The organism is Proteus sp. CD3, assembly GCF_008808075.1.
GTDB lineage: Bacteria > Pseudomonadota > Gammaproteobacteria > Enterobacterales > Enterobacteriaceae > Proteus > Proteus appendicitidis.
On record NZ_CP019686.1, the window covers coordinates 692057 to 807399 of the forward strand.

At 38.1% G+C, this 115343-nt stretch carries 95 protein-coding genes, 8 tRNA genes, 3 rRNA genes and 1 other annotated feature; of the genes, 63 read left to right on the forward strand and 43 right to left on the reverse strand.

Features of this window, described 5'->3' with window-relative positions; translation table 11 throughout:
- Nucleotides 1-521 precede the first annotated feature (521 nt).
- Nucleotides 522-2096, forward strand: a complete 1575-nt coding sequence (locus BTA34_RS03040) for an AbgT family transporter (protein ID WP_151434450.1) — start codon at nucleotides 522-524, stop codon at nucleotides 2094-2096.
- A gap of 65 nt (nucleotides 2097-2161) precedes the next feature.
- Here BTA34_RS03040 and BTA34_RS03045 read toward each other — a convergent pair whose 3' ends face one another.
- On the reverse strand, nucleotides 2162-2551 hold the full coding sequence (locus BTA34_RS03045; protein ID WP_151434451.1) for a DUF1992 domain-containing protein: 390 nt from the start codon (nucleotides 2549-2551) through the stop codon (nucleotides 2162-2164).
- A gap of 130 nt (nucleotides 2552-2681) precedes the next feature.
- Here BTA34_RS03045 and BTA34_RS03050 point away from each other — a divergent pair, with 130 nt between their 5' ends.
- A complete protein-coding gene (locus tag BTA34_RS03050; RefSeq protein ID WP_023581047.1) occupies nucleotides 2682-3020 on the forward strand; it encodes a carboxymuconolactone decarboxylase family protein in 339 nt (112 codons plus the stop codon).
- A 406-nt stretch (nucleotides 3021-3426) separates the two neighbouring features.
- Nucleotides 3427-5073, forward strand: coding sequence for a lipid IV(A) 4-amino-4-deoxy-L-arabinosyltransferase (gene arnT / locus BTA34_RS03055; protein ID WP_151434452.1), 1647 nt, complete (start codon nucleotides 3427-3429; stop codon nucleotides 5071-5073).
- Between the two features lie 510 nt (nucleotides 5074-5583).
- On the opposite strand, the gene BTA34_RS03060 is transcribed toward arnT, so the two are convergent.
- The 7 genes from BTA34_RS03060 to BTA34_RS03090 form a co-directional block, all read right to left on the reverse strand.
- Nucleotides 5584-6936: a TolC family outer membrane protein gene (locus tag BTA34_RS03060; protein WP_151434453.1), complete on the reverse strand. Its 1353-nt coding sequence runs from the start codon at nucleotides 6934-6936 to the stop codon at nucleotides 5584-5586.
- A complete protein-coding gene (locus tag BTA34_RS03065) occupies nucleotides 6936-8261 on the reverse strand; it encodes an HlyD family type I secretion periplasmic adaptor subunit (protein ID WP_151434454.1) in 1326 nt (441 codons plus the stop codon). Before BTA34_RS03065 ends, BTA34_RS03060 begins: the two co-directional genes overlap by 1 nt.
- A gap of 16 nt (nucleotides 8262-8277) precedes the next feature.
- On the reverse strand, nucleotides 8278-10017 hold the full coding sequence (locus BTA34_RS03070) for a type I secretion system permease/ATPase (RefSeq protein ID WP_151434455.1): 1740 nt from the start codon (nucleotides 10015-10017) through the stop codon (nucleotides 8278-8280).
- A 167-nt stretch (nucleotides 10018-10184) separates the two neighbouring features.
- On the reverse strand, nucleotides 10185-11609 hold the full coding sequence (locus BTA34_RS03075; protein WP_151434456.1) for a serralysin family metalloprotease: 1425 nt from the start codon (nucleotides 11607-11609) through the stop codon (nucleotides 10185-10187).
- Between the two features lie 344 nt (nucleotides 11610-11953).
- Nucleotides 11954-13570: a M10 family metallopeptidase C-terminal domain-containing protein gene (locus BTA34_RS03080; RefSeq protein WP_265576167.1), complete on the reverse strand. Its 1617-nt coding sequence runs from the start codon at nucleotides 13568-13570 to the stop codon at nucleotides 11954-11956.
- A gap of 186 nt (nucleotides 13571-13756) precedes the next feature.
- Complete coding sequence (locus tag BTA34_RS03085; RefSeq protein WP_151434458.1) at nucleotides 13757-14989, reverse strand: nucleoside permease; 1233 nt, start codon at nucleotides 14987-14989, stop codon at nucleotides 13757-13759.
- 84 nt (nucleotides 14990-15073) lie between these two features.
- The gene (locus BTA34_RS03090) at nucleotides 15074-15892 is read right to left on the reverse strand and encodes a purine-nucleoside phosphorylase (RefSeq protein ID WP_151434459.1); all 819 of its coding nucleotides are present in this window, start codon (nucleotides 15890-15892) and stop codon (nucleotides 15074-15076) included.
- Nucleotides 15893-16096: 204 nt separating this feature from the next.
- Here BTA34_RS03090 and BTA34_RS03095 point away from each other — a divergent pair, with 204 nt between their 5' ends.
- Together BTA34_RS03095 and BTA34_RS03100 are read left to right on the forward strand one after the other, a co-directional pair.
- Complete coding sequence (locus BTA34_RS03095) at nucleotides 16097-17293, forward strand: ROK family protein (RefSeq protein ID WP_151434460.1); 1197 nt, start codon at nucleotides 16097-16099, stop codon at nucleotides 17291-17293.
- Nucleotides 17294-17562: 269 nt separating this feature from the next.
- A complete protein-coding gene (locus tag BTA34_RS03100; protein WP_151434461.1) occupies nucleotides 17563-18447 on the forward strand; it encodes a helix-turn-helix domain-containing protein in 885 nt (294 codons plus the stop codon).
- On the opposite strand, the gene BTA34_RS03105 is transcribed toward BTA34_RS03100, so the two are convergent.
- Entirely contained in the window at nucleotides 18441-19697 is a 1257-nt protein-coding gene (locus BTA34_RS03105; RefSeq protein ID WP_151434462.1) for a Zn-dependent hydrolase, read from the reverse strand. The two genes, BTA34_RS03100 and BTA34_RS03105, sit on opposite strands and share 7 nt — an antisense overlap.
- A gap of 754 nt (nucleotides 19698-20451) precedes the next feature.
- Here BTA34_RS03105 and BTA34_RS03110 point away from each other — a divergent pair.
- Complete coding sequence (locus tag BTA34_RS03110; RefSeq protein WP_151434463.1) at nucleotides 20452-21255, forward strand: DUF4225 domain-containing protein; 804 nt, start codon at nucleotides 20452-20454, stop codon at nucleotides 21253-21255.
- Nucleotides 21256-21653: 398 nt separating this feature from the next.
- Here the strand turns inward: BTA34_RS03110 and BTA34_RS03115 are convergent, their stop codons facing one another.
- The 5 genes from BTA34_RS03115 to mutY form a co-directional block, all read right to left on the reverse strand.
- The gene (locus tag BTA34_RS03115) at nucleotides 21654-22127 is read right to left on the reverse strand and encodes an Hcp family type VI secretion system effector (protein WP_151434464.1); all 474 of its coding nucleotides are present in this window, start codon (nucleotides 22125-22127) and stop codon (nucleotides 21654-21656) included.
- A gap of 438 nt (nucleotides 22128-22565) precedes the next feature.
- Nucleotides 22566-22641, reverse strand: a tRNA-Phe gene (locus tag BTA34_RS03120).
- Between the two features lie 251 nt (nucleotides 22642-22892).
- A complete protein-coding gene (mltC, locus tag BTA34_RS03125; protein ID WP_151434465.1) occupies nucleotides 22893-23963 on the reverse strand; it encodes a membrane-bound lytic murein transglycosylase MltC in 1071 nt (356 codons plus the stop codon).
- A 63-nt stretch (nucleotides 23964-24026) separates the two neighbouring features.
- The gene (locus BTA34_RS03130) at nucleotides 24027-24299 is read right to left on the reverse strand and encodes an oxidative damage protection protein (RefSeq protein ID WP_098943971.1); all 273 of its coding nucleotides are present in this window, start codon (nucleotides 24297-24299) and stop codon (nucleotides 24027-24029) included.
- A gap of 29 nt (nucleotides 24300-24328) precedes the next feature.
- Nucleotides 24329-25369 carry an A/G-specific adenine glycosylase gene (gene mutY, locus BTA34_RS03135; protein ID WP_151434466.1) on the reverse strand — a complete coding sequence of 347 codons (1041 nt, stop codon included), beginning with the start codon at nucleotides 25367-25369 and terminating at the stop codon, nucleotides 24329-24331.
- 216 nt (nucleotides 25370-25585) lie between these two features.
- Here mutY and trmB point away from each other — a divergent pair, with 216 nt between their 5' ends.
- From trmB to BTA34_RS03160, 5 genes are all read left to right on the forward strand, one after another.
- Nucleotides 25586-26305: a tRNA (guanosine(46)-N7)-methyltransferase TrmB gene (gene trmB / locus BTA34_RS03140; protein ID WP_109373894.1), complete on the forward strand. Its 720-nt coding sequence runs from the start codon at nucleotides 25586-25588 to the stop codon at nucleotides 26303-26305.
- Nucleotides 26305-26631 (forward strand): YggL family protein, encoded by a 327-nt coding sequence (locus tag BTA34_RS03145; RefSeq protein WP_023581025.1) that lies wholly within the window; start codon nucleotides 26305-26307, stop codon nucleotides 26629-26631. Before trmB ends, BTA34_RS03145 begins: the two co-directional genes overlap by 1 nt.
- 74 nt (nucleotides 26632-26705) lie before the next feature.
- On the forward strand, nucleotides 26706-27632 hold the full coding sequence (gene glsB, locus BTA34_RS03150; protein ID WP_151434467.1) for a glutaminase B: 927 nt from the start codon (nucleotides 26706-26708) through the stop codon (nucleotides 27630-27632).
- Nucleotides 27633-27654: 22 nt separating this feature from the next.
- Complete coding sequence (locus BTA34_RS03155) at nucleotides 27655-28392, forward strand: DUF2884 family protein (protein WP_151434468.1); 738 nt, start codon at nucleotides 27655-27657, stop codon at nucleotides 28390-28392.
- A 173-nt stretch (nucleotides 28393-28565) separates the two neighbouring features.
- Nucleotides 28566-29516 (forward strand): siderophore ABC transporter substrate-binding protein, encoded by a 951-nt coding sequence (locus BTA34_RS03160; protein WP_151434469.1) that lies wholly within the window; start codon nucleotides 28566-28568, stop codon nucleotides 29514-29516.
- A gap of 122 nt (nucleotides 29517-29638) precedes the next feature.
- Here the strand turns inward: BTA34_RS03160 and hemW are convergent, their stop codons facing one another.
- Genes hemW through BTA34_RS03185 form a run of 5 tightly spaced genes read right to left on the reverse strand, consistent with a single transcriptional unit; the run spans nucleotide 29639 to nucleotide 33476 of the window.
- On the reverse strand, nucleotides 29639-30769 hold the full coding sequence (gene hemW, locus BTA34_RS03165) for a radical SAM family heme chaperone HemW (RefSeq protein ID WP_151434470.1): 1131 nt from the start codon (nucleotides 30767-30769) through the stop codon (nucleotides 29639-29641).
- Nucleotides 30762-31355 carry an XTP/dITP diphosphatase gene (locus BTA34_RS03170; RefSeq protein WP_151434471.1) on the reverse strand — a complete coding sequence of 198 codons (594 nt, stop codon included), beginning with the start codon at nucleotides 31353-31355 and terminating at the stop codon, nucleotides 30762-30764. The genes hemW and BTA34_RS03170 overlap by 8 nt, the downstream gene beginning before the upstream one ends.
- Before the next feature lie 13 nt (nucleotides 31356-31368).
- Nucleotides 31369-31926, reverse strand: coding sequence for a YggT family protein (locus BTA34_RS03175; RefSeq protein ID WP_151434472.1), 558 nt, complete (start codon nucleotides 31924-31926; stop codon nucleotides 31369-31371).
- An 18-nt stretch (nucleotides 31927-31944) separates the two neighbouring features.
- Complete coding sequence (proC, locus tag BTA34_RS03180) at nucleotides 31945-32763, reverse strand: pyrroline-5-carboxylate reductase (protein WP_151434473.1); 819 nt, start codon at nucleotides 32761-32763, stop codon at nucleotides 31945-31947.
- Nucleotides 32764-32777: 14 nt separating this feature from the next.
- Nucleotides 32778-33476 carry a YggS family pyridoxal phosphate-dependent enzyme gene (locus BTA34_RS03185; RefSeq protein WP_151434474.1) on the reverse strand — a complete coding sequence of 233 codons (699 nt, stop codon included), beginning with the start codon at nucleotides 33474-33476 and terminating at the stop codon, nucleotides 32778-32780.
- Between the two features lie 21 nt (nucleotides 33477-33497).
- On the opposite strand from BTA34_RS03185, the gene BTA34_RS03190 reads away from it, so the two are divergent.
- Nucleotides 33498-34502, forward strand: a complete 1005-nt coding sequence (locus tag BTA34_RS03190; RefSeq protein ID WP_151434475.1) for a type IV pilus twitching motility protein PilT — start codon at nucleotides 33498-33500, stop codon at nucleotides 34500-34502.
- Between the two features lie 47 nt (nucleotides 34503-34549).
- Here BTA34_RS03190 and ruvX read toward each other — a convergent pair whose 3' ends face one another.
- From ruvX to rsmE, 4 genes are all read right to left on the reverse strand, one after another.
- Nucleotides 34550-34969, reverse strand: a complete 420-nt coding sequence (gene ruvX / locus BTA34_RS03195) for a Holliday junction resolvase RuvX (RefSeq protein ID WP_151434476.1) — start codon at nucleotides 34967-34969, stop codon at nucleotides 34550-34552.
- Nucleotides 34969-35532, reverse strand: coding sequence for a YqgE/AlgH family protein (locus tag BTA34_RS03200; RefSeq protein ID WP_023581015.1), 564 nt, complete (start codon nucleotides 35530-35532; stop codon nucleotides 34969-34971). The genes ruvX and BTA34_RS03200 overlap by 1 nt, the downstream gene beginning before the upstream one ends.
- A 141-nt stretch (nucleotides 35533-35673) precedes the next feature.
- Nucleotides 35674-36630, reverse strand: coding sequence for a glutathione synthase (gene gshB / locus BTA34_RS03205; RefSeq protein WP_023581014.1), 957 nt, complete (start codon nucleotides 36628-36630; stop codon nucleotides 35674-35676).
- A 10-nt stretch (nucleotides 36631-36640) separates the two neighbouring features.
- Entirely contained in the window at nucleotides 36641-37372 is a 732-nt protein-coding gene (rsmE, locus tag BTA34_RS03210; RefSeq protein WP_151434477.1) for a 16S rRNA (uracil(1498)-N(3))-methyltransferase, read from the reverse strand.
- Between the two features lie 251 nt (nucleotides 37373-37623).
- Between rsmE and BTA34_RS03215 the strand changes: the two genes are divergently transcribed.
- Complete coding sequence (locus BTA34_RS03215) at nucleotides 37624-38277, forward strand: A24 family peptidase (protein ID WP_151434478.1); 654 nt, start codon at nucleotides 37624-37626, stop codon at nucleotides 38275-38277.
- A 113-nt stretch (nucleotides 38278-38390) separates the two neighbouring features.
- Here BTA34_RS03215 and BTA34_RS03220 read toward each other — a convergent pair whose 3' ends face one another.
- Both BTA34_RS03220 and BTA34_RS03225 read right to left on the reverse strand, forming a co-directional pair.
- Complete coding sequence (locus BTA34_RS03220; protein ID WP_151434479.1) at nucleotides 38391-39059, reverse strand: DsbA family protein; 669 nt, start codon at nucleotides 39057-39059, stop codon at nucleotides 38391-38393.
- Complete coding sequence (locus tag BTA34_RS03225; protein ID WP_151434480.1) at nucleotides 39047-39919, reverse strand: MBL fold metallo-hydrolase; 873 nt, start codon at nucleotides 39917-39919, stop codon at nucleotides 39047-39049. The genes BTA34_RS03220 and BTA34_RS03225 overlap by 13 nt, the downstream gene beginning before the upstream one ends.
- Before the next feature lie 105 nt (nucleotides 39920-40024).
- On the opposite strand from BTA34_RS03225, the gene BTA34_RS03230 reads away from it, so the two are divergent.
- Complete coding sequence (locus tag BTA34_RS03230) at nucleotides 40025-40945, forward strand: LysR family transcriptional regulator (RefSeq protein ID WP_151434481.1); 921 nt, start codon at nucleotides 40025-40027, stop codon at nucleotides 40943-40945.
- Here the strand turns inward: BTA34_RS03230 and BTA34_RS03235 are convergent.
- Entirely contained in the window at nucleotides 40922-41848 is a 927-nt protein-coding gene (locus BTA34_RS03235) for a LysR family transcriptional regulator (RefSeq protein WP_151434482.1), read from the reverse strand. The two genes, BTA34_RS03230 and BTA34_RS03235, sit on opposite strands and share 24 nt — an antisense overlap.
- A 112-nt stretch (nucleotides 41849-41960) precedes the next feature.
- On the opposite strand from BTA34_RS03235, the gene lysA reads away from it, so the two are divergent.
- Nucleotides 41961-43202, forward strand: coding sequence for a diaminopimelate decarboxylase (gene lysA / locus BTA34_RS03240; protein ID WP_151434483.1), 1242 nt, complete (start codon nucleotides 41961-41963; stop codon nucleotides 43200-43202).
- 112 nt (nucleotides 43203-43314) lie between these two features.
- Here lysA and fadE read toward each other — a convergent pair whose 3' ends face one another.
- On the reverse strand, nucleotides 43315-45762 hold the full coding sequence (gene fadE, locus BTA34_RS03245; protein WP_151434484.1) for an acyl-CoA dehydrogenase FadE: 2448 nt from the start codon (nucleotides 45760-45762) through the stop codon (nucleotides 43315-43317).
- Nucleotides 45763-46000: 238 nt separating this feature from the next.
- Between fadE and lpcA the strand changes: the two genes are divergently transcribed.
- On the forward strand, nucleotides 46001-46579 hold the full coding sequence (lpcA, locus tag BTA34_RS03250) for a D-sedoheptulose 7-phosphate isomerase (RefSeq protein WP_006534804.1): 579 nt from the start codon (nucleotides 46001-46003) through the stop codon (nucleotides 46577-46579).
- A gap of 53 nt (nucleotides 46580-46632) precedes the next feature.
- Entirely contained in the window at nucleotides 46633-47400 is a 768-nt protein-coding gene (locus BTA34_RS03255) for a class II glutamine amidotransferase (protein WP_109373915.1), read from the forward strand.
- On the opposite strand, the gene BTA34_RS03260 is transcribed toward BTA34_RS03255, so the two are convergent.
- Complete coding sequence (locus BTA34_RS03260; protein ID WP_151434485.1) at nucleotides 47371-48138, reverse strand: L,D-transpeptidase family protein; 768 nt, start codon at nucleotides 48136-48138, stop codon at nucleotides 47371-47373. The two genes, BTA34_RS03255 and BTA34_RS03260, sit on opposite strands and share 30 nt — an antisense overlap.
- A gap of 415 nt (nucleotides 48139-48553) precedes the next feature.
- On the opposite strand from BTA34_RS03260, the gene BTA34_RS03265 reads away from it, so the two are divergent.
- The 8 genes from BTA34_RS03265 (at nucleotide 48554) to nqrM (ending at nucleotide 55741) form a co-directional block, all read left to right on the forward strand.
- Nucleotides 48554-49894 (forward strand): Na(+)-translocating NADH-quinone reductase subunit A, encoded by a 1341-nt coding sequence (locus BTA34_RS03265; RefSeq protein WP_151434486.1) that lies wholly within the window; start codon nucleotides 48554-48556, stop codon nucleotides 49892-49894.
- A gap of 3 nt (nucleotides 49895-49897) precedes the next feature.
- Complete coding sequence (locus BTA34_RS03270) at nucleotides 49898-51136, forward strand: NADH:ubiquinone reductase (Na(+)-transporting) subunit B (RefSeq protein WP_151434487.1); 1239 nt, start codon at nucleotides 49898-49900, stop codon at nucleotides 51134-51136.
- A complete protein-coding gene (locus tag BTA34_RS03275; protein WP_151434488.1) occupies nucleotides 51129-51917 on the forward strand; it encodes a Na(+)-translocating NADH-quinone reductase subunit C in 789 nt (262 codons plus the stop codon). The genes BTA34_RS03270 and BTA34_RS03275 overlap by 8 nt, the downstream gene beginning before the upstream one ends.
- A complete protein-coding gene (locus tag BTA34_RS03280; protein WP_151434489.1) occupies nucleotides 51910-52539 on the forward strand; it encodes an NADH:ubiquinone reductase (Na(+)-transporting) subunit D in 630 nt (209 codons plus the stop codon). Before BTA34_RS03275 ends, BTA34_RS03280 begins: the two co-directional genes overlap by 8 nt.
- A 5-nt stretch (nucleotides 52540-52544) precedes the next feature.
- On the forward strand, nucleotides 52545-53141 hold the full coding sequence (gene nqrE, locus BTA34_RS03285) for an NADH:ubiquinone reductase (Na(+)-transporting) subunit E (RefSeq protein WP_151434490.1): 597 nt from the start codon (nucleotides 52545-52547) through the stop codon (nucleotides 53139-53141).
- Nucleotides 53142-53157: 16 nt separating this feature from the next.
- Nucleotides 53158-54384 (forward strand): NADH:ubiquinone reductase (Na(+)-transporting) subunit F, encoded by a 1227-nt coding sequence (gene nqrF / locus BTA34_RS03290; RefSeq protein ID WP_151434491.1) that lies wholly within the window; start codon nucleotides 53158-53160, stop codon nucleotides 54382-54384.
- 87 nt (nucleotides 54385-54471) lie between these two features.
- On the forward strand, nucleotides 54472-55494 hold the full coding sequence (locus BTA34_RS03295; protein ID WP_151434492.1) for an FAD:protein FMN transferase: 1023 nt from the start codon (nucleotides 54472-54474) through the stop codon (nucleotides 55492-55494).
- Nucleotides 55495-55513: 19 nt separating this feature from the next.
- Nucleotides 55514-55741 carry a (Na+)-NQR maturation NqrM gene (nqrM, locus tag BTA34_RS03300; protein WP_151434493.1) on the forward strand — a complete coding sequence of 76 codons (228 nt, stop codon included), beginning with the start codon at nucleotides 55514-55516 and terminating at the stop codon, nucleotides 55739-55741.
- 92 nt (nucleotides 55742-55833) lie between these two features.
- Here nqrM and BTA34_RS03305 read toward each other — a convergent pair whose 3' ends face one another.
- Entirely contained in the window at nucleotides 55834-56706 is an 873-nt protein-coding gene (locus BTA34_RS03305) for a glycerophosphodiester phosphodiesterase family protein (RefSeq protein ID WP_151434494.1), read from the reverse strand.
- Nucleotides 56707-56938: 232 nt separating this feature from the next.
- On the opposite strand from BTA34_RS03305, the gene dinB reads away from it, so the two are divergent.
- A complete protein-coding gene (gene dinB / locus BTA34_RS03310) occupies nucleotides 56939-57994 on the forward strand; it encodes a DNA polymerase IV (protein WP_151434495.1) in 1056 nt (351 codons plus the stop codon).
- 89 nt (nucleotides 57995-58083) lie between these two features.
- Here the strand turns inward: dinB and BTA34_RS03315 are convergent, their stop codons facing one another.
- Both BTA34_RS03315 and pepD read right to left on the reverse strand, forming a co-directional pair.
- The gene (locus BTA34_RS03315) at nucleotides 58084-60246 is read right to left on the reverse strand and encodes a TonB-dependent siderophore receptor (RefSeq protein ID WP_151434496.1); all 2163 of its coding nucleotides are present in this window, start codon (nucleotides 60244-60246) and stop codon (nucleotides 58084-58086) included.
- Between the two features lie 295 nt (nucleotides 60247-60541).
- Nucleotides 60542-61999, reverse strand: a complete 1458-nt coding sequence (gene pepD / locus BTA34_RS03320; protein ID WP_151434497.1) for a beta-Ala-His dipeptidase — start codon at nucleotides 61997-61999, stop codon at nucleotides 60542-60544.
- 353 nt (nucleotides 62000-62352) lie between these two features.
- Here pepD and gpt point away from each other — a divergent pair, with 353 nt between their 5' ends.
- The 20 genes from gpt to BTA34_RS03420 all read left to right on the forward strand — a co-directional run bounded on the left by gpt (nucleotide 62353) and on the right by BTA34_RS03420 (nucleotide 81480).
- Nucleotides 62353-62814, forward strand: a complete 462-nt coding sequence (gene gpt / locus BTA34_RS03325; RefSeq protein WP_006534780.1) for a xanthine phosphoribosyltransferase — start codon at nucleotides 62353-62355, stop codon at nucleotides 62812-62814.
- 201 nt (nucleotides 62815-63015) lie between these two features.
- Nucleotides 63016-64266: an esterase FrsA gene (gene frsA, locus BTA34_RS03330; protein WP_151434498.1), complete on the forward strand. Its 1251-nt coding sequence runs from the start codon at nucleotides 63016-63018 to the stop codon at nucleotides 64264-64266.
- A 71-nt stretch (nucleotides 64267-64337) separates the two neighbouring features.
- Nucleotides 64338-64739, forward strand: a complete 402-nt coding sequence (crl, locus tag BTA34_RS03335) for a sigma factor-binding protein Crl (RefSeq protein ID WP_151434499.1) — start codon at nucleotides 64338-64340, stop codon at nucleotides 64737-64739.
- Between the two features lie 115 nt (nucleotides 64740-64854).
- On the forward strand, nucleotides 64855-65958 hold the full coding sequence (gene proB, locus BTA34_RS03340; protein WP_109373927.1) for a glutamate 5-kinase: 1104 nt from the start codon (nucleotides 64855-64857) through the stop codon (nucleotides 65956-65958).
- A gap of 11 nt (nucleotides 65959-65969) precedes the next feature.
- Entirely contained in the window at nucleotides 65970-67223 is a 1254-nt protein-coding gene (locus tag BTA34_RS03345; RefSeq protein WP_151434500.1) for a glutamate-5-semialdehyde dehydrogenase, read from the forward strand.
- 145 nt (nucleotides 67224-67368) lie between these two features.
- Nucleotides 67369-67881 (forward strand): shikimate kinase AroL, encoded by a 513-nt coding sequence (aroL, locus tag BTA34_RS03350; protein WP_151434501.1) that lies wholly within the window; start codon nucleotides 67369-67371, stop codon nucleotides 67879-67881.
- A gap of 103 nt (nucleotides 67882-67984) precedes the next feature.
- Nucleotides 67985-70144, forward strand: coding sequence for a bifunctional acyl-ACP--phospholipid O-acyltransferase/long-chain-fatty-acid--ACP ligase (gene aas / locus BTA34_RS03355; RefSeq protein WP_151434502.1), 2160 nt, complete (start codon nucleotides 67985-67987; stop codon nucleotides 70142-70144).
- Nucleotides 70144-71343 carry a lysophospholipid transporter LplT gene (lplT, locus tag BTA34_RS03360; RefSeq protein WP_151434503.1) on the forward strand — a complete coding sequence of 400 codons (1200 nt, stop codon included), beginning with the start codon at nucleotides 70144-70146 and terminating at the stop codon, nucleotides 71341-71343. The genes aas and lplT overlap by 1 nt, the downstream gene beginning before the upstream one ends.
- A gap of 36 nt (nucleotides 71344-71379) precedes the next feature.
- A complete protein-coding gene (pncC, locus tag BTA34_RS03365) occupies nucleotides 71380-71886 on the forward strand; it encodes a nicotinamide-nucleotide amidase (protein WP_151434504.1) in 507 nt (168 codons plus the stop codon).
- Between the two features lie 107 nt (nucleotides 71887-71993).
- Nucleotides 71994-73064, forward strand: coding sequence for a recombinase RecA (gene recA, locus BTA34_RS03370; RefSeq protein ID WP_099075159.1), 1071 nt, complete (start codon nucleotides 71994-71996; stop codon nucleotides 73062-73064).
- A gap of 904 nt (nucleotides 73065-73968) precedes the next feature.
- Nucleotides 73969-76596, forward strand: coding sequence for an alanine--tRNA ligase (alaS, locus tag BTA34_RS03375; protein ID WP_151434505.1), 2628 nt, complete (start codon nucleotides 73969-73971; stop codon nucleotides 76594-76596).
- 220 nt (nucleotides 76597-76816) lie between these two features.
- Entirely contained in the window at nucleotides 76817-77005 is a 189-nt protein-coding gene (gene csrA, locus BTA34_RS03380) for a carbon storage regulator CsrA (protein ID WP_004244778.1), read from the forward strand.
- 466 nt (nucleotides 77006-77471) lie between these two features.
- Nucleotides 77472-77564, forward strand: a tRNA-Ser gene (locus BTA34_RS03385).
- A 9-nt stretch (nucleotides 77565-77573) separates the two neighbouring features.
- Nucleotides 77574-77650 (forward strand) — tRNA-Arg (locus BTA34_RS03390).
- A gap of 89 nt (nucleotides 77651-77739) precedes the next feature.
- Nucleotides 77740-77816: transfer RNA gene (locus BTA34_RS03395), tRNA-Arg, on the forward strand.
- Between the two features lie 56 nt (nucleotides 77817-77872).
- Nucleotides 77873-77949 (forward strand) — tRNA-Arg (locus BTA34_RS03400).
- 56 nt (nucleotides 77950-78005) lie between these two features.
- A tRNA-Arg gene (locus BTA34_RS03405) sits at nucleotides 78006-78082 on the forward strand.
- Between the two features lie 185 nt (nucleotides 78083-78267).
- Nucleotides 78268-79848: a glutamate--cysteine ligase gene (gshA, locus tag BTA34_RS03410; protein ID WP_151434506.1), complete on the forward strand. Its 1581-nt coding sequence runs from the start codon at nucleotides 78268-78270 to the stop codon at nucleotides 79846-79848.
- Nucleotides 79849-80010: 162 nt separating this feature from the next.
- Entirely contained in the window at nucleotides 80011-80526 is a 516-nt protein-coding gene (gene luxS / locus BTA34_RS03415) for an S-ribosylhomocysteine lyase (protein WP_151434507.1), read from the forward strand.
- A gap of 204 nt (nucleotides 80527-80730) precedes the next feature.
- Nucleotides 80731-81480 carry a hypothetical protein gene (locus BTA34_RS03420; RefSeq protein WP_151434508.1) on the forward strand — a complete coding sequence of 250 codons (750 nt, stop codon included), beginning with the start codon at nucleotides 80731-80733 and terminating at the stop codon, nucleotides 81478-81480.
- A 44-nt stretch (nucleotides 81481-81524) separates the two neighbouring features.
- On the opposite strand, the gene BTA34_RS03425 is transcribed toward BTA34_RS03420, so the two are convergent.
- Both BTA34_RS03425 and BTA34_RS03430 read right to left on the reverse strand, forming a co-directional pair.
- Nucleotides 81525-82799, reverse strand: a complete 1275-nt coding sequence (locus tag BTA34_RS03425; protein ID WP_151434509.1) for a CNNM domain-containing protein — start codon at nucleotides 82797-82799, stop codon at nucleotides 81525-81527.
- A 34-nt stretch (nucleotides 82800-82833) separates the two neighbouring features.
- Nucleotides 82834-83634 carry a cytochrome C assembly family protein gene (locus BTA34_RS03430; protein ID WP_151434510.1) on the reverse strand — a complete coding sequence of 267 codons (801 nt, stop codon included), beginning with the start codon at nucleotides 83632-83634 and terminating at the stop codon, nucleotides 82834-82836.
- 173 nt (nucleotides 83635-83807) lie between these two features.
- Between BTA34_RS03430 and ffh the strand changes: the two genes are divergently transcribed.
- From ffh to tyrA, 7 genes are all read left to right on the forward strand, one after another.
- The gene (gene ffh / locus BTA34_RS03435) at nucleotides 83808-85169 is read left to right on the forward strand and encodes a signal recognition particle protein (RefSeq protein WP_151434511.1); all 1362 of its coding nucleotides are present in this window, start codon (nucleotides 83808-83810) and stop codon (nucleotides 85167-85169) included.
- Nucleotides 85170-85306: 137 nt separating this feature from the next.
- Entirely contained in the window at nucleotides 85307-85555 is a 249-nt protein-coding gene (rpsP, locus tag BTA34_RS03440; RefSeq protein ID WP_004244772.1) for a 30S ribosomal protein S16, read from the forward strand.
- Between the two features lie 18 nt (nucleotides 85556-85573).
- Nucleotides 85574-86119 (forward strand): ribosome maturation factor RimM, encoded by a 546-nt coding sequence (gene rimM, locus BTA34_RS03445; protein WP_006534751.1) that lies wholly within the window; start codon nucleotides 85574-85576, stop codon nucleotides 86117-86119.
- A 38-nt stretch (nucleotides 86120-86157) separates the two neighbouring features.
- Entirely contained in the window at nucleotides 86158-86910 is a 753-nt protein-coding gene (gene trmD, locus BTA34_RS03450; RefSeq protein WP_006534750.1) for a tRNA (guanosine(37)-N1)-methyltransferase TrmD, read from the forward strand.
- Between the two features lie 52 nt (nucleotides 86911-86962).
- Nucleotides 86963-87316, forward strand: a complete 354-nt coding sequence (gene rplS / locus BTA34_RS03455) for a 50S ribosomal protein L19 (RefSeq protein ID WP_023580978.1) — start codon at nucleotides 86963-86965, stop codon at nucleotides 87314-87316.
- 406 nt (nucleotides 87317-87722) lie between these two features.
- The gene (locus BTA34_RS03460; RefSeq protein ID WP_151434512.1) at nucleotides 87723-88817 is read left to right on the forward strand and encodes a 3-deoxy-7-phosphoheptulonate synthase; all 1095 of its coding nucleotides are present in this window, start codon (nucleotides 87723-87725) and stop codon (nucleotides 88815-88817) included.
- Nucleotides 88818-88844: 27 nt separating this feature from the next.
- Nucleotides 88845-89969, forward strand: coding sequence for a bifunctional chorismate mutase/prephenate dehydrogenase (gene tyrA / locus BTA34_RS03465; RefSeq protein ID WP_151434513.1), 1125 nt, complete (start codon nucleotides 88845-88847; stop codon nucleotides 89967-89969).
- A gap of 85 nt (nucleotides 89970-90054) precedes the next feature.
- Here the strand turns inward: tyrA and BTA34_RS18260 are convergent, their stop codons facing one another.
- Entirely contained in the window at nucleotides 90055-90228 is a 174-nt protein-coding gene (locus BTA34_RS18260) for a hypothetical protein (RefSeq protein WP_265576168.1), read from the reverse strand.
- 592 nt (nucleotides 90229-90820) lie between these two features.
- On the opposite strand from BTA34_RS18260, the gene BTA34_RS03470 reads away from it, so the two are divergent.
- Nucleotides 90821-92161, forward strand: coding sequence for an anaerobic C4-dicarboxylate transporter (locus tag BTA34_RS03470; protein ID WP_151434514.1), 1341 nt, complete (start codon nucleotides 90821-90823; stop codon nucleotides 92159-92161).
- A 71-nt stretch (nucleotides 92162-92232) separates the two neighbouring features.
- Here the strand turns inward: BTA34_RS03470 and pheA are convergent, their stop codons facing one another.
- From pheA to bamD, 3 genes are all read right to left on the reverse strand, one after another.
- Complete coding sequence (gene pheA / locus BTA34_RS03475) at nucleotides 92233-93390, reverse strand: bifunctional chorismate mutase/prephenate dehydratase (RefSeq protein WP_151434515.1); 1158 nt, start codon at nucleotides 93388-93390, stop codon at nucleotides 92233-92235.
- Between the two features lie 35 nt (nucleotides 93391-93425).
- Nucleotides 93426-93542, reverse strand: a sequence feature (Phe leader region).
- Between the two features lie 155 nt (nucleotides 93543-93697).
- On the reverse strand, nucleotides 93698-94033 hold the full coding sequence (raiA, locus tag BTA34_RS03480) for a ribosome-associated translation inhibitor RaiA (protein ID WP_151434516.1): 336 nt from the start codon (nucleotides 94031-94033) through the stop codon (nucleotides 93698-93700).
- 271 nt (nucleotides 94034-94304) lie between these two features.
- A complete protein-coding gene (bamD, locus tag BTA34_RS03485; protein ID WP_075672429.1) occupies nucleotides 94305-95039 on the reverse strand; it encodes an outer membrane protein assembly factor BamD in 735 nt (244 codons plus the stop codon).
- A 135-nt stretch (nucleotides 95040-95174) separates the two neighbouring features.
- Between bamD and rluD the strand changes: the two genes are divergently transcribed.
- From rluD to rrf, 8 genes are all read left to right on the forward strand, one after another.
- A complete protein-coding gene (gene rluD, locus BTA34_RS03490) occupies nucleotides 95175-96152 on the forward strand; it encodes a 23S rRNA pseudouridine(1911/1915/1917) synthase RluD (protein ID WP_109396304.1) in 978 nt (325 codons plus the stop codon).
- Nucleotides 96153-96884 carry a purine nucleoside phosphorylase YfiH gene (yfiH, locus tag BTA34_RS03495; RefSeq protein ID WP_151434517.1) on the forward strand — a complete coding sequence of 244 codons (732 nt, stop codon included), beginning with the start codon at nucleotides 96153-96155 and terminating at the stop codon, nucleotides 96882-96884.
- 146 nt (nucleotides 96885-97030) lie between these two features.
- The gene (gene clpB / locus BTA34_RS03500) at nucleotides 97031-99604 is read left to right on the forward strand and encodes an ATP-dependent chaperone ClpB (RefSeq protein ID WP_151434518.1); all 2574 of its coding nucleotides are present in this window, start codon (nucleotides 97031-97033) and stop codon (nucleotides 99602-99604) included.
- A 578-nt stretch (nucleotides 99605-100182) separates the two neighbouring features.
- Nucleotides 100183-101725 (forward strand): 16S ribosomal RNA (locus BTA34_RS03505).
- Nucleotides 101726-101796: 71 nt separating this feature from the next.
- Nucleotides 101797-101873 (forward strand) — tRNA-Ile (locus BTA34_RS03510).
- A gap of 160 nt (nucleotides 101874-102033) precedes the next feature.
- Nucleotides 102034-102109: transfer RNA gene (locus BTA34_RS03515), tRNA-Ala, on the forward strand.
- A 316-nt stretch (nucleotides 102110-102425) separates the two neighbouring features.
- Nucleotides 102426-105328, forward strand: a 23S ribosomal RNA gene (locus BTA34_RS03520).
- A gap of 114 nt (nucleotides 105329-105442) precedes the next feature.
- A 5S ribosomal RNA gene (gene rrf / locus BTA34_RS03525) occupies nucleotides 105443-105558 on the forward strand.
- The 16S, 23S and 5S rRNA genes sit together here with 2 tRNA genes alongside, the layout of an rRNA operon.
- Nucleotides 105559-105647: 89 nt before the next feature.
- Here rrf and BTA34_RS03530 read toward each other — a convergent pair.
- From BTA34_RS03530 to BTA34_RS03545, 4 genes are all read right to left on the reverse strand, one after another.
- A complete protein-coding gene (locus BTA34_RS03530) occupies nucleotides 105648-105995 on the reverse strand; it encodes a YfiM family lipoprotein (RefSeq protein ID WP_151434519.1) in 348 nt (115 codons plus the stop codon).
- Between the two features lie 128 nt (nucleotides 105996-106123).
- Nucleotides 106124-107482: a CDP-diacylglycerol--serine O-phosphatidyltransferase gene (gene pssA, locus BTA34_RS03535; RefSeq protein WP_151436723.1), complete on the reverse strand. Its 1359-nt coding sequence runs from the start codon at nucleotides 107480-107482 to the stop codon at nucleotides 106124-106126.
- A gap of 178 nt (nucleotides 107483-107660) precedes the next feature.
- Nucleotides 107661-110330, reverse strand: a complete 2670-nt coding sequence (locus BTA34_RS03540; RefSeq protein ID WP_151434520.1) for a bifunctional acetate--CoA ligase family protein/GNAT family N-acetyltransferase — start codon at nucleotides 110328-110330, stop codon at nucleotides 107661-107663.
- A 28-nt stretch (nucleotides 110331-110358) separates the two neighbouring features.
- Nucleotides 110359-111060 (reverse strand): tRNA-uridine aminocarboxypropyltransferase, encoded by a 702-nt coding sequence (locus BTA34_RS03545; protein ID WP_151434521.1) that lies wholly within the window; start codon nucleotides 111058-111060, stop codon nucleotides 110359-110361.
- 231 nt (nucleotides 111061-111291) lie between these two features.
- Here BTA34_RS03545 and BTA34_RS03550 point away from each other — a divergent pair, with 231 nt between their 5' ends.
- The gene (locus tag BTA34_RS03550) at nucleotides 111292-112455 is read left to right on the forward strand and encodes a tRNA/rRNA methyltransferase (protein ID WP_151434522.1); all 1164 of its coding nucleotides are present in this window, start codon (nucleotides 111292-111294) and stop codon (nucleotides 112453-112455) included.
- 88 nt (nucleotides 112456-112543) lie between these two features.
- Here BTA34_RS03550 and emrB read toward each other — a convergent pair whose 3' ends face one another.
- Both emrB and emrA read right to left on the reverse strand, forming a co-directional pair.
- The gene (gene emrB, locus BTA34_RS03555) at nucleotides 112544-114061 is read right to left on the reverse strand and encodes a multidrug efflux MFS transporter permease subunit EmrB (protein WP_151434523.1); all 1518 of its coding nucleotides are present in this window, start codon (nucleotides 114059-114061) and stop codon (nucleotides 112544-112546) included.
- Between the two features lie 15 nt (nucleotides 114062-114076).
- Nucleotides 114077-115255 carry a multidrug efflux MFS transporter periplasmic adaptor subunit EmrA gene (gene emrA / locus BTA34_RS03560; RefSeq protein ID WP_151434524.1) on the reverse strand — a complete coding sequence of 393 codons (1179 nt, stop codon included), beginning with the start codon at nucleotides 115253-115255 and terminating at the stop codon, nucleotides 114077-114079.
- Nucleotides 115256-115343: the final 88 nt, after the last annotated feature.

Here is a 115343-nt window from a genome sequence, read left to right on the forward strand (position 1 = left end):
ATTGAGTGGTAGAGGTAGATAAAGAGGGTAAATTATTTTTACCCTCTTTTTTTATTCTATGTATAGCAATACGTTTAAAATCTACTGCAAAACTACCTGTTCATGTTACAAATAATCTAAACTTTTAACCTATTCTGATTGTTTATTCGTCATTATTTTCCCTTTTATAGTAATTACAACCGTTACTATCAGGTTTATCTGAGTGTTTAATCGTTTCTGACTATCAATCAAAGGTGTTTTTAGGTGGAAAAGGTTAATAAATAATCACGATAATGTTAAAAAATGTTACCTTATGCACATTTTTTAATTTTAGATATTATACATTAATTTTAATGTAAGTGATTTGTAATTATATAATTTGTTTTTATTTTATTGTTTATTAAGATAAAAAATATTTTATTCGATAATTTTATCCTGATGTTTATCTTAAATAAAGCATCTATAAATAGGATTAACAGATAGTCATAGTAAAAAGGGTTGTGTACTGTGCATTTTCTGTTTTTTTATAAAAAGGATAAATGATGCAAACAAAAAAACAGGGAGGCAGTCGCTTTCTACGCACAGTGGAATGGCTAGGAAATGCGCTACCCCATCCCGTTATTTTATTTATTATTTTAATTGCTATTTTACTTGTCTCTTCGGCAGTTGGTGAATACTTCGGTGTTACGGTACAAGATCCCCGACCAGAAGGCGCCAAAGGGCGCGCAGAAGATGGCTATATCCACATTATTAGTTTGTTAGATGCAGAGGGTATTCGTCGTATCTTGGCAAATATCGTCACAAACTTTACTGGGTTTGCGCCTTTAGGTACGGTGCTGGTGGCGTTATTAGGTGTCGGTATTGCTGAACGTGCAGGTTTATTGTCTGCGGTTATGCGTTTAGTGGTAATGAAAGCACCTCGCAAAATGACCACATTGGCGATTGTTTTCGCTGGTATTATGTCAAATACTGCTGCTGAACTGGGTTATGTGGTGTTGATACCGTTATCAGCGATTATCTTTCATTCGTTAGGACGGCATCCTCTTGCGGGTTTAGCCGCTGCATTTGCAGGGGTTTCCGGCGGTTATTCTGCTAACTTACTCTTAGGGACGATAGATCCGTTACTATCGGGTATTACACAGCAAGCCGCGCGCATTATAGATCCAACTTATATCGTCGGTGCTGAAGCAAACTGGTACTTTATGTTTGTCAGTACATTTCTTATTACTTTCTTAGGTTACTTCATTACAGAAAAAATCGTGGAGCCTCAACTAGGACCTTATAACGGTAACGAACTTGATGATGAAGAAAATGATTTAAAGAATGCGGCTGAAGTTACACCGCTAGAGAAGAAAGCATTATGGGCTGCAACAGGAACCTTTATTGTTATGGGCGTGATTTTGGCGCTAACGGTTATTCCTGAAAATGGCATATTGAGAAACCAAGAAACAGGGCTAATTGGTAATTCTCCTTTCTTAAAATCTATCGTTGTCTTTATTTTCTTATTCTTTGCAATTCCGGGGATTGTTTACGGATGGATTGCTAAGACAATGCGTACAGATAAAGACATCGTCGATGCCATGGCAAATTCGATGAGTACGCTAGGGCTTTATTTAGTGATTATTTTCTTTGCGGCTCAGTTTGTTGCGTTTTTTGGTTGGACAAACATCGGTCAGGTTATTGCCGTCAAGGGTGCCGCACTGCTTAATAGCATTGATATGCCAAGTGGATTACTGTTCTTAGGCTTTATTTTAATCTGTGCTTTTATTAACTTAATGATTGGTTCCGCATCAGCACAATGGGCGGTTACAGCACCTATCTTTGTCCCCATGTTAATGCTTGCAGGTTATGCGCCAGAGACAATCCAAGCAGCCTATCGAATAGGAGATTCTGTGACTAATATCATTACACCAATGATGAGTTATTTTGGTTTGATATTAGCAGTCGCAACAAAATATAAGAAAGACACTGGTATTGGTACTATGATTTCTATGATGTTGCCATATTCCGTTATTTTCTTAATTGGTTGGTCATTATTATTCTATTTGTGGGTATTTGTATTTAACTTACCAGTAGGACCAGGCTCACCAACGTATTATTCTCCAACAGCAGGTTAATTCTCTGCAATGAATGAAAGAAGCTTATACAGGGATGTATGGGCTTTTTCTATTTTGATATTTCATTATTTTTGATTCATTTCTTTTTTATTATTTGCCAATTTTTCTGTCAGTTGTGTGGCATAGTCTGCATGTAAAAATTGAGTATCTAAACCAGCCTGCTGCAATTTCAACTCAAGTAATGCTAAACGCTTTTGCAGTGACTCATTCTCTACACTGGTTTCATTTAATGTGCTTAAGATTTCAGCTAGAGATAAGGCTTCTTTTCTATCTTGCATTTCAGGTGGTAAAAAACCTGCATTCTTTAATAAGTGATAGCTTGCTCTAAGTGATTCTGGAACATGGCTATTATCATCAAGGATCAGTGGTTTTCCTTCACCTTTAAGTGATGAAAGTTCCCCTTTTTGTAATGCTTTTTCGATATGGCGTTCAGCCCACTCATCTAAAATAGACATTTTAAACCTCTTTTTCGGTAACTATCATAATAGAAAAGATCACCTCAAATTAAATTTGCTTGCTTATATTATATGATTTGATAATATATTTTTATATTATATAAATAAATATATTGTAAGGGGATCAAAAATGAGCAAGTACAAAGAAATAGTAACAGACATTGCAGGTAACATGGGGGCATTGTCTCAAAATATTCCAGAAGTCATGAAAGCTTTTATGAGTACAACAAAAGCGGGTGGTAAAGAAGGTGCTTTAGATGCAAAAACAAAAGAACTGATCGCCATTGCAATTGCTGTCGCAAATCGTTGTGATGGTTGTATTGGATTTCATACAAAAACACTTGTAGAGCTTGGCACAACAGAACAAGAACTCGCTGAGGCATTAGGCGTTGCTATTTATATGGGGGGAGGTCCTTCTGTTATGTATGCATCCAACACCATGGGCGCTTTTAAAGAGTTTAGTAAATAAGATTTTTATCATCATATAATTAAACAAAGTAATCAAAAACCAGAATAAATTCCTTCTGGTTTTTTTATTTATATCCTTTGTTTATTTTTTGTTTATGCTTAATTTTTTACCTTCCATTTTCTGCTTTGATACTATTTAGATAAATTTTTGATAAAAACTCGCTGCTATTAAAAAAAGATTAATAAAATATTAATGTATCATTATTTTAATCGCTAACTAAAAGTTATTATATCTTATTGATTATTCTTGATAATGACGTTTTTTGGTGTCTTTGTTATTGGTTAAAAATAAAGCAACTTACTAATTAATTATAAATTAATAAATAATAATTGAATCTTTTATAGGATAGCTATTCTAAGTGGGTAGTTGGTGTAAAGTCATATTTTTTTATTTTAATGAGGAATATATGCGTGTTGATTTTGTAGAAAAATATAAATGGTTTCTACTATTGATTTTTATATTTTTAACTTATTTAATTCCTCTCGAAACGCGGCTACTCTGGCAACCAGATGAGATCCGTTATGCTGAAATTAGTCGAGAAATGCTCGTATCAGGTAATTGGTCTGTACCTTACATGCTGGATATTCGTTATTTTGAAAAGCCAGTATTAGGGTATTGGTTAAACAGTATTGCACAATGGCTATTTGGTGGCGGTAATTTTTCTGTTCGTGTTGTCGTTGTAACTTCGACCTTATTAACCGGCTTATTTGTTTATCGTGCTGCTATGTTAGTTTGGCATAACCGTACTTTGGCGTTTAATGCACTGGTGGTTTTTTTATCCTCGTTTCTTGTGTTAGCTATTGGTACCTACAATATTCTTGATCCAATCGTGACAATGTTTGTCACGGCAGCCATGTATTATTTTTTATCTGGATTACATGCAACTAATAGAAAGGCGAAAGTTAAAGCTTATATTCTCGTTGGTATTTTTTGTGGGTTAGGTTTTCTAACCAAAGGTTTTATTGCTGTCGTATTACCCGCATTAGTTTTTTTTGTAACCGCAATTAGCTTATCTCGTTTTAAAGAAGTCCTTTGTTATACACCAATAGCACTTATCGCTATGCTTATTATTGCTGGTCCCTGGGTGATTTCAGTTGCACTTCAGGCACCCGATTATTGGCATTACTTCTTTTGGATTGAGCATGTTCAACGTTTTGTTGAGAAGGGATCAGCAAGATCACAACCTATGTGGTTTTATTTACCCATTGTGATTTTGGGTATTTTACCTTGGTTAGGGTTCTTATTTGGGGCTATTAAATCAGCTATTTTCTTGAAGAAGGGAACTCTTTATTTTTCGTTTTGGTTATTTCTATTTTTTGTTTTCTTTTCTGCTTCCAGCGGTAAGTTATTAACCTATATGCTACCTTGTTTTGCGCCACTTTCTATCTTGATTGCACATTATATGGAAGAGCTAAAAAATAAACAAAATGAAAAAATCCATAACATTAATGCGAGCATAAATATTGTTTTGGGGCTTGTAGGCGTCTCTATTATTGCTTATTCGCTTTTCTCTACACGATTTACGTTATATGAAACAAATGAGCAATATAAAGCGTTGCTCGGTATTGGAGGCTTTTTATTTTGGAGTGTGATGGGAATGGCTTCGCTCTTTAAACCCACACGCTTACTAACTTTATTTTGCTCGATAGGATTAAGTCTAGCAATTGGGTATGCTATTCCTCATAAAGTAGAAAGCAAAAGCACCCCTGAAAAGGCAATTAATCATTATTATAGTGAGCTAGCAGATAAGCCCTATATTTTAACAGATGAAGTTGGGATCGGAACGTCTTTAGCATGGGGTTTAAAACGCACTGATATTCGTTTAACAGAGACGAAAGGGGAGCTTGCTTATGGTCTGGCATATCCTGATGTGCAAAATAAATATTATGATCTTAAGCAGTTAGTTAACTTAATTGAAGAGAATAACTATCAAGGGCTTGCGATTGTTTTAGTCCGACCAGAGCGAAAAGAAATATTATCTGTGATAAGTCAGTTAAAGGTAAAACCTATTGTAGAAAAACAGGGTGATTTAACATTTGTTTTCTTTAATTGATTGATAATTGATTGATTTTAAGCTCTATTTCTATTTTTAAAAAGACATTTATAAAAGAGCAAATAAATTTAACGTCGGTTTTTAACATGACATGGATTTGATTTTTTGTGTTATTTTTATGTGATCAATGCCCAAAAATGGATTTTGTTGATAAATATATTTTGCTCTTTTTAGTTTTAATGGTAGGTTTAAAATGTGTCCATTAAATCGGAGTTAGCTAAGCACTATATGACAAGTCACTTTACTTTATCAGAACCCCCGCCCAAACAAAATGTACTTATGAATGGGGGTAATTTATGCTGATTTTCCTAGCTGAATGTTTTATCGGTCTAGCATCAATTGCTCTTACTCACCGTGTATTAACGTTGTACGGTAATAAAAAGAAGTGATGATACCCGCTAGCTAAAATAAGTGATTAATTATTACTTATAACTAAAAGTCCTATATCTATTTCATGATTTAGGACTTTTATAATTATGTGTATATCTCTTATTAAAAAATGTAGTAATTCTATTGAAAATAACCTTCAATTAATTTTATTTTTTCAATATCTAATGTATTAGTATATTGATGTAATAATGTCCAAGCTTGAATATAATCATATTTAGCTTTAATTAAATCTTGTTGAGCGCGATATAATAATTCTTCAGAATTAAGAACATCGACCATTGTTCTCTGCCCACCAATGTAACTTTTTTGAGTCGCATCTAATTGCAATTTAGCAGAGGAAACGGATTGCTCATAGGCATTCAATTTAATATCACTCGTTGTACATATTTGATATTGATGACGTAGTTCTTGCGTGATTTGCTGGATAATTGCATCTCTTTCAAAAGCACTCATTTGATACAATGCAGTAGATTGACGCATTGAAGCTGTTGTTTTTCCACCATTAAATAAAGGCAGGCTGACATAAAAGCCAACATTCGCGGATTGATATTTTTGATTTACGGTATTATTGCTATCGGAATCACTATTAGAATAAGACGCATAGAGCTGCACTGTTGGGAAAAATTCACCTCTATTTTTTTCTACTTCTTGTTTTGCTATTGCCATTTCATAACGAGCGGTTTGAATATTAAGGTTGTTTTGCATAGCCTCATTTTCCCATGACTCGTAATTATTGGGAGTGATAGGTTGTAATATAAAGCTATTATTGCTTAATTTTGCTATATGTTCTGCATAAGGTAGTGGTGTACCAATCATTGAACTTAGTTTATTTTTAGCATTATCTAACTCAAGCTGAATATCCGTATATTGAGATTGAGTTAAATATAATCGTGTTTGGATCTCTGAAATATCTGTTTTTGTTCCTTCCCCTAATTCGAATAAACGTTGACTTGATATTAGCTGTTGTTTATAAATCTTTTGCTGTGAAAGATTTAATAATAATTTATCCTGCGCATAAGCCAATTCTATGTAATTATCCACTAATCTGATCACTAGCTCGGAAAATTTCACTTGATAGCGGCTGTCTGATAATAATGTTTTGATTACTGATGATTTGTAATCACTAAATGCCGTGTAATCAAAAAGTGGTTGGCTAATAATGGCACTGACAGAATGGCTTTGGTAATTTTGATATTCTGTTTTTTCTATTTCTCCTCGATTCGTATTAATAGGATAAACTTTCCGTTGCCAATTTCGTGGGTTGTTTTGATAGTTGACATGTACACTTGGGAGTAATTGAGATAATCCAATGTTTTCATACTCTTTACCCGCAACCTGTTCTTTAATTGCAGCATTAAACGTCGGATCATTTTTTACGGCTAAGAAATAAAGATCAGACAAGCTGATCGCTAAAGCGTGAAAACTTAGCATCCATATAAATAAAATGGCAGAGAGTTTTTTTATTTGCATCATTATTCTTCCGTTAATGAAGTATGGATCCTATCTAAAACAGGTTTGAAGAGATAATTTAGTAATGAGCGATCGCCTGTGTTAATAAATACATCAACTGGCATTCCAGCCTTTAATTTATTTTTATTATCTGCAAGAAGAGTATTATCTTTAACATTAATAAATACTTGGTAGTAAGGCTCTGTTGTTCTTTCATCAATAAGTCTATCAGCGGAAATTAATGTGACTTCACCGGGAATTTTAGGTGTTGTATTTTGATTGAATGCACTAAACATTAAATCAACAGGAAGACCAAGGGTAACTTTATCAATAAGGTGAGGTGCTAAACGTGCCTCAATAATTAATTGATGATCTTGAGGAACAACTTCCATGAGTGTTTGACCTGTTCTTACAACACCACCTTGGGTAAAAACAGATAAATCCATCACTATTCCTGAAATAGGCGCCGTAATTTGCATCTTTTTCAGTTTATCTATTTCAATGATAAGTTGTTTTTCTGTTTCACTTATTTGTAACTGAACTTGGTTAAGATCAGTACGTGCCGATTGGTAAAAATTAGCATTACGTTGCAATATTTTTTGTTGATATTCTAACTTTTGTTTTTCTAGCGTACTTATTTGCCCATAGGTATCATTAAGATGATTGTTATTTTCAGCAAGTTCACGCTCAATTTCTTGATAACGATGACGGGGAATATAACCTTCATTAGCAAGGGTGTATAAATCTTTGATTTGAGTTTTTAAGCTATCAATTTGATGTTGTTTGTTTAGCGTAGATCTTTTTAAATGGACTAAACGATTAGAAATACCATCAATAATAGCGTTGTAGCCATTTATTTCACTATGCAACTCAATATACTTTTCATTAAGTAATTTATTTTGCAATAGAGATAATTTATTTAAATTCTCAGAAGGAGAATAGTATTTCTCACTGGGATCTAAGATAAACTCTGTTTTTTCATTTAATTGAGCATATAAACGTTGTTGAGTAATCAATAAATTATCATATTGTTCGGATAAAGATTTGACTAAAGCTTTCGATTGAATAGGGCTTAATTGAATAAGAGTTTGACCTTCTATTACGCTATCACCATTTTTCACTAAAATATCAGTAATAATACCTTCTACTGAAGCTTGAACACTCTTTTTATTACCTGAAATTGAAACATTTCCTTTCGCAGACACGCCTTTATCTAAAGGCGCAAAAGCGGCCCAAAAAATAAAAATAGCAAGACCTAAAAGAATAACTGACCATCCTATTATTAAGAATTTTCTAGGATCATCTGAAATACCATGAACAATATCGATTTCATTTTTTTTTGTGATCATAATAGTTTTCTCAATATTAAATATTGCTTTGAGTTATAGGTATAGTTGTTGGTGTTGGCGTACTCTTTATTACTGATGAGTTATTTAACTCAGCAATAACGGCTGTTGTAGAGCCAAATAATTTGGTGTGACCATCGAAAAGAACTAAGAGTTTATTGGTCACTGAAAGTAACTGTTTTTGGTGTGTAATTAATATTACGGTTTTTTTATTCTGCTTAAGTATATGAATTGCCTGCATTAAAGCTTTAATACCCAAATCATCCAAATTAGAATTGGGTTCATCTAAAACGACTAGTGCAGGATCACCATATAATGCACGAGCTAACGCAATACGTTGTCGTTGCCCTCCTGATAATCCTTCACCATGAGCGCCAATAACAGTTTCATAACCATTAGGAAAACGTAAAATCATTTCATGAACATTTGCCATCATTGCAGCTTGAGTGACTTTTTGAGGATCTACTTCAGAAAAGCGAGCAATATTTTCGGCAATCGTGCCAGGGAAAAGGGCGATTTCTTGAGGAAGGTATCCAATATATTGGCCAACTTCACTTTTATTCCATTGATATATATCTGCATTATCAAGACGTATGGCACCTGTTTTAACTTCCCATATGCCAACAATAAATTTAGCTAAAGAGGATTTTCCTGAAGCACTCGGACCAATAATACCAAGTACATCGCTGGGGCTGAGTGAAAAATGAATATTATTTAATAGGGTGCGTTCCGTTTGAGGGTATTGAGCTTGATTAATATTTACCGTTAATTCACCTTTAGGAGCAGGTAGCGCCATTTTTTTATTTTCTTCAGGGTACGTTTTTAATAGCGTGGTTAATCTTTTATAAGCTTCTTTACTACTATCCCAGTTTTTCCATACGCCAATAACTTGTTCAATCGGCGCTAAAGCACGACCTAATAGTATTGAACCTGCGATCATCATTCCTGGGCTAATTGTATTATCTATTGCTAGCCATCCGCCTAATCCTAGCATTAAAGATTGCAGTGCCATTCGGGTGACTTTTGTTATTGCATTGATACCTGCGGCATTATCACTTGCATGAGTTTGCGCTTGTAGGTATTTAAAGTGAGCGACTTGCCATTGGTTACGTAAATAACTTAGCATTCCCATTGCTTCAATAGGCTGTGGATGTTCAAAATGATGACCTTGTATTACCTGAGCTTGATTAGCAAACTCATTGGCCTTTTTTAATGATGATCGAGACAAGTATTCATTAAGAATTGCTAAAGAAAATAAAACGATCGCACCACATAATGCAAATAATCCTAACCATGGATTAAATAATGCGATAACAAGAAGATAAATAGGGAACCAAGGTAAATCAAAAAATGCAAAAATAGCGTGGCTTGTAATAAATTGCCTAATAGTCACTAAGTCATTAAATGCTAAAGAGGAATTAATACCGGGCATTTTGTTTAATTTTGCTTGATATGCAGCGGTATAAATTCTTGAGTTTAAGGATAAATCAAGTTTGTTACTCATTCTAATGACAATAATGCTTCTTAAGTATTCTAATCCTCCCATAAAAATAAATAATGCTAACATGATGAGCGTTAGCATTAATAAAGTCATTTCATTGCCTGAAGGCAAGACGCGATCATAAACTTGTAACATATAAATGGAAGGAACTAACATTAAAATATTTATTAAGGCTGTAAATATTCCAATGGAAAGAAAGACTTTCTTTCTTTCTTTTATAATATTTGTTATTTCATTATTGTTTTTGTTTACTGACATAGTGTTATTCCTGATTTTATTCCTATCTGTTTTATTGCTATTTACTGCATTTCTTCTATCTATATGGAGTGATAACTCTATCTTTTCTTTAATAAGATAATATAAAAATAACTCCTTATAGGTAAAAGAAAGGTAGGAGAAATATCTCTCTCCTACCTAATGATAAATTAAACAATAATGTCAGTTTCGTAATTAACAAATCCTACAATGTCAATTTTGAAATCAGGGCTATATCCATATCCATAAGCATTAATAGCAAGTTCACTTGAGTTTGTTGATTGATCATATTTAATGGTTGCTTCACCCGAGCGACCTGTAAAATTATCAACAAAGTTAAGGAATTTATGGCCAAAGGTATCGTCGATTAATTCTGATAAATTAATCTTATCAATACCTGATTTGAAGTCCATTATCTTGTCAGCAGCAGAGGTTAAAGAGTCGGTGATCTTTTTATAAACAAAGGTATTGCTACCTGTACCACCCCATAATATATCTTGACCACCGCCACCATATAGTATGTCGTTACCGCCACCACCGATGAGAATATTATCAGCATCATTTCCATAGATAGTATCATCACCAGAGCCACCGATTGCATTTTCTATTGTAACGCCTTGTGCAATAGAAACGTTTTTCTGTAGTCCGCCAACATCAGAGAAATGACCCTCACGTAAGTCAATAACTTGATCTTGATAATATCCTGAGAAGTCAAAAGTATCGTTACCCTCACTGTCCCAAACTGAGAAGATTAATTTATCACTGCTACTTGTTGCAGTGTAATAATTAAGACCTGTGTTTGAGTTAAAACCATAAACATCATCACCTGTTCTGGTTGTGGTATTTGCGCCATAAAGATATTGCATTGCTGAAATATCATGAAGTAAAGGAGCGCCTGCATAAGCACCTTGGAAGTGCGCACCTGTTTCATATTCTTCCCAATAACTCATAACAGTATATTGGCGACTATCTTCAGCATAGTCAGACTTTAAATATCCAGGTACGTTTTGCCCTGCGTTATAATCGCCAGGATGCATTAGACCAAGTGCATGACCAATTTCATGGATTATAGTTAAACGACCATAATTACCTAATTCAGGCGTTGTATTTTTTGCATCATAATAGTCACTAAACCAAGCTTGCCCCGAAAGATCACGACCATAACTATAGGTATTTGGCAAAGTTGCATAAGCTTGGAATTTGCCGTATGGATCAGTAATATTACCAAAAGTAATATCTGATTTTACACCTGGCGCTACTTCGGTAAATTTGATATTTGCAATATCAGACCATGCATCTAAAGATTGTCTTGCATGATCTTTTTGTGCTGAATTAAATCCATAGGGATTTTTATCACCAAAATCATTAAACTTTTTACCAGCCCAAGTTGGGAATGAATATGTCACTTCTGCCGCTTGTCCAATAACATACTTTCCATTCCATGTGGAATTTTCTCGTGCAATATGTTTTCCAGCAGTATCATAATCAAAAGAAGGTAGAGTTTTAGCTGAGAAATTATAAAAAATTCCACTTTTATCTAATAAGTCAGAAACATTAGATAATCCTACTGCTTTTTTTAATAAAGAAGAACCCATAATATCCTCCGGATATCAAGTTTAGGTTAAGTTTATTTTCATATTGAAAATAGTTTAATTATCTAGCGAATGCTAGAGATAATAAAGATAGACATTTATTAACATTAATCTAGAGGGGAAAAATAAGTTTTTAAATAATTGTGAAGTAAGGTGTGTTTTAAGTCAGAATAATTTAATTAAGTAAATAGAACTTAGGTTACCTTATCAATAGGGATGTTTTTAAACGTTATTATATAATACGGTCATGATTTTATAATATTATATATATTACTTTGTTATTATAAGGTTTAAGTAAATTTAAACCTTATAATTTGTCCGTTTATTGTTTACCGTAATTAGTGATGTTAATAAAATAGATCTTCATAACTAAAATTTCCAACAATATCTATTGTTAAATTTGGAACTTCTAGTTGTTCTTTTGTTTTTATTACTAAACTTGTTAAATTATCTTCTTCTTTAAAACTTATCTTAAAAGAAATTGAATTTTGAGATATAAGTTTTTCGATATTTAGGCTTATTCTATTTTCATCTAGGAAAATAAGAAAATCTTCATTGATATTATAATCCATAATTTTATTATGACTATTTGCCTTATCGCTAATTTCGAAAAAAAACATATCAGCATTCTTTCCTCCAAACAGTGTATTATGTCCATTTCCTCCGGAAATTATATCGTAACCATCCCCCCCATAAATAAAATCATTACCTTCTTGACCATAAAGCATGTCACTACCTTTACCTCCATAAATGTTGTCATCTCCATCATATCCATAAATCATATCATTACCTCCATGACCAAATAGGTCATTATTTATGTTATTACCAATGATATGATCATCATTCTCACCGCCTTTTGCGTTTTCGATTATTGTTCCATAGGCAATAGAAATATTACTTTTTAGCCCACCAATATCAGAAAAGGCACCTTGATTAAGATCTATTTTTTGATTTACATTATATTTTGAAAAATCAAGAGTATCACAGCCACCGGCATCCCAAATACAGCTAATAATGACATCATCTAATGAAGTTAAACTGTAACAGTCTCTTTGCGTATTAGAATTAAAACCATAAATAGTATCATCAGTTCGCGTCGTTACATTTACGCCATAGAACTTTTGAATAACATATATATCGATTAATAGTGGAGACATAGGAAAAAGCCCATCAAAATCAGCCTCTTCTGTTTTGGGATAGCGATATGACATTACTGAATATTTGAAACTATTTTCTTCAATATCAGGATTATTATGGTCATCTTCTCCAATGAAGGTATGAGGTAAACCAAGAGCATGCCCTGTTTCATGTATATAAGTTTGAGTTTCTCTATTTCCTTTTTGTAATATTATAGGTTGATTATCTATATGACCACTTTCATTATTATTTTTATATAAAGTAATATGAGTATCTGTTTCTATATAATAATATTTTATATTATCTGATTTCTCTTTAAATGAATCTACTTTATTTTTTTGCTCTGATGTCATTTCATTCTTATTTAATGTTTTTATATGTTTAGTTGAAGATATATTAATCCAAACATGACCTCCCACACTGTAATCAGTGACTTTTTCTATTTTTTTATTCGGTTCTGTGTTGTTTATTGGAGGGGTTCCAACGCCAAGGACTAAATGAGAGCCGTCTTTTGTTAGTTCATTTATATTATTATAAACACCAAATTTAATATTAGTATCATATTTATTGTCTTTCTTAATGAATGTTATATTGGCAATGTCAGCCCATAGTTGTAATGTTTTTTCGGCAATATCTTGTTGATGTTTATTTAATGTCGTAATTGTTTTATATTCTTCACCCCTTAAATTGCTCCAGTCAGGAAAGCTATATGTTATTTCTGTAAATACATCATCTTTATTTTTTTTATTCCATCGTTTTAAAGGCGAGTAACTCTTTATTATACCAATAATAACGCTTATTCCATGTGAATATTCTTGATGGGACATTTTATTTCCTTTTAAAAGATCCATTTCCTTTTTTAATATGCTATGTGTTAATTGTTTTTTTACTTTAAAAAAAGAATTTTTTGATATGGATTAAATTTTAAATTTAATTAAAAATAAAAATGATAATAAATCTTTTTATCGATTTATTATCATTAATATAAAAGGAAAAGTTATTTTTGAAGACTATTATTGAGCTATCTTTTTATTTTCCTTAAAAGCAAACACAAAGATAATTGCTAATATTAATGTATATGATGCAAATATTAACCAAATGGATTGCCAGTCTTTTATTCCATTGATTGTAAAATGATCAACCACCATACCGCTTAAAATAGATCCCGCATATGCACCAACGCCATTTACCATAGTCATAAATAGCCCTTGAGCGCTGGCTCTTATTTCAGGTTTAACTTCATTTTCGATATAGATAGATCCTGAAATATTAAAGAAATCAAATGCACAACCATAAACAATCATTGAAAGCATCAGCAATACAAAACCCCAAGGTGAGGGATCGCCATAGGCAAATAATCCAAAGCGCAAAGTCCATGCAATCATACTAATTAGCATGACTTTTTTAATACCAAAGCGTTTTAAGAAAAAAGGTATTGCTAAAATAAAGGCAACTTCAGCCATTTGTGATACAGATAATAAAATTGATGGATATTGAACAATTAAACTATCAGCAAATTGAGGATTTTTAGCGAAATCATGAATAAATGGGCTGCCGAAGGTATTTGTAATTTGAAGTACCGCACCTAATAACATGGCAAATAAAAAGAATATTGCCATGACTGGTTTTTTAAATAAAACAAAAGCATCTAATCCTAAGCGAGATGCCCAAGAGGTTGATTGTTTATGCTGGGCTGTTGGAATTTTAGGTAAGCAGAATGAATAGAGCGCTAAACAAAGCGATGCAACAGATGCAATATATAATTGAGTGTTGCTGAGTTCTAATTTAAATAAACTCACACACCACATGGCGATAATAAAACCTATCGTACCGAAAACACGAATAGGTGGAAAATGAGCTACAGAATCTAATTTATGTTTATTTAAACAGAAATAACCAATTGAATTTGAAAGTGCAATGGTTGGCATAAATGCTAATGCATTAATAAACATAACCCAAAACATGATAGTTGGATCAGTGACGGACGCGGCAAAAAATAAAGCAACTGCACAAATAAGATGACAAATAATATATAAGCGATTCGCAGGAATAAATTTATCAGCAATGATGCCTAGTAAACCGGGCATAATCAGAGCCGCAATGCCTTTAGATCCGTAAACCAGTCCAACTTCAATTCCAGTGAAGTTTAATGTTTGCATCATGTATGCACCTAGGGTAATTAACCAACTCCCCCAGATAAAATATTGCATAAACATCATGCCTTTGAGCTGTATTTTTATACCCATAACAATCTCCACTGTTGGGAATATTGATTTCAGTGGAGCATAGGCAGCTATCTATGATCCACTTTTTCTTTTATTGATAGAAAGTTATAAACGAGCGATCACTTCACTGATAAGTTTTAAGAAGGTGGATTTTACGCGTTCTGCTGTTTCAATGACTTCATCATGGCTAAGAGGCTGTTCTAAAATCCCACAAGCCATATTGGTTAAGCATGAAATACCAATGGTATCAATACCTGAATGGCGAGCAATGAGTGCTTCTGGAACGGTTGACATGCCTACGGCATCTGCACCTAATGTTCTTATCATGCGAATTTCTGCTGGCGTTTCATAAGTTGGCCCTGTCCACCATGCATAAACACCTTGGCGTAAGGTAATGTCTTGCTCTTTGGCAATATCAATAACAATTTGGCGCATGGCTTTGTTATAAACTTCACTCACATCAAGAAAACGAACACCTAATTCAGGGTTGTTTGGTCCAATCAGTGGGTTATTTGCAGTTAGATTAATATGATCCGTAATTAACATCAGATCACCGGGGTTAAAATCTGTATTTACAGCGCCACATGCGTTAGTGATAATCAGTTTTTCCACACCCAGAGCTTTCATTACACGAACAGGAAAGGTGACTTCATCAAGTGATACACCTTCGTAGTAATGAAAACGACCTTTCATGGCAACAACCGTTTTTCCTGCAATTTTACCAATCACTAATTCATTAGCATGCCCCACAGCCCCTGACGCTGCAAAGTGTGGAATGGTGTGATAAGGAATATGTACGGCATCTTCTAATGTATCGGCAAAAGGACCTAAACCTGATCCTAAAATGATCCCAATGGTTGGTTTTTCTGTGGTTTTAGATTGAACAAATTCTTTTGCTTTATTAATTTCAGAAACTTGATGCATGACTCTCTCCTGTGTAAATCGTCATTACGTTTTAAATAGTGGTTGAGAGTACTTTGCCTGATAAACAGAAATGAACAACTCACTTTTTCTCATTTTGAGATTAAGATCATGTTGTTTGTTTTGATTAAGGAACTATTGCTTTTTTTACAGTAAGATAGCGATATCCCTCTTTTGCTAATCAATAATTTAATAAAGGATGTCGCTATGCTATTGAAAAATTTAAAAGAACTTCAGTCTTCTAAGACTTCAAAAGCATTGAAACTTAAAAGCCTTTACAAATTAGTAGCAGAAAATGGACCAATAAAAACAGAGACACTGACCGAATTAGCACAAATGAAGCCCGCGACTTGCGCCCGATTATTGGACGAGCTAAATGCTCTTCAATTAATTACTACTGCAGAATTAGGGGAATCAACGGGAGGGCGGAAACCTATTTTGTATAATATTAATACAGAAGGGGTGTTTTTAATTGGTATTGAATTAAGCAAAGTCTATTCAACTATTGTGTTAATGGACTTAAAACTTAATATGCTGGATAAAATCAAAATATCGCCAGAGCCTTATTTATCTGCATATCAGATGACAGAGAAGCTATTACCTAAAGTTGATGCCTTGTTATTAAAAAATAACATCAGCTATGAGAAAGTTTTAGGATTAGGAATTTCTATTGAGCATGTTGTCGAACATCAATTGGCTTCCAAATCCCTTGATAAAGAATTCTGCGAGCTAGAGACACTATTACGTAAAAAAATTCCTACTTACGTTACCGTGGGTAGTGGAGTACATTTTGCCGCTTTAGCTGAATTTCGTTTGTATTACCGCCAAAAAACACAACGATTTTTATTTACTTCTTGTGATACCGAAGTAAGAGGATGTGCCATTATCAGCAATCAGTTTTTAACTGATATCTCAGCGACTATGAATTGTTTTGGCCATATGACGATTGATGTAAAAGGACCATTGTGTGAATGTGGCTCTTATGGTTGCTTAAATACATTGTGCTCTTTAGATGCTATAAAAAATAATATTATTCATCAGATAAGGCGAGGGAAGCACTCTTTATTAACCTCTCTGGTCAGTACTGATGATGAAATTAATTACCATACTATTTTTCAAGCGATAGAAATGCGAGATCCTTTGTGTATTGATGCATTAGAAGAAGCAGCTTATTACTATGGGCTTGCTATCGCAAATACGATTTTAATGCTTCAACCTGATATTGTTGTTTGTGGTGGAACATTAATACCTAAATATACGTTTTTTGCTACCGTTAAAAAAACGATTGAAACTAAACTCGCACTTTTCCCAAATATAAAAACAGAAGTTTATCCAGCAAGTCATGCTTATGAAATAGTTTCTCAAGGCGCGGGTGCAATGGTATTAGAGCATTTAGTTAATTAAATAATGAAAAGGCGCTGTAATATCAATTACAACGCCTTTTGTTTTTTTATTGTTGTTTGTTACTGCTTTAACCCTGGTGAGGTTACCTGCTAGGAGACAGGTTTATTGATATAGACTAACTTTTTACTGCAAACTTCTTTTATTTACCTCATTGTGAGGAAGGTGATTCTTTTTATTTTGGGTTTAATTTAAACTATCTGAACTAATATCTTATCGTTGTGCCGTTACTTTACCCTGGTACTTTGTGCATTTTGGAGCCAATTATAAATATGCCTTACATACCTAGAGAAAAAATAGATTACCAATCCATTGGCTATCGCTTGCGCGCTTACCGCATAGCCTCTTCATTAAAAGCTGAAGATGTAGCAGAAAGCTTAGGTATTTCTCGTGCTGCTGTATATCGGTTAGAAAAAGGCGAAATTGTTAAAATTGAGACACTTGATAATCTTGCTAGATTATTAAATACCTCGCTAACCAGTTTGTTGGGCATCAATACTGAATATTATTCAAGTGCAAATGGCTTTTTTGAACGAATGCGCCAACTTGAAACTCAGTCTTCACATATTTACACCCACTTTGAACCTTTCTCTTACTTATTAACTTCAGATTGTTATGACAAAACATTAGTTGAAATGCTAACAGAGGCATCACCTTTAAATCTTTTGTCTGAAAAACAACAAGAAGTTTTGTCTATTTTAAAAGAGCGTAAAAAACATCAGTCCTTACATTCACCGCATATTTATAACCTTATTAGCCAGCAACAAATTGAAAAATTTCTTTATGTTGGCATGCTAGGTTCGGTTAATTTAACTAAAACACTGCAACAAGAAAGAAAAGAACGAGCAAAAAATGAAATTCTTCATCTAATTGAAAAATTAGAACAAAAAAATAGTTATCTTAATATTGCAATCATTTCAGATACTATGCCGTCTTTAACTTTCCAATTATTCTATCAAGAGAAAGTGCCTCTTTCTTTGGCCGTTAGCCCGTTCCGTTTAGGTGAATTCCCTAATGTCAGTACGGGCATTGCCACTGTCACCTCTTCAACTGAGGCAATATTTCAATATCAATCACTCTTTGATAAATTGTGGTTAAAAGCAACCAAGGGGAATGATGCAATTAACCTTTTAAAACAAATAGTGAGTAATTATTGATTTGCTAATGTGCCTAATGTTTCTGCTAATAAATCTGCAGCGACAGCTATATCACTAAATTCGGTAAATTCATCAGGATGATGGCTAATACCGGCAACTGACGGTGTAAAGATCATCGCCGTTGGATAAAGTGACGCCATATTCATTGAGTCATGACCTGCACCACTTAACATAGTCATGTAGTCTATATTGTGTTTTTGGCATAAACTTTCAATGACTTGGCAAATTGAATCATCTAATTTGACTGGCGATTCAGCAGAAATTGGTTGAACATCAATAGTAACGCCAAAATCTTTTTCTGCTTTTTCAACACTGTTATTCAAACGTTGTACGACACGTTGAATACTATCAGTATCAATACCACGAATATCAACAGAGAATTTTACTTGTCCTGGAATGACGTTCATGGAGTTCGGAATAACATTAAGTTTACCCACTGTACCTACCGTGCCATAAACGGCTTCAGTACATGCAGCACGGTTGATATCGGTAATAATCCCAGCACTTGCCACTAACGCATCTTGACGTTGATACATAGGTGTTGCACCAGAGTGATCCGCATGACCATTAACAGTCACTGAAAAACGGGTTGGTGCTGCAATACCATTAACAATACCAATAGTTTTTTTGTCATTCTCTAGGCGTTTGCCTTGCTCGATATGAAGCTCTACAAAGGCACTAAAACGATCTTTTTTGATTACGCAATTATCAAAATTATCATGCTGATAGCCTAAAGATTTTAAAACTTCAAAGAAGTTATTGCCGTCATCACCTCTATTTTGTTCCCAACGAGCTTTATCTATTTTTCCTGTTAATACTTTACTGCCAATACATGAAAAGCCAAAACGGCTAGATTCTTCTGCGCGGAAAACAACAAGCTCCAAGTCACGTTTAAGTTGTTGTGGCTTGTATTGCATTAAGGCATAAAACCCTGCAATAACACCCAAAGCGCCATCATAAGCACCGCCTTGAGGAACTGTATCAAGATGAGATCCAGTACCTACTGCAGGTAGTGAACGATCTTTACCTGGTAAACGTGCGTAAAGTGTACCAATACCATCACGATAAACTTCAAGACCCGCTTCTTTCATTAAACCAGCAAGGTACAGATGTGCTGCTTCATCTTCTTCGCCATAAGCAATACGAGTGATCCCTTTGCCACTGTTATCTTTTTTATAAATTTGCATTGTTTCAATTAATGCTTTCATATCATTAATTGAGTAATGAGTCGCTGCATCTTGTTGAGTCATAAGAGAATTCTCCCGTGGTTTCTGTAATATCCCTTTGTCTAAAAAATGAGACGATTTAAGGATTAAAAAAGCCATCTTCAAAGATGGTCACTGTTTTTATAATCATTGCTTATTATATTTACTGCTGAAGCTATATTTCGTCAATGACAATTAAGGTGAATTTCATATTCTGTGAGGTAGGTATTAATTAAAAAGAGATATATAGCAGGAGTATTTCTCAAATGAATTTAAATTGTATTATAAATGTTATAAAAGCGATCGCTTTTTTATGTTAAGTATATTTAAAATTATATTTTAAATTTCAAAATGAAAATAAGAATTATTATTGGTAGTGAATTTATTATTTTAAGAGTTATTTAAATTGTGATTTATATACTAATAATAAAAGATAATTAAAAATACCCCTGAGTTTTTTGTATTAATAATATATTAGTTCTTATATTAAATAACATTTATAACATTATTAGGGGGGTGTTGGGTTTTCCGTTAAATATCATAAATAATATGTAAATATAGGGAGGTCTTTATATAAAATTATTTTTCTAATTATTAAAATAAATAATGACCTATCTTATATATTTAGATTTATAGTCTATTTATCTTATTGCTTTAGTTAAATGGACTTTTATCTCTCTGCTAAGTAGAAAACTAAATATTCACTATTGATAAGAATTATTAAATATTACACTATAATAGCCGATAATTTGGATGAGATATTACTTAAGTTTTTATTTTAAATAAGGATGTGAAAGAAATGACTGAGTATGAACTAGACTATAGTTATAGCGATGTATATAGAGATACATTAAGAAGAGAATCCAGTTATTTAAGAAAAATAGCAATGAAATTTGCCTATCAATATATTGGTGATTCTTTTGCAAGAATGATGTTCTTAAATGATATAGAACAACTGATTGCTAGAACAGAGTTAGAGGTAAGCAGTTATTGCTTAAGTTTATCAGCAGGGTTAGATAATATCTCAGATGAAATTGAAAGGTTAGAGTTACAGGATAATTTACTAAGAAATCGAAGCGTAATGCAATATGCACTTTTTGAAATAATACGTAAACAAGAAGAAAGTGAGGAAAATAATAAATTAACACTCAAACAAGTAGGTTTTGTCAGCGGAGCAATGCAAATATATGGAGGGGGAGCTTCTTGTGTGGGATCTGTCGGAACATTATGCAGTAGTTTAGGGGTTGGAATGGTATCTCAAGGTGTAAATAGTATGATTGAAAATGGATATTATTTATTATTTAGAGAGGAATATAGCGGACCTGTAAGAAACGGATATAGAGCAACATCTAAAGCTTTAGGTTATGGTGATAATGAAGCGGATATATTTTATAATGTGGTTGATTTAAGTTTATCTGGTGCATCACTACTAAAACCGGTTCTTAAAGAAGATTCATGGAAGTTATTTCATTATATTAAGAGTGATTTTATAACATCATGGCAATCAATGGGGCGATTATCACTTACTTCTGAGTTTTTCTTTGATGGTGTGACCTTCTATTCTACATACGATTTATATAAGGAAAAAAATAAAAGTGAATGATTTTGATGTGTTATCACCTTTTCCATTTGGCTGGTTGGAACTTTTTCTATTCTATCTATCTTCATTTCTATTATTTTATATTCTATATAAATTGCAGATTTATCTTCTTAATAAAGAGAGTAGATTTTTAAATTTAATGTATCTTATATTTATTTATATTGTTGGTAGTAGTTGTCTTATTATATTTAAATTTGGTGATAAATTTTTTATTGGTGAATTATTTATAAGATCTGGTAATAAAGATATTATTCGCTATAGCTGTCTCTTTTTTGCACTTTACCTTTGTATATCACTGACATTTGGTAAAAAAAAGTAATTTATCATATTGATATTTTATGAAATATAGATTTAATTAATGGTGAATCAAGATATTAAATTCACCATTAAATTTTCACTAATTAACTTAGTTCAGAAATACTATACCCAGACGTTCCTGCCATTATATGGTTACAGGTGATACTTTCATATTGTATGGTGATAATTTCGCTAGGTAATGAATTACTTTGAGTTAAGGTACTTGCATGTATTTGTGAGTAATTGACAATAGAAGCATTGGTTAAAACAACCGTCATATATTTCTCTTGGGCGCCGGTATGAGAAGTTCTGTAGTAATCAATTTCACATTTTAAAATTTCGTTATTTGTAATTGCCGTAATTAGTAATGGTGTCGATTTATCAACATGTTTGGTTATAGAAAGAGGGGCATGACTTAAATTTTGTCTTCTTGATATATCAAATGTGGACGCTATAACTAATATTTCATTTAAGTGAGAACTCTGATATTTATTGCCAAGTGAATCGTATGAAGAGCATCCTGCTGAAATATTACCCTGAACATTTCCATTTATTCTTAAATAAATATTATTAGACATTAATTATTTTCCTTTTTATATAATTAAACTTCATGTTTATCTAAAGCTAAATTTACTTTAAAGTTAATCTTATTAGATTAATTTATGTATTTATTATATTTAAAAATAGATAAATTACTATCTATGTATTGTGGCAATTTATATGGTGCAATCACTAGAATGTAATCTTTAAATACATTGATTAAAGTGTTGATAACTTGCGAGATATATTAGAAGCAGAATTGATGTGATGAAAATAACAGGAGGAGTATCAAGATTTGACAGTGATTAGGAAAGAAAGTAAAAGTGACAAATAAAAAAAACAGCCTTGATTGAGCAAGACTGTTTATTCAAAGCTTTTAATAAATTTTAACAACAGATAACTTACGTTAAATTTGTGTCTTATCTTAGCTTTTTTGCCCTCTCAGTGATTTAACTCACTGACGAACAAATGAAAGATGGTGCCCGAACTCGGAATCGAACCAAGGACACGGGGATTTTCAATCCCCTGCTCTACCGACTGAGCTATTCGGGCAACGGGGCGTATTAAACCCGATATCGCTTTGCTCGTCAACGTTATTTATCACAAAACTGCTCGATTGCTGTTTTTTTAAACTCATTGGTTAATAAAACGCTATTTATCGCGAAGGAAGCGTAAAAATCAAGCTAAAGGCTTTTGCAATATTCAAAAAATACATGACGATAAAACGGTTTATTAAGTCTCAATAACAAAAAAGCTTCCCCAAATTCATTGAGGAAGCTTTGTTTTTTTAGATTAAGTAACAACTAACGATAGTTGCGTTGAGCTGTGCTGACTTTCTCAAGATAACGACGAGATTGGTCGGCAGGGTGCTTATTACGTAATGTGGAATACACCTGTGTTGGTTCTAAGTTGTTAATCAGGGCTGCCGCTTGTTTCTTATCGTTATGGAATATCCGTAACACACTACCGGCACCACCGTTGTAAGCCTGTATAACAGCATAACGGCGCGAAACAGGATCTTTGATATCTCCAAGATAACTATTTTGCAGTATTGAGATATAAGCTGCACCTGCATCGATATTATTAGCAGGATCAAATAAGTAGCTACGACTTGGTTGCCCTGATTTCCCTTGCATCCTGAATACATCTCGCCCTGCGGTTGCTGGCATGATCTGCATTAAACCTAGAGCATCAGAACTACTCACGGCATATGGGTTAAAACTGGATTCAATTTGCATAATTGCCAAGATCAGTGATGGTTCAACCCCATATTTAGCCGCTGCTTGTTGAACTAACGGTAAATATTTGTGAGCACGCTTATCAAGGTGATTAGGAACAAGGTTAATGGTGACATACCAAATTGTATTTATACCAGATTGACGTTTTTGTAATTTATTGGCAATCAGATAATCTGCAAACTTATTGGCTCGCCATTCCCAGCGTATAGGTTGTCCCGTATTATCAAGAACCTGCCCAGATAAAAACGGTTCAGAGCTGTGAGGAATATTATTAACGTCAGAGTAGAGGTCAATAGAACCCGGATCTTCCCCCATTAATAACGTTGTGACTATCGCCTTATGCAATTGGAATTGAGGTGCATCATCACCTAAAGTTTCTATCGTAATGGTACCTGCTTCAAAATTAATATGGCTACGTGTTTTATAAGCATTGGTATATTTTACGTAATCTTTAGGACCTGCGATTAATACTTCCTTCATACCCCAAATCATTTCGATATTATTGGCAAATTGCCCCATAAGAATATCGAACGCATTGGTGTCCTTTGCGTAATCGGGTTCAAATGTTTTTGGTGCTTGGCTACTACATGAAATGAGTAGAGGGGCGATAATTAGCAAGAGAAGGATTTTTTTCATGGTCAATTGCATCGCTATGGTGAATAAAATACCAGAGCCTTAAAGGCTCTGGAAAAGTGAATATTATTTTTCAGGTGGTGTGTAGCCGTCAATATGAACATCATGACCTTCGAATAAAAAACGCACCATTTCTTGTTCTAATAGTTTGCGATCATCAGGATTCATGGTGTTAAGTTTTTTCTCATTGATAAGCATGGTTTGTTTGGTCATCCATTGTGCCCATGCTTCTTTTGAGATCTCATTGAAAATGCGCTTTCCAATTTCTCCTGGGTACAACTGAAAATCAAGTCCATCAGCTTCTTTGTTAAGGAAAGTACAAAAAATAGTTCTGCTCATAATAAATCCTCAATATCGCAGGTATTAGCTTAGGCTAATTGTCTAAGTAAATTCTCTACAGGTGCTGCTAACCCTACGGTTGCAGGAGTCTGTAAGTTATACCAAAGTCCTTTTTGCTCCTCCATCATAGAGGTAAACGCTGAGAGTTTTACGCAAATTGGCACAATATCTAAATGAAAGTGGCTAAAAGTATGTCTAAATGAAATCAGTTGTTCTGATTCATTATTATCGAGTCCATGCTCATTTAACCACTGTTCTAAAAATGCTTTTGTTTCAAATTGAGGAAAGGCAAATAACCCACCCCATATTCCTGCTGGTGGTCTTTTATCTAACCAAACAAGATTATCATATTGTAAAATAAGAAAATAAGTTGTTTTTTCTGGAATAACTTTTTTCGGTTTTTTCCCAGGATAATCAGACCAATTGTTTTGAGCATAAGCGATACAGCCAGTATTTAATGGGCATAATTCACATTTAGGCTTACTTCTTGTGCAAACCATTGCACCTAAATCCATCATTGCCTGATTAAAATACTCTACACCTTCAGTTGGGGTGACGTTTTCGCTGATCTCCCACAATTTATTTTCAACCTCTTTTTTACCCGGCCAGCCTTCGACAGCATAGCAGCGTGCTAAAACACGTTTCACATTACCATCAAGAATCGGGTAAGGTTTTTTCAGTGATAACGATAAAATAGCACCAGCGGTTGAACGTCCAACACCAGGCAAGGCACAAACGTCCTCAAAGGTATCAGGAAATTGCCCTTGATGTTTATCTACAATGTGTTGTGCGGCTTTATGTAGGTTTCTGGCTCTTGCGTAATAACCAAGCCCTGTCCATAAATGAAGCACTTCATCAAGTGGCGCTTTAGCTAATGCGCTGACATCAGGAAAACGTGTAATAAAACGCTCAAAATAAGGAATAACAGTGGCAACTTGGGTTTGTTGCAACATTACCTCAGATAACCATACGTGATAAGGCGTTTTTTCTTGCTGCCAAGGGAGCGTTTTACGCCCATACTTGTGATACCAACTGAGCACGACTTGCGAAAATTGCGGAGCTTCCATCATGTTTTATTTTATTAACTCATGTTCTGATTAAGGTAAGATTGCACCACAGAGAGAATAAACTGTAAACACTCTTAATATTTATCTTATAGAGTGATGCTTCTGTGAGTGACTCTTGCTAAACTTAGTGATCTTTGGATAATGTCGGTTAAGTTGCACTATAGCGACATTATAACGATCTTAAGTAAATAATTGGCCTAACGACTGACAGTATTAGACATGATCAAGAATGTAATTTCTCCGGAATTCAATGAAGAAGGGCGTGCTTTACGACGCGTTCGTAGTTTTGTTCGTAGACAAGGTCGTTTAACACCTCGTCAAGAGCAAGCATTAGAAACACAGTGGCCTGTCTTTGGTATTGAGTATCAGCCGGAACCCATCGACTTCAGTCAGGTTTTTGGACGCGAAGCGCCTGTAATTTTAGAAATTGGCTTCGGCATGGGCGCATCGCTCGTGACTATGGCAAAAAATACACCAGAAAATAATTATTTCGGTATTGAAGTACATGCACCGGGTGTTGGTGCTTGTCTTGCAAATGCGGAAGAAGAACAATTAAGTAATCTGAGAGTCATGTGTCATGATGCGATTGAAGTGCTCAATCATATGATCCCAGATAATAGTTTAAAAATGGTTCAGCTATTCTTTCCTGATCCATGGCACAAAGCGCGTCATAATAAACGCCGTATTGTTCAAGTGCCTTTTGCAGAATTAATTTTAAAAAAATTAACGTTAGACGGTGTTTTTCATATGGCGACAGATTGGGAACCATATGCAGAACATATGCTTGAAGTGATGACAAGTGTTGAAGGTTATCAGAATTTGTCAGAAACTCAGGATTATGTACCACGACCAGAAACACGACCTGTGACTAAGTTTGAAAAACGCGGTCATCGTTTAGGGCATGGAGTCTGGGATCTTATGTTTAAGAGGGTAAAATAATGGCTAAACAACGTAGTCGCCGCTTACGCAAAAAAATGCGTATCGATGAATTTCAGGAATTAGGTTTTTCAGTTAAATGGACTTTCCCAGAAAATACCCCAATTGAGGAAGTAGATCGCTTTGTTGATGAACTGATCCTCAAAGTTATTGAGCCAAACGGGCTGGCATTTGATGCAAGTGGTTACCTGAGCTGGGAAGGCTTAATCTGCTTACAACAAATTGGTAAATGTACAGAAGAACATCGCCAATTAGTCGAAAACTTCCTCAAAGAAAGCAAAATGCAAGATGTACAGACCTCTGAACTATTTGATGTTTGGTGGGATTGATAGAAAGTTATACATTTAGCAAATGATTACAAGGGCATCCAAAAGGATGCCCTTGTCTGTCTGGGGAAGGGACTGTGACTACAACGTTATCTAACGCATTACTGTCAGATATTTTGCAACAAATTCACCCATTAATTGGGCAAGGAAAAGTCGCGGATTATATTCCCGCATTGGCTCAAATACCTCCAGAACAGCTTGCTATGGCTGTTTATACGGTTGATGGTGAACTTTATCAATCAGGTATGGCAGATAAGCGTTTTTCGATTCAATCTATTTCTAAAGTACTTAGCTTAACGCTTGCTTTAACACGTTATGAAGAAAATGAAATTTGGCAACGTGTAGGAAAAGAGCCATCAGGGCTGCCTTTTAATTCCTTGATACAGCTAGAAATGGAAAAAGGAATACCACGAAATCCTTTTATTAATGCGGGTGCCATTGTTATCACTGACATGTTGCAATCTCGACTGAGTGCGCCTAAGCAAAGAATGTTAGAAGTGATCCGTTTTCTTACTGATACTCCTGACATTGGTTATAACTCCGTGGTTGCAAAATCAGAGATGGAGCATCTTAGTCGTAATGCATCAATCGCTTATTTGATGAAGTCTTTTGGTAATTTTGAGAATGATGTTATTACGGTGCTTGAAACTTATTTTCACTATTGCTCAATAGAAATGAGTTGCACCGAATTAGCACGATGTTTTAGCTATTTAGCTAATCAAGGTACGTGTGTGGGTAATAAAAATCAGATTATTACGCCAAGACAAACCCGACAAATAAATGCGTTAATGTTAACTTGTGGCATGTATGATGGTGCAGGTGAATTTGCATTTCGTATTGGTATTCCCGGAAAATCTGGCGTGGGTGGTGGCATTATTGCCGTTGTTCCTGATGCTTTTACGGTTGCTGTTTGGTCACCAGAGCTGGATAAATCAGGTAACTCATTAGCAGGTTGTGCAGCACTTGAATTATTAGCAAACAAAGTAGGGCGTTCCATTTTTTAGGTGTGTTTTCAGGAGAGCTGTTATGAATTTAAGAAATATTGCTGTCACACTGTTTTTTGTTGCAGGTACAGCAAATGCATCACCCAGTTTTGATTGCGCTGTAATGCCAAAAGATGATTTACGCATCACCTCTGAATTTGTTGAAGTTGCTGGTTCACATGGTTTAATGGTTATTTATCCTGATGGCACATTATTTCAAAATGAAAAAAGTGCCACACTGACACCTCAACAACAAGAATTAGCCAAAAAATATCAAGCAACAGTAAGACGAGACGTACCTTGGTTAAGAACTGAAACAGGGGTAAAACTGCAAGATTCTCGCAAAGTGCTTGATAAAGTCGTGATTGAAGCTTTTGGTAAAGAAAGTAATATCCTCAATAGATTAAGTCGATTAGAGAAAGATCTTAATCAGCAAATGGATAGAGTGGTCAGCATAGAGCCGAATAACATTACGTTCCATTCTCAAGCCATTAAAGAAGTTGAAACCAAAGGCCGTGAAATCGTAGAAAGCAGCCTAGGTGGTATGTTGCAAGACAGTATTAATGAATTGGGGAAAAAACAGTTATTAGCCGCTGCTGGTGGCGACAGTAAAAAAGCCTTAGGCGGATTATTAGGAAGCTTAGATGGTTTCCAAAAGATTATAGATCAGGAGTGGAAGCAGCAAGAAGCCGCGTTTACTCAATTTGGTCAGCAAGCTTGTAGCAAAATCACACAGATGGAAAATCAACGTGTTGAATTAATTAATGCATTAAAGAAGTAGCTGCTCTGTCTCTCTAATGATTAGGTTATTAACCAGATAATTAATGAGCTTTACAAATAGCAAACTCACAATAATTGAAAATAATAATGAAAATCATTCTTGTTCAATTGACTTGTGGGGAGAGCTGTTTAGAATGCCCTGTTTGAGTATTCCACTTAAACAGGGCAAAATTAATGAAGAAGATCCTTCCTTTAGTTATCGCATCTATCCTTTCTGTAACGAGTTTCTCAGCGTTAAGTAAAACGCCAATTGAATATCAACCTAACCAAATTATTAGTCAACAGAATGACAAAATGGTGATTAAGCATTTGTTAGGTGAAACGTCGGTCACTAAGAACCCTTCAAAAGTTGTTCTATTTGATTTTGGTTTATATGATTCTTTAGTTCAGTTAGGTTTAGCCGATAAAGTGGTAGGGTTGCCGTTAGGTAATGCGCCTGCTTATATTAAAGGAAGTATTGCAAGTAACGTTGCTAATGTCGGAGGTATGAAGTCGCCTGACTTAGAAAAATTAGCAGAGATTAAACCTGACTTAATTATTATTACAGGTCGTCAAGGTGCGTCTTATGAGGCTTTAGCGAAAATTGCACCTACTGTTAATTTAGGGACTAATAGTGCTAATTATCTCAATTCTGTTGAGTCAAACATCAAATTATTAGGTGAATTATTTGATAAACAGCAAGCGACTCAAGAGCAACTTACTAAGTTAAATACAGTTATTGAGCAAGCTCAGAAAAAAGCGGCTGGATCTGATAAAAAAGTATTAGTTCTAATGCATAATGATGGCAATTTAATGCCTAATAATCAAAGCGTTGTTTATGATGTCGTTAAAGCTAAACGTGCTGAATTACCACCGGTTGCTGAAGAAGATAAAGGTAAACGTCGTGTCGTTACCCCTGAAATGATCGCAAAAGCGAATCCTGATGTTATTTTAATTGTTGATCGTAGCGAAGCAATTGGCGCAGGTAAATTAGAGAAAGCCACCTTTGAAAATAATGAAGTGAAAACAACATCGGCTTATAAAAATGGCGATATTGTTTATCTGCAAGCAGATCTTTGGTATCTCTCTGGAGGGGGATTAGATAGCTTAACTAAGCAGATTGAAGCGGTAGAAAGCGCACTTTAAGATTTCTATAATCGTTTAAGTCGCTTTATCATAAATAAAAAAATGCCCATATTATGAATGAACTGATCTCAGTTCAATAACAGTATGGGCGTTTTTAAATTAGCTATTTGAAATCAGCAATATTAAAGAAATAGCTCAAGTAATGAATTTAAAAATAGCTTGCCGTGAGGGGTTATTTGCCAGTGAGAGTCAGTTTCACTGATATAACCTAATGACAATGCTTCATCTATTTGATGGCGAATCACTTCTTCAGAAAGCCCCGTGTAATCACTGAAATCTTGTCTTGGAAATGCTTCTAATAGACGAAAACGGTTCATAAAAAATTCAAATGGACGGTCATCATTATCAACAAAATTTTGCTGGTGGAGATAACGCCCCGCCATAAAACCTTTAGGGTGCTTGGTTTTGACTGTTCGCATTATGCGACCATCTTCAAAGCTTATTTTTCCATGAGCGCCACAACCGATACCTAAATAATCACCAAAACGCCAATAGTTTAAGTTGTGCTCACACTGAAAGCCCGGTTTACAATATGCCGATGTTTCATATTGTTGATAACCTGCGGCTGTCAGTAATTTATCGCCTTGTGAGAAAATATCCCACAGCATATCGTCATCAGGTAATTTAGGTGGACGAGAGCCAAATTGTGTATTGGGTTCAATGGTTAATTGATACCAAGATAAATGCGGTGGAGATAACTCTATTGCTTGCTGTAAATCCGAAAGCGCTTGAGATAATGATTGGTCTGGCAACCCATGCATTAAATCTAAATTAAAGCTACGTAAGCCTAATTCTTTGGCTAAACGAGCCGCATTTTTAGCTTCATCAGCATCATGAATACGCCCTAGGCGAATAAGCTTATCGTTACCAAAACTTTGCACACCAATAGAAATACGATTGACACCCGCACGCTGGAATCCAGAAAAACGTTCAGCTTCTACGGTTCCTGGATTTGCTTCCATAGTAATTTCTGCGTTAGGGCTAACAGCAATACGCTCTTTCACACCATAGAGTAAATCAGCCATTGACTCAGCGCTTAATAAACTAGGTGTACCGCCACCAATAAATATTGTTTGTACTTCACGGGAGCCAACGTGAATAAGATCGGCATCTAAATCATTGAGTAAATGTTGCACATATTCCTGATGTGGTACTTCTCCTTTTAAGGTGTGTGAGTTGAAATCACAATAAGGACATTTTTGTACACACCAAGGAATATGAATATACAAACTTAATGGGGGCAACTTAAGCATTCTTAAGGGCATCCAACATTAATTTAAGTGCTTTACCGCGGTGTGAATGCTGATTCTTTTGCTCTTTAGTTAATTGTGCAGCAGTACAATTTAATTCAGGAACAAAGAAAATAGGATCGTAGCCAAATCCACCTTCACCGTGCATTTCTGTGCTTAATATACCGTGCCAAATACCGTGGAAAATCAGTGGAGTTGGATCGTTTTCATGGCGCATATAAACCAATACACAGTTAAATTGAGCTTGGCGTTTTTCAGCAGGTACATCTTTCATTGCATCAAGCAATTTATCCAGATTTTGCTGATCGCTTGCATCAACACCCGCATAGCGTGCTGAGTAAATCCCTGGCGCGCCACCTAATGCATCAACTGAAATACCTGAGTCATCGGCAATGGCAGGTAAACCTGTCACTTTTGCGGCATGACGCGCTTTAATTAGCGCATTTTCAACAAAGGTTAAGCCTGTTTCTTCAACAGAATCAACACCAAGCTCTGTTTGAGCAACAATATCTAAACCAAAATCAGAAAGCAAAGAGGCTAGCTCTTTGACCTTCCCCGGATTTCCTGTTGCGAGAACGACTTTTTGCATGAGTGTTATCCTCTTAGTAAAGGGTTACGCTAAGTAGCCATTGTAAAACGTCTACTCGTAGATAATTCAGAGCGTAAAGTACAAGAATAACAATCATTGCAGAGAAATCTAAACCGCCCATTGCCGGAATTACACGACGAATTGGCGCCATTAAAGGTTCTGTTAATTGATATAAAAGATGATCAATTGGGTTACGACCTTGGCTTACCCAGCTAAGAATTGCGCGGATAATGATCAACCAGAAAATCATCTTACCGGCTGCTGTGAGCAGTTCAATAAAGGCAAATGGGAACATTAAAGAGAAAGGAATAGATGTCCCTGATAAGTAAGATGGAATAATAATACCAAGCAGAATGAGGATATAGGCTAATAAGACTGAAGCGGTATCAATAGGACCAATAGAAGGAATAACACTTCTTAATGGACGAACAATTGGCTGTGTGATTTTGACGATAAATTGTGAAAAAGGATTATAAAAATCAGCTCTGACACATTGCATCCAAACACGTAATAGAAGTACGGATGTGTAGAGTTGAAGAAGAGTCAGAATGACGAAATTTAAAAAATTCATTAGTTGGCCCTGATGAAATTAAAATTGTTTTTCCATTTCTTGCGCACGTTTAATTGCAGCTTGCATGGCAGAAGCGACGTTTTCAGGTAATTTTCCTTCATAAAACTGCATAAGTGCAGCCGCTGTCGTTCCACCTTTTGATGTTACTTGCTCACGTAAAGTTGAGAAAGGCAACATATGTTGTTTCTCAGCTAAAGCGGTAGAACCACTTGCGGCTTGTTGCACAATAGCTCTTGCTACTTCAGGTGAAAAACCTAAACGTTCAGCTTCTTGTTGCATGGATTCCATAAACAAGAAGAAATAAGCGGGTGCACTACCAGCAACGGCGATAATATCATTGATGGCAGATTCTTGCTCTACCCAAACAGTTGTTCCGACACTTTTCATTAATTCGTCAGCAAACTGTTTATCTTGAGATGAAAGTGAATTGTGTGCAAACATACCACTTAAGCCTTTACCTACTAATGCCGGAGTATTTGGCATAATGCGAACAAGCTGTAATTGAGTCGCAAAATAGTCGTTATAACGTGTAGCAGGAATGCCAGCAGCGATAGTAAGGACCAACTTTTTACTCATTGCGATATTTTGTAAGGGCTTACAAACTTCTTCCATCATTTGTGGTTTGACTGCCAGCACAATGACATCCGCTTTTTGAACGGCATCAATATTGTCATTAGTACTATGAATGCCGAACTCTTTTTCTAAAGGTTCACGGCGAACGGCAGAAGGTGAGCTAACGGTTATCTTATGTGCTGGATATCCGCCTTGAATCAACCCTGCAATAATGGCATGAGCCATATTTCCAGCGCCAATAAAAGCGATGTTACGATGTTCCATATAAACCTCTATTTCTACTTAGTCGCGTAATCTCTTGCGCCAAAAATTGCTGTACCAATACGAACGAGCGTTGAACCACAAGCAATCGCCGCTTCCATATCACTCGTCATTCCCATAGATAACGTATCTATATTGGGATATTGAGATTGTAATTGCTTAAATGCGAGATGCATTTTTTTTAACACTTCAACTTGTTTGTCATACTCACTTTCAGGTGCTGGGATCGCCATTAATCCACGTAATTTAATACCTGAAAGAATAGAAATTTGCGCTGCTAACCCATCAAGCTCTGTCAGATTAATACCTGATTTACTATTTTCATCACTGATATTGATTTGAATAAGCACATTTAATGGTGGCAATGTGTCAGGACGTTGGTCACTTAATCTTTGCGCAATTTTTAATCTATCAATGGTATGGCACCAATCGAAATTCTCAGCAACAAGGCGTGTTTTATTTGACTGTAAAGGACCGATAAAGTGCCAAACTAAGCTGTTGTTATTAGCAAAATAATGGATTTTATCAACACCTTCTTGGACATAGTTTTCACCAAATTCAGTTTGTCCACATGCTATTGCTTTTTCGATGTCACTCGCAGGTTTTGTTTTACTCACTGCAAGTAGTGTTATTTCTTCTGAAGAACGGCCGCATTTCTGCGCTGCTGTGTCAATGTGAGACCTGACATTGACGAGATTCTGTTTAATAGTATTCATGGCAACTCAGGAGATAATAAGATGAAAATGGAAAATTTAATTGCATATAGTGTAAAGCATAACGCTTCGGATCTGCACCTTTGTTGTGGTGATGTACCTCGATTGCGGATCAATGGGATACTTTATCAACAAAATCAATGTAAACCTATCACTTCTGATAGTCTACTCACGTGGCTCCTGCCTTTTTTGAGTGATGCTCAAAAGCAAATTTTTGAGCATGAAGGGCAGGTTGATATGGCACTTACGCTGTCTTGTGGGCAACGACTTCGTGTTAATTTATTTCGTCAACAAAAAGGTGTTTCCGCCGTATTAAGGATCATTGAAACACAAATTCCTTCTTTAGATAAACTTCGAGTACCCAAGTCGGTTTCAACATTATTAGATAATTATTCTCATGGGCTTATTTTAGTGACTGGCGCAACCGGAAGTGGGAAATCATCGACATTAGCTGCAATGATCAATCATTTAAATCAATATCAACGTCAGCATATTTTGACATTAGAAGATCCTATTGAATTTATGCATAGTAATAAGCAAAGCATTGTACAGCAAAGGGAAATAGGGCGAGATGTTCAACATACAGCAAATGCAATAAAGAGCGCTCTACGCCAAGATCCGGATGTCATTATGTTGGGTGAATTAAGAGATGCACAAAGTATTCAGTTGGCATTAACGGCGGCAGAAACAGGGCATTTAGTGCTGGCAACATTGCATACTCAAGGAGCAGTACAAACGCTTGAGCGCGTAACTAATGTCTTTACAGGTAATGAACGTCAATGGGTTTCATCACAATTAGCGTGCAGTTTAAAGGCGATAATTTCACAAGAGTTAGTGCCTTCAACTGAAGGTGGGCGTGTGGCATTATTTGAAATAATGCAGGTTACGCAGGGTATTTCGCATCTTATAAGAGAAGGCAAATACCACCAAGTGACAACATTAATGCAAACAGGTAGCGAATACGGAATGCAAACCTTCATGTTAAGTCGGCAGCAACGCCAACATGAAGGTTTAATTCAAGCGGAGTGATAACTTATAAGTAAAAATAAGTGGTGTCACAAGGTGGAACTTATGTTTTAAAACTGCTGTTCAAACCAGCTTTCAAGAATAATAACGGCAGATGCTGCATCTACACTGCCTTTATCTAAGGAACGGTAACCACCACGTTCAAAAAGATGAGCGCGAGCTTCTACGGTGCTAAGGCGTTCATCATGCAATGCAATTTGTACACCAAATCGACCATGAAGGCGATTAGCAAACTTTTTAGCTTGAGTTGTGACTAACTGTTCGGTGCCATCCATATTAAGAGGTAAGCCGACAACCACTAAATCAGGTTGCCACTCTTTTATGATTTTTTCGATTAGAGTCCAATCAGGAATGCCATCTTTTGCTTTAAATGAGGCTAATGGTCTTGCGGTTCCTGTAACTTCTTGACCGATAGCGGCACCAATGCTTTTAGTACCGAAATCAAAGCCCATTACCGTTCTGTTTGACATTATGCATGACCCGCTATTGGTGAAATGGTGTGGATATTAATCCCAATTAATTCAGCGGCTTTATGCCAACGCTCAGCAATAGGGGTATCGAAAATAATTTGAGGCGAGGCTTCAACTGTTAGCCAGCTATTTTCTAAGATTTCTTTCTCTAATTGGCCTTGTTCCCAACTGGAATAACCTAGAGAGACTAATGTTTTTTCTGGTTGTCTTGCTGTGCCTAAGGTTTCTAATACATCTTTGGACGTTGTGATCATTGTGCTGTCACTAATTTTAATGCTAGAGCTAAAACCTGAAACTGGAGTATGCAAGATAAAACCATGTTCTTCTGCAACTGGGCCTCCTGACATCACAGGTTTTTGTAAGCTAATCGCTTCGTCTCTATCAGTCGAAAAAATTTCCAGTTGATCTAATACACCTTCCACAGAGATGTCTTCGATAGGTTTATTAATAATTAAGCCCATCGCACCGTTTTCATTATGTTCGCAAACATAGACGACCGAGCGTTCAAATAACGGATCGCTTAATGAAGGCATAGCAATAAGAAAATGGTTAAGTAAATTCATAATAGTCGTACTGTTCCCTGATCATTTTTATTAAAAAACCTAGCCCTTTATACATTGTTTTTCTTAATGTATACCATTTATTGATTCATATATGGGGGCTAGGTTCATGCTTTTAAACCCGTTAATCTTTGTGTTTAAAAGTTAGTTTTTCTTGTTTAAGCGTACTTCAATGGCATCCATTAACATGCCTGTAATAGAAACATCAGGATAAGCAGCTTCAATTTCACGGGCGCAGGTAGGGCTTGTCACGTTAATCTCAGTTAAACGATCGCCAATAACATCTAATCCAACAAAAATAAGCCCTTTTTGTTTAAGAATAGGTGCGACTTGGCGCGCAATTGCCCAATCACTTTCTGTTAATGGGCGTGCTTCTCCACGGCCACCAGCTGCTAAGTTACCTCGCGTTTCACCTTTTGCAGGAATTCGAGCTAAGCAATAAGGCACTGGTTCGCCATCAACAACAAGAATACGTTTGTCGCCGTTAACAATTTCAGGTAAGAAATTTTGTGCCATACAGAAACGATGACCATGTTCTGTCAATGTTTCAATAATAACACCTACGTTTGGATCATCTTTTTTCAAGCGGAAGATTGATGCTCCCCCCATACCATCGAGTGGCTTGAAAATAACATCACCGTGTTTTTCATGGAAAGCACGTAAATGCTTAGCTTCACGAGTGACTAATGTGTCTGGTGTTAATGTTGGGAACCATGCAGTAAAGAGCTTTTCATTACAGTCACGTAAGCTTTGTGGTTTATTAACGATGAGTGTTCCCATATCTTCAGCGCGTTCTAAAATATAGGTTGCGTAGATAAATTCGGTATCAAAAGGCGGATCTTTACGCATTAAAATGGTATCTAGTTCACCTAAAGCAATATCCTGCTCTTGGCCAAATTCAAACCATTTTTCTGGGTTTTCTTCTACGCTGAGTAAACGAGTGTGAGCGCGTGCTTCACCTTGGTGTAGGTAAAGATCGTTCATCTCCATATAATGAATTTCCCAGCCACGGCGTTGTGCTTCTAATAGCATCGCAAAGCTGGTGTCTTTTTTGATTTTGATGGATGAAATAGGGTCCATCACAATACCTAATTTAATCATTACTTCTCCTTTATCCCAGATCGCCGAACCGAACCTGCAAAGCGGTGATTGCGGTGAGTGCTGTTGTTTCAGTTCTTAATACACGAGGACCTAATAAAATATCAGTAAAATGGTGTTCTGCTGTCATGGCGATTTCTTCAGGGGAAAGCCCACCTTCAGGACCAATCAATAAACGCACTTTTTTAACAGGTAAGGGTAAGGTATTAATACTTTGGTTAGCCCTAGGATGTAGATTGAGTTTTAAACTATCATCATTTTGAGCGCACCATTCTTCTAATGACATCACCGGCATTAATTGTGGGATGCTATTTCTACCACATTGCTCACATGCTGAGATAATAATTTTTTGCCATTGCTGATGTTTTTTCTCTAAACGACTAGGGTCAAGTTTAACACCACAGCGTTCTGAGATCAGTGGAGTGATCGTATTAACACCTAACTCAACTGATTTTTGGATCGTAAATTCCATTTTCTCGCCTCGTGAAAGCACTTGCCCTAAATGGAGGTCGAGAGGGGATTCTTTATCATCAACAATGCCTTCATTAATTTGCACAGTGACTGACTTTTTTGTGCTTTCTATGATTTCAGCATCAAATACCTGATTTGAACCATCAAACAGTGCCAGTTTTTGCCCAGTAGACATTCTTAATACACGCCCAACATGATTAGATGCTTCTTCATCTAATGCTGTTTGAGTACCTGCTGTGAGTGGTTCTGGATGATAAATGCGAGGAATACGCATAACGTGAAACCCTTACGTAAAAGATGGTTAACCGTGATAAATAAAATATGTGATATGCATCATACGCATGACATTATGGCATGCAAGTTATCACTTTGCTTTTGTCGTTATTATAGCGTGGATCTTATTGCGTGTTTTGTCGCAAAATTTCATGTTTTCATTGTAATTAGAAAGAAAATTCTCGGTATTAAATGGATACTCTTATACAGTCGTTTAACAAGGATAACGAGGTATCTAAGGAGTAGATATTTATGCCATTAAGCCGTTGTTGTTTTATAAAAACACCTTTGCTCTCTTTTTTGAATGACTTTCTTATTTTTATTAAGTTTTGTCTGCCTTTTTCTCTCTTATTTTTGTTACCTAAAACCCGTCGTAAACAATTTGTCATAAGCTACCTTATTATTTGTTTATATTGGTCTTTTTCAATTTATTCGTTTTCTTTATTGATAATACTTTCTGTATTAAGCTTTTATTTGTTAATGCTCTCTTTCTTTGATGCTGACTATTTTCTTTTGCCTAATACGTTAACTTATTGGCTAATATTTTTAGGGTTGTTGTGTAATTACACTGCATATGGATTAGTGTCTTTTGAATATGCTTTTTATGGTTTTCTAGGTGGTACGGGGCTTTTTTATAGCATCTATTTATGGGGATATTTTATCTGCCAAAAATGCATTTTAGGTTTTGGCGATGTGAAATTATTTGGTGCTATTGGTGCATGGTGTGGGTTTGAAAAATTACCCTATATTCTTTTGCTTGGCTCTTTTTTAGGATTAAGTGTGTATTTTGCAGTATTAATCACAATAAAAGATCACATAAAAAAAGTGGCATTTGGCTCTTGTCTTTCATTTTCTACATTAATGGTATTAAGTTGCTATTTTTCGTCTTACAGTCCCTTTAATTAATTGATTTCAATGTTTTTTTATGAGTTATAGCAAAAACACAAAATAGTAAGAATAATAAGAATGGAAATAAAAAAGGCAGTGTGCGGAAATTAATCAGCACACTGAAAAGAAGATTATAGGTTTTCTTTTATAAATTGCTGCCAACGTTTTGTATCACCTAAATATTTTTCAACCGATATCAGGCGATAACCTTGGTTATCTTCAATAAATAAAGTCGGAAAACCTCGACCATTTACTTGGTTCATTAATTGTTGTGTTTGGCTTAAGTGCTGTTGAATTTGAGTTTCGTCAATTTCGGACAGTAAGGACGCAAATTGTTCAACATCAAAGCCAAGTTTTTTCACAATAAATAGCAGTGTATCTTTGTCACTGATATTTAAGCCATCAAGGTAATAGGCCTCTTGCAGTGCTTTTAGTAAATAAACACCACGGTTTCCCATTTTTTCAGCAACAAGGATCGCTGAAATAGGTAACAGTGAATTTAATACCATTTCAGTGTTACCAAGAGCGTCATGGTATGCGCGACTAAAAACTTGGCCTGATAATTGGCTAATACGCTCATCAATTGGCGTAACATGCTCTTTCCATGATTGACCACCCGTTACTGCTCTTGCGGGTGTAAACAATCCACCACCATGTAACTTAATGGAATTTGGAAATGCATTGCTTACTGCTTCAATCAGGGGCGCAATACCGTAGCACCAACCACAAAGAGGATCATAAACATAGTGCAATATTTTAGTACCTTGGGTATTACCTGTATTGCTTGTTACTGAGGCCACTGCATCTCTCCTTTTAGTACTTTTGCACTAAGCTCTAAACTTGATTTATCTGCTAAATTCTGATGATTTTTTTCCATCGCTGCAATAAATTCATCTGAATTTTTCGTCTTTTCAAGATTTTTCTCAGCTTCAATCAGGTAATTCATTGTGAAGTCAACTGCTTGTAGATCATATGTTGCTTTTGGTAAATAGTGACCAGGAATAACAGTTTTTGGAGATAGTGATTTTATTTGCTGTAACGCGCTAACCCAATGTTGGCGTTCTGCCACGGTTTGTGTATCTGCTAACCAAACATGAATATTTTCAGAAACTAAAACACCACCCATCACTGCATTAAGTTTTGGAACATACAGGTATGTTCTATCTGGAGATAGTCCGTCTAAGCCTTTGACTGAAATAGTTTCACCTTCAAGAGAAAAACTATCACCTTTTAGTACTTCAGGAATGATAATTTTCTGAGGGGCATTTTCTTTAAGTACAGGCCCCCAGTAGGCAAGTTTTCCTGCTTGGGTTTCGTTAATGGCTTTAATGGTGGGTGCTGTAGCAATTACTTTGGCATTTGGAAATGCCTTAGTAATGACATCTAACCCAAAATAAAAATCAGGATCAGAATGGCTGATATAGATATAAGTCAGATTTTTTCCAGAGGCTTTTATTTTGTCAACCAACGCTTGTGCATCATTTTTTTGAAATTGTGCATCAATTAATACAGCATCTTTATCGCCATAAATAATTTCAGAAGAAACTGGGAAAACACTCGCTTCTCCTGGGTTATAAATATCTAATGTTAAATCAGTTGCTAGCGCTGATGTTGCGAAGAAGGCGGTAGTTGCAAGTGTTAAAGGAAGTAATTTTTTCATCTTTTGTTTTCTCCATAATGTTGTTGCTGACTATAATATGTTGCATAAAACAAGAGAAAAACCCTATTTTAGGCAATTGATTGTTGCGTAAATCGAGTAAATGAAATGGATAAAATAAAAGCATCAGAAGTGTTTGTCACCATTGTGAAGCAGGGAAGCATGATAAAAGCTGCTGATTATCTAGGTATGTCTAGAGCGATGGTGACGCGATATTTAAATGAAATGGAAGAGTGGGCAGGGGTGCGTTTATTGCACAGAACGACACGCAAACAAAGCCTAACATCAGTAGGTGAAATGGTATATGAACAGAGTTTACAGCTATTAGAAATGGCTGAACGTATTCCTGCCAATATTCCGAAAGAACGTCATCAAATCAGTGGGCTTGTTCGTATTACCAGTTCACAATCATTAGCAAATAGTATTTTGTCAGTAGCGATATGCGAGTTTATGCAACGTTATCCTTTAATTGCGGTTGATTTACAAATTACCAATCAAACCGTGAATTTGGTGGAAGAACGTATTGATATTGCATTGCGTATTACGAATCACCTTGAACCTAATTTAATCGCACGCTCGCTAGCAACATGCCTTTCGGTGGTGTGTGCGCATAAAGATTACTTAGCAAAAAAAGGCATACCTCAAACGCCAGATGAACTTGCTCAGCATCAATGTTTAACTTATCGATTTTTTGGGCGCAGTTTGTGGGAATTTAATTTAGGTGATGAACGTTATTCAGTGCCTGTTGGCGGTAATTTAAGTGCAAATGAATCGGTTGTTTTATTGCAAGCTACGTTAAAAGGAGTAGGTATATCGCTACAACCTTATTATTCAGCCAAACCTTATCTTGAAAGCGGTGAATTAGAACAAGTTTTGTCTGACTATCAAGCGCTGCCGATGGGAATTTATGCAGTTTTAGCGAGCCGACAAAATATGCCTGCGGCTGTCAGAGTATTGTTGGATTTCTTAGTAGAGTGGTTTTCATCATCACCTTATTGGCTCGCTTTATCGGGTAAAAGCTTGGGTTAGTCGCTTAGGGTAGTCTGATAATGTCTTTTTCATCACATCAATAAAATAGGCAACAAGTTGTGATGAAGGGCGATGTGATGGGGTAATTAAGCTGATGGTAAAGGGGATTGAAAAGCTTAAAGGACGAAGACAAATAGGCTTATCTAAGTAATCAAGTGCGGTAATCGGGTTAACAATTGAAATGCCGATATTTTCACTCACCATGGCACAAATAGAGGCAGCACTTTGTGTTTCCATCACTAGCTGTCGTGTAATTCCATCTTTAATAAAAACGCTATCAATCAATTGTCGGTAGCTATCATTGGCCGACAAGCTAATAAAACGCTGACTTTGAAAATCAGCAGGATTTAACAATGGCTTGTTACACAATGGGTGAGACTTGGGTAAAACAGCGACTTCATTGAGTGTAAGCACAGTTTCTTGTTGGGTGCCCGCAGGTGTTTGTGTGTGTTCAGTCAATCCTAAATCATAATGTTGAGCCGATAGCCACTCTTCTAATAACGGGGATTCTTGAGGAACAATGGTTAAGTTAACATCAGGATATGTATCTAGAAATTGTCGGCAAATTGAAGGTAATAATGATTGAGCAAATGCGGGCAAACAGGTGATATTCAATTCTGCTTGGTTAAAATGGCGAATGTTTTCAGCAGCGTTAATTATTCTATCTAAGCCATAATAAGAACGCTGTACTTCCTCAAAAAAGCGCAACCCTTCAGTTGTGGGTTGTAAACGCCCCTTTATTCTATCAAATAATTTAAATGCTAATAGATGCTCAAGACGAGATAACTCTCTACTGACAGTGGGTTGTGATGTTTTCAGTAACTCTGCGGCTTCAGTCAGATTCTGAGTGGTCATCACTGCATGAAAAATTTCAATATGCCGCCAATTAAAAGGAGCTTTCATTGTCCATTCCTATATCACAGATGAATAGAGTGTAGCTTATTTGATATTTTTATTCCCTTTTAAGTTAATAAATAATGAATTTATTCACCCGCGACTTTTATGAGTAGATAACATGACAACATCAATAACTATGGCTCAATACCAATTAGCACAAACTTATGGAACGCCATTATGGATTTATCAAGGCGATACAATTTCTCAGCGTATTGCTCAGCTTAAATCTTTTGATGTGGTTCGGTTTGCTCAAAAAGCATGCTCCAATATTCATATCTTACGTTTAATGAAAGCACAGGGTGTGAAAGTGGACTCTGTGTCATTAGGAGAGATTGAACGTGCTTTAGTTGCGGGTTATCAATGTGGCAGAGAAAAAAGTGAGATTGTCTTTACGGCTGACTTACTGGATGAAAGAACCCTTGAACGTGTTGTGGAGTTAGATATTCCTGTTAATGCTGGCTCTATTGATATGCTTCGTCAATTAGGTGAACACAATCAAGGGCATGCGGTGTGGATTAGAATTAACCCCGGATTTGGTCATGGGCATAGCCAAAAAACCAATACGGGTGGAGAAAACAGTAAGCATGGTATTTGGTATGAAGATGTGCCTGAAGCGTTAGCGGTGATCCAACAATACAATCTAACTTTAGTCGGTTTTCATATGCATATTGGCTCTGGTGTTGATTATCAACATCTTTCTAGTGTTTGTGATGCGATGGTAGAGCAAGTGCTTACCTCTCAAGTTGATATTCAGGCTATTTCGGCAGGAGGCGGATTATCAACGCCTTATCAAGAGGGTGATGCAACAGTCGATTTAGATCACTATTTTTCTTTATGGGATAAGGCACGTCATCGTATTGCACAACACTTAGGGCACTCTGTTGAGTTAGAAATCGAGCCGGGACGTTTCTTAGTGGCGGAATCAGGTGTATTGATTTCACAAATAAGAGCCGTTAAATCAATGGGAAGCCGTCATTATGTGCTGGTGGATGCTGGATTTAGTGATTTAATGCGTCCTGCAATGTATGGCAGTTATCATCACATTTCAGTTTTAGATAGTCATGGTCAAATAAAACCAATGTCAGAATTACAAGAGACGATTGTGGCAGGTCCTTTGTGTGAATCTGGAGATGTTTTCACTCAAGAAGAGGGAGGAATGGTCACACCTCGTTTATTGCCTCAAGCACAGGTCGGTGATTATTTAGTTATTCATGATACTGGGGCTTACGGTGCTTCAATGTCATCTAATTATAATAGCCGACCACTTATTCCTGAAGTGCTGATAACAAAGGGTGTTCCTCAATTAATTCGTCGCCGCCAAACAATAGAAGAGTTATTAGCGTTGGAGTTAGATCTCTAATTTATTCTTTTTATTAAACATGCTTTATTGAAAAATAAAAAAACACCTCATGACTTAACGTAATGAGGTGTTTGTGTTTTATCAGGGGGAGTATTTCCCTTTATATCTGTTGTTAAGCTGCTTTGTCTGTTTTGACTTTGTCAGCTTTCGGCTTTTTTGCAGGTACCGCCAATGCATCAAAGTCAAGCTCATCAACATTAATACTCCGTAAGCGGCTCTGTTCTGCTTTACGTAAGATATTGGCTTCTTCTTGAGTTACGCGTTTATCAGCCAGTGCTTTGTCCGCTAATTTATCTAATTGAGTAAAGCTAAACTTCTTCTCATAAAGGCGACAAATACGGTCAAAAATAGGCTCAGCAGCTAAGATATCCAGTAGTGCTTCTTCCATTAAACCATGTGGATTATGCTCGCTCGGTGTTAAGTACTGACCTCTACCAATGCGATCACGAGTTTCAGAAGGTTGTTGGATAAGTTGCGCGACTTTGCTATCTAATTTATCTGATGGTAATTTTTGAGCTTTACCCAGTGGGAAAATAATTGCACGCATCGTTCCTGCAATAACACGGCTTGGAAAATTGCGTAGCAGTTCATCAATTGCATTTTCAGCTTGGTATAAACACTCTTTTACGCTCCAATGTACCAGAGGTAAATCCGCAGTATGGCGTCCTTCATCTTCATAACGCTTAAGAGCGGCAGAAGCGAGGAAGATATGACTTAATATGTCACCTAAACGTGCTGAAATACGTTCACGACGTTTTAAGCTTCCACCTAAAACGCCCATTGAAACATCAGACAATAGCGCCATATTGGCACTTAGGCGGTTAATTTGTTGATAATAACGGCGGGTTTCATCATTAGTTGGAGAATGACTTAATCGACCATTAGTGATACCTAACCATAAACTACGTAAGGTATTACTTGCCACATGACCAATATGACCAAATAAAGCGCGGTCGAAATCATGTAGGTTATTATCTCGTGCCGCTGCAATTTCATCTAATACATAAGGATGGCAACGAATAGCACCTTGACCATAAATGATCATGCTACGAGTTAAAATATTGGCACCTTCAACTGTGATGGCAATTGGAGAGCCTTGATAAGAACGTGCGACAAAGTTTGATGGCCCAAGGCAGATCCCTTTACCACCAACGATATCCATTGCATCAATAACGCCACGTTGCGCTCGGTGAGTACAGTGATATTTCACGATAGCTGATAATACGGCGGGTTTTTCTCCCAGCATAATACCCGTAGTAATTAAGGTCGCTGCAGAATCTAAAAGATAGGCGTTACCAGCTAGGCGTGCTAATGGCTCTTCAATACCTTCCATTTTGCCAATTGGAATTTTGAACTGACGACGGATGCGAGAATAAGCGCCTGTTGCCATTGCCACACTCTTTAACCCACCGGTAGAGTTTGAAGGTAGAGTAATGCCTCGACCAACAGAGAGACATTCCACCAGCATTCTCCAACCTTGACCTGCCATTTTTGGTCCACCAATGATGTAATCGATAGGAACAAAAACATCTTTACCACGCGTCGGCCCATTCATAAAGGGTACGTTCAATGGGAAATGACGATGACCGATTTCAACGCCTTTGACATCAGTTGGAATTAACGCGCAGGTAATGCCTGGGTTTTCATCATTACTTAATAGATGGTCAGGATCGCGTAATTTAAATGCTAATCCTAATACGGTCGCGATAGGGGCAAGCGTGATATAGCGTTTATTCCATGTTAAACGAAGACCAAGTACTTGCTCGCCTTGCCATTCACCCATACAGACAACACCACTATCAGGAATAGAGCCAGCATCAGAGCCAGCTTCAGGGCTTGTTAAGGCGAAACAAGGAATTTCATCACCTTTAGCTAAACCTGGTAAATAACGTTTTTTCTGTTCATCAGTACCGTAGTGTTGCAATAGCTCACCGGGACCTAAAGAGTTAGGTACACCAACCGTGATGGCTAAAATACCAGATACCCCTGATAGTTTTTGCAATACGCGTGATTGAGCGTAGGCTGAAAATTCTAACCCGCCGTACTCTTTTTTAATGATCATCGCAAAGAAGCGATTATCTTTAAGGTATTGCCAAATTTCGGGAGGTAAGTCAGCTAGTTCATGAGTAATTTCAAAGTCATTTGTCATGCGACAAACTTCTTCGACAGGTCCATCAAGGAAAGCTTGCTCTTCAGCAGTTAGCTGTGGTTTAGGGTAATTATGAAGTTGTTTCCAATCGGGAGCGCCTCGGAAAAGCTCGCCTTCCCACCATGTTGTACCCGCATCAATAGCTTCTTGTTCAGTTTTAGACATAGAAGGCATGACTTTTTGAAATGCTTTAAGTGCAGGTACTGAGATATAGGCTTTACGAATAGAAGGGATAGCAAAGGGTAATAAAACCAATGCAACGGGAAGGAGTAACCAGTAACTCCAAATATTGGCGACACCCATAACTAATGTATAAGCAATAAGTGCGAAGCTACTTACTGCGATACCGTATTTGCGATAACTAAGTACACCAATAAGAACAATAAAAAGTACGATACTGAGTAGTGTCATAATAAACTCCTGTATTTAGCAAGAGATCAGAGGTCAGACCTGTTGTTTGTTATTTAGATCTAATCTAGTCACTAACTTTTATCAATATATTTACATTCTAATTACAATATAGCTCACAAATTATTCGTAAATGAGAGAAGTTAGCATTTGTCGATAATCAGTATCTTCTTTCATGACATTTAATCCGTTACACTGAGAAACAGAAAATTTCGATTACCCTTTCTGGAGTAAAAATCCTATGTACCAAGATCTTATCCGTGGTGAATTAACAGAAGCAGCAGATACACTTTCTCGTTTTCTTCAAGATGATGCAAATATTGAAGCTATTCAAAAAGCGGCAGTATTATTAGCAGATTCTTTTAAAGCAGGCGGTAAAGTATTATCTTGCGGTAATGGTGGCTCTCATTGTGATGCAATGCATTTTGCAGAAGAATTAACTGGACGTTATCGCGAAAATCGCCCCGGTTATCCTGCCATTGCTATTTCAGATGTAAGCCATATCTCATGTGTAAGTAATGATTTTGGCTATGAATATATCTTCTCCCGCTATGTTGAAGCTGTGGGTAAAGAAGGTGATGTTCTGCTGGGTATTTCAACCTCAGGCAATTCAGGCAATATCATCAAAGCAATTAGTGCTGCGCGTGAAAAAGGCATGAAAGTCATTACGCTAACAGGTAAAGATGGCGGAAAAATGGACGGTACAGCCGATATTGAAATTCGTGTACCTCATTTCGGTTACGCTGATCGTATTCAAGAAATTCATATTAAAGTTATCCATATTCTGATCCAATTAATTGAAAAAGAAATGGAAAAATAATTTGTTGATATTGCTATAAATTAGCAAGAAATATCAACAAGAAGGAGTGAGCGATGTGTGAGTTGTTAGGCATGAGTGCAAATGTACCGACAGATATTAATTTCAGTCTAAGTGGATTAATTCCAAGAGGTGGTAAGACAGGACCTCATAAAGATGGTTGGGGAATTACTTTCTATGAAGGATTGGGATGTCGTACATTTAAAGATCCTCAAGCTAGCGCAATTTCACCAGTCGCTCGCTTTGTGCAAGAATACCCTATTAAATCAGAGGCTGTGATTGCTCATATTCGCCAAGCGAATCGAGGTAATGTCTCTTTAGAAAATACCCATCCTTTTACCCGTGAATTATGGGGAAAAAACTGGACTTATGCACATAATGGTCAACTAAAAGGTTATCAATCTCTTGATACTGGGCGTTTTAGAGCCATTGGGCAGACGGATAGTGAAAAAGCATTTTGCTGGATCTTAAATCAGCTCGATAATCGCTATAAAAGAACCCCTGCGAATTGGTCTGCTGTATTTCGTTTTATCGCTGTTTTAGCCTCTCAATTAAAGCAAAAAGGGGTTTTTAATATGCTGTTGTCAGATGGTCGGTTTGTAATGGCATATTGTTCAACTAATTTACATTGGATCACACGTAAAGCGCCTTTCGGCAAAGCGAAATTACTTGATCAAGATGTAGAAATCGATTTCCAGCAACACACACAATCAGATGATGTGGTTTCTGTTATTTCAACATTACCATTGACTGGAAATGAATCTTGGCAGCGTATTCCCGCTGGCGAGTTTGTCTTATTTGATCGTGGTGTGCGTATTCTGTAACCATTTGCTTTCACTATTTTGCGATAAGTTAAGGATAGGATTGACACTATTAGGTGAAGTCAACGTGCTATTAACGAAATAACGCCCATCTTGAACGGTAACAGATGGGATTTGTTTGCGTTCTTCAACATATTGGTAGGCTGGCATAAGTTGTTGCCAGAAATCCATATCTTTTGAATACTGATGTTTTTTCATATTTTCAGCGGTCATTCTAAATGGAAAAATATGAATATTAATCGTAGATTGCCCCCCTAGTAGCGCCAATTCAGCATACTGATAAATTTCATCCATCACTGGATCAGTCATTGCATAGCAACCAACCGATTTACATGCCCCGTGGATCATTAAAAAATCGCCTGTATATCCTTTTGATTTGTCATATTGATTAGGAAATCCCAGGTTGATTGCTCGGTAAAATCGACTATTCGGATTTAATTGTGAGAAATTAACCTGATAAAAACCCTCAGGGCTTTTTAAATCCCCTTGAAATTTTTTAGGGCCAAGACCTCCGGAATAGCTACAAATAGGGTAAGTACGTACTTTTTCTAATTGCCCATCTAATTTTTCTGTATAAAGTTCAAGTAAGCTTTCTTCTTTGAAAATCTGAATATAGATAGGCTGCCCTGTACTTTTTTTAACAGGTTTCATTAGAAAACTTGAATTGTTTTCAGCGTTAACTAATAAGGAAATTAACATTAATGTTAAAAAACTGATTAGTTGTTTTGCGTGACTGGTCATGGTTTTATCAGAAAAATAGCTTAAAATTTGTTGATAAAGTAGATCTTAGATTGCTATGAAGCAATAAATTTGTAAATTAAAATCTGATATGGTTTCTTTTCTTTTACAAAATATTCCGTATGAAATTTAAGCGCTCGTCGAAAAAGATGATATTTTAATTCGGTTTATACGAGTTGTTAACGTTTCAGTCAAAATAATATTCCCATTTGCTTGAGCTAAATCACTCGAATAGTCAGACAGGTTTAGGCTGAGATGATAAAATTCAGTTCGGCAGAATAAGAGAAAATAGTAACAATTATCGGAGATAAATAACTTAGGGTTTAAAAATGCCTTAAGATGTTTTTATTACAGAGTCGCTACATTTTCGGGGTGAATTTGTAGCTTAGGGTTTAACTGATAAACTTGTGCAAATCTTATGATTAAAATTAAAAAAGGACTCGACCTCCCAATTGCAGGAGCGCCTGCCCAAGTGATAGAAGACGGCCCCGCGATTCGACACGTAGCATTGCTAGGTGAAGAATATGTCGGTATGCGTCCTTCTATGATGGTTTCGGAAGGTGAGCATGTAAAAAAAGGGCAAATTCTTTTTGAAGATAAAAAGAATGCCGGTGTTGTTTTCACCAGCCCAGCTTGTGGTAAAGTCGTTGCAATTAACCGCGGCGAACGTCGTGTGTTCCAATCTATCGTTATCGAAATTGATGGCGACGAAGAAATCACCTTTAACCGTTATGATAGCTCAACGCTCTCAGATCTGACCCGTGAACAAGTTGAAACTAACCTCGTTAATTCGGGAATGTGGACTACATTAAGGACTCGCCCTTATAGCCGGACTCCGCATTTAGGTACAACACCTGTCGCCATTTTTGTCTCTGCAATGGATACAAATCCGCTTGCAGCAGATCCTATGGTTATTATTGAGCAAAATGAGAAGGCATTTAATGATGGTCTTGTTGTTTTAACTCGTTTAACCGAAGGCAAAGTCTATGTTTGTCATGGTGAAAAATCACCTACAAAATTAAATGATGGACAAATTAGCTATAACCAATTTGCAGGACCACATCCAGCAGGATTAGTCGGTACACATATCCATTTCTTAGAGCCGGTGAGTGCTAAGAAAATGGTTTGGCATTTAAATTACCAAGATGTCATTGCGATTGGTTATTTGTTTACAACAGGTTCTTTATATACAGAACGTGTTGTTGCATTAGCTGGCCCTCAAGTAAAAGTACCGCGTTTAGTGCGTACTCGTTTAGGGGCTGATCTCTATGAGTTAACTAAAGATCAATTAGTTGATGGTGAAAACCGCATTATTTCTGGCTCTGTATTATGGGGATGGAAATCTGATGAGGCTCATCACTATTTAGGTCGTTTCCATAACCAAGTTTCTGTATTACGAGAAGGTCGTGATAAAGAGTTATTTGGTTGGGGTATGCCGGGTAGCGATAAATTTTCTATCACTCGTACAACTATCGGTCACTTCTTAAAAAATAAACGCTTTGCATTTACAACCACAATGAATGGTGGCGAACGTTCAATGGTACCAATTGGTAACTATGAGCGTGTAATGCCGTTAGACATTATGGCAACGCATTTATTACGTGATTTAGTTGTAGGTGATACTGACAGTTCTCAAGCATTAGGTTGTTTGGAATTGGATGAAGAAGATTTGGGATTATGTACTTATGTTTGCCCAAGCAAATATGAGTATGGCCCAGCACTGCGCCAAGTCTTGACCAAAATTGAGCAGGAAGGGTAACTCATGGGTTTGAAAAATTTGTTTGAAAAAGTAGAGCACCATTTTGAGCCTGGAGGCAAATTAGCAAAATGGTACGTACTTTATGAAGCAGTGACCACGGTATTTTATACGCCAGGTACTGTCACGCGTAATGGTGGGCATGTTCGTGACACTATTGACCTAAAACGCATGATGATCTTAGTTTGGTTGGCTGTTTTCCCAGCAATGTTTTGGGGAATGTATAATGTCGGTCATCAAGCAATCCCTGCGCTGAATCAGTTATATAGCGGAGCAGAATTACAGCAAATCATTGCTTCAGATTGGCACTATCGCCTTGCTGAATTCCTTGGCGCATCATTAACAACAGATGCTGGATGGGCAAGTAAGATGCTACTTGGTGCAACTTACTTTTTACCTATTTATCTTGTTGTTTTTGCGGTGGGTGGATTTTGGGAAGTTCTTTTTGCCTTTATTCGTGGCCATGAAATTAACGAAGGTTTCTTTGTTACATCAATCTTATTTGCCTTGATCGTACCGCCAACATTACCACTTTGGCAGGCTGCATTAGGTATTACGTTTGGTGTTGTTATCGCGAAAGAAATCTTTGGTGGTACAGGGCGTAACTTCTTAAACCCGGCATTAGCAGGTCGTGCATTCCTGTTCTTTGCTTATCCAGCTCAAATTTCAGGTGATCTGGTTTGGACTGCGGCTGATGGCTTCTCTGGTGCGACACCATTATCACAATGGTCTGTATCGGGTCAAAGTGCGCTATTAAATACCGTCACTCAACAACCTATCTCTTGGATGGATGCTTTCCTTGGATATATCCCAGGATCGATAGGTGAAGTTTCAACACTGATGATTTTAATCGGTGGGGCTGTCATTCTTTTTGCTCGCATTGCTTCATGGCGTATTGTTGCTGGGGTAATGGTGGGCATGATTGCAATGTCATACCTGTTTAATTTTATTGGTTCAGATACTAATCCTCTCTTCTCAATGCCTTGGCACTGGCACTTAGTATTAGGTGGTTTTGCTTTCGGTATGATGTTTATGGCAACAGATCCAGTATCCGCATCGTTTACCGATAAAGGTAAATGGGCTTACGGTATTTTGATTGGCGTAATGGCTGTGCTTATTCGTGTCGTCAATCCGGCTTACCCAGAAGGTATGATGCTGGCAATCTTATTCGCAAACTTATTTGCACCACTGTTTGATTACGTGGTTGTTCAGGCGAATATTAAGCGGAGACAAGCTCGTGGCTAAAGAGAAAAACAAAGATAGCGTCGCAAGAACGTTCCTCGTTGTATTTATTCTATGTCTTGTGTGTTCCGTGGTAGTAGCAGGAGCAGCCGTTGGACTGAAGTCTAAACAAGAAGAGCAAAAACTTCTTGATAAACAACGTAATATTCTTGATGTTGCGGGTCTGCTCGTACCTAAAATGAGTGCGGCAGATGTACTGAAAGTGTATGACACTCGCATTAAAGCCAAAATTGTTAATTTCCAGACAGGTGAACTGACTGATAGTAAAGGCAATTTTGATTTAAACGCTACATTACGTAGTGATGATACTTCCATTGCATTATCCCCAGAAGAAGATCTTGCAAAAATTCGCCGACGTTCAAATACCGCAGAAGTATATTTTGTTCTTGATGAACAAGGCAAAACGACTGAAGTCGTTCTACCTGTTTATGGTTCTGGCTTATGGTCTGTGATGTATGCATTTATTGCGGTTGATATTGATGGTGTGACTTCTAAAGGTATTACCTATTATGCTCATGGTGAAACACCGGGCTTAGGTGGTGAAGTTGATAACCCACAATGGAAAGCACAATGGAAAGGTAAGCGCTTAATTAATGAAGAAGGCGTACCTGCTATTAAGATTGTGCGTAGTGGCGCAGCAGCTGGCAACCCTTATGGTATTGATGGGCTTTCTGGTGCGACGCTGACCTCAAATGGTATCCAGCATATGTTCGACTTCTGGTTAGGCGAAAAAGGTTTCGGCCCATTCCTGAAAAAAGTGCGTGAAGGAGAGATCAATGGCTGATACAAAAGAAATTAAACGAGTTTTACTTGGGCCATTGTTAGATAACAACCCGATTGCCTTACAGGTATTAGGTGTGTGTTCTGCATTGGCGGTAACAACAAAACTTGAAACCGCATTGGTGATGACAATTGCGGTAACTCTGGTTACTGCATTCTCAAGCTTCTTTATTTCACTCATTCGTAATTACATACCAAGTAGCGTTCGTATTATTGTTCAAATGGCGATTATTGCTTCATTAGTTATCGTTGTTGACCAAATACTGCAAGCTTATGCGTATGAAATTTCTAAGCAACTTTCTGTTTTCGTTGGTCTTATTATTACTAACTGTATTGTAATGGGGCGTGCTGAAGCTTATGCGATGAAAGCACCTCCTATTGAAAGCTTTATGGATGGTATTGGTAACGGCTTAGGATATGGCGTTATCTTGATCCTTGTTGGTTTTTTACGTGAACTTTTTGGTTCTGGTAAATTATTCGGCATTACAGTGATGGAGTCTATCCAAAATGGTGGTTGGTATCAGCCAAACGGTTTATTCCTGTTAGCACCAAGTGCGTTCTTTATTATTGGTTTGCTAATTTGGGGATTACGTACATTAAAACCTGCACAGGTTGAAGAGGACTAATCGCCATGGAACATTATATAAGCCTGTTTGTTCGTGCTGTTTTTATTGAGAATATGGCGCTCGCATTCTTCTTAGGGATGTGTACATTCCTCGCCGTTTCTAAAAACGTAAAAACAGCGTTTGGATTAGGTATCGCTGTTACCGTTGTTCTAGGTCTTTCTGTACCGTTGAATAACTTGGTTTACAACTATGTGTTACGTGATAATGCATTAATGGAAGGTGTTGATTTAAGTTTCTTAAACTTTATCACTTTCATTGGTGTGATTGCGGCACTGGTACAAATCCTAGAAATGATTTTAGACCGCTATTTCCCTTCGCTGTATAACGCACTAGGGATCTTCTTGCCACTTATTACCGTTAACTGCGCCATTTTCGGTGGTGTGTCATTTATGGCACAACGTGACTATAACTTTAGTGAATCGATTGTTTATGGTTTCGGCTCTGGGATTGGTTGGATGTTAGCCATCGTATTACTGGCTTCTATCCGTGAGAAAATGAAGTACGCGGATGTACCGGCAGGTATGAAAGGGTTAGGCGTTACTTTTGTCACCACAGGGTTGATGGCATTAGGTTTCATGTCCTTCTCTGGTGTTCAGCTATAAAGGGTGAGAAGAACTCATGGATATAATTATTCTAGGTGTCGTGATGTTTACCCTGATTGTATTGGTATTAACAGCGTTGATTTTGTTTGCAAAATCAAAACTGGTCAATACAGGGGATATTTCAGTTGAGGTCAATGGAGACCCAGAAAAAAGTTTTGATGCACCAGCAGGTGATAAATTACTTAACGTATTATCAAACGAAGGTATTTTTATTTCTTCAGCTTGTGGTGGCGGTGGCTCTTGTGGTCAGTGCCGCGTTAAAGTGCTGGAAGGTGGCGGTGATATTTTACCGACAGAACTTTCACATATTAACAAACGTGAAGCTAAAGAAGGTTGTCGTTTAGCGTGTCAGGTAAACGTAAAAAACAACCTGAAATTAGAATTACCAGAAGAAATCTTTGGTGTTAAAAAGTGGGAATGTGAAGTTATCTCAAATGATAATAAAGCCACTTTTATTAAAGAATTAGTGTTAAAAATTCCTGAAGGTGAGGTTGTACCTTTCCGTGCTGGTGGGTTTATTCAAATTGAATGTCCTCCTCATACGGTACGTTATGAAGATTTTGATGTACCAGAAGAGTATCGTGAAGATTGGGATAAATTTAATTTGTTCCGTTATGTTTCTGAGGTTAAAGAAACTACTGTACGTGCTTATTCAATGGCGAACTACCCTGAAGAGCATGGCATCATCATGTTAAACGTGCGTATTGCAACACCTCCGCCACGTAATCCTGATGTGCCACCAGGAATTATGTCATCGTATATTTGGTCATTAAAACCGGGTGATAAGGTGACAATTTCAGGGCCATTTGGTGAATTCTTTGCTAAGAAAACCGATGCTGAGATGATCTTTATTGGTGGTGGTGCGGGTATGGCGCCAATGCGTTCACATATCTTCGACCAATTAAAGCGCTTACATTCTAAACGTAAAATCAGCTTCTGGTATGGTGCGCGTTCTGTTCGTGAAATGTTCTACACAGAAGATTTCGATATGCTTGCAAAAGAAAACGAAAACTTCACATGGAATGTTGCGCTTTCAGATGCACTGCCTGAAGATAATTGGACTGGCTATACTGGATTTATTCACAATGTGTTGTTTGAGAATTACCTCAAAAATCACCCAGCACCAGAAGATTGTGAATTCTATATGTGTGGACCGCCAGTGATGAACGCAGCAGTGATTAAAATGCTCAAAGATTTAGGCGTTGAAGATGAAAACATTATGCTGGATGACTTTGGGGGTTGATCCTAAATCCTAACTTCCAATAAAGCATAAATGAATGAAATGACAAGCGCCCACTTATGTGGGCGCTCATGATCAGAAGAGAGAGTTATGTTAAAAAGAAAGATGATCAATTGGGTAGTGATGCTGTCTGCATTAGTTCTATTATCTGCATGTGGTGAAAAGCAACAGGTATTAGAAGGTGAAACCATGGGAACTTATTACTCGATTAAATATGTTCCTGACAGTAATTCACCTCCACAAAACGTCTTACAAACAGAGATTGATCGTATTCTTGAAGAAGTTAACGATCAAATGTCAACATATCGTCCTCATTCTGAACTTAGCCGTTTCAATCAAAGCCGTGAAATTAATACTCCATTCCCTGTTTCACCCGCGACAGCTAAAGTAGTCAGTGAAGCTATCCGTATTAATAAAATAACTGATGGTGCTTTAGATGTGACTGTTGGACCGTTAGTTAATTTATGGGGATTTGGCCCAGAAGGTCGATTTACGCATCAGCCTTCTGAAGATGAATTAGAAAAACGTAAACAATGGATTGGAATTGATTACCTTGCTGTTGAAGGTAATTCATTAATTAAGAAGATCCCTGAACTTTATGTCGATCTCTCTTCAATAGCTAAAGGCTATGGTGTTGATGCTGTGGCTGAATATTTAATTTCACAGAATATTACTAACTATATGGTTGATATTGGTGGTGAAGTGAGAACCCAAGGCATGAATGGTAATGACAAGCTTTGGCGTATAGCGATTGAAAAACCGGCGAGTGATGGCACAAAACAGAGTGTTCAGCTAATTATTGAACCGGGTGATAACTCAATAGCCACTTCTGGTGATTATCGTAACTATTTTGAAGAAAATGGGGTTCGTTTTTCTCATACTATTGATCCAACCACAGGTCATCCTATTAAACATAACCTTGTTTCTATTACTGTGATTGTGCCAACTTGCATGAGTGCAGATGGTCTTTCGACAGGATTGAACGTTTTAGGACCTGAAAAAGGGTTAGCAGTAGCAAACGAGCTAAATATTCCTGTCTTTATGATAGTGAAAACTGAAAATGGGTTTGAAGAGCGTTATAGTAAAGCATTCGTCCCATTCTTGAAAAAGTAGAATTTAAGGAGAGAAGGTTATGTTAAAAATATTTCTATTTGCCTTCATCTTATTCTTGATTGCCTTTTTTGGTATGGCGTTAGGCTATATTGTAAAACGTAAAAGCCTTCAAGGTAGCTGCGGCGGTTTAGGCGCTATGGGCATAGAAAAAGAGTGTGATTGCCCTGAACCTTGTGATGCACGTAAAAAACGTATGGCAAAAGATGTCGCAAGAGAAGAATTACTTAATAAAAATAGAATTCTTTAAGTAAGAGATAAAAGTAAAAAAAGAGTGGTGTATCTGTTTACATCACTCTTTTTTATTTGTTTCTAAAAAAACGAAGCTAAAAGCGAAGGCGCTTACTCTTTTCTAAATGTTTTCATCTTTGCGGGTGAATCGACCATAACTGCATCAGCACCTAATTCTGTGGCTTGAATATAATCTTTCTCTGTATTGATCCCAAAAAGAACAATATGAGCATTGCCACCAGCACGAAAACAAGACATGGCATCTTTATCCCAACTCAGAACCGATGCTGAGCGTGCTTCACCTAATGTGTATTTCTCAACAACTTCTACTTTACGGTGAAGCTCCAGCCCATACCAACGAGTAATATCTAAATTTTCAGGTAGTAGGCAAACATGGCTCATTGTGATGTTGGCTAAAATATCACGAGTAATATCACGACTTTCAAAACGTTGTACATCAGTTGGTAAGGCGTCAAGAAATGCGGTATTTGTAGAATAAACGCGGGTTCTATCCAGTGCATTATGATTACGAAGTACGGTAGTTAATGCTTCACCTTGGATTGCTGGATCAGCATCAGGTGATTTTAAATCAAGATAAAACTGTGTTGTGGGGAATTGAGTTAAGATTTCATCCAATGTTGGAATGGTGACACCTTTATTTCGATAAGGAAATTGTTGTGCTTCACCAAATTTATAGCCCGCATCCCATTGTTTAAGCTGCTGTGCAGTAAAGTCAGATACACTACCTTGCCCATTCGTTAAGCTTTTTAAATCGCTAGGGCGATAAAGGACAGGAATATTATCTTTCGATAATTGAATAGTGATCCAAATTGCATCAGCTTGATTAGCAAGGGCTGTTTTTATAGCAATTTCAGTATTTTCAGGGGCATCAGCGGTGCCACCTCGATGTGCGATAATTTTAGGAGATGCCATAAGAATTACAGAATAAAAAAAGAGAGAAATAGCGATGAATAATTTGATCATGAAAAACATTTCCTTGTTTTATATGTAGTTACAAAACAATATTTAAAATTAATGTAATTAATCAGAGAGCAAAAACAATCTATCACCACTTTGTGACAATTCTATAAATAAACAGACTAATTCAGATTTTTATGAGAAATACACCTCAATAGAGGGAGATGAGAAGGAATAAAAATTGTAGTTAATACTTATTTACTGTATATTTAAACAGTAAATAAGGTGAGGTGATTGTATGCGTAAAATTATTCATGTTGATATGGATTGTTTTTATGCTGCGATTGAAATGCGAGATAATCCAGCACTAAAAGAGATCCCAATTGCGGTAGGAGGCAATGCTTCTAGCCGAGGTGTTATCTGCACCGCGAATTATCCTGCCCGTCGTTTTGGTGTCCGTAGTGCTATGTCAACGGCAACGGCGTTGAAGTTATGCCCTCACTTAAAAGTTTTACCCGGCAGAATGTCCCTCTATAAAGAGACATCAGCAAAGATCCGCCAAATTTTTTCTCGCTATACTCACCTTATTGAGCCTCTTTCACTCGATGAAGCTTATCTTGATGTATCTGATAGTCAGCATTGTCATGGCTCAGCAACCTTAATCGCTCAAGAAATTCGCCAACAAATTTTTGATGAATTAAATCTCACGGCATCCGCAGGGATTGCACCGATTAAATTTCTTGCAAAAATTGCTTCTGATATCAACAAACCAAATGGGCAATTTGTTATTACACCTGAGCAAGTCGATGATTTTATTTTAAAATTACCGCTTAATAAAATACCAGGGGTAGGTAAGGTGACATTTGCTCGCTTACAAGAAATGGGTTTAGAAACATGTGCAGATATTCGCCGTACTGATGTTATTTCTTTAGTAAAAGTGCTTGGGAAATTTGGTCAAAATTTATGGGAACGCAGTCATGGCATTGATGAGCGTGACATTAATCCTGACAGACTTAGAAAATCAGTCGGAGTTGAGCGTACTTTTGCCTCAGATATTAATTCTTGGGATGATTGCTTGTCATTACTTGACGGGTTATATAGCGAATTAGAAAGGCGACTGACAAAAGTGAAGCCTGATTTAAGGATAGCAAGGCAAGGCGTTAAACTAAAATTTGATGATTTTCAATTAACGACACAAGAGCATACTCATCCTATTTTAGAAAAAGCCGATTTAATAAATATTGCCTACCAAGCATGGCATGAACGCAGAAATGGTCGAGGTGTACGACTAATTGGATTTCATGTCACCTTACAAGATCCACAAATAGAGCGACAACTTCTTTTAGCACTGTAAGAATTAAAAAACCATAGCCGATCAACAGACAGGCTATGGTTAACGCAGTTAATTTATGCAGATAATCTATACGGTTAATTTATATGGTATTACCAGCGATAATTCATTGTTGCTGTCATTGTTCTGCCAATCCCATAAAAGCATGCACTATCACCAGCACAAGATGCAACATAGTGTTTATTTGCAATATTATTCATATTAAGTTGAATTTCAGCACCTTTTAAAGAAGGTGATAGTTCACCTAATGAATAACCAATCATCGCATCGTAAAGAGTCACAGCCGGTACACTAATTGTATTTTTAGTATCACCTTGAGATACACCCACATATCTCACACCAACGCCAGCTTTAGCCCCATTAAATAACCCAGATGTTTCATCATATTGACCCCAAAGTGATGCCATATGCTTAGGAACGCGAGGAAGCTCTTTTCCTTGTGTTCCCTCAATAATGGTTTTTCTTACTTCAGTATCGGTATAAGCATAACTGCTGATAAATGAAATATTTTCAGTTAATTGGCTATTAATTTGCGCTTCAACACCACGACTTCTAATTTCACCCACAGGTTCGAAATATGCTTTTTCAGCATTGTAGTTGGTTACATTGCGTTGTTGTAATTGATAAACAGAGAGTGTTGCCAATGTTTGTTCATTTGGTGTGAGGTATTTGATCCCCGCTTCTAATTGACGACCTTCACTCGGATCAAATGGTGCTGTGCCTGGTGCGCGACGAGTTTGTAAATTAGGCTCAAAAGAGGTGCTATAGCTAATATAAGGTGAAATACCATTATCAAAAGCATATAGAAGCCCTGCGCGACCCGTTAACTTATGATCATCTTGTTGATCATAGCTTTTAGCTAAGAAATCATGAGTCCGAACTTGAGCCCAATCTTGGCGTAAGCCTGCAAGTAAGATCCAATTTTTCCATTGGATCTGATCTTGTAGATACAACCCGACTTGATCACGTTTTTGTAACTGATCGGTTGCGGGTTTTTGTAAGCTCATATCAATTGGGTAGTGATAATTAGGATCACGCCAATCAAGATCGTACTCAGGACCCATTGCACGGAGTAAGTTATCTTGATCTTTACTCCACTGATAATCAATACCAGCAATCACAGTATGATTCAGTTTTGCAGTAGTAAAGTCGGCTTGTAAACGAGTGTCTATTCCTAAAGTATCTGTTTCTCGTTGCTCTTGTTGCGCTCTGCGTTCAAGAACATAAGGGTTATCTTTTCTTAAAGATCCAAATACAAGGTATTTATATTTTTGATTAATATGGCTATATCGAGCATTTTGTACAATTTTTAGTGAGTCATTAAACTCGTGTTCGAATTCATAACCTATACCATATTGTTGACGCCATGATTTATGGTAATCGGGATTATTGACATCAAAATCAAAGGGAATTGTACCAGCGGGAGTGCTTTTAACCGTACCATAGGCAGGTAAAAAATTACGATATCCCGCTTCAGGCTCTTGCTGAATAAAGCTTAATAGCGTTAAGCGAGTTTGTTCATTAGGTAAGAACGTAATCGCAGGAGCAAGTGCAAAACGCTCTTCTTTATAGTTTTTTATTTGTGTGTGTTGGGTTTTTGCAATACCGTTTAGACGATAAAGTACACGATTATCATCACTTAATGCCCCTGAAAAATCAAAAGCGGTTTCTGCTAATTTATCGTTGCCTGCACGTACTTGAATATGACGAATAGGGGATGCAGTGGGTCTTTTACTTGTCATTGCGACAATGCCACCTGGGTTTACTTGACCATAAAGAACAGATGCAGGTCCTCTAACAACTTCAACGCGTTCTAATAGCCATGGATCAATTGCACCCGTTGATGATGATGCTCCCATTCCGTAGCTTAGGCCGTCAAGAAAACGTGGTGCATAGCTGTAACCACGAATAAAAACTTCATCATTACGATTAGAACTTCCACGATATTCTGTGAAAACGCCGGGTGTATAACGTAACGCCTGAGAAACTGAACTGACATCTTGAACATCCATTTGATCACGGGTGATCACACTAATGGATTGCGGTGTTTTTTCAATTTCAGTCGGTGTTTTATTTGTTGATAATGTTTTTGTTGCGACAAAACCGGAAATCGGTGCTTGAGGATCTTGTGATGGAGATGCGGTAACAATTATCTTTTCAGGTACATTTTTATTGACTGCCGCGTGAATTTGAACAGAGAGTAAACTTAACGGTAAAGCGAGAAAGACACTAGCAACGCAGTTTTTATTAGACACAGTAGAACCCTTTAGTTTTTTATTATTTAACTTTAAATGCGGAAGCCATGAAAATATCACTCCGAAAACATTAATGCTAATGATAATGATTAGCATTCTATATATTTAATTTATTAAGATTTGTTTTCTTATTCCGTAATGAAATAAGTAATTATGAAATTGGCTATATAAGGAATAAATTATGATCTTTAAGGTAAATAAGGTGTGATTGGGTGGGATAAATTATTTTTTGTGATGGTTTAGAAACAAAAAACCCGCCAATTAAGCGGGTTTCATTATTAACGCTAAAGCGAGATTATTTAGCAGGGATTGCTTTTAAAATCGCAGTTAATAATTGCCAGTATTGACCGACGCTCTTAATGTGAACGCGTTCGTCTGGTGAGTGAGCGCCACGGATTGTTGGTCCAATAGAAACCATATCCATATCTGGGTAAGGTTTTTTGAACAGACCACACTCAAGACCTGCGTGGATAACCATGATGTTTGGCACTTTATCAAACAGTTGTTGGTAAGTGTCACGAACTAAATGCATAACAGGAGAGTCTGCATCTGGTTTCCAACCAGGATAACCGCCTTTGGTTTCGATATCTGCTTTAGCGAGTTTTGCTAATGCTGTTAGCATGCTAACAACATAGGTTTTACCACTATCAATCAGAGAACGAATTAAGCACAGGATCTCTACTTTATCGTCAACAATGCTAACAACACCGACGTTTAATGAAGTTTCAACAACACCTTCAACGTCATCACTCATACGAATAACACCATTTGGCATTGCATTGAGTAGGTTGATTAAGCGTTCTTGGCAATCTGTTGTGAAAACTTTTTTATCTGTTGTTGTATCAGTTAATTCAACTTTCAGATTTTTTTCAGCAATAGCTAATTCAGTTTTTAACAGAGCTTCAAATTTCGCTTTTACAGTATCTAGTTGGTTTGCTTTATCCGCTGGAATTGCAAAAACAATGTTTGCTTCACGAGGGATCGCATTACGCAGTGTACCACCGTGGAAATCAATTAATTTCAGTGATAATTCTTCGGCATGATCTGCTAAGAAACGCGCTAATAATTTATTTGCGTTACCTAAACCTAAATGGATATCACCACCAGAGTGACCTCCATTTAATCCTTTTAGAACCAGTTGTTTAACAACGTGCCCTGCTGGGATTGCATCGTAAGAAAGGCTTACTGTGGTTTTAACATCAATACCACCCGCACAGCCCATGTAGATTTCACCTTCTTCTTCTGAATCTGTGTTGATCAGAATATCAGCTTGTAACCAACCCGGTTGTAAACCAAAAGCACCGTCCATACCTGTTTCTTCAGTCATGGTTAACAGCACTTCTAATGGTCCGTGTTTAACAGTATCGTCAGCTAAAACAGCCAACGCAGATGCCATACCAACACCATTATCTGCACCTAATGTGGTGCCTTTCGCTTTGATCCATTCGCCATCAATGTAAGGTTGAATTGGATCTTTAGTGAAGTCGTGAACGGTATCGTTGTTTTTTTGTGGCACCATATCTAAGTGTGCTTGTAAAACAACCGTTTTACGATCTTCCATGCCTTTGGTTGCTGGTTTACGAATTAAAATATTGCCAACGGCATCGCGCTCTGCAAAAAGTCCTTTTTCACTTGCCCAAGAAAGAATGTGGGTAGCTAAGGCTTCTTCATGATGTGATGGATGTGGAATCGAACAAATTTTTGCAAAAATATCCCATAGTGGTTGTGGGGATAGAGTAGATAGTTCAGACACGATGGATCTCCTCTAACAGCATCTGTGTTATTGATAGCCTACCGCTTTTTTAAGGGTTAGCTTTATTATTCTGAGCGTTATACGCCAATATAGTTGAGAATATCACTTTCTTCTGATGAATGCGTCATTCTATTCACATCTCTATCTAAGAAATTAGATCTCCATTTTGTATTCATTTTTTATATGGTTCATTTTTTAATCATAAATAGGTATTACAGAAAAAAATAAGGCTAATCTCATCTGTTTTCACGTTTTCTCTGGTTTTTAGGCGCTCAAATCACTATAATCTCGCGCAACCTTTTTTTCCGCAAAAAAGCTTCTCTCGAAATTTAAGTAGCTAGGATCACAATATTATGAGCGAAAAATATGTTGTAACGTGGGATATGTTGCAAATACATGCCCGTCAATTGGCGCAACGTTTATTACCAGTCGAACAGTGGACAGGCATTATTGCTGTCAGCCGTGGGGGATTAGTCCCTGCTGCATTACTTGCTCGTGAATTAGGTATCCGTCATGTGGATACAGTCTGTATTTCTAGCTATGACCACGATCATCAGCGTGACCTCAAAATCTTAAAAAAAGCAGAAGGTGATGGTGAAGGCTTTATCGTTGTTGATGATTTAGTCGATACTGGTGGTACTGCTAAAGTTATCCGTGAGATGTATCCAAAAGCGCATTTTGTTACTATTTTTGCAAAACCAGAAGGGCGTCCTTTAGTGGATGATTTTGTGGTTGATATTCCGCAAAATACATGGATTGAACAGCCTTGGGATATGGGTGTTGCCTTTATTCCACCAGTTTGCGATCAAAAATAAGTTGATAGCATTCACTTTGCTGTTTTAATTGAGATCCTCGCTTAGGCGGGGATTTTTGTTTTTAAGCTTTTTTCTCTTCTTCTTTATGATGTCTTCGTGCGATTGCTTGTCGTGATACACATTGTTCCAGTCGATTTCATGCTATGATAAAGCCAGACTTTTTAGCCCCTTTATACGATATCCACTGATTTGAAGAGTGATATGGCAAACAATACGAATCTTTCTGAAGCTTTATTTAAGCCACGAGCAAAACACGCTGAAACCTCAACGCTAATTCAGTACACCCATCCAAAATCAAATATTAATACCTATACCGTGCTTAATGGTACCAGCCAGCAAAATTGGTATCGGACTATTCAACGTTTACTTTGGATTTGGCGTGGAATTTCTCCTATTGAAATAGAAGAGGTGTTAAGTCGAATTGCTGTGCAGGATGCTCCTCGTAGTGACGATAAATTTATTGATACCGTTGTAGGGTATCGTAAAGGAGGTTGGTCATTTGAGTGGTCACATCAAGCTATGATCTGGCAACAAAAAGCATTACGTGAAGAGTCTGGTGATGCCGCCGCTGATTGTTGGTTACAAGCCGCACATCTTTATAGTATTGCTGCATATCCTTTTATTAATGGTGATTTTTTAGCGGATCAAGCCGTTATTTTGTCGATGAAAGCTTTTGAGAATGCGACGAAATTCTCTTCTTTTGAAGTTAAAAAACTGACATTTAAATTAGAGGGAAAAGGGACGACAACAGGGTTTCTACATTTACCCAAAGATTGCAGAGGTCCTTATCCTACCGTGTTATTTTGTGGCGGATTAGATGGCTTACAAAGCGATTATGTCAGTTTCTTTCGTAACTATCTTTCCCCTAAAGGTATTGCAATGCTAACACTGGATATGCCCGCAATTGGTTATTCAGTAAAACAAAAACTAACGGAAGATACATGCCAATTACAAGGTGAAGTTCTAAAACAACTTTCTGAAGTACCTTGGATTGACCATACTCGTATTGGTGTAATGGGTTTTCGCTTTGGCGGTAATATTGCCGTACGTTTAGCTTATATCTACCCAAAATTGATTAAAGGCGTTGTTGCCTTAGGTCCGTTGATCCACACTTTCTTTACCCAAGCTGAATTGCAGAAAAAAATTCCGGTGATGTATCTTGATGTGTTAGCAAGTCGCTTAGGATTATGGAATATTGATGAGAATAACCTTCGATTATTATTGAGCAGTTATTCCCTGAAAAACCAAGGCTTGATTGGGCGACGTATGCCTGTTCCTATGATGGGGGTTTATTGGAAAGGTGATGAAATAAGCCCTAAAGAGGACTCGCAATTAATTGCACGCTCCTCCATGGATGGTGACATTCTTGCTATTAATGACAAGCCGCTTTACGAAGGTTTAGAGCTAGCGTTACAAAAAAGTGCAGATTGGATCTATGATAAATTAATATAATTAATTTTGAACAATAACTTGCTAATTATATTAGATTATATAACAGTAGGGTTTCTAAGGAGACTGAATTTATGACTTCATCTTTGAACCCTACCCGAGGTAAGTTATTAAAGCGTTTTGCTCAAATCGGTCCATATATCCGAGAGCAACAATGCCAAGAGAGCCAGTTCTTTTTTGACTGCTTAGCAGTTTGTGTAAATAAAAAAGTCGCGCCGGAAAAACGAGAGTTTTGGGGCTGGTGGATGGAATTAGAACGCAATAATGAGCAGCTCATTTATCATTATCAAATTGGGCTATTCGATAAAAATGGTGATTGGCTTCATCAGAACATAAGTAAGAATGATGTTGTTGAGTCAATCAATGAAACACTTATTCGTTTTCATGAATTTCTTCAACTTGCAGTGAGTGAATTAGATATGAAACTCATTCCAGATGAAAAAATGAACAAATTTCCTCTTCCCATTCAGCCCTAATTTTGTGTTAGGGCAACTTTTCATAGATTTTGCGTTATGCCAGTTGGCATAACGCTTCTCTCCTGATAAAACTGTGTATCATCTTTTTAAATAATCAACAAGAATGGTAAATGTTATGAGTAGCAGCCAAACGCTGGTTGTTAAATTAGGGACAAGTGTACTTACTGGTGGTTCACGACGTCTGGATCAGTCTCATATTGTGGAGCTGGTTCGCCAATGTGCCAAACAACATGAAAAAGGGCATCGGATTATCATTGTCACTTCAGGTGCAATTGCCGCAGGGCGTGAATATTTGAATTATCCTGATTTGCCCGCAACTATTGCTTCTAAACAGTTGCTTGCTGCTGTGGGGCAAAGCGCTTTAATTCAAGTATGGAAACAGTTATTTGCCATTTATGGTATTCATATTGGTCAAATGCTATTAACGCGTGCCGATATTGAAGATAGAGAACGTTTCCTAAATGCGCGTGATACATTACATGCACTGTTAGATAACCATATTATCCCCGTTATCAATGAAAATGATGCTGTTGCTACCGCGGAAATTAAAGTGGGTGATAACGATAATTTATCAGCATTAGCGGCTATTTTAGGCGGTGCAGATAAACTGTTATTACTGACGGATATTGAAGGGCTTTATACGGCTGATCCTCGCAGTAACCCAGATGCTAAATTGATCCCAGAAGTTTTTGATATCAATGATGAGTTACGCCAAATGGCAGGTGATAGCGTATCAGGTTTAGGTACGGGTGGTATGGCAACAAAACTGCAAGCAGCAACCGTTGCAGGTCGTGCGGGTATTGATGTTGTTATCGCCGCAGGCGTACAACCTGAAGTTATCGCAAAAGTTATCAATAATGAACCTGTTGGAACGTTATTCCATGGCTTACAAAGCCCATTAGAAGCGCGTAAGCGGTGGATCTTTGGTGCGCCAATCGCTGGTGTGATTGTGGTTGATGAAGGGGCTGAAAACGCAATTAAAGAAAAAGGTAGCTCCCTTTTACCAAAAGGTATCAAAGAAATTAAAGGCGATTTCTCGCGTGGATGTGTTATCCGTATTCAAAGTTTACAAGGTAAAGATCTTGCTCATGGTGTTGCACACTATAACAGTGATGCACTGCGTCTAATCGCAGGACACCATTCACAAGAAATTAGTCAAATTTTAGGTTACGAGTATGGCAGTGTTGCTGTGCATCGTGATGATATGATTGTTAGCTAAGGAGCCTTCTGATGTTAGAACAAATGGGTAAATCGGCAAGAGAGGCATCTTGGCATTTAGCTCAACTATCAACAGAGCAAAAAAATCAGGCATTATTAGTGATGGCTGATTTATTAGAACAACAAGAAGCGTCAATTCTTGCAGCAAATGAAAAAGATATGCAAGCCGCTCGCGAAGCTAACATCAATGCCGCTATGCTTGATCGTTTATTACTTAATTCTGCACGTTTAAAAGCAATTGCAGATGATGTACGACAAGTGTGCCGTTTAGAAGATCCTGTGGGTCAAGTTATTGATGGGCGTATGCTAGATAGTGGTTTACGTTTAGAGCGTCGTCGTGTGCCGTTGGGTGTTGTGGGTGTTATTTATGAAGCTCGTCCTAATGTCACAATTGATGTCGCTTCTTTATGTTTGAAAACGGGTAATGCTGCTATTCTTCGTGGTGGAAAAGAGACCCATCATACTAACCAAGCGGTTGTTGCTGTTATTCAACAAGCATTAGAAAAATGTGGTATTCCTGCTGGCGCTATTCAGGCGATTGATAAGCCTGATCGTGAATTAGTCGCTAAAATGCTAAAAATGGATGAGTATATTGATATGCTTATTCCACGAGGTGGCGCAGGATTACATAAACTTTGCCGTGAACAATCAACTATTCCCGTTATTACTGGTGGCATCGGTGTTTGTCATACTTTTGTGGATGAAAGTGCGGATTTAGAAAAAGCATTAACGGTTATCGTAAATGCGAAAGTACAACGTCCAAGCGCGTGTAACTCTTTAGAAACGCTCTTAGTGCACGAAAATATTGCAGATCTATTTTTACCACAGCTAAGTGATGCTATGGCGGCTCAAAAGGTGACTTTGCATTCAAGTGAGAAGGCATTGGCAGGGCTGAAAAAAGGCGGAGCGATTGTTGTTGATGTGAAAGATGCAGATTATTGCGATGAATGGTTATCACTTGATTTAAACGTAGAAGTAGTGAGTGGGTTAACTGAGGCTATTAGCCATATTCGCCGTTATGGTACTGCGCACTCTGATGCTATTTTAACGCAATCTATCGCTAATGCTGATCGCTTTGTTCGCCAAGTTGATTCTGCTGCTGTGTATGTTAATGCAAGTACACGTTTTACTGATGGTGGACAATTCGGTTTAGGTGCCGAGGTTGCTGTTAGTACACAGAAATTACATGCCAGAGGGCCAATGGGATTAGATGCCCTAACGACCTATAAATGGATTGGTTACGGTGATAATACAATTCGTAGCTAAGTGTTAAGATAATTAAATAAGCCATACTTTTCTAAAGTGTGGCTTTATTTTTTTGTTACATCAGGTATGATATTTCATACTTTACAGTATGTAAATTTTTAATTACACCCCTAAAAGGGAACACACTATGGAGATAGTGCATTTTATGGATAGTACAATTTACCTTATCGGACCTAGAGGTGCAGGAAAAACAACAGTAGGTAAAGCACTTTCCCTCACTTTAAATTATAGATTTATTGATACGGATGATTGGATAACCCAAAAATATCAACAAACTATATCTTCGATGGTTCAAGAGAAAGGTTGGGATTTTTTTCGTCAAACTGAATCAGACGCATTAGTCCAAGTTAGCCAGCCTAACCAAGTTATCTCAACAGGTGGTGGGATGATTTTAGCAGATCAAAATCGTGCTTATATGAAATCTTCAGGTGTTATTATTTATTTACAGGCATCTCTTGAAACTTTAGTTGAGCGTTTATCCCAAGATCCAAATGACGCACAAAGACCGAGTTTGACAGGTAAAACGTTAGTTTCAGAAATGAATGACGTTTTGACTAAACGTGAACCTTTATATTTGCAATGTGCTGATATCATTGTTGATGCGGGATTACCGATAAATGAAATTACTGAGGCAATCCTCGCAAAACTCACGAAATAATTAAGCAATCGTCTGATATAAAGGATAAAACAGGGAACATCTATTTTATTTTCGTCACATCCTATTTATAGTAAGGCTAATTATAGCAAAATGAGATATGGATATGATGTTGATAGCGTTTTTTAAAACACTATTTAAATTCTTATTTAGAATAAGAATTGAAGGACTTGTTAATCAGTTTTCACAATATGAAAAATGTATAATTACGCCAAATCACACTTCTTTTATTGACGGTATATTATTACGTTTATTCCTACCTATTAATCCTGTATTTGCTGTTTATACCTCTGTTGCTTCTGCAAAAACGACAAAATGGTTAGGTCGTTATGCCGATATCGTACCTTTAGATCCCGCTAACCCAATGGCAGTGCGCCAGTTAGTTAAAGAAGTGGATAAGGGGCGTCCGGTTGTGATTTTCCCAGAAGGAAGGATCACAGTAACAAATGGTTTGATGAAAATTTATGAGGGTGCTGCTTTTATTGCCGCAAAATCAGGTGCTAAAGTTGTTCCTGTTAGAATTGAAGGCGCTGAATTCAGCTATTTTTCGCGAGTACGTAAAAGCTTACGCGTAAAGTCTCAATTCTTTCCTAAAATCACTATCAAAGTGCTTCCTGCTGTTGATTTACCGATGCCAAAAGCTGAAAAATCTTCTGAGCGTCGCCGATTAGCAGGTGAAGCCATGCGTGACATCATGATGGAAGCCATCATGCAAACACGTCTTAATATCACGCTGTATGAAGCATTTTTACAGGCAATGTCTCAATATGGTCGATTTAGTCCGCTAATTTCTGATATCAACCTAAAAGAAGATTCCTATCAAGGTTTACTGAAAAAAACGTTAGGGATCAGTCGATTGATTGAGCGCTACACTGAACCGAAAGAGCGTATAGGTTTACTGCTTCCAAATACAACAGTAACTGCGGCTGCACTATTAGGTGCAACGATGCGTCAACGTGTTGTGGCAATGCTTAACTACACGGCAGGGAGTTTAGGTGTACAAAATGCGATGAAAGCCGCATCAATCAAAACTATCTTTACATCACGCCAGTTTTTAGAAAAAGGGAATTTATTACATATTCCTGAGCAAACCCCAGAAGCTAATTGGATTTATCTTGAGGATCTAAAAGATACTGTCACCAGTGAAGATAAACGCTGGATCTTCAAGCATCTTATTACGCCTAAAAAAGCGATGTTACCGCAAGATGCACATGATGCAGCCGTTATTCTATTTACATCAGGCTCTGAAGGAACGCCTAAAGGTGTTGTTCACAGCCATTCAAGTTTATTGGCTAACGTTGAGCAAATTCGCGCTATTGCTGATTTTTCACCGAAAGACAAATTTATGTCAGCATTGCCATTATTCCATGCCTTTGGTTTAACAGCTTGCTTGCTAACGCCAATTTGTTTGGGGGCGCGCGTTTTTCTTTATCCAAGCCCATTACACTATCGAGTCGTACCTGAATTAGTCTATGACCAAAACTGTACAGTGTTATTTGGTACATCAACCTTTTTAGGAAACTACGGAAAATTTGCCCATCCTTATGATTTTGCCAGAGTGAGATATGTGGTTGCTGGGGCTGAAAAGCTCTCTGAATCAACTCGTGTTTTATGGCAAGAGAAATTCGGTATTCGTATTTTAGAAGGTTATGGCGTAACAGAATGCGCACCTGTTGTGTCAATCAATGTGCCTATGAGTGCCAAAACGCATACAGTAGGGCGTTTATTACCCGGTATGGAAGGGCGTTTAATTCCAATGAAGGGTATTACCGAAGGCGGTAGACTACAACTTCGTGGTCCTAACGTAATGATGGGATACTTACGAGTAGAATCACCTGAAAAACTGGAAATTCCTGTTGCAACCAATGCTGAAGGTATTGACGAAGAAGGTTGGTACGACACTGGTGATATTGTTGCTATTGATAGCGAAGGTTTTTGTACTATTAAAGGGCGCGTAAAACGTTTTGCAAAAATTGCGGGTGAAATGGTTTCTCTTGAAGGTGTTGAGCAACTTGCACGTAAAGCATCTAAAGGTGAGCACGCAGTTGTGACAATAAGTGATAAACGTAGAGGCGAATCATTAGTTCTGTTCACAACCGATAAGCAATTAGATCGTAGCACGCTGTCAGCATTAGCAAAATCGGAAGGTGTTGCTGAAATTGCTGTACCAAAGGATATTCGTTTTATCAAAGAAATTCCTGTTTTAGGAAGTGGGAAAACGGATTTTGTCTCATTAAAAAAACTTGCTGAACAGGAAAATAACTAATGTCAGAGAATATTAGCCAGCCTCCTTTAATGAGTAGAGGAATGAAAGCGGTATTGATATCGCAATTTCTTTCTGCTTTTGCTGACAATGCATTATTGTTTGCGATCCTTGCTCAGTTTAAATCGGCACTTTATCCAGAGTGGAGCCAACCTGTTTTACAAATGGTCTTTGTGCTGGCTTTTATTCTTTTAGCGCCTTTTGTCGGGCAGTTTGCTGATCGTAACCCTAAGGGTAGGGTTATGCTCAGTGGTAACCTTTTAAAATTTGTAGGCGCATTTCTTATCTGTGTCGGCTCTGATCCTTTCCTTGGTTATGCCTTAGTGGGAATTGGTGCTGCTGTTTATTCTCCTGCTAAATATGGCATTTTAGGCGAACTCACCGATGGCGAACGCTTAGTAAAAGCTAATGGTTTAATGGAAGCATCAACGATTGCTGCTATTTTATTAGGTTCAGTGATTGGTGGTTTGCTCTCAGATTGGAGCATTGTGCTTGCATTAGGTGTTTGCGCTGCAATGTATGCTTTAGCGGTATTTGTTAACTTTAGTATACCCAAATTATCAGCGGCTCAAATCGGGCGAGGTTGGAACATTAAAAAAATGTTCACACAGTTTCTTGAGGCAACGCGTACCTTATGGGCTGATAAAGAAAGCCGCTTTTCTTTAGTGGGAACCAGCATGTTTTGGGGCGCAGGGGTTACATTGCGTTTTTTACTTGTTCAGTGGGTACCTATTGCTTTAGGTATGACTGATAATACGACACCGACTATATTAAATGCGATGGTTGCCATTGGTATTGTGGTCGGTGCGGGGCTTGCTGCTAAATTTGTAACACTGAAAACAGTACGCCGCTGTATGCCTGCCGGTATTTTAATTGGTCTTGGTGTTATTTACTTCTCATTGCAAACCTCAATTATTCCATCTTATCTAATTCTTATCATTATCGGTATTTTTGGCGGTTTCTTTGTCGTGCCATTGAATGCGCTATTACAAGACAAAGGAAAGCACAGTGTTGGTGCCGGTAATGCTATTGCTGTACAAAACTTAGGTGAAAATACGGCAATGCTATTAATGCTTGGATTGTTCTCACTGGTGACAAGCATTGGTGTCTCTGTCGTTGCTATCGGAATTGGGTTTGGTGCTATTTTTGCCCTCGCAATTGGTGGCCTATGGTTATGGGATTGCACTAGAAAGAAATCTTAAACAGTGAGATTTAGAATAGAGGTTAGATGAACCTTAATGATAAATTACGATGAAATGACCCACCTAAGTATTGAGGTGGGTAAAGCGTTACTTGAAAAGAAGAGCACGATAACAACCGCTGAATCTTGCACTGGTGGATGGATTGCGAAAGTTATTACTGATATTGCCGGAAGTTCTGAATATTATCACCGTGGCTTTGTAACATATAGCAATGAAGCAAAGCATGAAATGATAGGTGTTGATGAACAAACTTTGCTTAAATACGGCGCGGTGAGTGAGGAAGTTGTTCTTCAAATGGCTAAAGGCGCACTGATAGCCGCCAATGCAGATTTTGCAGTGTCTGTTAGCGGTATTGCTGGTCCTGGTGGTGGTAGCGAAGAAAAACCTGTTGGTTTAGTTTGGTTTGGCTTTGCAATGAGAAAACCCACAGGTATTCAAACGATGGCAAAACACTGTATATTCAGTGGTTCACGAGAGCAAGTAAGAGCTGAATCTGTTATTTTTTCTTTAAAATCAATTCTTAAAGAAATTATTAATAATTAACTTGATACTGTATGATTATACAGTATAATGAGTTTCAACAAGCAAAATCATATACGTTTTAATGGTAGTGACCCATCTTTATGCTTCACTGCCCAGAGGGAGATAACATGGCTATTGATGAAAACAAACAAAAAGCATTGGCCGCAGCACTTGGTCAAATTGAAAAGCAATTTGGTAAAGGGTCTATCATGCGTCTGGGCGAAGATCGTTCCATGAACGTTGAAACCATCTCTACAGGTTCTTTATCATTAGACGTTGCTTTAGGTGCTGGTGGTTTACCACGCGGTCGTATTGTTGAAATCTATGGCCCAGAATCTTCAGGTAAAACAACGTTAACACTACAAGTTATCGCAGCGGCTCAACGTGAAGGCAAAATTTGTGCATTTATCGATGCTGAGCACGCTTTAGATCCTATCTACGCTAAAAAACTAGGCGTAGATATTGATAATCTGCTGTGTTCTCAGCCTGATACAGGTGAACAAGCCTTAGAGATTTGTGATGCATTATCTCGTTCTGGTGCTGTTGATGTTATCGTTGTTGACTCCGTTGCTGCCTTAACACCAAAAGCAGAAATTGAAGGTGAAATTGGTGATTCACACGTTGGCTTAGCCGCTCGTATGATGAGCCAAGCTATGCGTAAATTAGCGGGTAACCTGAAAAACTCCAACACATTGCTTATTTTCATCAACCAAATTCGTATGAAAATCGGTGTTATGTTTGGTAACCCAGAAACAACAACAGGTGGTAATGCACTTAAATTCTACGCATCTGTTCGTTTAGATATTCGTCGTATCGGTTCTGTTAAAAACGGTGATGAAGTTGTTGGTAGTGAAACTCGCGTTAAAGTGGTGAAAAACAAGATTGCAGCACCATTTAAACAAGCTGAATTCCAAATTATGTATGGCGAAGGTATTAATACCTTTGGTGAACTAATTGATTTAGGTGTTAAACATAAATTGGTAGAGAAAGCTGGCGCATGGTACAGCTACAATGGTGAGAAAATTGGTCAAGGTAAAGCCAATGCAACAACTTACCTGAAAGAACACCCTGAAATGTATGATGAACTAAACACTAAACTACGTGAAATGTTATTAAATCATGCGGGCGAATTTACTAGTGCAGCCGATTTTACTAACGATAGTGATAATGCTGCAGACATTGAAGAGACAGAAGAATAATTTTTCTGCCAATGTCTAAATGACTAAATTGAATGTGTATTAAAACATATTACGTTTATCGTAGTTGTAAATCACTAGTCAATTAATGTGATTTAACTCACTTAGAAAAGGAAGCTATAAAATGGCTTCCTTTTTGCTATATGTCGTATTTTTTATTCAAAAGAGAGCTAAAATTAGTCTTATTTTGTTTTCTTTTTCTAAAAAATAGCCTTTAACACTACTTTACTTAATATAACGATATTTTTTACTAACCTATTTTCTATAGTTGTATGAAGTTTTATATAGTGAAATTTTGGTGATATATCCTTGTTAATAAATAATCTAAATAAGAATCATTACGATAATCTGGTTGCACCAGATAATAAATAATTGACATATAAAGATAAATATCTTCAATATATTTGGATCTAATTTAAATTGCATTTAAAGGTTTGTTGAGATACAAGATGAATTTTATACGGATAAATGCTTTTATTTTAGTAAGTTATCGCGCTATTAATATTTTATTTAAGTAATAACATCTATGTGTTTATTACTAATTGCAATAAGAAAAAGAGATTATCCAGAGAAAATAAACGTATAAAGAGTAACTCCACAAAAAAACAGTAATAGCAAATACTTTTTAATAATTACAAAATGAAAATACTTTAAGTTGCTAACATTTCCCAAGATAATTGCTCTTAAAGAGAGAAAAGTCCCATTCTCAGATAACAATCCCACTTTCAGAAAAAAACTAGACGATTTACAATGTCAACACGAATAAGTTTATCGGGGGTTTTACTTCTGACAGAAGAAATTCTATCTTATCCCTACTTATGTATTCGTTGGCTAAGTAGAGGTAACAATAAACCTCCTCTAACTAGATTTCTAATTTCTGTTTTTCCAGCTTGATTTCGGGATAATTATGAGCAAAAGCACCGCTGAGATCCGTCAGGCGTTTCTCGACTTTTTTCATACTAAAGGACATCAAATAGTACCTAGCAGTTCTTTGGTTCCAAATAACGATCCAACATTGCTGTTTACAAACGCAGGGATGAACCAATTCAAAGATGTATTTCTTGGATTGGATAATAGACCTTATTCCCGAGCGACAACCGCGCAACGCTGTGTGCGTGCTGGTGGTAAACATAACGATTTAGAAAATGTGGGTTATACCGCTCGTCACCATACCTTTTTTGAAATGCTAGGTAATTTCAGTTTTGGTGACTATTTCAAACATGATGCAATCAATTTTGCTTGGGAATTATTAACAGGCAAAGAGTGGTTCAACTTACCTAAAGAAAGACTTTGGGTAACGGTATATGCCACAGATGATGAAGCTTATGATATTTGGAATAAAGAAATTGGTATTCCAGCAGAAAGAATAATCCGCATTGGTGATAACAAAGGCGCACCATTTGCATCAGATAACTTCTGGCAAATGGGTGATACAGGTCCTTGTGGACCTTGTACTGAAATATTTTATGATCACGGTGACCATATTTGGGGCGGACCTCCAGGCTCACCAGAAGAAGACGGTGATCGCTATATTGAGATCTGGAACATCGTTTTCATGCAATTTAACCGTCAATCAGATGGCACAATGGACCCATTGCCAAAACCATCGGTTGATACCGGAATGGGATTAGAGCGTATTACCGCTGTTTTACAACATGTAAACTCTAACTACGATATCGATTTATTCCGTTCATTAATTGAATCAGTTGCGAAAGTCACCAATGCATCTGATTTAAGTAATAAATCATTACGCGTTATTGCCGACCATATTCGTTCTTGTTCATTCCTTATTTGCGATGGCGTTATTCCTTCTAATGAAGGACGTGGCTATGTTCTGCGTCGTATTATTCGTCGTGCAGTACGTCATGGTTATATGCTTGGCGCAAAAAATACCTTCTTCTATAAATTGGTTGCACCATTAATTGAAGTAATGGCAGAAGCTGGTGACGAGTTAAAACGTCAACAGACTATGGTTGAAAACGTATTAAAAACAGAAGAAGAGCAGTTTGCTCGCACGTTAGAACGTGGTCTGCAATTATTAGATGAAGAGCTTGCTCAATTAACAGATGACGTTCTTCCGGGTGAAACCGCTTTCCGTCTTTATGATACTTATGGTTTCCCTCTTGATTTAACTGCCGATGTTTGTCGTGAAAGAAATATCAAAGTTGATGAAAAAGGTTTTGAAGTCGCGATGGAAGAGCAACGTAAACGCGCTCGTGAATCCAGCGGCTTCGGTACTGACTATAATAGTCTAATCAAAGTAGATAGCCGCAGTGAATTCTCTGGTTATGAACAAGATGAACAGCAAGGCACAATTACCGCTATTTTCCATAACGGACAATCGGTCACTGAATTAAAAGCGGGTGAAGAAGGTATTATCTTCTTAAATAAAACCGCATTTTATGCAGAATCTGGTGGCCAAGTTGGTGATAAAGGTGTGCTAACAGGTAAAAATAGCCTGTTTGAAGTCACAGATACGCAAAAATACGGTAAAGCGATTGGTCATATTGGTAAAGTTAACGTAGGGTCATTTATTGTTAACCATAAAATCAATGCCGCTATCGATACTGCTCGTCGTGACGCTATTCGTTTAAATCACTCTGCGACGCACTTATTGCACGCTGCATTGCGCCAAGTTCTGGGCACGCATGTCACGCAAAAAGGTTCTTTAGTTAACGATAAATATCTGCGTTTTGACTTTTCTCATTTTGAAGCTGTTAAACCAGAACAATTACGAGAAATTGAAGATATTGTAAATGCGCAAATCCGTCTTAACTCACCTGTTGTTACTGAGTTAATGGATCTTGAAGATGCGAAAGAAAAAGGTGCGATGGCACTCTTTGGTGAAAAATACGATGAACGAGTTCGTGTTTTAACAATGGGTGACTTCTCTACTGAGCTTTGCGGTGGTACTCACGCTTCTAGAACGGGTGATATTGGTTTATTCCGCATTGTCAGTGAGTCAGGTACTGCAGCTGGTATTCGTCGTATTGAGGCGATTACGGGTATTGCAGCAATTGAGAGTATTCATGAACAATCAGATCTTATCTCTCTTGTTGCACAAATTCTAAAAAGTGATGGTACAAACTTGGTCGAAAGAATCAAAACCGTCCAAGAAAAACATCGTTTATTAGAAAAAGAACTTCAACAACTAAAAGATCAGCAAGCTGCCCAAGAGAGTTCTTCTTTAGGTAGCCAAGCTAAAAACGTGAAAGGTATCAAACTTTTAGTTCGTGAGCTTAATGGTGTGGAGCCAAAAATGTTAAGAACAATGGTTGATGATTTAAAAAATCAATTAGGTTCTGCAATTATTGTGCTTTCTACTATTTCTGATGGTAAAGTGAGCTTAATTGTTGGGGTCACTAAAGATTTAACTGCTAAAGTTAAAGCAGGGGAGCTAATTAGTTTTGTAGCACAGCAAATTGGCGGTAAAGGTGGCGGTCGCCCTGATATGGCTCAAGCTGGTGGTACTGACGTTGAAGCCTTACCTGCAGCTTTGGCAAGTGTTGACGAGTGGGTTGAATCGCATCTGTAAGCGATAGCAACCTGAAAAAAGGCGCTATCCCTGTTGTATAGGGATAACGCCTTATAGAGATATTGATAATCCGTTAAATAATCAATCACTAAATTTATATTTTGTTATGAAGTATGAGTCACTTGTGATAAATAATGATTATACGAATTGACAATGTATGATGGATAATGGCCGGGAAATTCTAGAGACCCGACTCTTGTAAATTTTCAAGGAGCAAAGAATGCTTATTCTAACTCGTCGAGTTGGTGAAACGCTTATGATAGGCGATGATGTGACCGTAACCGTTTTAGGGGTTAAAGGTAATCAGGTACGGATTGGCGTAAACGCACCCAAAGAAGTATCAGTCCATCGTGAAGAGATCTATCAACGAATTCAGGCCGAGAAAACTCAGCCTACTGATAACTACTAAATCAATTCCCATTTTTTAGTCAGTCACAATTCATTCGTAAGCGTCCACACTTTTGCCGGGTTTGGGCGCTTTTCTCTTTATAAGACTTTTGACTCCCTTCTTTGTTCCTATCTTCGTTCTCCTTGAACTGTATTTATTATTGCACTATCCGTTTATTCTGATTGACAGAATTGAAAGTCTTTTTACCTCTAATCATTCGCTTCACAATTATTTGATGAGTGAATGAATTTATTTGCTAAAAGAATAAAATACTTGAATGATTTTTCATCAGCGATATCATTGTGTTTAGAACTTTTTTAGCCAATCTTGATGATAAACGCACCAGTTTGTTTGTGAAGTGTTCAAACAAACGTATATTCGTAAAAAGTTGAGAAAAATTGTTTGACTTCTTAGGCTGAGAAAGTAATATGTGCGCCACACAGAGACGAGATGTTCAGTAAGAACTTCTTCGAGTGGTTCTAAATATGGTGAGATGGCCGAGAGGCTGAAGGCGCTCCCCTGCTAAGGGAGTATGCGGTCAAAAGCTGCATCGAGGGTTCGAATCCCTCTCTCACCGCCATTTAGATTTGCATCCTTAGCTCAGCTGGATAGAGTACTCGGCTACGAACCGAGCGGTCGGAGGTTCGAATCCTCCAGGATGCACCATATTCCAACCCCATGATTAATGTATGGGGTTTTTATTTTGGTGCAAATGGTGAATAATTTGCATTAAAAGCGTAAAGTATTAAAACGGCGCATCCTTAGCTCAGCTGGATAGAGTACTCGGCTACGAACCGAGCGGTCGGAGGTTCGAATCCTCCAGGATGCACCATCTCATTACTCAGATTGCCAATTGCAATATGAGCAGCTAGAAAAAGTAACTACGATGCATCCTTAGCTCAGCTGGATAGAGTACTCGGCTACGAACCGAGCGGTCGGAGGTTCGAATCCTCCAGGATGCACCATCTCATTACTCAGATTGCCAATTGCAATATGAGCAGCTAGAAAAAGTAACTACGATGCATCCTTAGCTCAGCTGGATAGAGTACTCGGCTACGAACCGAGCGGTCGGAGGTTCGAATCCTCCAGGATGCACCATCTTAAAAGCCTCGCTTATTGCGGGGCTTTTTGCTTTCTACCATTCTATTATTTTTCATCATATAACGTCTTTTTTTAGCACCAACTAACAATGCTAACATCATCTAATCAGCGACAATTTAGTGACTTTGCGATAAAGTAACTCCTATCTATTTACTAACATCAATCAACGCGGGAGGTCACCTTTGATCCCGGACGTATCAAAAGCGCTTTCTTGGTTGGAAGCACACCCTAAAGTTTTATGTGGCATCCACCGTGGTATAGAGCGTGAAACTTTAAGAGTTACGCCAGAAGGCAATTTAGCATCAACAGAGCATCCTATCTCATTAGGTAAATCATTAACTCATAAATGGATCACAACGGACTTTGCTGAGTCTCTATTAGAGTTTATTACACCTGTTGATGACAACATTGCACATACCTTGCATTTTTTAGGTGATTTACATCGCTATACAGCACGTCACTTAGATAATGAACGTATGTGGCCTATGAGTATGCCTTGCTTTATTGAAGCGGAAGATAAGATTACGCTGGCTCAATTTGGCACATCTAATGTTGGGCGTTTTAAAACACTCTATCGTGAAGGGCTTAAAAATCGTTATGGTGCGTTAATGCAAACCATTTCAGGTGTGCATTACAACTTTTCGTTGCCTATCGAATTTTGGCAAGCATGGGCAAATGTAAAAGATGAAGAGAGTGGGAAAGAGGCGATTTCTGACGGTTACTTACGTCTTATTCGTAACTATTATCGCTTTGGCTGGATCATTCCATTCTTCTTTGGTGCATCACCGGCAATTTGTGGATCTTTCTTAAAAGGAAGAGAAACAAATCTCCCCTTTGAAAGCACAGCTAAAGGGGCGAAATATTTACCTTATGCAACTTCATTGCGTTTAAGTGATTTAGGGTATACCAATAAATCTCAAAGCGATTTAGATATCACTTTTAATCATCTTGAAACTTATGTCAAAGGGCTGAAAAAAGCGATTCATAAGCCTTCTGAAGAGTTTGCTAAATTAGGCGTTAAGAAAGATGGTAAATATATTCAGTTAAACACCAATGTGTTGCAGATTGAAAATGAACTTTATGCACCTATTCGTCCTAAACGTGTGGTTAAAGGGGATGAATCACCTTCTGATGCGTTATTACGTGGTGGTATTGAATATATTGAAGTTCGTTCACTTGATATCAATCCATTTACGCCAATTGGTGTTGACGAAACTCAAATTCGCTTCCTTGATTTATTCCTGATCTGGTGTGTATTAGCGGATGCTCCAGAAATGAGTGCCTCTGAATTAGCGTGCTGTCGTTCAAATTGGAATAACGTTATTCTAGAAGGGCGTAAGCCAGGTCAAGTTATTGGAATGGGTTGTGGCGAAAGAAAAGAGCCACTAGCGCAAGTTGGTAAAGCCTTATTTGCTGATTTAGAACGTGTTGCTAATGTTCTTGATTGCTGTTCAGGCACTAAATATATGGAAGTTTGCGTTAAGTTAGAGGAAATGTTCGATAATCCAGAATTAACCTTCTCTGGCAGACTATTAGACAAAATTAAAACGCAAGGTATTGGTGGTTTCGGCTTGTCTTTAGCGGAAGAATATTACCAAGAATTAATTAAAACACCTTATGAAACGTTAACCGATGAAGCTTTTGAACATGAGAGAATTTCATCCATAAAACGTCAAGAAGAGTTAGAAAAGAGTGATACCATTTCTTTTGATGAGTATTTGAAGATCCATGCGGGGACAAACACCGATAACGTGGCTTCCTAAACTTAGATAGAAAAAAGCCACACTAAGATTTGTGTGGCTAAAAAATTCTATAGAGAAATAGGGATGATAACAATTTGCGCGTATTCATTACTAAGACCGAGCTACTTGCAGAAAGTTTCATTTTTTCTTAAAAATATTTAAATTTTTCTTAGGAGGTTTTTTATGCCTTTATTGGATAGCTTTACTGTTGACCATACACGTATGTCAGCACCTGCTGTACGCGTTGCTAAAACAATGAAAACGCCATCAGGTGATACCATCACGGTATTTGATTTACGTTTTACTGTGCCAAATAAAAAAGCCATGCCTGAGAAAGGGATCCATACTCTAGAGCATCTGTTCGCTGGATTTATGCGTAACCATCTTAATGGTCATGGTGTTGAGATAATTGATATTTCCCCAATGGGATGCCGTACAGGCTTCTACATGAGCTTAATTGGGCAACCTGAAGAGCAACGTGTTGCTAATGCATGGAAAGCAGCAATGGAAGATGTTTTGAAAGTAAAAGATCAAAACCATATCCCTGAGCTGAATGTGTACCAATGTGGTACTTATGAAATGCATTCACTGACAGAAGCACAAGATATCGCACGAGATATTTTATCTCATAGCATTGGCATTAATCATAACGATGAATTAGCCCTGCCTGAAGAGACTTTAAAAGAGCTGCATATCTAAGCTATATTTAGACTACAGCTAATTTGTAACATTAGGGGATAATAGATCAGGAAATTCGCATCCTGATTTATTGTCTCTTTTTTATTCTTATCTCCTTTATTATTTTTCTTTTCTCTACTCCATTGTTTTATTTTCTTATCTTCTTATATTGTTAGCACAGTAATGGATTAAATTTATGCTTAATACACGGAGTACACTTCTGTTATGGAAAATCGCAAATTCTCATCACCTAAATTAGTGTTAGAGTTTTTTGTTCGAGAATTTTATTTTGTAGGTAAAGGCACATTACGTACCCAATTTCCTAAAGATGCCTTTTTCTATCAAGGACGTTCTAAAGCACTTGAACATCGTTACTTGGAACGAGTCCACAAAAAGTATGTTAAACGCACTCAGTGCGAACCAGAGCTTATTATCAAGCCTGATTTATTATTGCTATCGTCTGAACTCAATACTGAATTATTTGCCAAAATCACCAAGCTACAAACCAACACCATAATGAAAATAAGTGGTGATTATCTTTATAAAGAAAAAGAAGAAGAGCAATATCGTTGGTATTTTCGACAAGATGAAATTAAAACAAACAGTTATAGCGGCGATAATTCACAGTTAAAATATGAAAATATTCGTAGCTTAGCGCCTCACCATTTTAATATTGAAGCCATAAACGGTGAGGAGGCGCTTATTACTAATTTTCCACGCAAGTCACTTTCTCTTACTTTAAATAAAGGAGAAACTGCGTGTTTTATTTGTCGGCGTGAAGAATATGGTGCTGATTATTCTTATCAGCCTGCATTAAACTTAGTTATGTGGGTTAAAAATCATGGTTTTTATTCTGATTATCAACAATTAAAGCCCGAAAAATTAATACAAGAGCAAGCGATAGAACCTTTCTATATGAAGCCCGCCAGAGAGTTTGATTTTCGTAATAGCAAATTACGATTTGAACTAGGATAAACAGCAAAAAATAAGCGCCTTAGAAGGCGCTTATTTTATATTCACTAATGATGTGGGATTGAAAGGTGGCGAATTAACGCCTTTTTAATGACATTATCCTGAACTTCAAGTATTTCAAATTCGTAGTCACTCACTTTTATTTTATGACCTACAACAGGTAAGTCTCCCAACTCTTCAATAATGACACCGTTGATTGTTCGAGCTTCATCTTCAGGTAAATGCCAACCAAAAGCTTTATTGATATCTCGAATATTTGTTGTGCCATCGACTAATAATGAACCGTCTTTTTGAGGAATAACTTCTTCAGCTAAAGATGGGGACATCGAGGTAGTAAAGTCACCAACAATCTCTTCAAGAATATCTTCAACGGTCACTAAACCTTGAATTTCACCATATTCATCAACTACAACACCCGCTTTTTCATTATTCCGTTGGAAGTTGACGAGTTGTAGGTTTAATGGGGTGCTTTCTGGAATAAAGTAGATTTTATCAGCAGCTTTCATCAGAATTTGCTTGGTGAATTCTTTTTTCTCTGTCATTAAGCGGTAAGCTTCTCGTACTCGCAACATACCAATTGCATCGTCGAGAGTATCACGATAAAGCACTATGCGACCGTGTGGAGAATGCGTTAATTGTCTTACGATAGATTTCCATTCATCATTGACATCGATACCAAAAATCTCATTTCTTGGCACCATAATATCGCCAATTGTCACTTTTTCTAAATCTAAAATCGACAGCAACATATTCTGATTTCTTTGCGAAAGCTTTGATTTAGATTCATTAACGATAGTTCTTAATTCTTCTTTTGAGACCGCATTCCCTTGTATTACCGGCGATTTTATACCAAAAACACGCATCAATATGAGGGTTATTTTATTAAAAAACCAGACAACAGGGAGCATCAGTATTTGCAAAGGTAGTAAAAGAATGCTACTTGGGTAAGCAATACGCTCAGGATAAAGTGCAGCAATAGATTTTGGGAGTACTTCAGCAAAAATTAGAATAATAAAGGTCAATACACCTGTCGCAATAGCGACACCCGCGTTACCATACAAACGCATACCGACGATGGTTGCTAAGGCAGATGCCACAATATTAATTAAATTATTACCAATTAATACTAAACTGATAAGCCTATCAGGACGTTGCAGTAATTTTTCTACACGTTTTGCCGCTTTATTTCCTTGCTTCGATGCGTGGCGAAGACGATAACGATTAATCGTCATCATACTCGTTTCAGTACCTGAGAAATAAGCCGAGGCAATAATCATACATATAAGTATGATAATGAGCGTAGATGTTGACACATGCTCCAAAATTGAGATCCTTTTGCTACCCTAAAATAGAAAATTAATTAAGCACTAACTCTTGTAATAAACGATTACCAAAAAAAGCTAATGTTAAAATAATAGCGCCAATTAAATTAAAGAGAATGACTTTCTTTCCTCTCCATCCTTCTCGGTAATGTCCCCATAATAAAATGACGTAAACAAACCAAGCTATGATAGAGAAAATAGATTTGTGAATATTTTCTTTACCAAAAATATTATCCATATAAACCAACCCTGTACATAAGGTCAGTGTCAGCAATACCACACCCACTTGTGTGATATGAAACATTTTACGCTCAATTGACATTAATGGTGGCATTTGTGGTGAGAATTTTAGCTTCTTATTTTTTAGTTGATAGTCGAGCCAACTAACTTGTAATGCATATAAAGCGGCTATTAACAGTGTGGCATAGCTTAATAAAGCCAGCCCAATATGAATAAAGAGCGATGTGCTGCTTTCAAGATGTGTAACAAATTCACCCGGCATCAGCGCGGCAATAATAAGATTGACTATTGCGAAACAATAAACGATAGGCAGTAAGAACCATGCACGGCCACGAGAAGCCACAATCGTCATGATAACGCAGACCATCAGGCTCACAATCGCACCTAGATTGGTGAGTGAAAGATTCTGTCCGCTGTGGGGGCGGAAAATTAAAAATTTTAATGAAATGGCATGTGCAATAAGTGCAATTACCGCAAATAGTAGAGCTAATCCGCGGTATCCATTCTGCTCTTTTCGTAACAGACCGGGCAAAAACAGCACCAGACTGAGTAAATAAGCGCAGACAGCGACGATAGAGATTGATATAACGGGCATAGTTTCGCTTACATATATTGTTTGAATAACTTCCTAGTATAGCGCTAGGAGCATACGGCTCCAACTATTGAAGTCATTAAGCTTAAATCTCTATGCAGAGATCCGCGAGTCATCGTGATATAATCGGTGGCATACATGACCGATAAGCCCAACTTTAACACTGAGCTAAGATAATGTTTGAGAATTTAAGTGACAGACTATCGCGCACATTGCGCAATATAAGCGGTCGAGGAAGACTGACCGAAGAAAACATTAAAGAGACACTGCGTGAAGTGCGTATGGCTTTATTAGAAGCTGACGTTGCTTTACCTGTGGTTCGTGATTTTATTGCGCGCGTCAAAGAGAGCGCAGTAGGGCATGAAGTTAACAAAAGCCTGACTCCGGGTCAGGAGTTTGTGAAGATTGTTCAAAATGAACTCGTCAATGCGATGGGGGAAGTGAATACCGACCTTGATCTATCAGCACAACCGCCAGCTGTTGTGTTAATGGCAGGTTTACAAGGTGCCGGTAAAACAACCAGTGTCGCAAAATTAGGTAAATTCTTAAAAGAGAAAAAGAAGAAAAAAGTTCTTGTTGTTTCTGCTGACGTTTATCGCCCAGCAGCGATTAAACAGCTTGAAACGTTAGCCGAAACGGTTGGCATTGATTTCTTCCCTTCGACAGTTCAAGAAAATCCAGTCACCATTGCAAGTAATGCATTAAAACATGCGCAACTTCAATTCTATGATGTATTGCTGGTGGATACAGCAGGTCGTTTACACGTAGATGAAGGGATGATGGAAGAGATCCAACTTCTCCATAAAGCCATTAATCCCGTTGAAACCCTGTTTGTTGTTGACGCCATGACGGGTCAAGATGCGGCAAATACAGCAAAAGCATTTAATGAAGCATTGCCATTAACGGGGGTTGTATTAACCAAAGTTGATGGTGATGCGCGTGGTGGTGCGGCATTATCCATTCGCCATATCACCGGTAAGCCAATTAAATTCCTCGGTGTTGGGGAAAAAACAGAAGCCTTAGAACCTTTCCACCCAGATCGTATTGCCTCTCGTATTTTAGGCATGGGTGATGTTCTGTCTTTAATTGAAGACATTGAAAGTAAAGTTGATAGAGCGCAAGCTGAAAAGCTGGCAACAAAACTTAAAAAAGGTGATGGCTTTGATCTAAATGATTTCTTAGATCAATTAAAGCAGATGAAGAACATGGGCGGCATGGCGAATATGTTAAGCAAAATGCCGGGTATGTCTCAGGTGCCAGATGCAGTAAAATCACAAATGGATGATTCAATTTTAGTGAAAATGGAAGCGATTATTAATTCCATGACTAAAAAAGAACGTCAAAAACCAGAAATCATCAAAGGTTCTAGAAAACGCCGTATTGCAGCGGGTTCAGGAACACAAGTGCAAGACGTCAACCGTTTATTAAAACAGTTTGATGATATGCAACGTATGATGAAAAAGATGAAAAAAGGTGGCATGGCTAAGATGATGCGTAGCATGAAAGGTATGATGCCACCTGGATTTCCAGGCCGATAAAATCAAAAAGCCTGAAAAAAAACGTGCTTTGGATTGCTTTTTTCGCCAAAGTGAGTAAACTTTTCGGGCTTTTTATATGACAACCGGACTCCGTTCCTCGATGGCGTCTGGTTGTTTTATTAACTAATGAGGATGTTATGGTAACAATTCGTTTAGCTCGTGGCGGCGCAAAAAAGCGTCCGTTTTACCAAGTAGTAGTAACCGATAGCCGCAATGCGCGTGATGGTCGTTTCATTGAACGTGTAGGTTTTTATAACCCACTGGCAACCGGTAATGCAGAAGAATTACGTTTAGACGTAGACCGTGTTGAACACTGGGTTGCTCAAGGCGCAACAGTTTCAGAACGTGTTGCTGGCCTGATCAAATCAGCGAAGAAAAGCGCTTAATCTGTCGCGGTGGTAACAATGAGCGAACAAAAAACCTTAAAAGAGCCTGTAGAACCTATTGTTATGGGTAAGTTGGGCTCACCTTACGGGATCCGTGGTTGGCTCAGAGTTTTTTCCTCCACCGAACACGCCGAAAACATTTTTGAATATCAACCGTGGTTTATTCAGCGTCATGGACAGTGGGAAACCATTGAAATTGAAAGTTGGAAACATCACAACCAAGATATTATCGTCAAGCTAAAAGGTATTGATGACAGAGATGCGGCCAATTTCCTGACTAATTTTGAAATTGTCGTGAATGCTTCGCAACTTCCAGAACTTGAAGGTGAATATTACTGGAAAGATCTGATGGGTTGCCACGTAGAAACGGATAAAGGCTACGATCTGGGTGTCGTTACAGACATGATGGAAACTGGCTCAAATGATGTCATGGTGATTAAAGCGAATCTGAAAGATGCGTTCGGTATCGGGGAACGGTTAGTTCCGTTTCTTGATGGGCAGGTTATCAAGAAAGTCGATCTCTCAGCGAAAAAAATTATCGTTGATTGGGATCCTGGTTTTTAGATTATCCGGTTAACGGTTCTCAATAGTGGGACACAAAAATGTGGATTGGGGTAATTAGCCTATTTCCAGAAATGTTCCGCTCTATAACCGAGTACGGGGTGACTGGTCGGGCAGTGAAGCATGGTCTGCTCAATGTAGAATGTTGGAATCCCCGAGATTTTACATACGACAGACACAATACCGTTGATGATCGTCCTTATGGCGGTGGTCCCGGTATGTTGATGATGGTTCAACCTTTAAGGGAAGCCATTCATCAAGCAAAAGCTGCGGCAGGTGATGGAGCAAAGGTGATTTACTTATCACCTCAGGGACGCAAACTCGATCAACAAGGAGTTTGTGAACTGGCAACAAATGAGAAGTTAATTCTGGTTTGTGGTCGGTATGAAGGTATAGACGAGCGTGTCATTCAGACTGAAATCGATGAAGAGTGGTCTGTGGGTGATTACGTATTAAGTGGTGGGGAATTACCTGCCATGATAATGATAGATGCAGTAGCGCGCTTTGTACCGGGTGTTCTCGGACACGCAGCCTCTGCGAAAGAAGATTCTTTTGCTGAAGGTTTACTGGATCATCCTCACTATACTCGCCCAGAGGTTTTAGATGGCATGGAAGTTCCGGCAGTTTTACTGTCAGGCAATCATGCTCATATTAATCGCTGGCGCATGAAACAATCACTGGGTCGAACCTGGCTAAGAAGACCTGAGCTTCTGGAAAGCCTAGCTCTGACTGACGAGCAAAGAGTGCTGTTAACAGAGTTCCAACGGGAACATCTGTCAGGAACAGCAGAGTAAGTCTGACACAAGATGTCATTAATATCAGTTTACCTAGGGTAAGAGAGTTATTATGAGCAATATTATTAAACAAATCGAACAAGAACAGATGAAGCAAGATGTTCCTTCATTCCGTCCTGGTGACACTTTAGAAGTTAAAGTATGGGTTGTTGAAGGTTCTAAAAAACGTCTGCAGGCATTCGAGGGCGTGGTTATCGCTATTCGTAACCGCGGTCTGCACTCTGCATTCACTGTTCGTAAAATTTCTAATGGCGAAGGTGTTGAGCGTGTATTCCAAACTCACTCTCCAGTCGTAGATAGCATCACTGTGAAACGTCGTGGTGCGGTTCGTCAAGCTAAACTGTACTACCTGCGTGAGCGTTCAGGTAAGGCTGCTCGTATCAAAGAGCGTCTTAACGCTAAATAATACGCTTTCGCACATCCGAAAGTTATTGTTAAAAGGTCAGCATTTGCTGACCTTTTTTTATATCTCCCTTGTTGAAAATATTGTTTATTCGTTTTTTATCTCTTTTACTTCTATATTCCTATCTTATCTATTCTTCATATGTCGAGATTCATTAAAAGATAAACTGTAAATATATTTTTACGAATTAATGTTTTAATTCAATCTCCATCACATTATTTCTGCTTCCTTTATTTTTTGTAACTAGTTGTTATTTATTGTTTATCTATAATAAAATCATTAACTGTAAAGTTATGATTACATATATGTCAAAAATATTAAAAATATGGATTGATTTCTTTACATTGCATGTTATCTTATCTTTCAGACACACAAAAATCACAATGACAGATATAAAAAGGTAAAGATTATGATCATGCAAAAAGACGCACTCAATAATGTGAATATCAGCGAAGAGCTGGTTTTAATTACTCCAGAAGAGTTAAAACAAAAATACCCATTGAGTCGCAATGATCTGCATGCCATTGCTCAATCACGTCAAACAATTTCTGAAATTGTCCAACGTCGTGATCCTCGCTTACTCGTGGTATGTGGACCTTGTTCCATTCATGATGTCGATGTTGCGTTAGATTACGCAAAACGCCTGAAAGTCTTAGCGTCTGAATTAAGTGATAGTCTGTATATTGTGATGCGTGTCTACTTTGAAAAACCTCGTACTACTGTTGGTTGGAAAGGTTTAATTAGCGATCCATTTATGGATGGTAGCTTTGAGATGGAAAAAGGATTACATATTGCCCGTAAGCTATTGACTGAACTTGTGCAATTAGGTTTGCCTCTGGCAACGGAAGCGTTAGATCCTAACAATCCACAATACTTAGGTGATTTATTCAGTTGGTCTGCAATTGGAGCTAGAACAACCGAATCTCAAACTCACCGTGAAATGGCATCAGGGCTTTCAATGCCAGTTGGATTTAAAAACGGAACAGATGGTAATTTAGATACTGCGATTAACGCGATGAAAGCGGCTTCTATGCCACATAGGTTTATGGGAATTAACCAATCAGGGCAGGTTTGTTTATTGCAAACACAAGGTAATCCTGATGGTCATGTTATTTTACGTGGTGGTAAAACACCAAACTACCATGAAGAAGATGTTGCTCAATGTGAAGCTCAAATGGTAAAAGCAGGATTAAAACCATCATTAATGATTGATTGCAGCCATGGTAATTCTAATAAAGATTTCCGACGTCAAACGCAAGTGGTGGATTCTGTGATTGAGCAAATCACTAAAGGTAATGAATCTATCACTGGCATTATGTTAGAAAGTCATATTAATGAAGGCAATCAATCGTCAGAGCAATCTCGTAGTGAAATGAAATACGGTGTCTCGGTAACAGATGCGTGTATTAGTTGGGAAACAACAGAGTCAGTGTTAAGAAATTTACATGCTCAACTTTCCCCGATTTTAGTTCAGCGTGAAGCTCAGTTAAAAAAAGTTAGTTAATCATAAAGAAAAAAGAGGCAAGCATAGATGGCTGAAGAATTACAAGGTTTGCGTGAGCAAATTGATCAGGTAGATAAATCACTGCTTTCTTTACTCGCAAAAAGAATGCAGCTGGTAGCTGAAGTGGGAGAAGTTAAAAACCGTCATGGCTTACCGATTTATGCACCTGATAGAGAAGCCTCCATGCTTGCTTCTCGTCGTAATGATGCACAAATGATGGGGATTTCCCCAGATTTGATTGAAGATGTGTTACGCCGAGTAATGCGAGAATCCTATACTAAAGAGAATGACAAGGGATTTAAAACGCTTAATCCTCAACTTGGTAAAATCGTTATTGTGGGAGGAAATGGGAAAATGGGTAAACTATTTTCTCGTTTGTTTACACTCTCTGGCTATCAAGTTGAAAGCTTAGAAGCTGATGAATGGCAAACTAAATCACCTGCTATTTTTGATAATTCAGGAATGGTCATAATTAGTGTGCCTATCCATTTAACCGTTGAGGTTATTGAACAATTACCACCATTGCCTAAAGATTGCTTATTAGTCGATTTAGCCTCTATCAAAAAGGCCCCTTTAGAGGCGATGTTAAAGGCACATAGTGGACCTGTTTTAGGTCTTCATCCAATGTTTGGCCCTGATGTGCCTAGTTTGGCAAAACAGGTTGTGGCTTATTGTGAAGGACGAAACCATCAAGAATTTGAATGGTTGCTAGAGCAATTAATGGTATGGGGCGCTAGAATTGAGGCGATTACGCCAGAAGAGCATGATAAAAACATGAGTTTTATTCAAGCACTTCGACATTTTACTACCTTCGCTTACGGTCAGCATTTAGCAAAAGAAAAAGTGGACTTAGCCAGTTTACTGCGACTGTCATCTCCTATTTATCGCTTAGAATTGGCAATGATAGGACGACTGTTTGCTCAAGATCCTCAACTCTATGCTGACATTATTTTATCATCACAAGAGAATATTGAACTCATTCGTAGATATCATCATTCTCTGGGACAAGCTATCGATTTATTAGATATAAATGCAAAGAGTGAGTTTGTTCGTTCATTTAATAACGTGAGTGATTGGTTTGGCGATTATGCTACTCAATTTATGAAAGAGAGTGGTGTATTATTACAAAAGGCTAACGATAGCCGAATCTAGTTAAATTATTTGTTATATAAAAGGTCGAGCAATAAAATAAATTGTTCGGCCTTTTTATTTTATTAATTATTTCATGTTTAGCTTATCACCAGTCATCATCACAAGGTGGCCAAACACAACGACGAAAAGCAGAGATATTGCTATTATTTTGAGAATATTCAATTTTCGATGTTATATTTTTTTCTGCTTTATCATCAAAATAAGCACTTGTATAACTAGCGAATAAAAATAAGCATATTAAAATATATGATTTATTCATAATCACTCCTTTTAAAACAAAATGCTTAAAAGTTAATAGTCTTTAGGATCTGGACATGGACTTACTGTGCAACGTTTCAAATCCGTTTGAGACGTTAGTGAGTAAGTGTGATAACCCTCTTTTAATTTAATTTCATCTACGTTATTGGTAAAAAATAGACTTAAAATCAATATGATAAAAGTATTCATATTCTTTCCCCGCCATTTGAAAATTTAATAATAGATAAGAATTACCTGTTTTTATTCAGAAAATAAAAGTAGATAAATATAAATATACATTTAAAAACAAGGAGATAAATATCTGTTTTTATTAATAGAGTAATATATCTTGTATTTGTTGTTATTTAATTGTTATCGCTGAGTTTAATTTAATAATAATTAATGTTCAATATTGTCTCTTTATTAAAACTTATTTGTTGATGAGATCTTAAAACTGAATGAAATTAAAAGTTATTATTAAAATTATAACAATGATCAAAAAAATGCCTATAACAATTATCGTAAATTATATTTTATAAACTCTTTTTTTGCAATAAATGCTAAAAATTAAATTGTATTATTTATATTCCGACGTGTTTTTCAAGGGGTAATTTATGGATTTTTTAATACAACTCGCCATTATATTAGTGTGTCTATTTTATGGGGCTAGGAAGGGAGGAATTGCATTAGGTCTATTAGGTGGTGTAGGTCTGGTTATTTTAGTTTTTATTTTTAATCTCCCTCCGGGAAAACCACCTGTTGATGTTATGTTAGTTATTATTGCCGTTGTTTCTGCATCAGCAACATTACAAGCATCTGGTGGATTAGATGTTATGTTGCAAATAGCAGAAAAATTATTACGTAAAAATCCAAAATATATTTCTATTGTTGCACCACTTGTAACTTGTACTCTTACAATATTATGTGGTACTGGACACGTCGTTTATACCATATTGCCAATTATCTATGATGTGTCGATTAAAAATAATATTCGCCCAGAAAGACCAATGGCAGCAAGTACAATTGGCTCCCAAATGGGGATTATTGCCAGTCCTGTATCCGTTGCCGTTGTTACATTAGTCGCAATGCTCGGTGATGTGACTTTTAATGGCAAACATCTAGAGTTTTTAGATTTATTAGCAATTACTATTCCGTCTACTTTTATCGGTATTTTAGCTATTGGTATTTTTAGCTGGTTTAGAGGAAAAGATTTAGATAAAGACCAACGTTTCCAAGAATTTGTTTCAGTTCCTGAAAACCATGATTATGTTTATGGTGATACAGCAACACTTCTAGATAAAAAGCTCCCTATGAAAAATTGGGTAGCAATGTGGATTTTCTTAGGTGCAATTGCTGTTGTGGCAATATTAGGTGCTTTCTCTGAAATACGCCCTGTATTTAATGGTAAACCATTATCTATGGTGCTCGTTATTCAGATGTTTATGTTATTAGCTGGCGCATCAATTATTATTATCTGTAAAACCAACCCTTCTCTTATTTCTAAAAATGAAGTATTTCGTTCAGGGATGATAGCAATTGTTGCCGTATATGGTATTGCTTGGATGGCAGAGACAATGTTCTCTGCACATATGAAAGAAATAGAAGCAGCACTGGGGCAATTAGTACGAGAATACCCTTGGGCTTATGCCGTTGTCTTATTATTGGTATCTAAGTTTGTTAACTCTCAAGCAGCCGCTTTAGCCGCAATTGTTCCTTTAGCATTGGGTATTGGTGTTGATCCTGCTTATATTATTGCATCGGCACCTGCTTGTTATGGTTATTATATTCTGCCAACTTATCCTAGTGACTTAGCGGCAATTCAATTTGACCGTTCTGGCACAACTCGAATTGGGCGTTTTGTTATAAATCACAGCTTTATTCTACCGGGATTAATTGGTGTAACTGTTTCCTGTATCTTTGGTTGGGTATTCGCTGCGATGTATGGTTTCTTATAATTAATCTTAAAATAAGAACCAAAAAGAAAAGCCAGATAGCTATATGCTATTTGGCTTTTTTGGGAGCTAGGTTATTTCACTTCAACAGGAACAACATTTTCTGAAGGGTAACAGCCTAGTATTTTTAATGAACGTGTTGTTTGTGATAAATCGTGTAAGGCTTTTTGCATATTGATATCACGTAAATTGGCTTGAACATCAATATAAAACATCTCTTCCCAAGGTGTACCATTAATAGGACGAGATTCGAGTTTCGTCATAATAATGTCGTATTTTTTTAAAATCATTAATGCATCGACTAATGCACCCGCTTGTTGCCCCGTTGCCATTAAGAAAGTTGTTTTAGCGGGCACTTGCTCTGAAACATCAATAGCTTTTCGTGCAATAACAATAAAGCGTGTTACGTTTATTTGTTGGTTTGCTAAATTATTAGCTAGAGGTTTTAAACCATAAAGAGAGCCACCGGCTTCACTACCAATTGCCGCAACAAATGGTGATTGTGCAAGAGCCACTTTTTCCATTGCAGCCGCTGTACTTTCACAATATTCAATTTTCCAGTTTGGATACTGATTTAAATAATGGCTGCATTGTTGGAAGGGTTGAGGATGACTATAAATAGTTTGTAACTCTTCTGGGCTGCTATCAACACTTGTTAAAAGCGCATGATTAATAGGGATGCGAATTTCTCCAACAATAGAGATTGATGTTGTTTGCAGTAAATCGTAAACATCATTAATTGCCCCTGAACTGGTATTTTCAATTGGTAGCAAACCGTAATCAGCTTGACCAGTATCAACAAGTGTAAAAATGTCGTCAAATTTCTGGCAAGTGCAATCAACGAAGCTATCAAAATGGCGGGCAGCATATTGACGAGCAGCAATATGTGAATAAGAGCCTTTAGGTCCTAAATAAGCAATTCTGGCTGATTCATTAGGCGTTGCATTAAGATGTTGTTGTAGAATGGCTTGTTGCGTTAAGACAGAGTCTTCGATGATCATTTGAAAAATACGGCTAATATAAAAACCATCTAGTCCAACGTTTTTTCCTTTCTCAATTAATAAATCAAGTAATTCACGCTCACGATTTTTATCTCTAATAGGGCGATGTGTATTCAATTTAAATTGAGCAACATCAGCAGATAATTGGCGTCTGTTTGCTAACAATGTTAGTAATTCTGAATCTAACATTGTGATCTTATCTCTGATTGCTGATAAATCGAGTTTTTCCATGTTTAAGCCCTATACCGTTATGTCATGCCATCATAAATAAAAAAGCCTCCAATTTTGGAGGCTATTGTCGTTCTTACTTTTCTTTCTAAAATGACAAAGCCTCTTAATGAAAGAGTAAAAAGAAAAAGAAGAAAGGCAAATGTGAATGTTTTTTCATTATATTGATTGGTAAATTATTTGATGTATTGCTATCAAACATGATGATGTGAATGGAGTCAAGAAAAATACAATAAAAAGCGCATCACGAGGATGCGCAGAGGCGTTTTGAGTCAGTGATTTATTCTAATTTTTAATCTTGCTTTACTATTTACATTTCATCGACAAGTAAATTCTCTTCTTTCAGGCTGTTATCAGCCCGACGAGATTCGTTTTTATGCTGAACTTTGTTTAATTGGCGTTCAAGTTTTGCGAGTAGGTCATTAATTGCTACATACATATCGGTATGTTGCGCATTAGCGACCAATTGCCCATTTGGCGTATGAATGCTGGCATCAACACTAAAGCCTTTCGGATCTTTCGTAAGAATAATATGAGGATTGATTAAATTCACCTGCCATTTATTGAGTTTAGTTAGACGGCTTTCAATGTGTTCACGTAGTGCTGGGGTAATTTCCATTTGTTTGCTAGTAATATTTATAATCATATAGTTACCTCTTTATTACTCCGTCTTCGATAACTTCAGAATATCTTGATACACAATTTAAAACATGATCAAAATCACTTTTTGTTAGATGTATGTGTAACTAGTAATAGAAACGTGACAAATGATAAATAGCTGAAAAAGACCGCTTGTTAAGTTGCATTTATTCAGTCATATTAGGAAGGTTGGGCTGATGAAAAGTAAAGACAATTTAGCTAGAAAAGAATAAAAAAACAGCAGCGATAAGCTGCTGTTTTTGATGGTGATGTTTTCGTTAGGCTGGATTAGCTGCAATCAGAGAAGCTACTTTTTCTGCTTCTTGTGTCAGACCTAATTCTTTATAAGCGTTTTCCATATAAACAAGCGCGTCACGAGTAGCTTGTGTGTCAGGATAATCGCGCATCATTTGCTCTACTCTATTAATAACCGCGACATAAGCCCCTCGTTTAGTATAGAATTTCGCAACAGAAAGCTCATACTTCGCTAAACGGTTTTTAAGAAAGACTAGGCGTTTGGTTGCATCAGCGACATAAAGGCTGTCTGGATAGTAACGAACTAATTGACTAAAATCTTTAAATGCCACGATTGCATGTTGAGGATCACGGTCTGAACGATCAATACCAAAGAATCCTTGTAATGCACTATCATCTAATGCTTGAGCTGTTAAGCCACGCATATAAAGAACATAGTCGATATTAGGATGGGTTGGGTTTAATCGCATAAAACGGTCGATTGCAGAAATCGCCATTGGTAGTTCCGCTGATTTATAATAAGCATAAATCAGATCGAGTTGAACTTGTTGCGAGTAAGGGCCAAAAGGATAGCGATTATCGAGAGACTCTAATTGTTTGATAGCCGCTCCATAATTGCCATCTAGCAATTTTTCCTGACTGGTTGAGTAAAGCTCAGAAGGCGACATATCGGCAGTAGCGTCTTTGTCTGAACTCGAACAGCCAGCAAGTAACAGGCTTACAGTGGCCGCTGCCACCAGGTATTTAATGCGTCTCATCACGTATTGATTATCCTCTGAATAGGTTTGGGGAGTCTCTCCGTGAAGCTCCCCTGAAATCGGTTACACTATAACTCATTTTAAATGAAACGGCTGTGCCGTCAAAACACTAACTTAATTAATAGAAAATTATTTATGTCTCAACAAATACGACTTAATGCTACAGTCGCAGATTCACAGCTGGGTCAACGCTTAGATCAGGCTTTGGCCGAAATGTTCCCTGATTATTCAAGATCTCGTATAAAAGAGTGGATCTTAGACAATAGAGTGCAGGTTAACGATAAAATCATCAATAAGCCAAAAGAAAAAATGCTTGGCGGTGAAAAAATTGAAGTCGATGCCTTAATTGAAGAAGATGTGCGCTGGGAGCCTCAGAATATTCCGTTAAATATCGTCTATGAAGATGATGATATTTTAGTTATCAATAAGCCAAGAGATCTTGTTGTACATCCTGGTGCGGGTAATCCTGATGGCACCGTATTAAACGCATTACTTTATCGCTATCCAGAAATTGCTAATGTACCTCGTGCAGGTATTGTCCATCGATTGGATAAAGATACAACAGGTTTAATGGTTGTTGCAAAAACAGTTCCTGCTCAAACGCATTTAGTCGAAGCTTTACAACGTCGTGAAATCACGCGCGAGTATGAAGCGGTTGCCACAGGCAGAATGACTGCGGGAGGATTAGTGAATGAACCTATTTCTCGACATCCAACTAAACGTACACATATGGCTGTGCATCCAATGGGTAAACCAGCAGTAACACATTATCGTGTTATGGAGCATTTTCGTGCTCATACACGTTTGCGTTTACGTTTAGAAACTGGTCGTACTCACCAAATTCGTGTTCATATGGCTCATATTCACCATGCTTTAATTGGCGATCAGCTTTATGCAGGAAGACCTCGACCTTTAAAAGGGGCTTCAGATGAATTACGTGAAACGTTACGTTTATTTGATAGACAAGCGCTACACGCAACGATGCTACGTCTTTATCATCCAATAACAGGCATTGAAATGGAATGGCATGCACCATTACCTGATGATATGGTTAAGCTTATCGATGTGCTAAAAGCTGACGTTGAACAGTTTAAAGATGAAATGGATTGGTAAATGACTTCATTGATTTTTCCAGATTGGCCACAACCTGAAAATATTGGGTCTTGCAGTACCTTGAGAGAAGGGGGAATTAGTCTACCGCCTTATGACAGCTTCAATTTAGGTACTCATGTTGGTGATAAATTATCTGATGTCGAAGAAAATAGACGCAGACTTTGTCAGCAAGCTCTACTGCCCGAAATGCCACTATGGCTTGAACAAGTTCATGGCACTCATGTTGTTACGCTAAATACTGAGAAAAATAATGAAATACAAGGTGATGCCCTTTACACCTCTACCGTGAAAAAAGTTTGCGCAATTATGACGGCAGATTGCTTGCCTGTCCTTTTTACAACTGTTGATGGAACAGAAGTTGGCGCAGCGCATGGTGGATGGCGAGGGCTTTGCCATGGTGTATTACAAAATACACTTGCACAGTTTAAAGCACCTAAAGATCAAATTATGGCATGGTTAGGGCCTGCAATTGGTCCAACCGCTTTTGAGGTGGGTGCAGAAGTCCGTTTGGCGTTTATAGAAAAAAATATTGCCTTTGAATCTGCATTTATTCCCCATAATGGTAAATATTTAGCTAATATTTATATGTTAGCGAGAATAATCTTACAGGAAAGTGGAATAACTCAGATTTATGGTGGTGATTTTTGTACTGTAACTGATCCATCGCGCTTCTTTTCTTATAGACGAGAGTGTGTAACTGGGCGAATGGCATCATTAATCTGGATTAAATAAACTTCCTCTCAACGTTTTTCTCGCTTATCTCAAATATTGATGAATATTTTTGCTCAAAATTTTTTATTTTGAGCTTGAATATTGTCAAAATGACCTCATCTATTCTCCAGTTACGAATTTTGCTTTAAATTTTACTTGGAGGTGTTATGCGTCTGGATAAATTAACCAACAAATTCCAGCAAGCTCTCGCAGACGCCCAGTCATTGGCACTTGGGAACGATAATCAATTTATAGAACCCATACATTTGCTGAGTGCGTTATTTAATCAACAAGGTGGCTCAATTCGCCCTTTATTAACATCTGTAGGTGTTAATGCATCCCAATTTAATGAGCGAATTAGCGATGCTTTGTCTCGATTACCTAAAGTCGAAGGTGCTGGTGGAGAGGTTCATCCCTCAAATGATTTAATTAAGCACCTTAATTTGTGCGATAAATTAGCACAGAAAAAAGGTGACGAATTTATTTCGTCAGAGCTATTTCTTTTAGCTGCTATGGAAACAGGTGGTCAGGTTGCTGACATGCTAAAAGCAGCCGGAGCGAATAAAGCAAGTCTTGAGATAGCGATTGAAAAAATACGTGGTGGAGAAACAGTGAACGATCAAAATGCAGAAGACCAACGTCAGGCATTGAAAAAATATACTGTGGATTTAACGGAAAGAGCAGAACAAGGCAAACTCGATCCTGTTATTGGTCGTGATGAAGAAATAAGAAGAACCATTCAAGTTCTACAACGTCGTACTAAAAATAACCCGGTGCTGATTGGTGAGCCGGGTGTAGGTAAAACGGCTATTGTTGAAGGTTTGGCTCAACGTATTGTTAATGGTGAAGTCCCTGAAGGTTTAAAGAATAAGCGTGTGCTTTCTTTAGATATGGGCTCGTTATTAGCTGGTGCTAAATATCGTGGTGAATTTGAAGAACGTTTAAAAGCTGTTTTAAATGATTTATCTAAGCAGGAAGGTAGTGTCATTCTGTTTATTGATGAATTACATACGATGGTTGGCGCAGGTAAAGCTGACGGTGCTATGGATGCGGGAAATATGTTAAAGCCTGCATTAGCTCGTGGTGAATTACATTGTGTAGGTGCAACAACACTTGACGAATATCGTCAATATATTGAAAAAGATGCGGCATTAGAGCGTCGTTTCCAAAAAGTGTATGTAGCGGAGCCAACGGTTGAAGACACTATCGCTATTTTACGTGGTCTGAAAGAACGTTATGAGCTTCATCATCATGTTCAAATTACAGATCCAGCGATTGTTGCCGCAGCAACTTTATCTCATCGCTATATTTCTGACCGTATGTTGCCAGATAAAGCGATTGATTTAATTGATGAAGCGGGTGCAAGCCTACGTATGCAGATGGATTCAAAACCTGAAGCATTAGATAGACTTGATAGACGTATTATTCAGCTTAAACTTGAACAACAAGCACTGCAAAAAGAGTCTGATGATGCAAGTAAAAAACGTTTAGAGATGCTAAATGAAGAACTTGCTGAAAAAGAAAAAGAGTATTCTGCTTTAGAAGAAGAGTGGAAAGCAGAAAAAGCAGAGCTTACTGGCACTCAACATATTAAATCTGAATTAGAGCAGGCTCGTATCGCATTAGAGCAAGCTCGCCGTAGTGGTGATTTGGCGAAAATGTCAGAGATCCAATATGGACAAATACCGACGTTAGAAAAACAGCTTGCTGAAGCTAATAAAGCTGAAGATAAGCATATGAAGCTGTTACGTAATAAAGTCACTGATGCTGAAATTGCTGAAATCTTAGCGCGTTGGACAGGTATTCCTGTATCTAGAATGCTAGAAGGGGAACGTGAAAAACTGCTAAGAATGGAACAAGAGCTACATAGACGTGTTATTGGTCAGGCTGAGGCTGTGAGTGCAGTATCTAATGCTATCCGTCGTAGCCGTGCTGGATTATCTGATCCTAATCGCCCAATTGGTTCGTTCTTATTCTTAGGACCTACAGGGGTGGGTAAGACTGAGTTGTGTAAAGCATTAGCAAACTTCTTGTTTGATAGTGATGATGCAATGGTTCGTATCGATATGTCCGAGTTTATGGAAAAACACTCCGTTTCTCGTTTAGTGGGTGCACCTCCAGGATATGTTGGTTACGAAGAAGGTGGATATTTAACAGAAGCAGTTCGCCGTCGTCCTTATTCAGTCATTTTATTAGATGAAGTTGAAAAAGCGCACCCAGACGTATTCAATATCTTATTACAAGTATTGGATGATGGTCGTTTAACGGATGGGCAAGGTAGAACTGTCGATTTTCGTAATACTGTTGTGATTATGACGTCGAACTTAGGGTCTGATTTAATTCAAGAACGTTTCGGGACAATTGATTATCCTGAAATGAAAAATATTGTGATGGATGTTGTTGGCCATCATTTCAGACCAGAGTTTATCAACCGTATTGATGAAGTTGTGGTATTCCACCCATTAGGTAAAGAAAACATTGCAGCGATTGCACAAATTCAATTGCGTCGTTTATACCAGCGTTTAGAAGAGCGTGGTTATCACGTTACTATCACTGGAGCTGCATTAGAGAAATTGAGTGAAGACGGATTCGACCCAGTTTATGGCGCTCGTCCATTAAAACGGGCTATTCAGCAAGAGGTTGAAAATCCATTAGCTCAAGACATCTTGTCTGGCAAATTATTACCGGGCAAAGAGATTATCTTAGATTTAGATGACAATAAGATAATTGCAAAACAGTAATAGAGCATCGTCTCTATTTATTATAATAAAGAAGAGATGTTGTGAAACTGAAAAAGAGGCTTATATAAGCCTCTTTTTTTATGGTTTGTGTTTTAGTTGGGCTGAATTAAGAGGAACAACAAATAACGTTTTTTATATTTGAAACTTTTTTATACAGAAATGGTCTATTATTTACACCGAAAAAGCTAGTTTGATTATTAAATGCGCTGTTGGAAGTTTTTTTTAAAATAATACTTGTCACATTCAGAAAACTCCCTATAATGCGCCCTCGTTGTCACGGCAAACCACGCTAAGTGAGTTAGCCGAGAGAACGAAGAGAAAAGAAAAAAAGTTTGAAAAAACTCTTGACTCTTCAGAGGAATAACGTAATATACGCCTCCTCGCAACAACGCAGAAGACCGGAAACGGCAGCGAAAGTTGCACTGCTCTTTAACAAATTATCAGACAATCTGTGTGGGCACTCGCAGAGACGATATCTTCTAAAATATTAGATGTATCAAGTCTTGAAGAGTGAACAACAAAAGTAAATTCATTTATGAATAGCTAAGTTTTCGATTTCTTTGAGCATCAAACACTTTTAATTGAAGAGTTTGATCATGGCTCAGATTGAACGCTGGCGGCAGGCCTAACACATGCAAGTCGAGCGGTAACAGGAGAAAGCTTGCTTTCTTGCTGACGAGCGGCGGACGGGTGAGTAATGTATGGGGATCTGCCCGATAGAGGGGGATAACTACTGGAAACGGTAGCTAATACCGCATGACGTCTACGGACCAAAGCAGGGGCTCTTCGGACCTTGCGCTATCGGATGAACCCATATGGGATTAGCTAGTAGGTGAGGTAATGGCTCACCTAGGCGACGATCTCTAGCTGGTCTGAGAGGATGATCAGCCACACTGGGACTGAGACACGGCCCAGACTCCTACGGGAGGCAGCAGTGGGGAATATTGCACAATGGGCGCAAGCCTGATGCAGCCATGCCGCGTGTATGAAGAAGGCCTTAGGGTTGTAAAGTACTTTCAGCGGGGAGGAAGGTGATAAAGTTAATACCTTTATCAATTGACGTTACCCGCAGAAGAAGCACCGGCTAACTCCGTGCCAGCAGCCGCGGTAATACGGAGGGTGCAAGCGTTAATCGGAATTACTGGGCGTAAAGCGCACGCAGGCGGTCAATTAAGTCAGATGTGAAAGCCCCGAGCTTAACTTGGGAATTGCATCTGAAACTGGTTGGCTAGAGTCTTGTAGAGGGGGGTAGAATTCCACGTGTAGCGGTGAAATGCGTAGAGATGTGGAGGAATACCGGTGGCGAAGGCGGCCCCCTGGACAAAGACTGACGCTCAGGTGCGAAAGCGTGGGGAGCAAACAGGATTAGATACCCTGGTAGTCCACGCTGTAAACGATGTCGATTTAGAGGTTGTGGTCTTGAACCGTGGCTTCTGGAGCTAACGCGTTAAATCGACCGCCTGGGGAGTACGGCCGCAAGGTTAAAACTCAAATGAATTGACGGGGGCCCGCACAAGCGGTGGAGCATGTGGTTTAATTCGATGCAACGCGAAGAACCTTACCTACTCTTGACATCCAGAGAATCCTTTAGAGATAGAGGAGTGCCTTCGGGAACTCTGAGACAGGTGCTGCATGGCTGTCGTCAGCTCGTGTTGTGAAATGTTGGGTTAAGTCCCGCAACGAGCGCAACCCTTATCCTTTGTTGCCAGCGCGTGATGGCGGGAACTCAAAGGAGACTGCCGGTGATAAACCGGAGGAAGGTGGGGATGACGTCAAGTCATCATGGCCCTTACGAGTAGGGCTACACACGTGCTACAATGGCAGATACAAAGAGAAGCGACCTCGCGAGAGCAAGCGGAACTCATAAAGTCTGTCGTAGTCCGGATTGGAGTCTGCAACTCGACTCCATGAAGTCGGAATCGCTAGTAATCGTAGATCAGAATGCTACGGTGAATACGTTCCCGGGCCTTGTACACACCGCCCGTCACACCATGGGAGTGGGTTGCAAAAGAAGTAGGTAGCTTAACCTTCGGGAGGGCGCTTACCACTTTGTGATTCATGACTGGGGTGAAGTCGTAACAAGGTAACCGTAGGGGAACCTGCGGTTGGATCACCTCCTTACCTAAGAGATACGTGTTATGTGAAGTGCTCACACAGATTGTCTGATGAAGAACGAGCAGAAATACCGGTATAGGCTTGTAGCTCAGGTGGTTAGAGCGCACCCCTGATAAGGGTGAGGTCGGTGGTTCAAGTCCACTCAGGCCTACCAAATCGTATTAATACTGCGTTATGAAGCAACTCGTTTACTTAAAGTAAACTTCGTTACTCCACGCCTTGTCTCACTACGATTAGCTCCCTTCTTAATTAAAGGAAATTTTCCGATAAGAGAGAATGCTGAGTAACAAAAAACGGTATTAAGAATGCATTATGGGGCTATAGCTCAGCTGGGAGAGCGCCTGCCTTGCACGCAGGAGGTCAGCGGTTCGATCCCGCTTAGCTCCACCATAATCTCTTGAATAAAAAATAATAATTCAGAGTATATTAGCAATAGTATACTGCGAATTATTTTGCTCTTTAACAATCTGGAACAAGCTGAAAAATTGAAAACAAATCAATATATCACCGAGGTATATTGATGAGTCTCTCAAAATCTCAAATCTGAATGTAATCTTCAGAAGAAGGATATGCGAGCCAAATGATTTCAAGGCGGACAGCGCACAGCAAGCGCAGCATACATTAGTATGTGAGCATTGCGAGCACTGCCCAACACAGAAATCATGAAGCGTAGCAATCCGTTTTAGAAGACACTTTCGGGTTGTGAGGTTAAGCGAATAAGCGTACACGGTGGATGCCTAGGCAATCAGAGGCGATGAAGGACGTGCTAATCTGCGATAAGCGTCGGTAAGGTGATATGAACCGTTATACCCGACGATTTCCGAATGGGGAAACCCAATATCCAATGGATATTATCATTAACTGAATACATAGGTTAATGAAGCGAACCGGGAGAACTGAAACATCTCAGTACCCCGAGGAAAAGAAATCAACCGAGATTCCCCTAGTAGCGGCGAGCGAACGGGGAACAGCCCAGAGTCTTAATCAACAGCAGCATCAGGAGAACGGTCTGGAAAGTCCGGCAGTAAAGGGTGATAGCCCCGTATCTGAAGATGCTGTTATTGTGAACTCGACGAGTAGGGCGGGACACGTGTTATCCTGTCTGAATATGGGGGGACCATCCTCCAAGGCTAAATACTCCTGATTGACCGATAGTGAACCAGTACCGTGAGGGAAAGGCGAAAAGAACCCCGGCGAGGGGAGTGAAAAAGAACCTGAAACCGTGTACGTACAAGCAGTAGGAGCCTCTTCGTGAGGTGACTGCGTACCTTTTGTATAATGGGTCAGCGACTTATATTCTGTAGCAAGGTTAACCGTATAGGGGAGCCGTAGGGAAACCGAGTCTTAACTGGGCGAATGAGTTGCAGGGTATAGACCCGAAACCCGGTGATCTATCCATGGGCAGGTTGAAGGTTGGGTAACACTAACTGGAGGACCGAACCGACTAATGTTGAAAAATTAGCGGATGACTTGTGGATGGGGGTGAAAGGCCAATCAAACCGGGAGATAGCTGGTTCTCCCCGAAAGCTATTTAGGTAGCGCCTCGTGAACTCATCTTCGGGGGTAGAGCACTGTTTCGACTAGGGGGTCATCCCGACTTACCAACTCGATGCAAACTGCGAATACCGAAGAATGTTATCACGGGAGACACACGGCGGGTGCTAACGTCCGTCGTGAAGAGGGAAACAACCCAGACCGCCAGCTAAGGTCCCAAAGTCATGGTTAAGTGGGAAACGAAGTGGGAAGGCTCAGACAGCCAGGATGTTGGCTTAGAAGCAGCCATCATTTAAAGAAAGCGTAATAGCTCACTGGTCGAGTCGGCCCGCGCGGAAGATGTAACGGGGCTAAACCATGCACCGAAGCTGCGGCAGCGACACTATGTGTTGTTGGGTAGGGGAGCGTTCTGTAAGCCTGCGAAGGTGTACTGTGAGGTATGCTGGAGGTATCAGAAGTGCGAATGCTGACATAAGTAACGATAATGCGGGTGAAAAACCCGCACGCCGGAAGACCAAGGGTTCCTGTCCAACGTTAATCGGGGCAGGGTGAGTCGACCCCTAAGGCGAGGCTGAAAAGCGTAGTCGATGGGAAACGGGTTAATATTCCCGTACTGGTGGTAACTGCGATGGGGGAACGGAGAAGGCTAGGTTGTCCGGGCGACGGTCGTCCCGGTTCAAGCATGTAGGCAGAGTGATTAGGCAAATCCGGTCACTTAATGCTGAGGTGTGATGACGAGCCACTAAGGTGGTGAAGCAATTGATGCCCTGCTTCCAGGAAAAGCCTCTAAGCTTCAGGTTACCAACAATCGTACCCCAAACCGACACAGGTGGTCAGGTAGAGAATACTCAGGCGCTTGAGAGAACTCGGGTGAAGGAACTAGGCAAAATGGTGCCGTAACTTCGGGAGAAGGCACGCTGGCGGTAAGTGAAGTCCCTCGCGGACAGAGCCGAAGCCAGTCGAAGATACCAGCTGGCTGCAACTGTTTATTAAAAACACAGCACTGTGCAAACACGAAAGTGGACGTATACGGTGTGACGCCTGCCCGGTGCTGGAAGGTTAATTGATGGGGTTATCCTTAGGGAGAAGCTCTTGATCGAAGCCCCAGTAAACGGCGGCCGTAACTATAACGGTCCTAAGGTAGCGAAATTCCTTGTCGGGTAAGTTCCGACCTGCACGAATGGCGTAATGATGGCCAGGCTGTCTCCACCCGAGACTCAGTGAAATTGAACTCGCTGTGAAGATGCAGTGTACCCGCGGCAAGACGGAAAGACCCCGTGAACCTTTACTATAGCTTGACACTGAACATTGAGCCTTGATGTGTAGGATAGGTGGGAGACTTTGAAGTGTGGACGCCAGTCTGCATGGAGTCAACCTTGAAATACCACCCTTTAACGTTTGATGTTCTAACCTAGGTCCATAATCTGGATCGGGGACCGTGTCTGGTGGGTAGTTTGACTGGGGCGGTCTCCTCCTAAAGAGTAACGGAGGAGCACGAAGGTTGGCTAAGCATGGTCGGACATCATGCGGTTAGTGCAAAGGCATAAGCCAGCTTGACTGTGAGAGTGACGGCTCGAGCAGGTACGAAAGTAGGTCTTAGTGATCCGGTGGTTCTGAATGGAAGGGCCATCGCTCAACGGATAAAAGGTACTCCGGGGATAACAGGCTGATACCGCCCAAGAGTTCATATCGACGGCGGTGTTTGGCACCTCGATGTCGGCTCATCACATCCTGGGGCTGAAGTAGGTCCCAAGGGTATGGCTGTTCGCCATTTAAAGTGGTACGCGAGCTGGGTTTAGAACGTCGTGAGACAGTTCGGTCCCTATCTGCCGTGGGCGTTGGAAGATTGAGAGGGGTTGCTCCTAGTACGAGAGGACCGGAGTGAACGCACCACTGGTGTTCGGGTTGTCATGCCAATGGCATTGCCCGGTAGCTAAGTGCGGAAGAGATAACCGCTGAAAGCATCTAAGCGGGAAACTTGCCTCGAGATGAGTCTTCCCTGTCACCTAGAGTGACCTAAAGGAACGTTTAAGACTAAGACGTTGATAGGCTGGGTGTGTAAGCGTAGCGATACGTTGAGCTAACCAGTACTAATGAACCGTGAGGCTTAACCTGACAACACCGAAGGTGTTTTGTCTGAGAGACGAAGAGTAGATGAAGTAGGCTTGTTTAAGATTGAAATTGCTGGTTACGACTGAAAGGAAGTAACGGGTAATAAAACCGAATTTGCTTGGCGGCCATAGCGCAGCGGACCCACCTGAATCCATGCCGAACTCAGAAGTGAAACGTTGTAGCGCCGATGGTAGTGTGGGGTCTCCCCATGTGAGAGTAGGGAACTGCCAGGCATTAAATAAGACGAGAAAGCCAACCCAATGGGTTGGCTTTTTTGCGTTTGGGGTTTTATGTTTCTATTTTATTTTTGAGGAATAAAACATTATTTTAATTGCTGATAAAGCAACGAACCCGCTGCCGCCCCTGCAACATCGTAAGCAAAATCATGCCAACTCCAACCTGTTCCTTCGGGTCTACTATCGTAAAGCTCTTTTGCTGCACCTAAACTAATCGAAAATGATAGCCCAATTAACAAACCTTCTCTATGACCATAATTTTGATGATCTGCATAAGCGTTTGCCCCCGCAGATGCTGCCATAGAAAATAAAAAGTGTTGAGCTTTATCTTTGCCTTGCCAATTATCATTAGCAAAATGAAAAGATTGGCACCCTGTTAAAGTCATTATTGAGAATACAATAATTGGAAAGCCACCTATAAGCTTGAGTTTCATAAAAATAAAAGCCTTCTCACTGAAAGTTAATATTCTTAAATAAGATATATAGAGTATAGAAGAGGATTGTTGATACAAAAAAGCCTTACTGATATTAAGTAAGGCTTTAATACGGAAAGCGCTAGCGTTTAAAGTATACGACTAATTAATCTATCAACACGAATACGTCGTAATCGTTTGATCAATTTTTTCACTTTCAGAGGATAAAGCTTAATACTTTCTAGATCTTGGTAATGTTTTACGACAATAGTATGTTGGCGAATATACGCTAACTCATTGTGTCGTTGCTCATGTAATTCATGTTTAGGATCATGAATTAATATGGCATTTTCTAAATCTAATCCCCATGCACGCGGATTAAGATTATTACCAGTAATTAATTGCCAGCTATCATCAACCCAAATGCCTTTTAGGTGATAGGTATTATCACTGTCTTTCCAAAGTCTTATTGTTAATTGCTCATTATCAATAAAGCGTTGAAAACGTTGGGTAAATTTACGCAAATTTATTTCATAAAGATAAGGTAACGCACCAATTATTTTAAATGGCTCTTCCGGTGGAATATAAAAGTCATTTGCTGTTTTATCACCAATAATAATTTCGACTTGTTTGCCATTTCTTAATAAATGACTGATTTGACGAACAAGGATCGCTGGTAAATTAAAATAAGGTGTACAAATAACAAGCTTTTCTTCAGTAGAAGCCATAAGGTGAGAAATTGTCTTATTTAAAAGATTTTTCTTACCTAAACCCATTAAAGGTGTTACTGCCAGCTCGTTGTTAGAAGCATTGGCTTTAATATCATAGCCATCACGAGTGCGTAAATTGAAACGAAATTGACGAATACAGTTTTTAATTTCGGCACAACGAACTCTATCTTTGATATCCAATCGTTGAATTGCTTCTGATTGTAAAAGATCAGTCACAATAAATTGCTTCATTGTGGAGGCTAATTCGCTATTTTGGATAATGTGATATCTGTCATAACGATATTTATCCAGCTTGTGCAAGTAAACATTATTAATACTTGCGCCACTATAGATAACCGTATCATCAAAGATAAAGCCTTTAAGGTGTAATACACCTAATGCTTCACGAGTGTTTACGGGAATGCCGTAAATAGGGATCTCGATATCAGGGTGTTGTTGTGCAACATGGTAGTACCAATCTGCATTCGTTGCATCAGTAGAGACACCAATACGCCCACGTTGAGCACGGTGCCAGTCAACAATAACGGTAATGGATAATTCAGGACGTTGTTGTTTTGCGCTGTAAAGCGCATCAAGGATCTCTTCACCAGCCTCATCGTGCTCTAGGTAAAGAGCTGTAATAAAGATCTCTTTTTTGGCTTGAGCAATGTATTTCAATAAGGTGCTGCGAAACGCGGACGTCTGATAAAGCGTTTCAACATCAGCAACTGACTGAGCTAATTTAGGCAGTTGTGCAAGGTGTTGTTGATGCTTAGCAAGTTTTAGTTTAGACAACATCACAGTGCTTAATTCTCTTGTTTATGATGGCAGATGGAGCCATCGTCCATGTAGATTTTCTTTAACCGATCTTCTGATCATAACATTAGTTATATGGGATGTACGCATAAAATCATCATATATAGCTAATTTATCAAAGGATGCGTGAACAATCACATAAAGAAACTTTCTCTTATGATTATAGCATTGGGCTATCTTTTGATGATCCAAGCTGTAAATCAAGATTGACTATTCCTTCATCAAATTGCACTTCAACAGAAAATCCCAGTTTTTTCGCTAAACTTATCATGTTGCGATTTTCAGGCATTGTTATCGCGGTTAAACGTTTGATGCCATGCTCTCTAGTATAGTTGATAAGTTTAGTCATAAGTTGATGACCTAAAGTATTTCCTTTTAAATCAGAGCGCACAAGAATAGCAAATTCTGCATGCTGATTATCAGGATCTGCCATTGCACGGGCAACACCAATGATTTCAGGTCGTTCTTCGGGATCACGGATGGCAACAAAAGCCATTTCTCGATCGTAGTCAATTTGTGTCATATTAGCGAGATCGTCATGCGTAAACTCACTGATCTCACTAAAATAGCGATAATAAAGATCTTCTTTTGTGACTTGGTTTATAAACGTTTTCAGTAGTGGCTCATCTTCCGGCAATATCGGCCGGATAAAGCAAGGATTGTTATCTCTTAGAAAGAAGGTTTCTTCTAGCTCATTGGGATAAGGACGAATAGAGAGTCTCTGATGAGGATCACCTTGTAGTGGCGCTAACTCCATTGCGACATCAAGTAATGTAAAATCGTTACCAGAAACTAATAGAGGGTGAATATCTAATCTGACGATTTGTGGGCAATCTAAAAGTAAGTGAGAAACCTGCACTAAAAAATGGCTTAGACTTAATATATTTAGAGGCTGCAAAGCGCTTCTAGGCTGTATCTTCCCGCTTTTTATGGCATTAATAACTAGATAACGGGCAAGCGCCATGTTAAGAGGTGGTAAAGCAACTGCCGCTTTAGTTTCTATTTGCCACTCAACTCCTCCTTCACCTAATACAATTAATGGGCCAAAAATAGGATCTTGCTCTATTGCGACGCGTAGCTCTTGAGAGCCAGCTCTATTTGCCATACTTTGCACTAATAAACCCTGAATTTGTGCTTGAGGGTAGAGTTTTGTAACGCGCTCTATAATCGCATGGGCCGCTGATGATACTTCTGTGCTGTCTCGCAGATAAAGCATAACGCCTTGTACTTCGGACTTATGAGGAATATCAGGAGAACGCAATTTTAGTGCAACAGGATAACCAATCTTTTCAGCAATATTGACAGCTTCTTGAGCATTATGGGCAATCCAAGTAGGAAGAGTATTAAAGCCATATGCTTCCATAATTGGTTGAACTTGGTGTGTGTCTAATCGATATTGCTTATTTTTTAATGCCTCTTCAATACAATGATGTGCTTGTTGCGTATTCATTTTGATATCTAAAGGCAATGCTGGCGTTTCTTTTAATTGTTTCTGATTTCGACGATATTCCACCATATGCATAAATGCGGTAACAGCACCTTCAGGTGTTCGATAGGTTGGAATTCCGGCTTCGCTAAATAATTTGCGTGATTGCTGAGAAGAATACTCTCCGCCCCAGTTAGTAAATACGGTAAGCCATTTACGTCGAGGGTGTTTATTGATGGCTTCTATGACTCGTTGTGCAGTTTCAATGCTAGGAGCAATAGCACTCGGTGTGTGAATAAGGAGTAAAGCATCGTGATCATGGCTATCTAACAAACAATTTAATGCCAAAATATAACGATCAACCGTTGTATCATCACCTAAATTTAGCGGATTACGAATGGCATTTTCTTCTTGAATAACACTTTGTAGCTTTTGTTTTGTTTCATCTGTAAGTTGTGCGAGCTTGCCTGAATGCAAAAATAGCTCATCAACTGCCATCGCAGCAGGTGCAGAGCCATTGCTCATAATCATTAATCTTTCACCTTTTAAAGGCGTCATATAGCTAAGTGTTTCAACCGCAGAAAACATTTCATGAGTATCTTGTACTCGCAATAAACCCGCACGTTGAAAAGCGGCATCATAAGCCACGTCATAACTCGGTGTATCGCCCAATAACAGTTGAGCTTTTTGAGTACGACCACTTTTTATCACCAGAATCGGTTTGTTGCGCGAAGCACTACGAGATGCTGACATAAAACGTCGTGCGTCTTTTATATGTTCAAGATGCAATAAAATAGCACTAGTTTTGCTGTCTCTTGCTAAAAAATCCAATAAATCATCGACTTGGATATCTTGATTATCACCTAACGCAATAAAGTAGGAAAAACCGATATTACGATAATAAGCCCAATCTAAAATTGTGTTGGCGACAGCTGCTGATTGCGAAATAAAAGCTAATTTTCCTTTTTTAACTGGAAGAGGGGAAAAGCTAGCATTTAATCCTTGCCACGGTGCTAAAAGCCCTAAACTATTGGGGCCAAGTAAACGGATATGATATTGCTGACAAAGTAATTTTATTGGCTGGAATTGTTCCGGTTGTGCAGAAAGTACAATCACGGCTTTGCAACCTGATCCACCTAATTGTTTTAGTAGCTCAAGGTTGCGGCGATGATGTGTACAAATAATTGCGAGATCAGGAACTTGAGGTAATTTATCAATAGAAGGATAAGTGAAAACACCAGAGACAGAGCCACGAGAGGGATTAATCGGAAACACTGGGCCATTAAATCCACCACTGAGCAAATTTTTCATCATGGTGGTTCCTGCTCGACCTAATTTTTCAGAGGCACCGATCACAGCAATCGATTTAGGGCGTAATAGTGCTTCAAGACCTCGTTGGCTCATATCCACTCCAGAGTTTCATTATCAACTGCTATTCAATGTAGCTGATTTGCTCTTCTTTTGCCTGACTCCGGTCTGGTTTTCCAAGTAAATATTGTTGACGAAAGTAACTAAAATGAGAAAAAAGTTGTTGTGAGGCTTGAATATCACCAACATTCTCTAAAATAGAAGCCGCAACTTCTGCTGTACAATGTTGGTCTTCTCTTGCTGCTTGGCGAAGTATGTACTCACATTTACTTGCCTCATTTAAAGAAAATAGGGGCAATGCATTGAGATAAGGGCTTTTGCGAAACATTTTGCGTGCTTCGCTCCAAGTGCCATCAAGGAGGATAAACAAAGGTGGTTTGCTATTTACAGGGAGTTGGTTGTATACAACACGCTCACTTGATGCATAGCTTTCAGGGAATACAACATAAGCTTGTCTATCTGGTGTATTGATTAAATCAAGTAAAGCCTGTTCTGGAGTGGTTCGAGACCATAAAAAGGCCTGCGTGTCTGGTAATACATCGGCAATTAATTTCCCCGTATTACTTGGTTTCATCACTTCAGTATCATACATCAATAAACAAAATTGGCTTTTGGCTGGTTGATTGACAATCGTGTCACAAAGACATTGTTTTTCAGGTAATAAGCAAAAAGTGCAACGTTTTGTACGAAAACCTCGCGCTTTAAACGGGCGAGTTGAAATCGAAAGTCGATATTGACGAAGTCGAGAGACTGCATTGTCATGCATAACAGATTGACCAATACTTATAAAAAAGAATCGAATATTATCATGTTCAAAACAAACAAACTATTCTGTGTGTTTTTATCATAAAAATCATACTGATATATTGATTAAGTATGAGATGAAGTTAATTATCAATTGATCCTGATTAGTTTATCGATTCCTGTGCGTGATTCTCTCGGTGACAGTTGCTAAACTATCATGTAATCTGCGCCCCTATTGCAGTTGGAGAGACAAATGAACGATTCTTATGAAGGTAAAAACGGCAAAGTAAAAGTGATGTATGTCCGTAGTGAGGACAATGCCGATAATAAACCTAAAAAACCATCCCGCCGTCCTGAAAATGGTCGTGGTGATAACCGTGATAACAAACGCGGTGATAACCGTGACGACAAAAATCGTGATAATAGACGTGGTGATAACCGCGACGATAAAAATCGCGATAACAGACGTGGTGATAACAAATTTTCTCGTCGTGATGACCGCGGTGCAGGTAAGCCTTCAGGGCGTGGCGCATCACGTAATGAATCAAAACCTTCTCGCGATAGCGAAGGCGGAAGTTTTTCTCCATGGAAAACAGTTTCTCGCCCTGTTGGCGAAGAGGCAATTAAAGAGCACGATGGCATTACTGGTAAGAGCCAAATCGATCCTGAACAGTTGCGTCGTCAACGTTTAGAAGAAACGCGCATTTATGGTGAAAATGCATGTCAGGCTATGTTTAAAAACCGTCCTGATGCCATTGTTCGCGCTTGGTTTTTACAAGATGTGACGCCACGTTTTCGTGATGCACTAAAATGGATGGCTGCAAATCGTAAAGCCTATCACGTTGTTGAAGAAGAAGAGATGGTTAAAGCCGCTCGTACCGATCACCATGGTGGCGTATGCTTCTTAATTAAAAAACGTGTTGGTCATGATGCAGAAACCTATTTAAAAAATGCGCCTGAACATGATTGCGTTTTAGCACTTGAAGATGTGGGAAATCCACATAACGTCGGTGCAATTATGCGTAGCTGTGCGCACTTTGGTGTGAAAGGGGTTATCTCTCCTGATTCTGCTGTATTAGAATCTGGTGCTGCTGTTCGTACCGCAGAAGGTGGTGCTGAATATATCCAAGGTATTGATGCTGATAACTTTGCTCAAACTTTAGATAAATTTAAAAAAGCGGGTTATACGCTGGTGGCAACATCAAGCCATAAAGGCAGTGTGCCTTTATCAAAAGCACAATTACCAGCGAAAATGGTACTTATCTTAGGTCAAGAGAAAGATGGCTTAAGTGAAAGCACATTAAATCAAGGTGATATGAGCATTTACATCGGCGGTACTGGACACGTTGAAAGCTTAAACGTCTCAGTGGCTTCTGGTGTGTTATTAGCAGAATGGTGGCGTCAGCACCAAGGCTAATTGCTTTAAAGAATAGTATAAAAAACCCCGCTTAAATCATTATCATTTTTAAGCGGGGTTTTTATTTATAAGATCTATACTAATAGCATTATTTTCCTGGTGAGAATGGCGGTTTAGCAAACCAAACCACGATCATCATGATAAGGAAAATACCTGCCGCTAACCAAAAAATCTCATTGGCTGAAATAATTAATCCCTGTTCTGTAATAGTCTTAGCTAAATACGCTGACGCTTGTTCATTTGAAAGACCGAGATCATTCATTTGTTGGTACGCCATTTGCGAATCAGGATCAAGTGGATTAATTTTTTCTACAAAGGTTTCATGGTGAAGTGATTCTCTTTGTGTCCAAATTGTTGTGGTTAACGATGCGCCAATTGCCCCTGCCAATGTTCTTAGGAAGTTCGAAAGACTTGACGCCGATGCCATTTTTTCTGGTGGTAACCCAGATAATGTCATTGTCGTTAATGGCATAAAGAAACATGCAACGGCTAAACCTTGCCAAAATTGAGGCCATGCCACAGTGGCAAAGTCCATTCCCGGTTCAAAGGTATAAGCTCGCCAATAAAAACACACAGAAAACATAATAAAGCTAAAGCTAATGATATAGCGTAAATCCACTTTACCACCAAACTTACCTATAATCGGTGTGATAATTAACGGCAATAAACCGACTGATGCTGATGCTAATCCAGCCCATGTTGCTGTATAGCCAAAGACTTCTTGTAAAAGCAGTGGCAGTAAAACAATAGTACCAAAATAGATCATATAGGCGAGGCTGAGCGTGACGCAACCAATGGTAAAGTTTCGACTCTTAAAGAGTGAAAGGTCTATCACTGGATGATCGTCTGTTAACTCCCAAACAATTAAGAAGCTCAGTGCAACCACTGCCACAATGGTGAGGACTATGATTTCTGTCGAATTAAACCAATCTAGCTCTTTACCCTGATCGAGCATGATTTGCAAAGCACCTATACCCACGACGAGTAAAACAAGGCCAATGGTATCTATTGGCTTAATTTCAGTTTTTGTTTCGCGTCCAGCTAAGGTGTTTGATATACACATAATAATCAATACACCAAATGGAACGTTGATAAAGAATATCCATCCCCAATGATAGTTATCGCTGATGTAGCCACCTAAGATAGGCCCTAAAATCGGAGCAACAACAATAGTCACTGACCATAGTGCAAGTGCCATGTTTCGTTTTGCTGGTGGATAGTTATTCAATAACAAACTTTGAGATAAAGGAATAAGCGGCCCTGCGACTAAACCTTGAAGCACACGAAAGAAAATAAGCATTTCAAGACTTTGCGAAATACCACAAAGCCAAGAAGTTAACGCAAAAAGTGCTGTTGACCACATAAAGAGTCGAACTTCACCAATACGTTTTGCTAACCAACCTGTAATTGGGATAGAAATAGCATTCGCCACACCAAAAGAGGTAATAACCCAGGTCCCCTGTGAGTTAGAGGCACCTAAGTTTCCTGCAATAGTTGGAATGGCTACGTTAGCGATTGTAGAATCGAGAACTTGCATAAAGGTTGCCAACGCAAGGGCGATGGTCATTAAGGCAAGTCTTCCTCCTTGTAATGGCTCTTTTATCACCTTTACACCTCGCCTTTATTGTCCTGCATTTTGTTCAATGATTTCATTGATCAGTTTATTAATCTCTGACATATCAATTGTTAAAGCATCAGTATGGTAAGCAGGTGCTTGGCGTTCGCTGTGTGATAACACTTTTCCATCAAGGTTAATCGTATCGACAGTCACTTCAGAAGAAAGACCAATACGCAGTGGTTTTTCCGCTAATTCCTTTTCATCTAATGAAATACGAACCGGTAAGCGTTGAACAACTTTTATCCAGTTACCACTGGCATTTTGCGCAGGTAATAATGAGAAAGCACTGCCTGTTCCCATATCTAAACCTAATACAGTGCCGTGATAAATGACTTTTTTGCCGTAAAAGTCAGTTGTGATCTTTGCCGGTTGACCAATACGCATATTGGCGAGCTGGGTTTCTTTAAAATTGGCATCAATCCACATACCCGTTACAGGAACAACGGCCATTAACGGTTTACCCGGCGAGACTTGTGCGCCAACTTGGACGCTACGACGCGAAACATAGCCATCTGTAGGGCTTAGAATTTTAGTCCGTTCTAAGGCAAGCCATGCATTACGAACATCAGTCGATGCTTGTAAAACAGAGGGTTGTTTTGCAATTGGTGTGTTTAAGATAATTGCCTGATTAGCATTATATTGCTCTCTTGCAACTTCTAAAGCCGCTCTTGCAGTAGAAACCGCTTCTCTGGCGTGTTGAAGTTCTTCTTTACCAATAACATTGCGCTCGCCTAAAACTTCACGGCGACGAAGGTCATTTTGTAATTTAGTCAGCTCTGTTTCGCGTAAAACGATGTTTGCTTTTAATTGGCGGCCATTGATGATTTGCTGATGCATTTGGCGAACACTATTAGCTAATGCTGTTTTTGCTTTTTCTAATGCCAGTTTTTCATCACTTGAATCTAATAAAACTAAGGGTTCACCCGCTTTTACAAAATCGGTATTATCCACATAAACGGTGGTAACAGAACCAGAAATCTGTGGCATCACCATGATTTGATTGCCAGTGACATACGCATTATCCGTGGTTTCATGATGTCTTAACACCATAAACCAATAAGCTGTATAAGCTACGCCAGCAACAATAAATAGAGTAGTTAGTAACAGTAGAACATTTCGGCGAGTTCGTTTTTTATTGCGAATGGGAGCCTGAGGGGGGGTATTTTCCTCATTAACACTCATTTAGAAGATCTCCATAAAACCAGAAAAACATCATTAGCTATGTTTCCAGTATTAAAACTGGAAACATAATTATAAAGTCAATCTTAGA

Coding starts and splice junctions, on each gene's coding strand:
- trmB (WP_109373894.1), top strand. CDS start 25,586: ATGATCAAGAATGTAATTTCTCCGGAATTCAATGAAGAAGGGCGTGCT.
- BTA34_RS03040 (WP_151434450.1), top strand. CDS start 522: ATGCAAACAAAAAAACAGGGAGGCAGTCGCTTTCTACGCACAGTGGAA.
- BTA34_RS03540 (WP_151434520.1), bottom strand. CDS start 110,330: ATGAGCCAACGAGGTCTTGAAGCACTATTACGCCCTAAATCGATTGCT.
- dinB (WP_151434495.1), top strand. CDS start 56,939: ATGCGTAAAATTATTCATGTTGATATGGATTGTTTTTATGCTGCGATT.
- BTA34_RS03550 (WP_151434522.1), top strand. CDS start 111,292: ATGAACGATTCTTATGAAGGTAAAAACGGCAAAGTAAAAGTGATGTAT.
- BTA34_RS03085 (WP_151434458.1), bottom strand. CDS start 14,989: ATGGGTATAAAAATACAGCTCAAAGGCATGATGTTTATGCAATATTTT.
- hemW (WP_151434470.1), bottom strand. CDS start 30,769: ATGCTTAAGTTGCCCCCATTAAGTTTGTATATTCATATTCCTTGGTGT.
- BTA34_RS03170 (WP_151434471.1), bottom strand. CDS start 31,355: ATGCAAAAAGTCGTTCTCGCAACAGGAAATCCGGGGAAGGTCAAAGAG.
- proB (WP_109373927.1), top strand. CDS start 64,855: ATGAGTAGCAGCCAAACGCTGGTTGTTAAATTAGGGACAAGTGTACTT.
- bamD (WP_075672429.1), bottom strand. CDS start 95,039: ATGAGACGCATTAAATACCTGGTGGCAGCGGCCACTGTAAGCCTGTTA.
- BTA34_RS03305 (WP_151434494.1), bottom strand. CDS start 56,706: ATGATCAAATTATTCATCGCTATTTCTCTCTTTTTTTATTCTGTAATT.
- BTA34_RS03105 (WP_151434462.1), bottom strand. CDS start 19,697: ATGACTCAACAAGATGCAGCGACTCATTACTCAATTAATGATATGAAA.
- pssA (WP_151436723.1), bottom strand. CDS start 107,482: ATGTTGTCTAAACTAAAACTTGCTAAGCATCAACAACACCTTGCACAA.
- gshB (WP_023581014.1), bottom strand. CDS start 36,630: ATGATTAAATTAGGTATTGTGATGGACCCTATTTCATCCATCAAAATC.
- BTA34_RS03200 (WP_023581015.1), bottom strand. CDS start 35,532: ATGAATTTACTTAACCATTTTCTTATTGCTATGCCTTCATTAAGCGAT.
- clpB (WP_151434518.1), top strand. CDS start 97,031: ATGCGTCTGGATAAATTAACCAACAAATTCCAGCAAGCTCTCGCAGAC.
- BTA34_RS03225 (WP_151434480.1), bottom strand. CDS start 39,919: ATGAAAAAATTACTTCCTTTAACACTTGCAACTACCGCCTTCTTCGCA.
- rpsP (WP_004244772.1), top strand. CDS start 85,307: ATGGTAACAATTCGTTTAGCTCGTGGCGGCGCAAAAAAGCGTCCGTTT.
- BTA34_RS03530 (WP_151434519.1), bottom strand. CDS start 105,995: ATGAAACTCAAGCTTATAGGTGGCTTTCCAATTATTGTATTCTCAATA.
- BTA34_RS03235 (WP_151434482.1), bottom strand. CDS start 41,848: ATGAAAGCTCCTTTTAATTGGCGGCATATTGAAATTTTTCATGCAGTG.
- emrA (WP_151434524.1), bottom strand. CDS start 115,255: ATGAGTGTTAATGAGGAAAATACCCCCCCTCAGGCTCCCATTCGCAAT.
- BTA34_RS03095 (WP_151434460.1), top strand. CDS start 16,097: ATGCTATTGAAAAATTTAAAAGAACTTCAGTCTTCTAAGACTTCAAAA.
- BTA34_RS03100 (WP_151434461.1), top strand. CDS start 17,563: ATGCCTTACATACCTAGAGAAAAAATAGATTACCAATCCATTGGCTAT.
- BTA34_RS03175 (WP_151434472.1), bottom strand. CDS start 31,926: ATGAATTTTTTAAATTTCGTCATTCTGACTCTTCTTCAACTCTACACA.
- nqrM (WP_151434493.1), top strand. CDS start 55,514: ATGTTAAAAATATTTCTATTTGCCTTCATCTTATTCTTGATTGCCTTT.
- BTA34_RS03185 (WP_151434474.1), bottom strand. CDS start 33,476: ATGAATACTATTAAACAGAATCTCGTCAATGTCAGGTCTCACATTGAC.
- BTA34_RS03265 (WP_151434486.1), top strand. CDS start 48,554: ATGATTAAAATTAAAAAAGGACTCGACCTCCCAATTGCAGGAGCGCCT.
- BTA34_RS03090 (WP_151434459.1), bottom strand. CDS start 15,892: ATGCATCAAGTTTCTGAAATTAATAAAGCAAAAGAATTTGTTCAATCT.
- BTA34_RS03430 (WP_151434510.1), bottom strand. CDS start 83,634: ATGCCCGTTATATCAATCTCTATCGTCGCTGTCTGCGCTTATTTACTC.
- proC (WP_151434473.1), bottom strand. CDS start 32,763: ATGGAACATCGTAACATCGCTTTTATTGGCGCTGGAAATATGGCTCAT.
- BTA34_RS03065 (WP_151434454.1), bottom strand. CDS start 8,261: ATGATCACAAAAAAAAATGAAATCGATATTGTTCATGGTATTTCAGAT.
- aroL (WP_151434501.1), top strand. CDS start 67,369: ATGGATAGTACAATTTACCTTATCGGACCTAGAGGTGCAGGAAAAACA.
- BTA34_RS03420 (WP_151434508.1), top strand. CDS start 80,731: ATGGAAAATCGCAAATTCTCATCACCTAAATTAGTGTTAGAGTTTTTT.
- nqrE (WP_151434490.1), top strand. CDS start 52,545: ATGGAACATTATATAAGCCTGTTTGTTCGTGCTGTTTTTATTGAGAAT.
- BTA34_RS03255 (WP_109373915.1), top strand. CDS start 46,633: ATGTGTGAGTTGTTAGGCATGAGTGCAAATGTACCGACAGATATTAAT.
- tyrA (WP_151434513.1), top strand. CDS start 88,845: ATGGCTGAAGAATTACAAGGTTTGCGTGAGCAAATTGATCAGGTAGAT.
- alaS (WP_151434505.1), top strand. CDS start 73,969: ATGAGCAAAAGCACCGCTGAGATCCGTCAGGCGTTTCTCGACTTTTTT.
- BTA34_RS03060 (WP_151434453.1), bottom strand. CDS start 6,936: ATGATGCAAATAAAAAAACTCTCTGCCATTTTATTTATATGGATGCTA.
- mltC (WP_151434465.1), bottom strand. CDS start 23,963: ATGAAAAAAATCCTTCTCTTGCTAATTATCGCCCCTCTACTCATTTCA.
- BTA34_RS03080 (WP_265576167.1), bottom strand. CDS start 13,570: ATGTCCCATCAAGAATATTCACATGGAATAAGCGTTATTATTGGTATA.
- nqrF (WP_151434491.1), top strand. CDS start 53,158: ATGGATATAATTATTCTAGGTGTCGTGATGTTTACCCTGATTGTATTG.
- BTA34_RS03160 (WP_151434469.1), top strand. CDS start 28,566: ATGAAGAAGATCCTTCCTTTAGTTATCGCATCTATCCTTTCTGTAACG.
- BTA34_RS03190 (WP_151434475.1), top strand. CDS start 33,498: ATGAAAATGGAAAATTTAATTGCATATAGTGTAAAGCATAACGCTTCG.
- BTA34_RS03215 (WP_151434478.1), top strand. CDS start 37,624: ATGCCATTAAGCCGTTGTTGTTTTATAAAAACACCTTTGCTCTCTTTT.
- BTA34_RS03295 (WP_151434492.1), top strand. CDS start 54,472: ATGTTAAAAAGAAAGATGATCAATTGGGTAGTGATGCTGTCTGCATTA.
- lysA (WP_151434483.1), top strand. CDS start 41,961: ATGACAACATCAATAACTATGGCTCAATACCAATTAGCACAAACTTAT.
- BTA34_RS03260 (WP_151434485.1), bottom strand. CDS start 48,138: ATGACCAGTCACGCAAAACAACTAATCAGTTTTTTAACATTAATGTTA.
- BTA34_RS18260 (WP_265576168.1), bottom strand. CDS start 90,228: ATGAATAAATCATATATTTTAATATGCTTATTTTTATTCGCTAGTTAT.
- BTA34_RS03050 (WP_023581047.1), top strand. CDS start 2,682: ATGAGCAAGTACAAAGAAATAGTAACAGACATTGCAGGTAACATGGGG.
- mutY (WP_151434466.1), bottom strand. CDS start 25,369: ATGATGGAAGCTCCGCAATTTTCGCAAGTCGTGCTCAGTTGGTATCAC.
- BTA34_RS03270 (WP_151434487.1), top strand. CDS start 49,898: ATGGGTTTGAAAAATTTGTTTGAAAAAGTAGAGCACCATTTTGAGCCT.
- frsA (WP_151434498.1), top strand. CDS start 63,016: ATGGCAAACAATACGAATCTTTCTGAAGCTTTATTTAAGCCACGAGCA.
- crl (WP_151434499.1), top strand. CDS start 64,338: ATGACTTCATCTTTGAACCCTACCCGAGGTAAGTTATTAAAGCGTTTT.
- ffh (WP_151434511.1), top strand. CDS start 83,808: ATGTTTGAGAATTTAAGTGACAGACTATCGCGCACATTGCGCAATATA.
- aas (WP_151434502.1), top strand. CDS start 67,985: ATGATGTTGATAGCGTTTTTTAAAACACTATTTAAATTCTTATTTAGA.
- rplS (WP_023580978.1), top strand. CDS start 86,963: ATGAGCAATATTATTAAACAAATCGAACAAGAACAGATGAAGCAAGAT.
- rluD (WP_109396304.1), top strand. CDS start 95,175: ATGTCTCAACAAATACGACTTAATGCTACAGTCGCAGATTCACAGCTG.
- arnT (WP_151434452.1), top strand. CDS start 3,427: ATGCGTGTTGATTTTGTAGAAAAATATAAATGGTTTCTACTATTGATT.
- lpcA (WP_006534804.1), top strand. CDS start 46,001: ATGTACCAAGATCTTATCCGTGGTGAATTAACAGAAGCAGCAGATACA.
- recA (WP_099075159.1), top strand. CDS start 71,994: ATGGCTATTGATGAAAACAAACAAAAAGCATTGGCCGCAGCACTTGGT.
- pheA (WP_151434515.1), bottom strand. CDS start 93,390: ATGGAAAAACTCGATTTATCAGCAATCAGAGATAAGATCACAATGTTA.
- BTA34_RS03470 (WP_151434514.1), top strand. CDS start 90,821: ATGGATTTTTTAATACAACTCGCCATTATATTAGTGTGTCTATTTTAT.
- raiA (WP_151434516.1), bottom strand. CDS start 94,033: ATGATTATAAATATTACTAGCAAACAAATGGAAATTACCCCAGCACTA.
- luxS (WP_151434507.1), top strand. CDS start 80,011: ATGCCTTTATTGGATAGCTTTACTGTTGACCATACACGTATGTCAGCA.
- BTA34_RS03145 (WP_023581025.1), top strand. CDS start 26,305: ATGGCTAAACAACGTAGTCGCCGCTTACGCAAAAAAATGCGTATCGAT.
- lplT (WP_151434503.1), top strand. CDS start 70,144: ATGTCAGAGAATATTAGCCAGCCTCCTTTAATGAGTAGAGGAATGAAA.
- BTA34_RS03045 (WP_151434451.1), bottom strand. CDS start 2,551: ATGTCTATTTTAGATGAGTGGGCTGAACGCCATATCGAAAAAGCATTA.
- BTA34_RS03115 (WP_151434464.1), bottom strand. CDS start 22,127: ATGTCTAATAATATTTATTTAAGAATAAATGGAAATGTTCAGGGTAAT.
- fadE (WP_151434484.1), bottom strand. CDS start 45,762: ATGACACTACTCAGTATCGTACTTTTTATTGTTCTTATTGGTGTACTT.
- BTA34_RS03280 (WP_151434489.1), top strand. CDS start 51,910: ATGGCTGATACAAAAGAAATTAAACGAGTTTTACTTGGGCCATTGTTA.
- trmD (WP_006534750.1), top strand. CDS start 86,158: ATGTGGATTGGGGTAATTAGCCTATTTCCAGAAATGTTCCGCTCTATA.
- rsmE (WP_151434477.1), bottom strand. CDS start 37,372: ATGCGTATTCCTCGCATTTATCATCCAGAACCACTCACAGCAGGTACT.
- BTA34_RS03230 (WP_151434481.1), top strand. CDS start 40,025: ATGGATAAAATAAAAGCATCAGAAGTGTTTGTCACCATTGTGAAGCAG.
- yfiH (WP_151434517.1), top strand. CDS start 96,153: ATGACTTCATTGATTTTTCCAGATTGGCCACAACCTGAAAATATTGGG.
- BTA34_RS03130 (WP_098943971.1), bottom strand. CDS start 24,299: ATGAGCAGAACTATTTTTTGTACTTTCCTTAACAAAGAAGCTGATGGA.
- BTA34_RS03155 (WP_151434468.1), top strand. CDS start 27,655: ATGAATTTAAGAAATATTGCTGTCACACTGTTTTTTGTTGCAGGTACA.
- csrA (WP_004244778.1), top strand. CDS start 76,817: ATGCTTATTCTAACTCGTCGAGTTGGTGAAACGCTTATGATAGGCGAT.
- BTA34_RS03460 (WP_151434512.1), top strand. CDS start 87,723: ATGATCATGCAAAAAGACGCACTCAATAATGTGAATATCAGCGAAGAG.
- rimM (WP_006534751.1), top strand. CDS start 85,574: ATGAGCGAACAAAAAACCTTAAAAGAGCCTGTAGAACCTATTGTTATG.
- BTA34_RS03070 (WP_151434455.1), bottom strand. CDS start 10,017: ATGTCAGTAAACAAAAACAATAATGAAATAACAAATATTATAAAAGAA.
- ruvX (WP_151434476.1), bottom strand. CDS start 34,969: ATGTCAAACAGAACGGTAATGGGCTTTGATTTCGGTACTAAAAGCATT.
- pncC (WP_151434504.1), top strand. CDS start 71,380: ATGATAAATTACGATGAAATGACCCACCTAAGTATTGAGGTGGGTAAA.
- gpt (WP_006534780.1), top strand. CDS start 62,353: ATGAGCGAAAAATATGTTGTAACGTGGGATATGTTGCAAATACATGCC.
- BTA34_RS03345 (WP_151434500.1), top strand. CDS start 65,970: ATGTTAGAACAAATGGGTAAATCGGCAAGAGAGGCATCTTGGCATTTA.
- BTA34_RS03110 (WP_151434463.1), top strand. CDS start 20,452: ATGACTGAGTATGAACTAGACTATAGTTATAGCGATGTATATAGAGAT.
- BTA34_RS03545 (WP_151434521.1), bottom strand. CDS start 111,060: ATGCATGACAATGCAGTCTCTCGACTTCGTCAATATCGACTTTCGATT.
- BTA34_RS03075 (WP_151434456.1), bottom strand. CDS start 11,609: ATGGGTTCTTCTTTATTAAAAAAAGCAGTAGGATTATCTAATGTTTCT.